General features: G+C 71.8%; 108 protein-coding genes and 1 tRNA gene (2 of these 109 only partly in view). 52 read left to right on the forward strand and 57 right to left on the reverse strand.

All coding sequences use genetic code 11. The features are described from left to right. From BJK06_RS17515 to pdxT, 6 genes are all read left to right on the forward strand, one after another. Nucleotides 1-120: the 3' portion of a hypothetical protein gene (locus BJK06_RS17515; protein WP_139201846.1), read on the forward strand. 114 nt of this gene lie to the left of the window's left edge; the window shows 120 of its 234 coding nt (coding positions 115-234); the start codon falls outside the window, past its left edge; the stop codon is at nt 118-120. A 210-nt stretch (nt 121-330) separates the two neighbouring features. Then, a complete protein-coding gene (locus BJK06_RS17520) occupies nt 331-873 on the forward strand; it encodes an adenine phosphoribosyltransferase (protein ID WP_070418966.1) in 543 nt (180 codons plus the stop codon). A gap of 62 nt (nt 874-935) precedes the next feature. Further along, nucleotides 936-2,987, forward strand: a complete 2,052-nt coding sequence (gene thrS / locus BJK06_RS17525; RefSeq protein ID WP_374930685.1) for a threonine--tRNA ligase — start codon at nt 936-938, stop codon at nt 2,985-2,987. Continuing rightward, the gene (locus BJK06_RS17530; protein WP_083295362.1) at nt 2,987-3,670 is read left to right on the forward strand and encodes an HIT domain-containing protein; all 684 of its coding nucleotides are present in this window, start codon (nt 2,987-2,989) and stop codon (nt 3,668-3,670) included. Before thrS ends, BJK06_RS17530 begins: the two co-directional genes overlap by 1 nt. 12 nt (nt 3,671-3,682) lie before the next feature. Continuing rightward, complete coding sequence (gene pdxS, locus BJK06_RS17535) at nt 3,683-4,603, forward strand: pyridoxal 5'-phosphate synthase lyase subunit PdxS (protein WP_070418967.1); 921 nt, start codon at nt 3,683-3,685, stop codon at nt 4,601-4,603. Further along, the gene (gene pdxT, locus BJK06_RS17540) at nt 4,597-5,193 is read left to right on the forward strand and encodes a pyridoxal 5'-phosphate synthase glutaminase subunit PdxT (protein ID WP_070418968.1); all 597 of its coding nucleotides are present in this window, start codon (nt 4,597-4,599) and stop codon (nt 5,191-5,193) included. The genes pdxS and pdxT overlap by 7 nt, the downstream gene beginning before the upstream one ends. Nucleotides 5,194-5,220: 27 nt before the next feature. Here pdxT and BJK06_RS17545 read toward each other — a convergent pair whose 3' ends face one another. Next, the gene (locus BJK06_RS17545; protein WP_070418969.1) at nt 5,221-6,678 is read right to left on the reverse strand and encodes a tetratricopeptide repeat protein; all 1,458 of its coding nucleotides are present in this window, start codon (nt 6,676-6,678) and stop codon (nt 5,221-5,223) included. Further along, nucleotides 6,678-7,958, reverse strand: a complete 1,281-nt coding sequence (locus tag BJK06_RS17550) for an AAA family ATPase (protein WP_070418970.1) — start codon at nt 7,956-7,958, stop codon at nt 6,678-6,680. The genes BJK06_RS17545 and BJK06_RS17550 overlap by 1 nt, the downstream gene beginning before the upstream one ends. Nucleotides 7,959-8,090: 132 nt before the next feature. Here BJK06_RS17550 and BJK06_RS17555 point away from each other — a divergent pair, with 132 nt between their 5' ends. From BJK06_RS17555 to BJK06_RS17595, 9 genes are all read left to right on the forward strand, one after another. Then, a complete protein-coding gene (locus BJK06_RS17555; RefSeq protein ID WP_070418971.1) occupies nt 8,091-8,855 on the forward strand; it encodes a YebC/PmpR family DNA-binding transcriptional regulator in 765 nt (254 codons plus the stop codon). A 7-nt stretch (nt 8,856-8,862) separates the two neighbouring features. Then, nucleotides 8,863-9,510: a crossover junction endodeoxyribonuclease RuvC gene (gene ruvC, locus BJK06_RS17560; protein WP_175475696.1), complete on the forward strand. Its 648-nt coding sequence runs from the start codon at nt 8,863-8,865 to the stop codon at nt 9,508-9,510. After that, nucleotides 9,507-10,124, forward strand: coding sequence for a Holliday junction branch migration protein RuvA (gene ruvA / locus BJK06_RS17565; protein WP_070418973.1), 618 nt, complete (start codon nt 9,507-9,509; stop codon nt 10,122-10,124). Before ruvC ends, ruvA begins: the two co-directional genes overlap by 4 nt. Continuing rightward, on the forward strand, nt 10,121-11,158 hold the full coding sequence (ruvB, locus tag BJK06_RS17570; RefSeq protein ID WP_070418974.1) for a Holliday junction branch migration DNA helicase RuvB: 1,038 nt from the start codon (nt 10,121-10,123) through the stop codon (nt 11,156-11,158). The genes ruvA and ruvB overlap by 4 nt, the downstream gene beginning before the upstream one ends. A gap of 95 nt (nt 11,159-11,253) precedes the next feature. Next, complete coding sequence (gene yajC, locus BJK06_RS17575; protein WP_070418975.1) at nt 11,254-11,661, forward strand: preprotein translocase subunit YajC; 408 nt, start codon at nt 11,254-11,256, stop codon at nt 11,659-11,661. An 87-nt stretch (nt 11,662-11,748) separates the two neighbouring features. Continuing rightward, nucleotides 11,749-13,500 (forward strand): protein translocase subunit SecD, encoded by a 1,752-nt coding sequence (gene secD, locus BJK06_RS17580; protein ID WP_070418976.1) that lies wholly within the window; start codon nt 11,749-11,751, stop codon nt 13,498-13,500. Beyond that, the gene (gene secF, locus BJK06_RS17585; protein ID WP_070418977.1) at nt 13,500-14,501 is read left to right on the forward strand and encodes a protein translocase subunit SecF; all 1,002 of its coding nucleotides are present in this window, start codon (nt 13,500-13,502) and stop codon (nt 14,499-14,501) included. Before secD ends, secF begins: the two co-directional genes overlap by 1 nt. Then, entirely contained in the window at nt 14,501-14,848 is a 348-nt protein-coding gene (locus tag BJK06_RS17590; RefSeq protein ID WP_070418978.1) for a rhodanese-like domain-containing protein, read from the forward strand. The genes secF and BJK06_RS17590 overlap by 1 nt, the downstream gene beginning before the upstream one ends. A gap of 57 nt (nt 14,849-14,905) precedes the next feature. Next, nucleotides 14,906-17,266, forward strand: coding sequence for a bifunctional (p)ppGpp synthetase/guanosine-3',5'-bis(diphosphate) 3'-pyrophosphohydrolase (locus BJK06_RS17595; protein WP_229085942.1), 2,361 nt, complete (start codon nt 14,906-14,908; stop codon nt 17,264-17,266). Nucleotides 17,267-17,292: 26 nt separating this feature from the next. Here the strand turns inward: BJK06_RS17595 and BJK06_RS17600 are convergent, their stop codons facing one another. From BJK06_RS17600 to deoC, 3 genes are all read right to left on the reverse strand, one after another. Continuing rightward, complete coding sequence (locus BJK06_RS17600) at nt 17,293-17,871, reverse strand: type IV toxin-antitoxin system AbiEi family antitoxin (protein ID WP_070418979.1); 579 nt, start codon at nt 17,869-17,871, stop codon at nt 17,293-17,295. A gap of 156 nt (nt 17,872-18,027) precedes the next feature. Next, nucleotides 18,028-18,975, reverse strand: a complete 948-nt coding sequence (locus BJK06_RS17605; RefSeq protein WP_070419594.1) for an ROK family protein — start codon at nt 18,973-18,975, stop codon at nt 18,028-18,030. A 128-nt stretch (nt 18,976-19,103) separates the two neighbouring features. After that, entirely contained in the window at nt 19,104-19,835 is a 732-nt protein-coding gene (gene deoC, locus BJK06_RS17610) for a deoxyribose-phosphate aldolase (protein ID WP_070418980.1), read from the reverse strand. Between the two features lie 42 nt (nt 19,836-19,877). On the opposite strand from deoC, the gene BJK06_RS17615 reads away from it, so the two are divergent. The 4 genes from BJK06_RS17615 (at nt 19,878) to BJK06_RS17630 (ending at nt 24,093) form a co-directional block, all read left to right on the forward strand. After that, entirely contained in the window at nt 19,878-21,410 is a 1,533-nt protein-coding gene (locus tag BJK06_RS17615; RefSeq protein WP_070418981.1) for an SDR family oxidoreductase, read from the forward strand. Next, nucleotides 21,407-21,991 carry a GDSL-type esterase/lipase family protein gene (locus BJK06_RS17620; RefSeq protein WP_070418982.1) on the forward strand — a complete coding sequence of 195 codons (585 nt, stop codon included), beginning with the start codon at nt 21,407-21,409 and terminating at the stop codon, nt 21,989-21,991. The genes BJK06_RS17615 and BJK06_RS17620 overlap by 4 nt, the downstream gene beginning before the upstream one ends. Before the next feature lie 113 nt (nt 21,992-22,104). Next, nucleotides 22,105-22,446, forward strand: coding sequence for a DUF6804 family protein (locus BJK06_RS17625; RefSeq protein WP_070418983.1), 342 nt, complete (start codon nt 22,105-22,107; stop codon nt 22,444-22,446). Between the two features lie 93 nt (nt 22,447-22,539). Beyond that, nucleotides 22,540-24,093 carry a stealth conserved region 3 domain-containing protein gene (locus tag BJK06_RS17630; RefSeq protein ID WP_070418984.1) on the forward strand — a complete coding sequence of 518 codons (1,554 nt, stop codon included), beginning with the start codon at nt 22,540-22,542 and terminating at the stop codon, nt 24,091-24,093. Nucleotides 24,094-24,189: 96 nt separating this feature from the next. On the opposite strand, the gene BJK06_RS17635 is transcribed toward BJK06_RS17630, so the two are convergent. The 5 genes from BJK06_RS17635 to BJK06_RS17655 all read right to left on the reverse strand — a co-directional run bounded on the left by BJK06_RS17635 (nt 24,190) and on the right by BJK06_RS17655 (nt 29,573). Next, on the reverse strand, nt 24,190-25,149 hold the full coding sequence (locus BJK06_RS17635) for a phosphodiesterase (protein ID WP_070418985.1): 960 nt from the start codon (nt 25,147-25,149) through the stop codon (nt 24,190-24,192). 168 nt (nt 25,150-25,317) lie between these two features. Then, entirely contained in the window at nt 25,318-27,003 is a 1,686-nt protein-coding gene (locus tag BJK06_RS17640) for a cytochrome bc complex cytochrome b subunit (RefSeq protein WP_070418986.1), read from the reverse strand. After that, nucleotides 27,003-28,070, reverse strand: coding sequence for a ubiquinol-cytochrome c reductase iron-sulfur subunit (locus BJK06_RS17645; protein WP_070418987.1), 1,068 nt, complete (start codon nt 28,068-28,070; stop codon nt 27,003-27,005). The genes BJK06_RS17640 and BJK06_RS17645 overlap by 1 nt, the downstream gene beginning before the upstream one ends. A gap of 33 nt (nt 28,071-28,103) precedes the next feature. Beyond that, nucleotides 28,104-28,913 carry a cytochrome c gene (locus BJK06_RS17650; RefSeq protein ID WP_070418988.1) on the reverse strand — a complete coding sequence of 270 codons (810 nt, stop codon included), beginning with the start codon at nt 28,911-28,913 and terminating at the stop codon, nt 28,104-28,106. Between the two features lie 21 nt (nt 28,914-28,934). Beyond that, the gene (locus BJK06_RS17655; protein WP_031260857.1) at nt 28,935-29,573 is read right to left on the reverse strand and encodes a heme-copper oxidase subunit III; all 639 of its coding nucleotides are present in this window, start codon (nt 29,571-29,573) and stop codon (nt 28,935-28,937) included. 70 nt (nt 29,574-29,643) lie between these two features. Between BJK06_RS17655 and trpD the strand changes: the two genes are divergently transcribed. Then, complete coding sequence (trpD, locus tag BJK06_RS17660) at nt 29,644-30,699, forward strand: anthranilate phosphoribosyltransferase (protein ID WP_070418989.1); 1,056 nt, start codon at nt 29,644-29,646, stop codon at nt 30,697-30,699. A gap of 81 nt (nt 30,700-30,780) precedes the next feature. Here trpD and glpK read toward each other — a convergent pair whose 3' ends face one another. Together glpK and BJK06_RS17670 are read right to left on the reverse strand one after the other, a co-directional pair. After that, complete coding sequence (gene glpK, locus BJK06_RS17665; RefSeq protein WP_070418990.1) at nt 30,781-32,292, reverse strand: glycerol kinase GlpK; 1,512 nt, start codon at nt 32,290-32,292, stop codon at nt 30,781-30,783. Between the two features lie 45 nt (nt 32,293-32,337). Further along, a complete protein-coding gene (locus BJK06_RS17670) occupies nt 32,338-33,060 on the reverse strand; it encodes an MIP/aquaporin family protein (protein WP_070418991.1) in 723 nt (240 codons plus the stop codon). 312 nt (nt 33,061-33,372) lie between these two features. Here BJK06_RS17670 and dhaK point away from each other — a divergent pair, with 312 nt between their 5' ends. From dhaK to dhaM, 3 genes are read left to right on the forward strand one after another with little or no spacing between them, the layout of a single operon-like run. Further along, nucleotides 33,373-34,374 carry a dihydroxyacetone kinase subunit DhaK gene (gene dhaK / locus BJK06_RS17675; RefSeq protein WP_070419595.1) on the forward strand — a complete coding sequence of 334 codons (1,002 nt, stop codon included), beginning with the start codon at nt 33,373-33,375 and terminating at the stop codon, nt 34,372-34,374. Between the two features lie 57 nt (nt 34,375-34,431). Further along, nucleotides 34,432-35,058 (forward strand): dihydroxyacetone kinase subunit DhaL, encoded by a 627-nt coding sequence (dhaL, locus tag BJK06_RS17680; protein WP_070418992.1) that lies wholly within the window; start codon nt 34,432-34,434, stop codon nt 35,056-35,058. After that, on the forward strand, nt 35,055-35,777 hold the full coding sequence (dhaM, locus tag BJK06_RS17685; RefSeq protein WP_070418993.1) for a dihydroxyacetone kinase phosphoryl donor subunit DhaM: 723 nt from the start codon (nt 35,055-35,057) through the stop codon (nt 35,775-35,777). The genes dhaL and dhaM overlap by 4 nt, the downstream gene beginning before the upstream one ends. 20 nt (nt 35,778-35,797) lie before the next feature. Here dhaM and BJK06_RS17690 read toward each other — a convergent pair whose 3' ends face one another. Further along, nucleotides 35,798-36,391, reverse strand: coding sequence for a TetR/AcrR family transcriptional regulator C-terminal domain-containing protein (locus BJK06_RS17690; protein WP_070418994.1), 594 nt, complete (start codon nt 36,389-36,391; stop codon nt 35,798-35,800). Nucleotides 36,392-36,447: 56 nt separating this feature from the next. Here BJK06_RS17690 and BJK06_RS17695 point away from each other — a divergent pair, with 56 nt between their 5' ends. Continuing rightward, a complete protein-coding gene (locus tag BJK06_RS17695) occupies nt 36,448-37,668 on the forward strand; it encodes a beta-ketoacyl synthase (RefSeq protein ID WP_070418995.1) in 1,221 nt (406 codons plus the stop codon). A gap of 98 nt (nt 37,669-37,766) precedes the next feature. Further along, the gene (helR, locus tag BJK06_RS17700) at nt 37,767-39,896 is read left to right on the forward strand and encodes an RNA polymerase recycling motor ATPase HelR (RefSeq protein WP_070418996.1); all 2,130 of its coding nucleotides are present in this window, start codon (nt 37,767-37,769) and stop codon (nt 39,894-39,896) included. Here helR and BJK06_RS17705 read toward each other — a convergent pair. Continuing rightward, nucleotides 39,883-40,716, reverse strand: a complete 834-nt coding sequence (locus BJK06_RS17705; protein ID WP_070419596.1) for a helix-turn-helix transcriptional regulator — start codon at nt 40,714-40,716, stop codon at nt 39,883-39,885. The two genes, helR and BJK06_RS17705, sit on opposite strands and share 14 nt — an antisense overlap. Before the next feature lie 102 nt (nt 40,717-40,818). Here BJK06_RS17705 and BJK06_RS17710 point away from each other — a divergent pair, with 102 nt between their 5' ends. Both BJK06_RS17710 and BJK06_RS17715 read left to right on the forward strand, forming a co-directional pair. Then, complete coding sequence (locus BJK06_RS17710; protein ID WP_070418997.1) at nt 40,819-41,499, forward strand: SDR family NAD(P)-dependent oxidoreductase; 681 nt, start codon at nt 40,819-40,821, stop codon at nt 41,497-41,499. Nucleotides 41,500-41,730: 231 nt separating this feature from the next. Next, nucleotides 41,731-42,762, forward strand: coding sequence for an alcohol dehydrogenase catalytic domain-containing protein (locus BJK06_RS17715; protein ID WP_070418998.1), 1,032 nt, complete (start codon nt 41,731-41,733; stop codon nt 42,760-42,762). Nucleotides 42,763-42,778: 16 nt separating this feature from the next. Here the strand turns inward: BJK06_RS17715 and BJK06_RS17720 are convergent, their stop codons facing one another. Then, the gene (locus BJK06_RS17720) at nt 42,779-43,372 is read right to left on the reverse strand and encodes a dihydrofolate reductase family protein (protein ID WP_070418999.1); all 594 of its coding nucleotides are present in this window, start codon (nt 43,370-43,372) and stop codon (nt 42,779-42,781) included. A 355-nt stretch (nt 43,373-43,727) separates the two neighbouring features. On the opposite strand from BJK06_RS17720, the gene alr reads away from it, so the two are divergent. Next, entirely contained in the window at nt 43,728-44,858 is a 1,131-nt protein-coding gene (alr, locus tag BJK06_RS17725) for an alanine racemase (RefSeq protein ID WP_070419000.1), read from the forward strand. After that, nucleotides 44,851-45,837 carry an ATP-grasp domain-containing protein gene (locus BJK06_RS17730; protein ID WP_070419001.1) on the forward strand — a complete coding sequence of 329 codons (987 nt, stop codon included), beginning with the start codon at nt 44,851-44,853 and terminating at the stop codon, nt 45,835-45,837. Before alr ends, BJK06_RS17730 begins: the two co-directional genes overlap by 8 nt. 24 nt (nt 45,838-45,861) lie before the next feature. Here the strand turns inward: BJK06_RS17730 and BJK06_RS18750 are convergent, their stop codons facing one another. The 5 genes from BJK06_RS18750 to BJK06_RS17750 form a co-directional block, all read right to left on the reverse strand. Next, on the reverse strand, nt 45,862-46,023 hold the full coding sequence (locus tag BJK06_RS18750; RefSeq protein WP_156794908.1) for a hypothetical protein: 162 nt from the start codon (nt 46,021-46,023) through the stop codon (nt 45,862-45,864). Nucleotides 46,024-46,283: 260 nt separating this feature from the next. Then, nucleotides 46,284-46,589 (reverse strand): hypothetical protein, encoded by a 306-nt coding sequence (locus BJK06_RS17735; RefSeq protein ID WP_070419002.1) that lies wholly within the window; start codon nt 46,587-46,589, stop codon nt 46,284-46,286. A gap of 138 nt (nt 46,590-46,727) precedes the next feature. Then, on the reverse strand, nt 46,728-49,094 hold the full coding sequence (locus BJK06_RS17740; RefSeq protein ID WP_070419003.1) for an excinuclease ABC subunit UvrA: 2,367 nt from the start codon (nt 49,092-49,094) through the stop codon (nt 46,728-46,730). Between the two features lie 66 nt (nt 49,095-49,160). Beyond that, nucleotides 49,161-49,616: an NUDIX hydrolase gene (locus tag BJK06_RS17745; RefSeq protein ID WP_070419004.1), complete on the reverse strand. Its 456-nt coding sequence runs from the start codon at nt 49,614-49,616 to the stop codon at nt 49,161-49,163. 10 nt (nt 49,617-49,626) lie between these two features. Continuing rightward, nucleotides 49,627-50,388: an SDR family oxidoreductase gene (locus tag BJK06_RS17750; protein ID WP_070419005.1), complete on the reverse strand. Its 762-nt coding sequence runs from the start codon at nt 50,386-50,388 to the stop codon at nt 49,627-49,629. A gap of 152 nt (nt 50,389-50,540) precedes the next feature. Between BJK06_RS17750 and BJK06_RS17755 the strand changes: the two genes are divergently transcribed. Next, nucleotides 50,541-51,014: an NfeD family protein gene (locus BJK06_RS17755; protein ID WP_254789583.1), complete on the forward strand. Its 474-nt coding sequence runs from the start codon at nt 50,541-50,543 to the stop codon at nt 51,012-51,014. Then, the gene (locus tag BJK06_RS17760; RefSeq protein ID WP_070419006.1) at nt 51,011-52,240 is read left to right on the forward strand and encodes an SPFH domain-containing protein; all 1,230 of its coding nucleotides are present in this window, start codon (nt 51,011-51,013) and stop codon (nt 52,238-52,240) included. The genes BJK06_RS17755 and BJK06_RS17760 overlap by 4 nt, the downstream gene beginning before the upstream one ends. A gap of 60 nt (nt 52,241-52,300) precedes the next feature. On the opposite strand, the gene BJK06_RS17765 is transcribed toward BJK06_RS17760, so the two are convergent. The 9 genes from BJK06_RS17765 to BJK06_RS17805 form a co-directional block, all read right to left on the reverse strand. Continuing rightward, nucleotides 52,301-52,651, reverse strand: coding sequence for an RNA polymerase-binding protein RbpA (locus tag BJK06_RS17765; RefSeq protein WP_070419007.1), 351 nt, complete (start codon nt 52,649-52,651; stop codon nt 52,301-52,303). A gap of 110 nt (nt 52,652-52,761) precedes the next feature. Then, nucleotides 52,762-54,321 carry an apolipoprotein N-acyltransferase gene (lnt, locus tag BJK06_RS17770; protein ID WP_070419598.1) on the reverse strand — a complete coding sequence of 520 codons (1,560 nt, stop codon included), beginning with the start codon at nt 54,319-54,321 and terminating at the stop codon, nt 52,762-52,764. Nucleotides 54,322-54,455: 134 nt separating this feature from the next. Beyond that, nucleotides 54,456-56,900 (reverse strand): RNA helicase, encoded by a 2,445-nt coding sequence (locus BJK06_RS17775; protein WP_070419008.1) that lies wholly within the window; start codon nt 56,898-56,900, stop codon nt 54,456-54,458. After that, nucleotides 56,897-57,649 (reverse strand): twin-arginine translocase subunit TatC, encoded by a 753-nt coding sequence (tatC, locus tag BJK06_RS17780; protein ID WP_070419009.1) that lies wholly within the window; start codon nt 57,647-57,649, stop codon nt 56,897-56,899. Before tatC ends, BJK06_RS17775 begins: the two co-directional genes overlap by 4 nt. A 348-nt stretch (nt 57,650-57,997) precedes the next feature. After that, nucleotides 57,998-58,969 carry a YafY family protein gene (locus BJK06_RS17785; RefSeq protein ID WP_070419010.1) on the reverse strand — a complete coding sequence of 324 codons (972 nt, stop codon included), beginning with the start codon at nt 58,967-58,969 and terminating at the stop codon, nt 57,998-58,000. Then, nucleotides 58,962-60,056 (reverse strand): YafY family protein, encoded by a 1,095-nt coding sequence (locus tag BJK06_RS17790; RefSeq protein WP_258027665.1) that lies wholly within the window; start codon nt 60,054-60,056, stop codon nt 58,962-58,964. The genes BJK06_RS17785 and BJK06_RS17790 overlap by 8 nt, the downstream gene beginning before the upstream one ends. A gap of 71 nt (nt 60,057-60,127) precedes the next feature. Further along, nucleotides 60,128-61,057: a hypothetical protein gene (locus tag BJK06_RS17795; RefSeq protein WP_070419011.1), complete on the reverse strand. Its 930-nt coding sequence runs from the start codon at nt 61,055-61,057 to the stop codon at nt 60,128-60,130. 43 nt (nt 61,058-61,100) lie between these two features. Further along, nucleotides 61,101-62,183 carry a tRNA (adenine-N1)-methyltransferase gene (locus BJK06_RS17800; protein ID WP_229085971.1) on the reverse strand — a complete coding sequence of 361 codons (1,083 nt, stop codon included), beginning with the start codon at nt 62,181-62,183 and terminating at the stop codon, nt 61,101-61,103. Continuing rightward, nucleotides 62,180-62,890 carry an HAD family phosphatase gene (locus BJK06_RS17805; protein WP_258027666.1) on the reverse strand — a complete coding sequence of 237 codons (711 nt, stop codon included), beginning with the start codon at nt 62,888-62,890 and terminating at the stop codon, nt 62,180-62,182. Before BJK06_RS17805 ends, BJK06_RS17800 begins: the two co-directional genes overlap by 4 nt. Nucleotides 62,891-63,049: 159 nt before the next feature. Here BJK06_RS17805 and BJK06_RS17810 point away from each other — a divergent pair, with 159 nt between their 5' ends. Next, the gene (locus BJK06_RS17810; RefSeq protein WP_070419012.1) at nt 63,050-63,979 is read left to right on the forward strand and encodes a proteasome assembly chaperone family protein; all 930 of its coding nucleotides are present in this window, start codon (nt 63,050-63,052) and stop codon (nt 63,977-63,979) included. 199 nt (nt 63,980-64,178) lie between these two features. On the opposite strand, the gene mshC is transcribed toward BJK06_RS17810, so the two are convergent. The 3 genes from mshC to BJK06_RS17825 all read right to left on the reverse strand — a co-directional run bounded on the left by mshC (nt 64,179) and on the right by BJK06_RS17825 (nt 67,629). Next, nucleotides 64,179-65,423, reverse strand: coding sequence for a cysteine--1-D-myo-inosityl 2-amino-2-deoxy-alpha-D-glucopyranoside ligase (gene mshC, locus BJK06_RS17815; protein WP_070419013.1), 1,245 nt, complete (start codon nt 65,421-65,423; stop codon nt 64,179-64,181). Next, on the reverse strand, nt 65,420-66,250 hold the full coding sequence (locus BJK06_RS17820) for an undecaprenyl-diphosphate phosphatase (RefSeq protein WP_070419014.1): 831 nt from the start codon (nt 66,248-66,250) through the stop codon (nt 65,420-65,422). Before BJK06_RS17820 ends, mshC begins: the two co-directional genes overlap by 4 nt. Nucleotides 66,251-66,312: 62 nt before the next feature. Next, nucleotides 66,313-67,629 (reverse strand): M20/M25/M40 family metallo-hydrolase, encoded by a 1,317-nt coding sequence (locus BJK06_RS17825; protein WP_070419015.1) that lies wholly within the window; start codon nt 67,627-67,629, stop codon nt 66,313-66,315. Nucleotides 67,630-67,801: 172 nt separating this feature from the next. On the opposite strand from BJK06_RS17825, the gene BJK06_RS17830 reads away from it, so the two are divergent. From BJK06_RS17830 to BJK06_RS17845, 4 genes are all read left to right on the forward strand, one after another. Continuing rightward, a tRNA-Leu gene (locus BJK06_RS17830) sits at nt 67,802-67,887 on the forward strand. 362 nt (nt 67,888-68,249) lie between these two features. Beyond that, nucleotides 68,250-69,548, forward strand: coding sequence for a collagen binding domain-containing protein (locus tag BJK06_RS17835; RefSeq protein ID WP_156794909.1), 1,299 nt, complete (start codon nt 68,250-68,252; stop codon nt 69,546-69,548). Nucleotides 69,549-69,744: 196 nt separating this feature from the next. After that, nucleotides 69,745-70,389: a class F sortase gene (locus BJK06_RS17840; protein ID WP_083295366.1), complete on the forward strand. Its 645-nt coding sequence runs from the start codon at nt 69,745-69,747 to the stop codon at nt 70,387-70,389. A 206-nt stretch (nt 70,390-70,595) separates the two neighbouring features. After that, nucleotides 70,596-72,689 (forward strand): sigma-70 family RNA polymerase sigma factor, encoded by a 2,094-nt coding sequence (locus BJK06_RS17845; protein ID WP_181015116.1) that lies wholly within the window; start codon nt 70,596-70,598, stop codon nt 72,687-72,689. Here the strand turns inward: BJK06_RS17845 and BJK06_RS17850 are convergent. From BJK06_RS17850 to BJK06_RS17880, 7 genes are all read right to left on the reverse strand, one after another. Beyond that, nucleotides 72,673-74,142: an HD domain-containing protein gene (locus BJK06_RS17850; RefSeq protein ID WP_181015117.1), complete on the reverse strand. Its 1,470-nt coding sequence runs from the start codon at nt 74,140-74,142 to the stop codon at nt 72,673-72,675. The genes BJK06_RS17845 and BJK06_RS17850 overlap by 17 nt on opposite strands. Before the next feature lie 140 nt (nt 74,143-74,282). Next, nucleotides 74,283-75,611, reverse strand: a complete 1,329-nt coding sequence (locus BJK06_RS17855; protein WP_070419018.1) for an NAD(P)/FAD-dependent oxidoreductase — start codon at nt 75,609-75,611, stop codon at nt 74,283-74,285. A 32-nt stretch (nt 75,612-75,643) separates the two neighbouring features. Continuing rightward, on the reverse strand, nt 75,644-75,853 hold the full coding sequence (locus tag BJK06_RS17860) for a hypothetical protein (RefSeq protein WP_070419019.1): 210 nt from the start codon (nt 75,851-75,853) through the stop codon (nt 75,644-75,646). Between the two features lie 7 nt (nt 75,854-75,860). Next, nucleotides 75,861-77,777, reverse strand: a complete 1,917-nt coding sequence (locus BJK06_RS17865) for a DEAD/DEAH box helicase (RefSeq protein ID WP_374115176.1) — start codon at nt 77,775-77,777, stop codon at nt 75,861-75,863. A 17-nt stretch (nt 77,778-77,794) separates the two neighbouring features. After that, nucleotides 77,795-79,045 carry a DNA polymerase IV gene (gene dinB, locus BJK06_RS17870; protein WP_070419020.1) on the reverse strand — a complete coding sequence of 417 codons (1,251 nt, stop codon included), beginning with the start codon at nt 79,043-79,045 and terminating at the stop codon, nt 77,795-77,797. Next, entirely contained in the window at nt 79,042-81,339 is a 2,298-nt protein-coding gene (locus BJK06_RS17875; protein WP_070419021.1) for an FUSC family protein, read from the reverse strand. Before BJK06_RS17875 ends, dinB begins: the two co-directional genes overlap by 4 nt. A 72-nt stretch (nt 81,340-81,411) precedes the next feature. After that, nucleotides 81,412-82,569 carry an acyl-CoA dehydrogenase family protein gene (locus BJK06_RS17880; protein ID WP_070419022.1) on the reverse strand — a complete coding sequence of 386 codons (1,158 nt, stop codon included), beginning with the start codon at nt 82,567-82,569 and terminating at the stop codon, nt 81,412-81,414. Between the two features lie 23 nt (nt 82,570-82,592). Here BJK06_RS17880 and BJK06_RS17885 point away from each other — a divergent pair, with 23 nt between their 5' ends. Beyond that, complete coding sequence (locus tag BJK06_RS17885) at nt 82,593-83,387, forward strand: SGNH/GDSL hydrolase family protein (protein ID WP_070419023.1); 795 nt, start codon at nt 82,593-82,595, stop codon at nt 83,385-83,387. A 7-nt stretch (nt 83,388-83,394) separates the two neighbouring features. Here BJK06_RS17885 and BJK06_RS17890 read toward each other — a convergent pair whose 3' ends face one another. Continuing rightward, on the reverse strand, nt 83,395-84,762 hold the full coding sequence (locus BJK06_RS17890) for a serine hydrolase (RefSeq protein WP_070419024.1): 1,368 nt from the start codon (nt 84,760-84,762) through the stop codon (nt 83,395-83,397). 170 nt (nt 84,763-84,932) lie between these two features. On the opposite strand from BJK06_RS17890, the gene BJK06_RS17895 reads away from it, so the two are divergent. Continuing rightward, entirely contained in the window at nt 84,933-86,255 is a 1,323-nt protein-coding gene (locus BJK06_RS17895) for a hypothetical protein (RefSeq protein ID WP_070419025.1), read from the forward strand. Nucleotides 86,256-86,259: 4 nt separating this feature from the next. Here BJK06_RS17895 and BJK06_RS17900 read toward each other — a convergent pair whose 3' ends face one another. From BJK06_RS17900 to BJK06_RS17915, 4 genes are read right to left on the reverse strand one after another with little or no spacing between them, the layout of a single operon-like run. After that, nucleotides 86,260-86,928, reverse strand: coding sequence for a GNAT family N-acetyltransferase (locus BJK06_RS17900; protein ID WP_083295473.1), 669 nt, complete (start codon nt 86,926-86,928; stop codon nt 86,260-86,262). 2 nt (nt 86,929-86,930) lie between these two features. Next, on the reverse strand, nt 86,931-88,163 hold the full coding sequence (locus BJK06_RS17905; RefSeq protein ID WP_083295368.1) for a D-alanyl-D-alanine carboxypeptidase family protein: 1,233 nt from the start codon (nt 88,161-88,163) through the stop codon (nt 86,931-86,933). Between the two features lie 48 nt (nt 88,164-88,211). Next, the gene (locus tag BJK06_RS17910) at nt 88,212-88,817 is read right to left on the reverse strand and encodes a DUF1097 domain-containing protein (RefSeq protein WP_070419028.1); all 606 of its coding nucleotides are present in this window, start codon (nt 88,815-88,817) and stop codon (nt 88,212-88,214) included. Beyond that, on the reverse strand, nt 88,810-90,099 hold the full coding sequence (locus BJK06_RS17915; protein WP_070419029.1) for an amidohydrolase family protein: 1,290 nt from the start codon (nt 90,097-90,099) through the stop codon (nt 88,810-88,812). Before BJK06_RS17915 ends, BJK06_RS17910 begins: the two co-directional genes overlap by 8 nt. A gap of 148 nt (nt 90,100-90,247) precedes the next feature. On the opposite strand from BJK06_RS17915, the gene BJK06_RS17920 reads away from it, so the two are divergent. Genes BJK06_RS17920 through BJK06_RS17930 form a run of 3 tightly spaced genes read left to right on the forward strand, consistent with a single transcriptional unit; the run spans nt 90,248 to nt 93,584 of the window. Next, nucleotides 90,248-90,940: a FadR/GntR family transcriptional regulator gene (locus tag BJK06_RS17920; protein WP_070419030.1), complete on the forward strand. Its 693-nt coding sequence runs from the start codon at nt 90,248-90,250 to the stop codon at nt 90,938-90,940. Then, on the forward strand, nt 90,937-92,031 hold the full coding sequence (locus tag BJK06_RS17925) for an acetamidase/formamidase family protein (RefSeq protein ID WP_070419031.1): 1,095 nt from the start codon (nt 90,937-90,939) through the stop codon (nt 92,029-92,031). Before BJK06_RS17920 ends, BJK06_RS17925 begins: the two co-directional genes overlap by 4 nt. Further along, on the forward strand, nt 92,028-93,584 hold the full coding sequence (locus BJK06_RS17930; RefSeq protein ID WP_070419032.1) for an AtzH-like domain-containing protein: 1,557 nt from the start codon (nt 92,028-92,030) through the stop codon (nt 93,582-93,584). Before BJK06_RS17925 ends, BJK06_RS17930 begins: the two co-directional genes overlap by 4 nt. Nucleotides 93,585-93,624: 40 nt before the next feature. Here BJK06_RS17930 and BJK06_RS17935 read toward each other — a convergent pair whose 3' ends face one another. Then, nucleotides 93,625-94,452: an RNA methyltransferase gene (locus BJK06_RS17935; protein ID WP_070419033.1), complete on the reverse strand. Its 828-nt coding sequence runs from the start codon at nt 94,450-94,452 to the stop codon at nt 93,625-93,627. 108 nt (nt 94,453-94,560) lie between these two features. Here BJK06_RS17935 and BJK06_RS17940 point away from each other — a divergent pair, with 108 nt between their 5' ends. The 3 genes from BJK06_RS17940 to BJK06_RS17950 all read left to right on the forward strand — a co-directional run bounded on the left by BJK06_RS17940 (nt 94,561) and on the right by BJK06_RS17950 (nt 97,002). Continuing rightward, on the forward strand, nt 94,561-95,415 hold the full coding sequence (locus tag BJK06_RS17940) for an NAD-dependent protein deacetylase (RefSeq protein WP_070419034.1): 855 nt from the start codon (nt 94,561-94,563) through the stop codon (nt 95,413-95,415). Nucleotides 95,416-95,518: 103 nt separating this feature from the next. Further along, nucleotides 95,519-96,157, forward strand: a complete 639-nt coding sequence (locus BJK06_RS17945; RefSeq protein WP_070419604.1) for a histidine phosphatase family protein — start codon at nt 95,519-95,521, stop codon at nt 96,155-96,157. Between the two features lie 95 nt (nt 96,158-96,252). Beyond that, nucleotides 96,253-97,002 (forward strand): hypothetical protein, encoded by a 750-nt coding sequence (locus BJK06_RS17950; RefSeq protein WP_070419035.1) that lies wholly within the window; start codon nt 96,253-96,255, stop codon nt 97,000-97,002. 51 nt (nt 97,003-97,053) lie between these two features. Here the strand turns inward: BJK06_RS17950 and BJK06_RS17955 are convergent, their stop codons facing one another. Both BJK06_RS17955 and BJK06_RS17960 read right to left on the reverse strand, forming a co-directional pair. After that, nucleotides 97,054-98,136, reverse strand: coding sequence for a glycosyltransferase family 1 protein (locus tag BJK06_RS17955; protein WP_070419605.1), 1,083 nt, complete (start codon nt 98,134-98,136; stop codon nt 97,054-97,056). 5 nt (nt 98,137-98,141) lie between these two features. After that, on the reverse strand, nt 98,142-99,155 hold the full coding sequence (locus tag BJK06_RS17960; RefSeq protein ID WP_083295369.1) for an alpha/beta fold hydrolase: 1,014 nt from the start codon (nt 99,153-99,155) through the stop codon (nt 98,142-98,144). Nucleotides 99,156-99,310: 155 nt separating this feature from the next. Between BJK06_RS17960 and treS the strand changes: the two genes are divergently transcribed. After that, complete coding sequence (treS, locus tag BJK06_RS17965; protein ID WP_070419606.1) at nt 99,311-101,026, forward strand: maltose alpha-D-glucosyltransferase; 1,716 nt, start codon at nt 99,311-99,313, stop codon at nt 101,024-101,026. Nucleotides 101,027-101,191: 165 nt separating this feature from the next. After that, the gene (locus BJK06_RS17970; RefSeq protein ID WP_181015118.1) at nt 101,192-101,938 is read left to right on the forward strand and encodes a 3'-5' exonuclease; all 747 of its coding nucleotides are present in this window, start codon (nt 101,192-101,194) and stop codon (nt 101,936-101,938) included. A gap of 726 nt (nt 101,939-102,664) precedes the next feature. Here BJK06_RS17970 and BJK06_RS17975 read toward each other — a convergent pair. From BJK06_RS17975 to glgA, 3 genes are all read right to left on the reverse strand, one after another. Further along, entirely contained in the window at nt 102,665-102,913 is a 249-nt protein-coding gene (locus tag BJK06_RS17975) for a type B 50S ribosomal protein L31 (protein ID WP_070419036.1), read from the reverse strand. Between the two features lie 121 nt (nt 102,914-103,034). Continuing rightward, entirely contained in the window at nt 103,035-103,817 is a 783-nt protein-coding gene (locus tag BJK06_RS17980; protein WP_070419037.1) for an ABC transporter ATP-binding protein, read from the reverse strand. Nucleotides 103,818-103,826: 9 nt separating this feature from the next. Continuing rightward, on the reverse strand, nt 103,827-105,026 hold the full coding sequence (gene glgA / locus BJK06_RS17985) for a glycogen synthase (protein WP_070419038.1): 1,200 nt from the start codon (nt 105,024-105,026) through the stop codon (nt 103,827-103,829). Between the two features lie 47 nt (nt 105,027-105,073). Here glgA and BJK06_RS17990 point away from each other — a divergent pair, with 47 nt between their 5' ends. Together BJK06_RS17990 and serB are read left to right on the forward strand one after the other, a co-directional pair. After that, complete coding sequence (locus BJK06_RS17990) at nt 105,074-106,315, forward strand: glucose-1-phosphate adenylyltransferase (protein ID WP_070419039.1); 1,242 nt, start codon at nt 105,074-105,076, stop codon at nt 106,313-106,315. Between the two features lie 87 nt (nt 106,316-106,402). Next, nucleotides 106,403-107,041: a phosphoserine phosphatase SerB gene (gene serB, locus BJK06_RS17995; protein WP_070419040.1), complete on the forward strand. Its 639-nt coding sequence runs from the start codon at nt 106,403-106,405 to the stop codon at nt 107,039-107,041. Between the two features lie 115 nt (nt 107,042-107,156). Here serB and fabG read toward each other — a convergent pair whose 3' ends face one another. Beyond that, nucleotides 107,157-107,870 (reverse strand): 3-oxoacyl-ACP reductase FabG, encoded by a 714-nt coding sequence (gene fabG / locus BJK06_RS18000; protein WP_070419041.1) that lies wholly within the window; start codon nt 107,868-107,870, stop codon nt 107,157-107,159. 166 nt (nt 107,871-108,036) lie between these two features. Here fabG and BJK06_RS18005 point away from each other — a divergent pair, with 166 nt between their 5' ends. The 3 genes from BJK06_RS18005 to BJK06_RS18015 are packed head-to-tail and all read left to right on the forward strand — an operon-like array spanning nt 108,037 to nt 109,738. Then, a complete protein-coding gene (locus BJK06_RS18005; RefSeq protein WP_070419042.1) occupies nt 108,037-108,456 on the forward strand; it encodes a DUF3099 domain-containing protein in 420 nt (139 codons plus the stop codon). Continuing rightward, entirely contained in the window at nt 108,456-108,764 is a 309-nt protein-coding gene (locus BJK06_RS18010; protein ID WP_070419043.1) for a hypothetical protein, read from the forward strand. The genes BJK06_RS18005 and BJK06_RS18010 overlap by 1 nt, the downstream gene beginning before the upstream one ends. After that, nucleotides 108,761-109,738 carry an SURF1 family protein gene (locus BJK06_RS18015; RefSeq protein WP_083295371.1) on the forward strand — a complete coding sequence of 326 codons (978 nt, stop codon included), beginning with the start codon at nt 108,761-108,763 and terminating at the stop codon, nt 109,736-109,738. The genes BJK06_RS18010 and BJK06_RS18015 overlap by 4 nt, the downstream gene beginning before the upstream one ends. Nucleotides 109,739-109,858: 120 nt before the next feature. On the opposite strand, the gene BJK06_RS18020 is transcribed toward BJK06_RS18015, so the two are convergent. Continuing rightward, the gene (locus BJK06_RS18020) at nt 109,859-111,457 is read right to left on the reverse strand and encodes an ABC-F family ATP-binding cassette domain-containing protein (RefSeq protein ID WP_031261586.1); all 1,599 of its coding nucleotides are present in this window, start codon (nt 111,455-111,457) and stop codon (nt 109,859-109,861) included. A 115-nt stretch (nt 111,458-111,572) separates the two neighbouring features. On the opposite strand from BJK06_RS18020, the gene BJK06_RS18025 reads away from it, so the two are divergent. Continuing rightward, nucleotides 111,573-112,172: a biotin transporter BioY gene (locus tag BJK06_RS18025; protein ID WP_070419044.1), complete on the forward strand. Its 600-nt coding sequence runs from the start codon at nt 111,573-111,575 to the stop codon at nt 112,170-112,172. Between the two features lie 300 nt (nt 112,173-112,472). Here BJK06_RS18025 and BJK06_RS18030 read toward each other — a convergent pair whose 3' ends face one another. The 5 genes from BJK06_RS18030 to sufB form a co-directional block, all read right to left on the reverse strand. After that, nucleotides 112,473-112,802, reverse strand: coding sequence for a metal-sulfur cluster assembly factor (locus BJK06_RS18030; RefSeq protein ID WP_022906025.1), 330 nt, complete (start codon nt 112,800-112,802; stop codon nt 112,473-112,475). Next, on the reverse strand, nt 112,802-113,575 hold the full coding sequence (sufC, locus tag BJK06_RS18035; protein WP_070419045.1) for a Fe-S cluster assembly ATPase SufC: 774 nt from the start codon (nt 113,573-113,575) through the stop codon (nt 112,802-112,804). Before sufC ends, BJK06_RS18030 begins: the two co-directional genes overlap by 1 nt. An 82-nt stretch (nt 113,576-113,657) precedes the next feature. Then, nucleotides 113,658-113,987, reverse strand: coding sequence for a non-heme iron oxygenase ferredoxin subunit (locus tag BJK06_RS18040; protein WP_070419609.1), 330 nt, complete (start codon nt 113,985-113,987; stop codon nt 113,658-113,660). Next, the gene (gene sufD / locus BJK06_RS18045; protein WP_070419046.1) at nt 113,984-115,240 is read right to left on the reverse strand and encodes a Fe-S cluster assembly protein SufD; all 1,257 of its coding nucleotides are present in this window, start codon (nt 115,238-115,240) and stop codon (nt 113,984-113,986) included. Before sufD ends, BJK06_RS18040 begins: the two co-directional genes overlap by 4 nt. Beyond that, nucleotides 115,241-115,343, reverse strand: the final stretch of a protein-coding gene (sufB, locus tag BJK06_RS18050; protein WP_070419047.1) for a Fe-S cluster assembly protein SufB. Its footprint extends 1,316 nt past the window's final position; the window shows 103 of its 1,419 coding nt (coding positions 1,317-1,419); its start codon lies off the right edge, out of view — the gene reads right to left on this strand; it ends in the stop codon at nt 115,241-115,243.

Here is a 115,343-nt window from a genome sequence, read left to right on the forward strand (position 1 = left end):
CGGACGCACCACGTGCGTCCGTCGGTCGACCTCGAGACCCGCCGGCGCCTCGAACAGGAGCGCGCCGCCCGCGAGGTCGCGTGGCTCACGCAGGTCGGCATGCTCAACCGCTGGCGCTGAGCCGCGCGGCGCGGCGCGGCGCGCCGCGCGCGCCGCCCCGCGTCTGCCGCAGTGTGCGAGGTTCCGCCCTCCGTGCCCGGCCCCTGGCCCCGCACCGAGCGCGGGACCTCGCACACTGTCATGCGAACCGCGCCCCCGCGCCCCGCGCGCCCCACCTCGCACGGTGCGGGGCGGGTCGGGCGCACCCCGCGCCTCCCGTACCGTTGTCGGGTGACCGAAACCGCAGCTGCACTCGTCGAACGCCTCACCGCCATCGTCCCGGACTTCCCGTCGCCAGGGATCCTGTTCCGCGACGTCACGCCGGTGTTCTCCGACGCCGTCGCGTTCGGCCGCGTGTGCGAGGCACTCGCAGCACCCTTCGCGATCGGCGAGGGCTTCGCCGCCGTCGCCGGCATCGAGGCCCGCGGCTTCGCGCTGGCCGGCGGGATCGCCGCGCAGCACCAGGTCGGCGTCCTCACCGTCCGGAAGGCGGGCAAGCTCCCCGGCGAGGTCCTCAGCGAGCAGTACGCGCTCGAGTACGGCGAGGCCGAGCTCGAGCTCCGCCCCGGGCAGCTGCCCGCGGGCACGCGCGTGCTCGTGGTCGACGACGTCCTCGCGACCGGGGGCACCGCGGCCGCGACCGTGACCCTGCTCGAGCGCGCCGGCTACGAGGCGATCGGCTTCGCCGCGCTGCTCGAACTCGACGGTCTGTCGGGTCGTGAGCGCCTCGAACCGCGCCTGCCCGTGCAGACCCTCGGCGCCGTCCCCGCGTGAGCCTCGGCGGGCGCCCCGCGCACTAGTCTTGATCCACCATCCAACCGAGGAGTCCCATCATCGTGACCGAGTCAGTCGCCGCAGCGCCGGAAGGCGCGTCGCCGGACAACGCCGAGCCCGCAGCCGTGCCCCAGGCACCCGAGCCCCGCACCGCGACGACGACCACGACGGGCACCGAGCTGTTCGACGGCGTCCGCGGCGTCGTGGCGATCCGTGTCGCGGGTGTGCTCAAGGACCTCGCGGCCTCGGTCGACGCCGGTGACCTCGTCGAGCCGGTCACCCTCGACGAGCAGGACGGCCTCGACATCCTGCGCCACTCGGCCGCGCACGTGCTCGCACAGGCGGTGCAGCAGATCAACCCCGACGCCAAGCTCGGCATCGGCCCGCCCGTCACCGACGGCTACTACTACGACTTCGACGTCGCCTCGCCCTTCACCCCCGAAGACCTCAAGGCGATCGAGAAGAACATGGACCGGATCATCCGGCAGGCCCAGCGCTTCCGCCGCGTCGTCGTCACCGACGAGGAAGCCCGCGAGCGCATGGCGGGGGAGCCCTACAAGCAGGAGCTCATCGGCCTCAAGGGTGCTGCGGACGCCGGCGACTCGGGCGAGAGCGTCGAGGTCGGAGCCGGCGAGCTGACGGTCTACGAGAACGTCGACCCGAAGACGGGCGAGGTCGTCTGGCAGGACCTCTGCCGCGGCCCGCACCTGCCGCACACCCGCATCATCGGCAACGCGTCGAAGCTCATGCGCGTCGCCGCGGCGTACTGGCGCGGCTCGGAGAAGAACCCGCAGCTCCAGCGCGTGTACGGCACCGCGTGGCCCGACAAGGACCAGCTCAAGGCCTACCTGCTCCGGCTGGAAGAGGCTGCGAAGCGCGACCACCGCAAGCTCGGCGCCGAGCTCGACCTGTTCTCCTTCCCCGACGAGATCGGGTCCGGCCTGGCGATCTTCCACCCGAAGGGCGGCATCATCCGCCGCGAGATGGAGGACTACTCGCGCCGTCGGCACGAGCAAGAGGGCTACTCGTTCGTCTACACGCCCCACATCACCAAGGGCGACCTGTTCGAGACCTCCGGGCACCTCGGCTGGTACAAGGACGGCATGTTCCCGGCCATGCACATGGACGAGGCGCGCGACGAAGACGGCAACATCACCCGCCAGGGCGCCGACTACTACCTCAAGCCGATGAACTGCCCGATGCACATCCTGGCGTACCGCTCGCAGGCCCGGTCCTACCGCGACCTGCCCCTGCGGATGTTCGAGTTCGGCACGGTCTACCGCAACGAGAAGTCCGGCGTCATCCACGGCCTCACCCGCGTGCGCGGCCTGACCCAGGACGACGCGCACATCTTCACCACGCAGGAGAAGATGAAGGAGGAGCTCACCACGACCCTCCAGTTCGTGCTGTCGCTGCTCCGCGACTACGGCCTCGACGACTTCTACCTCGAGCTCTCCACGAAGGACCCCGAGAAGTACGTCGGCGACGACGACGTGTGGGACGTCGCGACGAACACCCTGCGCGAGGTGGCGGAGGAGACCGGACTCGAACTCGTGCCGGACCCCGCCGGTGCCGCCTTCTACGGCCCGAAGATCTCCGTGCAGGCCCGTGACGCCATCGGCCGCACCTGGCAGATGTCGACCGTCCAGCTCGACTTCAACCTGCCCGAGCGCTTCGGCCTCGAGTACGCGGCGGCGGACGGCACGCGGCAGCGCCCCGTCATGATCCACCGCGCGCTGTTCGGCTCGATCGAGCGGTTCTTCGGCGTCCTCACCGAGCACTACGCCGGCGCGTTCCCGGCCTGGCTCGCCCCGGTCCAGGTCGTCGCGATCCCGGTCGCGGCGGAGTACGGCGACTACCTCGACGAGGTCGTCGCGAAGCTGCGCTCGCACGGCGTCCGTGCCGAGGTCGACCACTCGGACGACCGCATGCAGAAGAAGATCCGCACGCACACGAAGCAGAAGGTGCCGTTCCAGCTCATCGCGGGCGGCGACGACCGTGACGCCGGCGCGGTCTCGTTCCGCTTCCGTGACGGTCGACAGGACAACGGTGTGCCCGTGGACGAGGCGGTCGAGCGCATCCTCACCGCGATCCGCGAGCGCGCGCAGGTCTGATGACCCCTCCAGGAGGCACGGATCCCGTCGGTGGGACCGGTCGCGTCGACGACGCGGCCGGCCCCACCGCCGTTCCCGCTGCCGACCCGTCGGGTCCGGCCGGCGCGGCTGGCTCCGGCGGGGCGGACGACCCGCTCGTGATCCGCGACGCCTCGACCGGCGCCGCGGTGCCCGATGCGTTCCAGCGCCTCTGGAACCCGCACCGGATGGCGTACATCGACGCCGGGCGCGAGGGCAGGGGCCGCGGCCACGACGACGACTGCCCGTTCTGCGAGGCCCCGCACAAGTCTGACGAGGACGGCCTCATCGTCGCGCGGGGCGAGCACGCGTACGTCCTGCTCAACCTGTTCCCCTACAACAACGGGCACCTGCTCGTCTGCCCGTACCGCCACGTCCCGCTCTACGACGAGGCGACGCCGGACGAACTCCGCGAGATCGGCGAGCTCACCCAGACGGCGATGCGCGTCCTGCGTGCTGTGTCGCACTGCGACGGCTTCAACATCGGGATGAACCAGGGCGAGGTCGCCGGTGCCGGTGTGGCCGGCCACCTGCACCAGCACATCGTGCCGCGGTGGCAGTCGGACGCGAACTTCTTCCCGATCATCGCGCGGACGAAGTCGATGTCCCAGCTGCTCGGCGAGACCCGCCGACTCGTCGCCGAAGGGTGGCCGTCGGAGCACTAGACTGTCGGCATCATGAGCGACAGCAGCAGCACCACGAGCACCCCCGGCACCTCGATCACCGGCTCGGACCGCGTCAAGCGCGGCCTCGCCGAGATGCTCAAGGGCGGCGTGATCATGGACGTCGTCGATGCCGAGCAGGCCCGCATCGCGGAAGAGGCCGGCGCGACTGCCGTCATGGCCCTCGAGCGCGTCCCCGCCGACATCCGCGCGCAGGGTGGCGTCGCCCGCATGTCCGACCCCTCGATGATCGAGGAGATCATCGCGAGCGTGTCGATCCCCGTCATGGCGAAGGCCCGCATCGGCCACTTCGTCGAGGCGCAGGTGCTGCAGGAGCTCGGCGTCGACTACATCGACGAGTCCGAGGTGCTGTCGCCGGCCGACTACGTCAACCACATCGACAAGTGGAACTTCACCACCCCCTTCGTCTGCGGTGCGACCAACCTGGGCGAGGCGCTCCGTCGCATCACCGAGGGCGCGGCCATGATCCGCTCCAAGGGTGAGGCCGGCACGGGTGACGTGTCCGAGGCCACCAAGCACATCCGCACGATCAACAAGGAGATCGCGGCGCTGCGCCACCTCAAGGAAGACGAGCTCTACGTCGCCGCGAAGGACCTGCAGGCCCCGTTCGACATCGTGAAGGAGGTCGCGCAGACCGGCAAGCTCCCCGTGGTGCTCTTCACCGCCGGTGGCGTCGCGACCCCGGCCGACGCCGCGATGATGATGCAGCTCGGCGCGGACGGCGTGTTCGTCGGCTCCGGCATCTTCAAGTCCGGCGACCCGGCCAAGCGTGCCGCCGCGATCGTCAAGGCAACGACCTTCCACGACGACCCCAAGGTCATCGCCGAGGTCTCCCGCGGTCTGGGCGAGGCGATGGTCGGCATCAACGTCGCCGACGTCCCCGCACCGCACCGTCTCGCCGAGCGCGGCTGGTGAGCGCCCGGCCCCGCATCGGGGTCCTCGCGCTGCAGGGCGACTTCCGTGAGCACATCGCGTCGCTGACGGAACTCGGTGCCGACGTGGTGCCGCTCCGTCGCCCGGAGGAGATCGGCGCCCTCGACGGCGTCGTCATCCCGGGCGGGGAGTCGAGCGTCATGGACAAGCTCGCGCGTGCCTTCGGCGTTGCCGAGCCGCTGTCCGAGGCGATCCGCGGCGGGCTACCGACCTACGGCACCTGCGCGGGCATGATCATGCTCTCCTCGCGCATCGCCGCCGGCATCCCCGGGCAGCAGACGCTCGACGTGCTCGACACGACGGTGCGCCGCAACGCCTTCGGCAGCCAGAACGACTCGTTCGAGATCGACATCCCGATGCCGGCCCTCGGTGAGGCCCCGGTGCACGCGGTGTTCATCCGCGCGCCCGTGGTGGAGCAGCACGGCCCCGGGGTCGACGTCCTCGGCGCGCTCCCCGACGGGCAGGTCGTCGCGGTCCAGCAGGGCGCCGTCATCGCGAGCGCGTTCCACCCCGAGGTCGCCGGCGAGGACCGCTTCCACCGGCGCTTCCTCGACCTCGTCCGCGCCGCCTGACGCCGACCAGCCGGTCGCTCGACGGGGTCAGGCCACTCCGGCGGCGACCAGCACCTGCACCACGACGGCCCGGACGGCGAACACGCCGAACCCGAGGGTGATCACGGCGTACACGACGAGCCGAGCGCGCCGCGGCCGGCCCACGGCACGCAGGATCTCCGCCGCGCTCTGCAGCACGAACACTCGTGTGGCGAGGAGCAGCGGGACGGCGGCCACGGCCCACGTCCCCGTGGTCGGTGCCGCCAGCGCGACGATGCCCCAGGTCACGAGCGCGGCGAAGCCGGCGATGTACGCACCACCGCGGTCGTTCTCCTCCTTGCGACGCCGTCCGCGGTCGGCGACGAGCCCGTCCCACAGCCCGGACCGCACCTGACGACGGCGTTGCACGATCGTGGTGACGTCCTGCGCAGCGGACTGCAGCAGCAGCGCGACGGCGAGCACGGTGACGATGGTCGTGTACCCGTCGCCGGCGGGTGGGACGATGCCGGCGAGCAGGAGCACCGCTCCGGCGGCGCCGGCGATCCAGGTGAGTGCCGCGACGCCGAGCACGACGGGCACGAGCGGGACCCGCCGCATCGTCCGGAGGAGCAGTCCGCGCGGGAACTTCGCGAACGAGTGCACCTCCACGAAGCAGACCCAGAGCGCCGCGATGCCGGTCAGGGTCCACCCGAGCGTCTTCGTGACGACGTTCGCACCGCCCCCGGCAGCGATGTGGGCGCCGAGCACCGTCACGACGAGGGACCAGGCGACGACGCCGACCGGCACGGACACGAGGCTCCAGAGCCCATCGTCCACACGCCGGCGGGCCTCCCACGACGTCGGGTGCTGCGCGAGGACCCGAGCGGACTGCGCGACCCGCTCGGACAGCTGCAGGACCGACCCGGCCGCGAGCATCACCCACTCGTCGTTCGGGTCGAGCTCGAGTGCTCGGTCCATGGCCTCGCGTGCCCGTGGCGCGAGGGCCGCGTCGGTCCACGAGAGGGCGCGGTAGCACTGCGCCGCGTCGGCGAACAGCCGGGCGTCGTGGGGTGCGAGCTCGAGCGCGCGGTCGAGGGCTGCCGCGGACCGGGCGACGTCCGCCGTCGGCCACGCGGCTTCCTCCGCTGCGGACCGCTTCGCGTGCGACCAGCGTGTGTGTGCGAACGCCCACAGCAGGTGCGCGGTCGCCCAGTCCGGCCGGCGCTCGCGCAGTTCCTCGGCCGCGGCCTTCGCCGCCTGGCGCTCGTTCGCGTCGAGCATCGCGTTCACCCGGGCGGACAGTGCGGTGGCGTTGTCGGGGTCGAGCGCGAGGGCGCGCTCGGCGGCGGTGCGACTGGCGGCGTGGTCGTGGCGCGCACGTTCCGCCCGTGCGAGCGTCGCCCACAGCCGGGGGTCGTCCGGTGTGCTCGCGACGGCGGCGGTGAGCACGGCCCGCGCCTCGTCCGGGCGCTTGAAGCCCAGGAGCGCGTCGGCGCGCTCGACCACGACGTCGACCGCGTCGGGCATCAGAGCTGCTTCTCCTCGCGGAGCCACTCGACCATGTCGTCGTACTCACCGCTGCCGTTGGAGTACTCCGCGACGTTGCGGGCGGTCTGCACCCAGGGGCCGATCGACGGCTTGACCTCCTTGAGGGCGGCGCGCATGTCGTCCATCCGCATCGGCCGCACCGACCCGGTCCGGATCGACTCCGTCATCGCCTTCTCCGCCGCGGTGGTCACGAGGTGCTCCAGGTCGGCGCCGGAGAAGCCCTTCGTGCGACGGACGAGGTCGCCGAGGTCGATGCCCTCGATCGGCCGTCGGCGGAGGTGGACACGGAGGATCGCCTCGCGGGCGTCGTCGTCCGGTGGGCGCACGAGGACCATCCGGTCGAAGCGTCCCGGTCGCTTCAGCGCGGCGTCGACCTCCCACGGGTGGTTCGTGGCCGCGAGGACGTAGACCCCGTCGTTCTGCGAGTCGACCCCGTCCATCTCGACGAGGATCTGGTTGACGACGTTCCGGAACGACGAGAACGTGTTCCCGCTCCGCTTCGCGCCGATCGCGTCCATCTCGTCGAAGAACAGCACGGCCGGCGCGTGCTCGCGGGCCGTGCGGAACACCCGGTGGATGTTCTTCTCGCTCTCGCCGATGAACCGGTCGAGCACGTCGCTGAGCGTGACGGAGATGAAGTGCGCCCCGAGCTCACCGGCGATCGCGCGGGCGAGGAACGTCTTGCCGCAGCCGGGCGGACCGTACAGCAGCAAGCCGCCGCGGAGCTTCTTGCCGAACGCGGCAGCGATCTCGGGGTGCGCCATCGGCTGCAGGAACGACTCGTCGATCCGCCGCTTCACGACCTCGAGCCCGCCGACGTCGGCGAGTCGGACGGTCTCGCGGCGGAGTTCCGCCACCGGGTCGGCGTCCTCGGCGGTCTCGGCAGCCTCGGCCACGAGCTCCTCGTCGTGCTCGGCCACGACCCGCTCGACGAACGGCGGCTCGGTCGGGTTCGCGATCGACGCTTCGAGCTCGGACCAGTCGATGTCCTCGTGCCGGTCGCTCGGTGCCGGCGGCGCCCCTGCCGGAACCGCGGCTGGCGTCGATCCTGGCGGCTCCGCTGCCGCGAGGGCCGCGCGCCGGACGACCGCCGTCGCCGCATCGTCCTCCGGTGCCTCGCGCAGCACGACGCTCGCCTGCTCGATCGCCTCGCCGTGCCGGCCGGCGTCGGCGAGCAGCTCGGCGTAGCGGACCCGGAGGGTCCGGTCGTCGGGGAGCGCCTGGACGGCGGCCTCGAGTGCGGACAGCGGATCGGTCATGCGTTCCCCCTGGGTCGTCCCGGTGCTGCGCCCATCGTACGTGCGTCGACGGGCCCGCCCGCGAGGCGGGGCCGCACCGTGCCTCCAGGCCGCTAAGCTGGACGGGACTTTCCGCAAGACGCAAGGAGCACCGTGTCCGGGCATTCCAAGTGGGCAACGACCAAGCACAAGAAGGCCGTCATCGACCAGCGACGTGCCAAGTCGTTCGCGAAGCTCATCAAGAACATCGAGGTCGCCGCCAAGATGGGCGGCGCCGACCTCTCCGGCAACCCGACCCTCGTCGACGCCGTGCAGAAGGCCAAGAAGACCTCGGTCCCCAACGACAACATCGACCGCGCCATCAAGCGCGGTGCCGGCCTGACCGGTGAGACGATCGAGTACACGACGATCATGTACGAGGGCTACGGCCCGAACGGCGTCGCGATGCTCATCGAGTGCCTCACGGACAACAAGAACCGTGCCGCTGCCGAGGTCCGCACCGCGATGTCGCGGAACGGCGGGACCATGGCCGACCCGGGCAGCGTCGCCTACAACTTCTCCCGCAAGGGCGTCATCTCCGTCACCAAGACCGACGGCCTCGACGAGGACACCGTCATGACGGCGGTGCTGGACGCCGGCGTCGAGGACGTCATCGACCAGGGCGGCGGCTTCGAGGTCATCACCGAGGCGACCGACCTCGTCGCGGCCCGCACCGCGCTGCAGGACGCCGGGATCGACTACGACTCCGCCGATGCCGAGTTCGTCCCCGGCCTCAAGGTGCCGGTCGACGCCGACACGGCGCGCAAGGTGTTCCGCCTGATCGACGCGCTCGAGGACAGCGACGACGTGCAGAACGTCTACTCGAACTTCGACATCCCCGCGGACGTCCAGGCCGAGCTCGACGAGGACGAGGACTAGCCCGATGCTGCGCGTGCTCGGGGTCGACCCCGGGCTCACGCGGTGCGGCGTCGGCATCGTCGAGGTCGCATCGAACCGCCGCGCCCGGCTCGTCCACGTGACGGTCGTGCGCACCCCGGCGGACATGGCGCTCGAGCAGCGGCTGCTCCGCATCGCCGACGGCATCGCCGCCGAGATCGACGAGCACCGTCCCGACGCCGTCGCGGTCGAGCGGGTGTTCGCGCAGGCGAACGTCCGGACGGTCATGGGCACGGCGCAGGCCGCCGGCCTCGCCCTGCACGCCGCGGCGGCACGGGGGCTGCCGGTCGGGCTGCACACCCCGTCCGAGGTGAAGGCTGCCGTGACCGGGTACGGCAACGCGGACAAGCGCCAGGTGCAGACGATGATCGCGCGCGTGCTCGGCCTCGACGAGGCCCCCAAGCCCGCCGACGCCGCGGACGCGCTCGCCCTGGCGGTGTGCCACGCCTGGAGGCTCGGGTCACCCGACACGGTCGGCACGCGTGCCACGAACCTCACCCCGGCACAGCGTGCGTGGCGGGACGCACAGGGCGGCACGGTCGACTCGCCGCTGGCACGCGCCGCGGCCGCGGCCGCCGGTCGCTCGCAGCGTGGCTCGTCGGCATCGTCGGTGGCCGGCCGTAGGCTCGGGGCATGATCGCGAGTCTCCGGGGCACCTGCATCGACATCGCCGGCTCCGGCGTGGTGATCGAGGTCGGGGGAGTGGGCTACGCGGTCACGGTGACCCCGGCACACGCCCTGACGATGCGCCACGGGTCCGAGGTCTTCGTGCGGACCGCGATGATCGTGCGCGAGGACGAGCACCTCCTCTTCGGCTTCGAGTCCACCGACGCGCTCCAGGTGTTCGACCTCCTCCGCAGCGTGTCCGGCGTCGGCCCGAAGTCGGCGATGGGCGTCCTCGCCCACATGGACCCGGCCCAGGTCGCGAACGCCGTCGCACACGACGACGACGGCGCCTTCCGCAAGGTCTCCGGCATCGGCCCGAAGACCGCCAAGCTCATCATCGTCGCCCTCTCCGGCAAGCTCGCCGCGTTCGAGCAGGTGCCCGTCGTGGCGGCCCGCGGCGGCACCGCGCACCCGGCCGCGACCGACGTCGTCGCCGCCCTCGTCGGCCTCGGCTGGCGCGAGGACGCCGCGCAGCGCGCGGTCGACGAGACCATCGCGTCCGAGCCGGGCGTCGCCTCGATGGGCACCCAGGCACTGCTCCGCGCCGCCCTGGGTGCGCTCCGCCCCGCCGGTGCCGGCCGGTGAGCGGGATCACCGCCGCGGGCGCCGAGTCACAAGAGGAACTCGCGTTCGAGGGGGCCCTCCGCCCGAAGTCCCTCGACGAGTTCGTCGGGCAGCGGAAGGTCCGGGGGCAGCTCGACCTGCTCCTCAAGGCGGCGGCACTGCAGGACCGGACGCCCGACCACATCCTGATGGCCGGCCCTCCCGGACTCGGCAAGACGACCCTCGCGATGATCGTCGCGCACGAGTCCGGTCGGCCCCTGCGGATGTCGAGCGGCCCGGCGATCCAGCACGCCGGTGACCTCGCCGCAGTGCTGTCGTCCCTCGTCCCCGGCGAGGTCCTGTTCATCGACGAGATCCACCGGATGGCCCGCTCGGCAGAGGAGATGCTCTACCTCGCGATGGAGGACTTCCGCATCGACGTGATGGTCGGCAAAGGGGCCGGCGCCACGAGCATCCCGCTCGACCTCGCGCCGTTCACCCTCGTCGGCGCCACCACGCGTGCCGGCCTCCTGCCGAACCCGCTGCGCGACCGCTTCGGGTTCACCGCCCACCTCGAGTTCTACGAGAAGGACGAGCTCGAGCAGGTCCTCATCCGGGCGGCACACCTGCTCGAACTCGACATCGACCGGTCCGCGCTGCGCGAGATCGCCGGGCGCTCCCGGGGCACACCACGCATCGCGAACCGCCTGCTCCGACGTGTCCGCGACTACGCCCTCGTGCACCGCACCACCGACGGCATGGCCGCCGTGCAGGGCGCCCTCGACCTCTACGACGTCGACGAACTCGGACTCGACCGCCTCGACCGCGCCGTGGTCGAGACGATGCTGACGCGCTTCGACGGCGGTCCCGTCGGCCTGAACACCCTCGCGGTGTCCGTCGGGGAAGAGTCCGAGACCATCGAGTCGGTCGTCGAACCGTTCCTCGTCCGGGTCGGCCTCGTCACCCGCAGCCCCCGCGGGCGGATCGCCACCCCGCAGGCCTGGCGGCACTTCGACATGACACCCGGGCAGGCCGGCCTCGCACAGCCCGGGCTGTTCGACGACGACGCCGACTGACGTCCCCGTCCGCGGTCTCGGTGACATGCCACGCACAGACGTGTGCCCTAGACTGCTACGGCCCGAAACCGAGCAACCAGAGAAGGCAACGCATCATGGGTCAAGAAGTCATCCTCATCGTCATCGTCGTGGCGTTCGCGGCCTTCATGTTCTACAACAGCCGGAAGCGCAAGAAGCAGCAGGGCGAGCTCGCCACCAAGATGGTGCCGGGCGCGAAGGTCATGCTGTCCTTCGGTCTGTACGGCACGCTCCTGTCGGTCGACGACGAGAAGGTCACGGCCGACGTCGAGATCGCACCGGGAACGGTCGTCACCGTCCACCGCCAGACCCTGTCGCGTGTCGTCGACGACACCGCGTCGGACATCACCACCACGGCCACGCCCGAGGACGAGCCGGCAGCGCCGAAGCCCGTCGCCGAGCTCAACGGGGAGCCGATCTACGGCGAGCGTGTCGAGTCCACGGACGCCGACACCGACGCTGCGAAGCGCAAGACCGAAGACTGACTCCTCGGCCGCCGGGTCCACCGACCCGGCGGCGACACCTGCCGCCGGTCAACCGCCGTCGGTCCTGACAGAAAGACGAGACGACCGGTGGCACGATCGACACCCGTCAAGAAGGCGATCCGCTCGCTGACCTGGTTGGTGATCCTCATGGCGGTCCTCGCGGGGTTGAACACCGCCGCGTCGGTCCTCGCCGGGAACACCAAGGACGACAGCGGCAAGTGGTTCGAAGGGGCCAGCTGGGTCCCGGAACTCGCCCTCGACCTCCAGGGCGGCACGCAGCTGACGCTCGCGGCGCAGAACACCGAGGGCGGCTCGGTGACGAGCCAGCAGCTCAACCAGGCCGTGAACATCATCCGGCAGCGCATCAACGCGACCGGTGTCTCGGAATCGCAGATCAACACCCAGGGGACGAACAACATCGTCGTCTCCATCCCGGGCAAGCCGGACAAGGCGACGATCGACCGCATCGAGGCGGCGGCGAAGCTCACGTTCCGCCCGGTCCTCTACACCGAGGCGGCGACCAACACCGCGGTGGGCGGCAGCGGATCCTCGTCGGCCTCCGCGGCGCCGTACTCCCCGCCGGCATCGCTCGCCGCGACGCCGAGCGCCAAGCCGACCAACGGCAGCGACCTGAACTGGGTCACGCCGGCGCTGCAGGACCTGTACACGAACTACAACTGCAACGCTCCGGACGACGTCACGACGGCGCCGGACGACGAGCCCCTCGTCACCTGTGACCAGGACGGTGCCGCGAAGTACATCCTCGGCCCGGTCGAGGTGTCCGGCTCGGGCATCAGCAACGCCACCTCCGGCCTCGCGACCGACTCGCAGGGCACGTCGACCGGCCAGTGGGCCGTCAACCTGACGTTCAAGGGCAAGAGCTCGGACGACTTCCGCGACGTCACCAGCCGGCTCGTGAAGCTGCAGCCGCCGCAGAACCAGTTCGCGATCGTCCTCGACGGCTCCGTCATCACGGCCCCGGCGTCGAACGCGGCCATCACGAACGGCAAGGCGCAGATCACCGGCTCGTTCACGGCCGACTCCGCGAAGACCCTCGCCGACCAGTTGAAGTACGGCGCGCTGCCGATCAACTTCCAGGTCCAGTCGAACGAGAACATCTCCGCGACGCTCGGTACCGCGCAGCTCGTCGGTGGCCTCGTGGCGGGTCTGATCGGTCTGATCCTGGTCATCATTTACTCGGTCATCCAGTACCGGGCGCTCGCGTTCGTCACGGTCCTCTCGCTCGGTGTGGCCGCGGCGTTGACGTACCTCGTGATCGCGATCATGTCCTGGCGCGTCGACTACCGCCTGTCGTTGGCGGGAGTGGCGGGTCTGATCGTCGCGATCGGCATCACGGCGGACTCGTTCATCGTGTACTTCGAGCGCATCAGGGACGAACTCCGTGACGGCCGGGGCCTCGAGAGTGCCGTCGAGTCCGGGTGGAAGCGTGCACTGCGCACGATCCTGGCGTCCGACTCGATCAACTTCCTCGCCGCCGTGGTGCTCTACATCCTCGCGGTGAGCGACGTGAAGGGCTTCGCGTTCACGCTGCTCCTCACCACCCTGATCGACGTCGTCGTGGTCGTCATGTTCACGCACCCGATGATGCAGCTCATCGCCCGCAGCCGCTTCTTCGGCGAGGGACACCGGTTCAGCGGGCTCGATCCCGCGGCCCTCGGCGCCGTCTACCGCGGTCGCGCGCAGTTCCGCGCGCCGGTCGTCGACGGCAGGCGTCAGCGCAGCGCCGGTGAGGCGCAGCGTCGACAGACGATCGCAGAGCGGAAGGCCGCGCAGGCCTCCGGCGAGAACGGCACGACGCCGGACGGGAAGGACGACTGATGGCCAGCTTCAGCCAGTTCGGCAGCGACCTCTACACGGGGAAGCGCTCGTACGACATCGTCGGCCGCCGCAAGACCTGGTACGTCATCGCGATCATCGCGATCGTGGTCTCGCTCGCGGTCCCGTGGCTGCGTGGCGGGTACCAGCTCGGCATCGAGTTCACCGGCGGGTCCGAGTTCACGCTCTCCGACGTGAAGACGCTCGACCAGAACCTCGCCACCGAGACCGTCGAGTCGATCGTCCCCGACGGCGTCCCGCGTGTCTCGCAGCTCGGTACGCACGGCATCCGCGTGCAGACCGGCCAGCTCACCGACCGTGAGACCTCCGAGGTCCAGGACGCCCTGGCGAAGGCCTACGACGTCCCGGACAGCCAGGTCGCCGCGACCTTCATCGGTGCGACCTGGGGTGCCGACGTGCTCAACCAGGCGATCCGCGGCCTCGTGATCTTCCTCGCCCTCGCGGCGGTGTTCATGGCGCTGTACTTCCGCACGTGGAAGATGTCGGTGTCCGCCATGGTGGCGCTCCTCCACGACCTCCTGATCACGGCGGGCGTGTACGGCATCGTCGGGCTCGAGGTCACGCCCGCGGCGGTGATCGGCTTCCTGACCATCCTCGGCTACTCGCTGTACGACACCGTCGTGGTGTTCGACAAGGTCCGCGAGAACACGAGCCAGGAGTCCCACCGCACCTTCGTCCAGTCGGTGAACCTCGCGGTCAACCAGACGCTCGTGCGGTCGATCAACACCTCGGTCGTCGCACTGCTGCCGGTCGGCGCGATCCTCTTCATCGGGTCGTACATCCTCGGCGCCGGAACGCTCCGCGACATCTCGCTCGCGCTGTTCATCGGCATCATCGTCGGCACCTACTCGACGATCTTCATCGCGTCGCCGATGTACGCGCACCTGCGAGAGAACGAGCCGAAGATCAAGCAGGCCGACGCCAAGAAGCAGGCCGCTGCCGCCAAGCGTCAGCGCGAGGTCGACGCGACGGCGGGCGTCTGATGCCGGCGGAGATCGTCGACGTCGACGTGGCCGAGGCCCGTCGGCGGATCGACGCCGGCGCGCGCCTGTTCGACGTGCGCGAGCAGGGGGAGTGGGACGAGGTCCACGCTCCCGAGGCGACCCTCGTGCCGATGTCCGAGTTGGTCGCCCGGTGGAAGGAGATCGACGGCGGCGACGAGCCCGCGATCATCGTCTGCCACTCCGGCGGACGCTCCGCGCGGGTCGTGGCGGCACTCGAGCAGTCCGGGGTCCCCGCGGTGAACCTCGTCGGCGGCATGGTCGCGTGGGAGCAGTCGGGCGCCCCCGTGGTGCGCGACGCCCAGGGCGAACCGCGTCACGAGCACTGACCGGACACGCGTAGTCTTGTCGGATCGAGCTCGGACGGGCATCCCGGGAGGCGCAGCATGACGGACACGCGTGAGTCCACGCCGCAGGACGCCTCTGCGCCGCGGGCAGGGCAGGACACCGGCTCCGCGAGCCGCCCCGGCTCCGCACCCCGGCCGACGAGTCCGCTCGGGCCGAACACGACCGGCAACCTCGGTTCGCTCCGGTCGCTGCTGCCGCGGCTGTTCTCGCGCGCCCAGCCCGCCGGTGCGGTCGACACCCTGATCCGCACCGTCCGGTCGCACCACCCCAAGGCCGACGTGACGCTCATCGAGCGCGCCTACTCGGTCGCGGAACGCGCGCACGACGGGCAGAAGCGCAAGTCGGGCGAGCCGTACATCACGCACCCGGTCGCGGTGGCGCAGATCCTCGCCGACCTCGGGATCGGGCCGATCACCATCGCCGCGGCGCTCCTGCACGACACCGTCGAGGACACCGACTACCAGCTCGACCAGCTGCGCGAGGACTTCGGCGACGAGATCGCCATGCTCGTCGACGGCGTCACGAAGCTCGACAAGGTCAAGTACGGCGACAGCGCCCAGGCCGAGACCGTCCGCAAGATGGTCATCGCGATGTCGAAGGACATCCGCGTCTTGGTCATCAAGCTCGCCGACCGGCTGCACAACGCCCGCACGTGGGGCTTCGTCGAGTCGACCTCCGCCACGCGCAAGGCGAAGGAGACCCTCGAGATCTACGCGCCGCTCGCGCACCGGCTCGGCATCCAGATGATCAAGCTGGAGCTCGAGGACCTCTCGTTCGCGGTGCTCCACCCCAAGCTGTACGTCGAGATCGACAGCCTGGTGAAGGAACGCCAGCCGAAGCGCGAGCAGTTCGTCCAGAACGTCATCGGCACGCTCAAGAAGGACCTCAAGGCCGCCAAGGTCCGCGGCGAGGTCATGGGCCGCCCGAAGCAGTACTACTCGATCTACCAAAAGATGATCGTCCGCGGGCGCGAGTTCGACGAGATCTACGACCTGGTCGGCATCCGCGTCCTCGTCCCGACCGTGCGCGACTGCTACGCGATGCTCGGTTCCGTGCACGCGCGGTGGACGCCGCTGCCGGGTCGGTTCAAGGACTACATCGCGACGCCGAAGTTCAACCTGTACCAGTCGCTGCACACCACCGTCCTGGGGCCGCAGGGCCGTGCGGTCGAGATCCAGATCCGCACCCACGAGATGCACCAGCGGGCCGAGTTCGGTGTCGCCGCCCACTGGAAGTACAAGCAGCGCGCGGCCGGCCGTGACGTCGACTCCTCGTCGGCCACCGACCAGGACATGGCGTGGCTGGCGCACATCACCGACTGGCAGGCCGAGACGAGCGACCCGGGTGAGTTCCTCGACTCGCTCCGGTACGAGATCGGTGCGAAGGAGACCTACGTCTTCACGCCCCAGGGCAAGGTCATCGGGCTGCCGTCCGGTGCGACCCCCGTCGACTTCGCGTACGCCGTGCACACCGAGATCGGCCACCGCACGATGGGCGCCAAGGTCAACGGGCGGCTCGTGCCCCTCGAGAGCGCCCTGTCGAGCGGCGACGTCGTCGAGATCTTCACCTCGAAGAACCCCGACTCCGGCCCCAGCCAGGACTGGCTGACCTTCGTCCGGAGCCCACGCGCCCGGAACAAGATCAAGCAGTGGTTCACCAAGGAACGCCGCGAAGAGGCGATCGAGCAGGGCCGCGACGCGATCGCGCGGGCGATGCGGAAGCAGAACCTGCCGCTCCAGCGCATCATGAGCCAGGACTCGATCTCCGAGGTCGCGTCGTCGATGCGCTACGACGACATCTCCGCGCTGTACGCGGCCGTCGGCGAGGGGCACGTCTCCACGCAGTCGGTGATCGAGAAGGTCCTCGGGAACGTCCAGACCGAGACCGAGACGGAAGAGCCGGAGCTCAGCTTCCCCCGCCAGGTCACGAGCCGGCAGCTGCGCAACAGCGACAGCGGCGTCCTCGTGCGTGGCGCGCCGGACATCCTCGTCAAGCTCGCGAAGTGCTGCACGCCGGTCCCGGGCGACCAGATCGTCGGGTTCATCACCCGCGGCCAGGGTGTCTCGGTGCACCAGGCCTCGTGCACGAACGTCAAGTCGCTCATGAACGAGCCCGACCGGATGATCGAGGTGGAGTGGGCGCCGTCCTCGAAGTCGGTGTTCCTCGTGCAGATCCAGATCGAGGCGCTCGATCGGTCGGGGCTCCTCAGCGACGTGACCCGGGTGCTGACGGACCACCACGTGAACATCCTGTCCGCGACGGTCTCGACGTCGTCCGACCGGCTCGCGCTGAGCCGCTTCGTGTTCGAGATGGGCGACACGACCCACCTCGACCGTGTGCTCAACGCCGTGCGACGGATCGACGCGGTCTACGACGTCTACCGGGTCAGCGCGGGCTGACCCGAGACCCGGTCGACCAGACCGGGTCAGCGCGGGCTGACCGGCTCCCCGGCCGCGTCGAGCACGTCCCGCAACCGCCGCTCCGCCTGCCGGGCCATCGGGATCGTCCCGAGCGTCGCGAGGGACCCGGCGACCGCGGCGACCGACACCGCACCGATCGCCAGGAGTCCGGCCACGGCCGCGGCGTCCGACGGGTCGAACCCACCGGGCCGGTCCCCGGGGCTGCGCAGCAGGTCCACGACCGTGCGCAGCGGTGTGGTGACGCGGAGGCCACCGAGCACGACGACGTCCTCGTCCGTGATCACGACCTCGCGGACGCGCAGCGCGCCGTCGACGTGCACGCGGACCCGGAGCGGGACACAGGCCTCGAGCGGGGCCGGTGCACGCGAGACGGCACCCCAGACCCACGCGGCCGTCCGGGTGCTCGCGATGAGGCGCGCGTCACGGAGCGCCCACGCCGCGGCTGCCGCCCGGAGCGCCGGGGTCTGCGGTTCGGCGGGGGAGGCCCAGCACGCCCCGACGGCCACGAGCTCGCCGGCGAGGACCGCTGCGCGCAGCTCGGCCTCGGGCCAGTCGTCGCTGGTCAGCAGCCGGGTTCGGGACACCCGGACATCCTGCCCGACGCGCACGGCGCGTCGACGCGCCCTGTGGAGAGCGACGGACGTGCGCCCGCGACGCGACCACCTGTGGGCCAGGAGGCGCGGGTCGGCCCCGCACCGCGCCTCCCGTCCGTCAGCACGTGCCGTCGAGCGCCGACGTCGTCAGCGGAGCACGTCGGCCCGGTGCACGAGCGCCGCGGCGCCGATGAGGGGACCGTCCTGCGACAGCCCCGTCGGGACGATCCGCACCTTGGTCACGAAGCCGAACTCGACGCGCTCCGCCACCGCCTCGCGCGCGTACTCGAAGAGGTCGGGCGTGACGTGCGAGAACCCGCCGCCGATGGCCACGACCTCGAGGTCGACGAGGCTCGTGGCCGCCGCGATGGCCTGCCCGAGGGCGCGACCGCTGCGCTTGACGGCCGCGACGGCGATCTCGTCGCCCGCCGCGTAGGCCGCCGAGAGCTCCTCGCCGGTGCTGCCCGTGAACCCCTGCCGCTGCGCCCACGCGACGGTCTTCGGGCCGCTGGCGATCGCCTCGAGGCAGCCGGTGCCGCCGCACGCGCAGTGGTCGTCGAAGCCGCCGCACTCGACGTGGCCGATGTGCCCGGCGTTGCCCGTCGGGCCGCTGACCGTCCGGCCGTGCAGGATCAGGCCGCCGCCGACGCCGGTGGACACGATCATGCCCATCACGTGGTCGGAGCCCTGCGCCGCGCCGACCCAGTGCTCGGCGAGCGTGATCGCCAGGCCGTCCATGCGGAGCGTGACCGGGACGCCGGCGGGGACGTGCGCGGCGACGCGGTCCCGGAGCGGGTACCCGCGCCAGACCGGCATGTTGAGCGGGGAGACGAGTCCGTGCTCCTCGTCGACCGGACCGGCCGAGCCGATGCCGACACCGACGAGCGTGGCGTCCGTCGGCAGCGCGGCGAGGGCGGCCGTCACGACCTCGTCGACCGCGGCCTGCAGCTCGTCGGACGTCCGGCCGGGGCCGGTCGGGCTGCGGAACCGCGTGGCGGGGAGGACGACGCCGGCGTCGGTGACGAGGGCCGCCTCGACCTTGGTACCGCCGAGGTCGACGGCGAGGGCGAGGGGGGTGGACTGGGTCGTGGACATGCGCGCTCCGATGCGGCGGTCTGGAGGCGCGGTGCCGGTCCCGTACGCGTCGTCGCGTCCGGTGGGCGCCGGCCCCTGGTGGTGGGTCGGGTGGTGCTGGAGGTCGCGGGGGCTCACGCCCCGGACCGTCAGTAGGAAGTGGTGTCGTCGCCGACGGCCGACGCGGTGCCGGTCTCGGCGCGGTGCGCGACCTCGTCGAGGATGCGTGCCGAGGCGCTCGTGCCGATGCGGTCCGCACCGGCCTCGACCATCTCGAGCAGCGTGTCGAGCCCGCGGACGCCGCCGGAGGCCTTCACGCCGGTGTCGGGGCCGACCGTGGCGCGCATGAGGGCGATGTGCTCCGCGGTGGCGCCGCCGCCGGCGAACCCGGTGGAGGTCTTCACGAACGCGGCACCGGCGGACCGTGCGGCACGCGACGCGGCGACGATCTCGTCGTCGGTGAGGAAGGCGGTCTCGAGGATGACCTTGACGACGGTGCTGCCCGCGGCGTCGACCACGGCGCGGACGTCGGCCTCGACGCGCTCCCAGTCGCCGGACTTCGCGGCGCCGATGTTCTGCACCATGTCGAGCTCGAACGCACCGTCGGCGAGGGCCTGCAGCGACTCGGCGACCTTGGCCCCGGTGGACGTGGTGCCGTGCGGGAAGCCGATGACGGTGCCGACGCCGACACCGGTGCCGGTCAGGCGCTCGACGGCGTGCGCGACGTCGCTCGGGCGGACGCACACGCTGAACACGCGGTACGCGGCGGCCTCGTCGAGCTGGGCGTCGACGTCCGAACGCGTGAGTTCGGGCTTGAGGATCGCGTGGTCGATGAGACCACGGACGGCATCGGCGGTGACGGAGAACGCTGCTTTGTCCACCCGGCAAGCCTACCCGGAGCCGAGCCGCGTACCGTGCCCCGCATGCGCGTCCTCGTCACCGGGGCCACCGGCTACATCGGCGGTCGTCTCGTCCCACGTCTCCTCGAAGCCGGTCACACCGTCCGCGTCTTCGTCCGCACGCCCCGGAAGCTGCAGGACGTTCCCTGGCACGACGACGTCGAGATCACCGCCGGCGACCTGCAGGACGCCGACGCGGTGCGCCGGGCCGTCGCCGACATCGAGGCCGTCTACTACCTCGCCCACGCGATGGGCGCGGACGGCGACTTCGAGCGGGCCGAGCGGGACGCTGCCGAGACCATGGCGCGCGAGGCATCGGCCGCCGGCGTGCGGCGGTTCGTGTACCTCGGCGGCCTGCACCCCGACGGCGAGCTCTCGAAGCACCTCCGCAGCCGCAAGGAGGTCGGGGACGTCCTGCTCCACTCCGGCGTCCCGACGATCGCGTACCAGGCAGGCGTGGTGATCGGGTCCGGCAGCACCTCGTTCGAGATGATCCGCCACGTCACCGACGTCCTGCCGTGGATGCCGGCGCCGCGGTGGGTCCGGAACCGCATCCAGCCGATCGCCGTCCGTGACGTCCTCTACTACCTCGTCAAGGCGCTCGACATCCCCGCCGACGTGAACCGCACGTTCGACATCGGCGGCCCGGACGTCCTCCGCTACGGGCAGATGCTCAACGGGTACGCGGTGGAGGCGAAGCTCCCGCAGCGCCCGATCTCGCCCCTGCCCGTCCTCACCCCGGGGCTCGCGGCGCACTGGTTCAACATCGTGACGCCGATCCCGCGGAAGCTCGCCAAGCCGATCATCGAGTCGCTCCAGTTCGAGTGCGTCCAGCGCGAGCACGACATCGACGACGTGGTGCCGCGGCCGGAGGGCGGGCTGACCGGGTACCGCCGCGCGGTCCGTCTCGCCCTGAGCCGCATGCGCACCGGCGAGGTCGAGACCAGTTGGCGGAACGCGACGCTCGCGGCCACCCCCGCGGACCCGCTGCCGAGCGACCCGGACTGGGCCGGCCACACCGTCTACGTCGACGACCGCAAGCGCCACTCGGCCGCATCTGCGGACGACGTCTGGCGGGTCGTCGAGTCGATCGGCGGCGAGAACGGGTGGTACTCGTTCCCGCTCGCCTGGGTGGCCCGCGGGTGGATGGACAAGCTCGCCGGGGGAGTCGGCCTGAACCGCGGTCGCCGCGACCAGAAGCGCCTCGAACAGGGCGACGCCCTCGACTGGTGGCGCGTGGAGCGGCTCGAGCGCGGGCGCTACCTGCGACTGCGCGCCGAGTTCAAGTCCCCGGGCCGCGCCTGGCTCGAGATGACCGTGACACCCGCGGACGACGGTGGCAGCGACTACCGGCAGCGGGCGATCTACTTCCCGCAGGGGCTCGCGGGCCGCCTGTACTGGTACTCGATCCTGCCGTTCCACGGCGTGATCTTCCCCGGGATGGTCGAGCGCATCACCGCGGCCGCCGAGCGGGAGTCCGAGCACACCGAGTCGACGGGGCGGAACTGGACCCAGCAGAATGGGAACCCGGAACCCGCACACGAGGAGGCAGCATGACCGAGGAACGCACGAGCGTCCTGTTCCTGGGCGACAGCATCACCGAGCAGGGGTCGTGGGACGCCTGGCTGCCCGACGAGCGGACCGTCAACCAGGGCGTCGGCGGTGACACGACCGACGGGGTCCTCGCACGCCTGGACGCCGTCGTGGCCGAGCAGCCCGAGGTCATCGTCCTGCTCATCGGCACGAACGACTTCGGCAACCACCGCAAGAGCGTCGAGCACGTCGTCCGCGGGGTCGAGTCCGTGCTCGTGACCCTCCGCCGCGAGCTCCCGGGCGTCCGACTGCTCCTCGTCTCCATCCTGCCGCGGCAGGCGGAGTACACGGCCAAGATCGAGGAGGCGAACCGGCACCTCCGCCAGTTCGTCGCCACCTGCCACGCCCAGTACCTCGACGCGTGGCCGGCCCTCGCCGACGGCGACCACCTCGACGACCGGTTCACCGACGACGGCCTGCACCTCACCGAGGACGGCTACCGGGCGTACGTCGCCGAGCTCGTGCCCGCGCTCGAACGGGTGCGCGAGCTCCCGCCGATGTCCCGGTCCATCCAGGCGATCGACCTCGACGGGGCCACCGCCTGATGGCAGGACGGAAGGGTCGACCACCGGCGGGATCGTCGCTGCACGGCGTGCCGGTGGGCGGGGCAGAGCCGACGCGGTCGGGCTCGGTGTCTGGCCGAGGGGCAGGGCGCGAGTTGCCGCCGTTCACCCGGCCCGCCCTCGCCCCGTCGCTGATCGCGGCGATCGTGCTCCTCGCCTGCGTCGCGATCGTCGACTCGTCCGGCTTCGTGTTCGCCCGCTGGGGTGTCACCGTGCTCAGCCTCATCGTCCTCGTCTTCGCCGTGCGGGGGCGGACGTGGTGGGCGGCGCTCCTGATGGCCGCGATCGCCGTCTGCTGGAACCCGCTCGCGGTCGTGCCGATCCCCGGCGAGGTGTGGGCGGCACTGCAGCTCGTCGCGGCCGCACTGTTCATCGTTGTCGGCATCGTCGTGAAGGTGCCACGCGAGGCGGAGGCGAGCAGCGCCTCCAGGCCCTAGCCCGGGCGACCGAGGAGCGGACCGAGCGTCCGCCCGGACGGTAGGATGAGTCGCCGGGCAAACGGGTCCGGCGCACTGATCCGAAGGGTGTGGATGAGCAACGAGACCGAGCCGGTGACCGAGAGTCCTCTGCTGAACCCTCGACCGTCCTCCGGCGGTCTCGAACGTCCCGACGTCGTCGTGCGGAAGGGACGCCTGACGCTCGTCAACGGGCACCTGACGCCGCAGCAGTCGATGATCGAGGACCTCCTGTTCCTCGACGACGCCCTCACCGCCGGTGACGTCGACCACCTGCTCATCCGCGGCAACGACCAGCGGCCGGTGATCGCCCTCGACGAGCGCGACCGGCAGCGCGCGGAGAGTGCCGTGATGGCAGCCGCGGCGAACGAGCCCCTCTACGCGAAGCCCCCGGGGAAGCCCGCGGTGCTCGTCATCGACGACGGCCTCGGCTCCGTCGACGAGCCCGTCCTGCGCGTGTTCCGGCCGCGCCTCGAGCCGCTCGGACGCCTGCGCTACGGCGCCGAGACGAGCGTGCAGCTCGAGTTCTGGCGAGTCACCGACACCGAGGTCCTCGCGCCCGTCGAGAACGCCCTGATGCGCCGCAGCCTGCCCGTCGACGAGTTCGTGCTCGTCGACATCGAGCGGTACGGCCGCACCTGGCGCACGGTCGAGCACATGTTCGACGACCACGTGTCCGACATCCGGTTCCCGATCGACATCGTGTTCTCGTGGGTCGACGGCAACGCCATCGAGTACCAGCGGGCACGACAGGCAGCGCAGTCCGGAGCGGTCCTGGGCGAGGGCGACGACGCACCCGCCCGATTCCGCCAGATCGACGAGCTGAAGTACGCCCTCCGGTCGGTGCACACGTTCGCGCCGTGGATCCGGCAGATCTACATCGCCACGGACTCCCCGGCGCCCGCCTGGCTCGCCGACCACCCCAAGGTGCGCATCGTCCGCTCCGAGGAGTTCTTCGCCGACCCCTCCGTCCTGCCGACGCACAACTCGCAGGCCGTCGAGTCGCAGCTGCACCACATCCCGGGCATCAGCGAGCACTTCATCTACTCGAACGACGACATGTTCTTCGGCCGCCTGGTCGACCCCTCGGTGTTCTTCAGCCCGGGCTCGGTGACGAAGTTCATCCTCGCGACGACGCGGATCGGCCTCGGGTCGAACAACCCGGCACGCAGCGGGTTCGAGAACTCCGCCCGGGTCAACCGCCGACTCCTGCAGCAGCGGTTCGGCGCGGTGACGACCCGGCACCTCGAGCACGCGCCGACCCCGTTGCGCGCCTCGATCATGACCGAGATGGAGCACGAGTTCGCCGACGAGTTCGCGGCCACCGCGGCCTCACGGTTCCGTGCTGCCGAGAACATCTCGGTGACGAACTCGCTGTACCACTACTACTCGCTGCTCACCGGCCGGGCGATCGTGCAGGAGAACGCCGAGGTGCGGTACATCGACACGACGATGCAGTCCGGTCTGCGGGCGCTCGGCGACCTGCTCAAGAAGCGGAATGCGGACTTCTTCTGCCTGAACGACGGGAGCTTCCCCGAGGTCAGCGACGAGGAGCGGACGCAGCGGGTGACGGACTTCCTCGAGAAGTACTTCCCGTTCCCGGCGCCGTGGGAGCGCCCCGCGGGCTGAGGCCCGACGCGCGCGCCCCGCGCCGGCGCATGATGAGCAGAAATGGTCGGGTCCACAGCGCGGACCCGACCATTCCTGCTCACGAAGTGCGGCGGCCTACCGGTGGACGGGGGAGACCGGCACGGAGTCGAGCGTGAATACCGGGATGCTCGACGTCACCGGCGCGGGCTCCGCAGCCGCCGGGATCGTCACGCCGGCCGCAGCGAGCCGAGCCTCGGTCTGGGCGGACGACACCGGCTCGCCGACCGTGGCGTAGTGCCCGATCGGCACGACCGAGTGCACCACGTTGTGGCCGTAGACGTGCACGAGGTTGAACGACTGCGCGCCGTCCTGCCCACGGGTGCCGCCCTGGTACTCGGTGAGGTCCTGGGTGTAGCACGTGGCACTCGCCACCGACACGGGGATGCCCGCGAAGACGGCACTCGTCGAGTAGTGCAGGTGGCCGGCGATGATGGCGATGACGTCACTGCCCTCGACGACCTCGGCCAGGGCGGCCTGGTCGCGGAGCTCGACGAGGACGGCGAGGTCCTGCACGCTCGGCACCGGCGGGTGGTGCATCGCCAGGATGGTGCCGTGCGGTGCCTGCTCCGACAGGACCTCGGCCAGCCAGTCGAGCTGCTCGGGGGAGACCTCGCCGTGGTGGGCGCCGGGCACGCTCGTGTCGAGGGTGATCACCCGGAGGCCGTTCACGTCGTACACGAAGTCGACCGGACGATCGGTCGGCTGGAGCCCGAACAGCTCCTGCCGGAAGGCGCCCCGCTCGTCGTGGTTGCCCATCGCCCAGATGACCTGTGCGCCGATCCGCCGCGCGGCCGGCTCGACGATGTCGCGGATGCGGGCGTACGCGCCGGGTTCGCCCTTGTCGGCGACGTCGCCCGTGACGACGATGGCCTCGGGACGCGTCCCCGACGACTCGATGTCGGCGATGATCTGGCCGAGCCGCGCAGCTGAGTCGACGTCACCGTAGAGGTCGCCGTCACCCGCCACGAGATGGGTGTCGCTGAGGTGGAGCAGGAAGTGGTTCGGCCTGGGGTGTTCGGCCGTCCGGCTGTCCATCGGGGTCTCATTCCGTTGGTCGGGTGCGTGGTGCAACACAGTGCCACACCGTCCTGGACGAGTCCAGCACGTGTCGGTGAATCGAACGTGAACGCGGCACGGCGTGTTCCCGCACGCACGACGGAACCCCCGCCACCGAGGTGACGGGGGTTCCGGTGCGCGGGGTGCCTAGTGCTTCGACTCGACCGCGGGCGCTTCGTGTCCGGCTTCGAGGTCCGGGCCGTGGTGCGCGGCGTGCGCAGCCTCGAGCTCGGCCTTGGACACCGGGGTGATCCGGTCCTCGAAGAAGAAGCGCGACATGCTGGCGCGGGCCTTCTGCAGGCTCGAGATCTTGCCTCGGGCGTTCGGACGGATCATGAGCGGCTTGTACTCGTTGAACTGCAGGAGCTTCCAACGCTCGTACTCGTCGAGCTGCTCGTGCACCTCGATGTACTCGCCGTGGGGGAGTCGCACGATGCGTCCGGACTCGTACCCGTGCAGGACGATCTCGCGGTCCTTCTTCTGCAGGGCGAGGCACACGCGCTTCGTGATCCAGAAGGCGACGAACGGGCCGAGGACCGTCGTGGCCTGGATCACGTGGATGACGTGGTCGATCGACACGTAGAAGTGGGTCGCGATGATGTCCGACGACGCGGCGGCCCAGAGGCTCGCGTAGAGCGTGATGCCGGCGGCGCCGAACGCCGTGCGGGTCGGGGCGTTGCGCGGGCGGTCGAGGATGTGGTGTTCACGCTTGTCGCCGGTGACCCAACCCTCGATGAAGGGGTAGATGAAGATGGCGAGGATGAGGAACACCAGCACCGCGATCGGCACGAGGATGTTGAACGACACCGTGTAGCCGAACCACACGACCTCCCAGTGCGGCGGAACCAGACGGAGCGCGCCGTCGGCGAAGCCGATGTACCAGTCGGGCTGGGTACCGGCGGACACCGGGGAGGGGTCGTACGGGCCGTAGTTCCAGATCGGGTTGATCGTGAACAGCGACGCGATGAGGGCGAGGATGCCCGCGACGATGAAGAAGAACCCACCGGCCTTCGCCGCGAACGCCGGGAGGATCGGCACGCCGACGACGTTCTCGTTCGTCTTGCCGGGGCCGGCGAACTGCGTGTGCTTGTTGATGACGACCAGCACGAGGTGGACGCCGAGCACCGCGACGAGGATCGCCGGGAGCAGCAGGATGTGCAGCGTGTAGAGGCGGCCGACGATGTCGGTACCCGGGAACTCGCCACCGAAGAGCAGGTAGGCGATCCAGACGCCGATGACCGGCACACCCTCGATCATGCCGACGATGATGCGCAGACCGTTGCCGGAGAGCAGGTCGTCGGGGAGCGAGTAGCCCGTGAAGCCCTCGGCCATGGCCAGGACCCACAGGATGAAGCCGAACACCCAGTTGAGCTCACGCGGCTTGCGGAAGGCGCCGGTGAAGAACACGCGGGCCATGTGCAGCATGATCGAGGCCACGAACAGCAGGGCCGCCCAGTGGTGGATCTGCCGGACGAAGAGCCCGCCGCGGATGTCGAACGAGATGTTGAGCGTCGACTGCAGTGCGGTCGACATCTCGATGCCCTTCAGCGGGACGTACGAGCCGTGGTAGACCACCTCGGCCATGGACGCCTGGAAGAAGAACGTGAGGAAGGTACCGGACAGCAGGACGACGACGAAGCTGTACAGCGCCACCTCGCCGAGCATGAAGCTCCAGTGGTCGGGGAAGATCTTGCGCCCGACCTCCTTCACGAGGCCCGAGATGCTCGTGCGCTCGTCGATGTAGTTGGCGACCCCGCCGATGATGCGGGATCCGCGCTCCGGTGCCGGCTTGGTGGTCGACGACGCGGGTGCGTTGGTGGTCGTGCTGCTCATCAGCGTTCACGCTCCCAGAAGGACGGGCCGACGGGCTCGTGGAAGTCGCTCTGCGCAACCAGGTAGCCGTCGTCGTCGATCGCGATCGGAAGTTGGGGGAGGGGGCGTGCCGCCGGCCCGAAGATGACCTCGCAGTTGTTCGAGACATCGAAGGTCGACTGGTGGCACGGGCAGAGCAGGTGGTGCGTCTGCTGTTCGTACAGGGCGACCGGGCATCCGACGTGGGTGCAGATCTTCGAGTACGCGACGATGCCGTCGTAGCCCCAGTTCTCGTGGCCCTTGGAGGGGTTGAGGTCCTTGGGGTCGAGGCGCATGAGGAGGACGGAGGCCTTGGCCTTCTCCTCGAGCATGTCCTCCTTGTCGAGCATGCCGTCCGGGATGACGTGGAACACCGAACCGATGGTCACGTCGGACGCCTTGATCGGCAGACCCGTCGGGTCCTTCGTCAGGCGCGTGCCCTTCGCCCACATGGTGTGGCGGAGGAGTTCGTTCGGGTCGGCCGCGGGCGCGAGGTCGCGCACGAGGACGATGCCCGGGAGGGGGAAGGCCGCCAGGGCGCCGATCATCGAGTTGCGGATCAGCTTGCGACGGCTGAAGCCGGACTCCTTGTCGGCGAGCTGGAACGCCTCGACCGCCTTGGCGCGGGTCGCGTCGGTGCCTCGGGTGCCGTGGCGGAGCTCGGTGATCTCGCGGTCCACCACGAGCGACTTCGACCAGTACACGGCGCCGAGGCCCAGCGCGAGCAGGGCGAGGGCGATCGAGAGGCCGAGCCAGAGGTTGGCGGTCCGGACGGTCCCGAAGTCGTCGGAGTCGATCGGGAAGGCGACGTAGGCCGCGATCGCGAGGACACTGCCCACGATCGACAGGTAGAAGAACGTGGCGACCTGACGCTCGGCCAGGCGCTGCTTCTTCGGGTCGACATCGGTGCGGCGTGCGCGGTGCGGCGGCTCGCCCGGGTTCTCGAACGGGTCCGTCGGCAGGACCGCGATCCCGGCCGAGGTGGTGGTCGTGCCGTGCTTCTCGACAGCCGAGGACGAGTTCAGTGCCTCGTCGTCGTGCTCTGCCATGGTGTTCCCTTCAGTGTCGTTCGACACGGACGATCAGTTGGACTTCGCGGTCAGCCAGACGGTCATCGCGACGACCGCGCCGAGTCCGAAGATCCAGATGAACAGACCCTCTGCCACCGGGCCGAGGGAGCCGAGTGCGAACCCGCCGGGCGACTTGTTGTCCTGCACGTACTTGAGGTACGTGATGATGTCGGCCTTCTGCTCGGGGGTGAGGTTCAGGTCGTTGAACACCGGCATGTTCTGCGGGCCAGTGACCATGGCCTCGTAGATGTGCTTGCCGGACACCGACTGCAGGTTCGGCGCATACTTGCCCTCGGTCAGGGCACCGCCGGTGCCGGCCACGTTGTGGCACATGGCGCAGTTGATGCGGAAGAGCTCCGCACCTTCGGCGGCGTCGCCGTCCTCGCCGTTGGTCAGGCTCTCGGAGGGAACCGCCGGGCCGGGGCCGAGCGACGCGACGTACTCGGCGAGTGCGTCGATCTGCTCGTCCGTGAACTGCGCGGGCTTCTCTTCGGCCTGGGGGCCCTGGGCGGCCATCGGCATGCGGCCGGTGCCGACCTGGAAGTCGACGGACGCGGCACCGACACCGATGAGGGACGGACCCTCGCTGGTGCCCTGCGCGGAGAGGCCGTGGCAGGTGGCGCAGTTCGAGGCGAAGAGCTTCTGGCCCTCGTTCACCTTCGACTGGCTCGAGGCCGCTACGGTGCTCGTGCTGTCGTCGGCGTTCGCCGTGGAGCTGAACAGCGCATACGCACCGCCGGTGGTCATGAGACCGACGACGATGAGCGACACGGTCGCCATCGGTGAACGGCGGCCCTTCTTGGACTTGGTTCTGTTGAACATGCGGTGGGGGCTATCCAGTTCCTACTTGAGAAGGTAGATGACGGCGAAGAGGCCGATCCAGACGACGTCGACGAAGTGCCAGTAGTACGACACGACGATCGCGGTGGTCGCTTCCTTGTGACCGAAGTTCTTGGCGGCGAACCCGCGGCCGAGCGTCAGCAGGAAGGCGATGAGGCCACCCGTGACGTGCAGACCGTGGAACCCGGTGGTCATGTAGAAGGCCGAACCGTAAGCGCTGGAGGAGAGCGTCACGCCCTCGTGCCAGAGGTTCGCGTACTCGAAGATCTGGCCGCAGACGAAGATCGCGCCCATGCAGTACGTGACGAAGAACCACTCCGTCATGCCCCAGTCCTTGGGGTTCCAGCTCGTCCGGTGTACCTGGAAGCGCTCGGCCGCGAAGACCGCGAACTGGCAGGCGAAGCTGGACAGCACCAGGATGATCGTGTTCACCGAGGCGAAGGGCACCTCGAGCTTGGCGGTCTCGGTCGCCCAGAGTTCGGGCGAGGTGCTGCGCAACGTGAAGTAGATCGCGAACAGGCCGGCGAAGAACATGACCTCGCTGCCCAGCCACACGATCGTCCCCACGGCAACGGCGTTCGGCCTGTTCAGGACCGGACCGCTGGCGGATCTGGAGAGAGGGGTGCTAGTCACAGACTCCATTATGGCCGAAACCACGGACAGTGTTTTCGCAGCCAACTGGCGGGTCTCTCGAATTCACTACGATCAGAGCATGCTCGACGCTCTCACCTGGCCTGCCGTGATCAGCGCGCTCATGGCGCGCGAAGACCTGACGATCAGCCAGTCCACATGGGCCATGCAGGAGATCGTGGCAGGTCGGGCCACCCCGGCGCAGATCGCCGCCTTCGTCGTGGCCCTCCGCGCCAAGGGCGAGACCGTCGACGAGGTCGTCGGTTTCCGCGACGCGATCCTCGACGCGGCCGTCCCGCTCGACGTCGACCCGATGGCGCTCGACATCGTGGGCACCGGCGGCGACGTCGTCGGCACGGTGAACGTCTCGACGATGAGCGCGATCGTGATCGCCGCCGCGGGTGTCCCCGTCGTGAAGCACGGCAACAAGGCGAGCTCCTCGAAGTCCGGGTCGAGCGACGTCCTCGCCGCACTCGGACTCGACCTGACGATGGACGCCGCGCGTGTCGCGGACACGTTCCGGCGTGTCGGACTGACCTTCGCGTTCGCGAGCGCCTTCCACCCCGGGTTCGCGCACGCCGGACCCGTCCGCCGCGAGATCGGCGTCCCGACGGTGTTCAACTTCCTCGGTCCGCTCGTCAACCCCGCACGGTGCGAGGCAAACGCCGTGGGCGTGGCGCAGCTCGAGCTCGTCCCGATCATCACGGGCGTGTTCCAGACCCGCGGGGCGACCGCGCTCGTGTTCCGCGGCGACGACGGCCTCGACGAGCTGACGACGACCGGGCACAGCCACATCTGGGAGGTCACCGGCGGCCGCGTCACCGAGCACGACCTCGACCCGCGCGACCTCGGGATCGCCCGGGCCCGGATCGAGGACCTGCTCGGCGGCGACCCGGAGCACAACGCCGCCGTGGTGCACCGCGTCCTCGCGGGGGAGACCGGTCCGGTGCGCGACATCGTCCTGCTCAACGCCGCCGCCGGCCTGGTGTCCTTCCGCCTGGCGGAGGACCCGGCCGAGGTCGACCGCCCGATCCTGCAGCGCTTCCGCGAGCAGCTGGTCGTCGCGGCCGACGCGATCGACTCGGGCGCCGCCGCGCGCAAGCTGGCCGACTGGGTGGGCGCGACCCCCGTCGCGTGAGCGCAGACGCAACACAGCGGAGGCGCGGTGCCGGTCCGTGGGACCGGCACCGCGCCTCCAGGCGGTCACCTCAGGACGAGACTACTGGACGTCCTCGTCGACCCAGTCGAACGTCTTCGTGACGGCCTTCTTCCAGAGGCGCAGGGTGCGCTCGCGCTCGGCTTCGTCGAGCTGCGGCTCCCAGCGCTTGTCCTCCTGCCAGTTGGCACGGAGCTCGTCGAGGTTCGCCCAGAACCCGACCGCGAGCCCGGCCGCGTAGGCCGCGCCGAGCGCCGTCGTCTCCGCGACGACCGGACGGACGACCGGCACGTTCAGGATGTCCGCCTGGAACTGCATGAGCGCGTCGTTGGCGGTCATGCCGCCGTCGACCTTGAGCTCGGTGAGGTCCACACCGGAGTCCGCGTTGACGGCGTCGAGGACCTCGCGGGTCTGCAGCGCCGTCGCCTCGAGGGCGGCACGGGCGATGTGGCCCTTGTTGACGTATCGGGTGAGGCCGACGATCGCACCGCGGGCATCCGGACGCCAGTACGGCGCGAAGAGCCCCGAGAACGCCGGGACGAAGTAGACACCGCCGTTGTCCTCGACGGTCTTGGCGAGGGCCTCGACCTCCGGGGCGCTGCCGATCAGGCCGAGGTTGTCGCGGAGCCACTGGATGAGCGAGCCCGTGACGGCGATCGAACCCTCGAGCGCGTAGTGCGTCTCCTGGTCGCCGAGCTTGTAGCCGACGGTCGTGAGCAGCCCGTTCTCCGAGCGGACGATCTCCGTGCCCGTGTTGAAGATGAGGAAGTTGCCCGTGCCGTAGGTGTTCTTCGACTCGCCCTGGTCGAACGCCGCCTGGCCGAACGTCGCGGCCTGCTGGTCGCCGAGGATGCCGGCGATCGGGACCTCGCGGAGGAGGTTCGAGGACTCGACGTGGCCGTAGACCTCGGAGGAGCTGACGATCTCGGGGAGCATCGACTTCGGCACACCGAAGTCGGCGAGGATGTCGTCGCGCCACTCGAGCGTCTCGAGGTCCATGAACAGCGTGCGGGACGCGTTCGTGACGTCGGTCTTGTGGACGCCGCCGTCGACGCCACCGGTCAGGTTCCAGAGGACCCAGGTGTCTGTGGTGCCGAAGAGCAGGTCGCCCGCCTCTGCCTTCTCGCGCGCACCCTCGACGTTCTCGAGGATCCAGACGATCTTGGTGCCGGCGAAGTACGTCGCCAGCGGCAGACCGACGACCGACTTGTAGCGGTCGGTGTCGCCGTCGGCGAGCTTGTCGACGATCGACTGCGTGCGGGTGTCCTGCCAGACGATCGCGTTGTAGACCGGCTTGCCGGTGTTCTTGTCCCAGACCACCGCGGTCTCGCGCTGGTTCGTGATGCCGACCGCCGCGACGTCGTGGCGGGTGATGTCGGCGCGGGACAGGGCCTGGCCGATGACCTCACGGGTGTTGTCCCAGATCTCCGACGGGTCGTGCTCGACCCACCCGGCGCGCGGGAAGATCTGCTCGTGCTCCTTCTGTCCGACGGACACGATCGAGCCGGAGTGGTCGAAGACGATCGCTCGGGTGGAGGTCGTGCCCTGGTCGATGGCGACGATGTAGTCGGCCATTGGTGCTCCTAACGGTCTTGCTCGGGTGGGTGTGGTGAGGGTGGATCAGGCGAGGGGCAGGAGTGCGTACGACAGCCCGGCTGCGAGGGCACCACCGACGAGGGGGCCGACGACCGGCACCCAGGCGTAGGCCCAGTCGCTCGAGCCCTTGCCCTTGATCGGCAGGAAGGCGTGCGCGATGCGGGGGCCGAGGTCACGGGCAGGGTTGATCGCGTAGCCGGTCGGGCCACCGAGGCTGACACCGATCGCGATCACGAGGAAGGCGACCGGGATGGCGCCGAGCTCGGCCGGGGTCTTGCCGTTGGTGAAGGCGATGACCACGAAGACGAGCACGAAGGTGCCGATGATCTCGGTGACGAGGTTCCAGCCGTACGTGCGGATCGCCGGGCCGGTGGAGAAGACGCCGAGCTTCGCGGCCGCGTCGGGTTCCTCGTCGAAGTGCTGCTTGTAGGCCAGCCAGACGATGACCGCACCGATGATCGCGCCGATCAGCTGGGCGAGCCAGTAGAGGAACATCTCACCGATGGTGATGTTGCCCAGGATGGCCTGCGCGAGGCTCACCGCGGGGTTGAGCTGGCCGCCGGACTTGTACGACACGGTGACACCGGCGAAGACCGCGAAGCCCCAACCGATCGTCACCATGAGGAAGCCGGCTCCGAAGCCCTTGGACTTCGTCAGCGAGACAGCGGCGACGACGCCGCCACCCAGGATGATGAGCATCGCCGTGCCGACGAGCTCGGAGAGGAAATTGACGCCGATGCCGTCCATCGGTGACCTCCAGTGCGTGAGGGTGGGGGTCCGGTGGTACAGCGCCGGCACTCCCCGTTGAGTGATTGGGGCCGAGCATACTGACGGGCATCGACGGATGGCGATGCATTCGTGAGGGAAGTGCGCGATTGTGCACGAACGTGCATGCACGGTGTGCGCCCGCGCATCCGAGGTCGGTGGGCCGCCCCCGGGTCGGTGCACGAACGTGCACACGGGGGGAACGCTCGCCCGGGGCGGCGATGTAGATTGAGGGCACTCCGGTCGACGACGGCGGTGCTGCCTCGCGATCGCCCGCACTCCGTGGAGGTCAGCATGAAGAAGCTCATCAACGATCCGCAGGCCGTGGTCGACGAGACCGTGCGCGGGTTCGCCCGTGCCCACGCCGGCCACGTCGTGCTGGTCGAGGACCCGATCCACATCCACCGCGCGGACGCTCCGGTGTCCGGCAAGGTCGGGATCGTCAGCGGCGGGGGCAGCGGACACGAGCCGCTGCACGCCGGGTTCGTCGGGTACGGCATGCTCGACGCCGCGGTGCCGGGGCCGGTGTTCACGAGTCCCACACCGGACCCGATCGTCGCCGCGACGAAGGCCGTCGACGGGGGAGCGGGTGTGCTCCACATCGTGAAGAACTACACCGGCGACGTCCTCAACTTCGAGACCGCCGCCGAACTCGCCGGCATGGACGACGTCCGGGTCGAGTCCGTCGTGGTGGACGACGACGTCGCCGTGCAGGACTCGCTCTACACGGCCGGCCGACGCGGGGTCGCCGGCACCGTCGTCGTCGAGAAGTGCGCGGGCGCCGCAGCCGAGCGAGGGGACGACCTCGACGCCGTCGCCGCCGTCGCCCGGCACGTGAACGACGTCACGCGCTCGATGGGGCTCGCACTCGCCTCCGGCACCGTCCCGCACGCCGGCGAGCCGTCGTTCACCCTCGCCGACGACGAGGTCGAGCTCGGCATCGGCATCCACGGCGAGCCCGGCCGCGAACGCATCCCGATGGCCCCGGCCGACGAGCTCGTGGACCGCGTGCTCGAACCGATCCTCACCGACCTCGCCGCTCCCGCCGGGTCGAAGCTGCTGCTCCTCGTGAACGGCATGGGCGGCACGCCCCTCTCCGAGCTCTACATCGCCTACCGACGCGCCGCCGAGGTCCTCACCGACCGCGGGTTCGACGTCACGCGTAGCCTGGTCGGCGACTACGTGACATCCCTCGAGATGCAGGGGTTCTCGCTCACCGTCACGGTGCTCGACGACGAACTCACCGCCCTCTGGGACGCACCGGTGGAGACCCCGGCACTGCGCTGGGGACGCTGAACCCACCGCACCACGACCCGGCCCGTGAACGGAGCCGGACGCAGGAAGGAACACGAATTGGCGCTCGACACCGCATGGGCCATCGACTGGGTCCGACGCACCGCCGCGACGATCGACGAGCACCGGGCCGAGCTCGTCACGCTCGACCGGGAGATCGGCGACGGCGACCACGGTGAGAACCTCGACCGCGGCTTCCGTGCCGTGCTCGAGGCCGTGGACGCCGGTTCGTTCGACACCCCCGGAGCCGTGCTCAAGGTCGTCGCGACGAAGCTCATCTCGACGGTCGGCGGTGCCGCGGGTCCGCTGTTCGGGACCGCGTACCTCAAGGCCGCACAGGCCGCCGGGGACGCCGCGGAGCTCGACGCCGACACGCTCGTCCAGGTGCTGACCGCAGCCCGCGACGGCATCGTGTCCCGGGGCAAGGCGGCCGTCGGCGACAAGACCATGGTCGACGCCTGGTCGCCCGCGGTCGACGCCGCCGGCGCCGCGGCCGCCGCCGGGGACAGCCCCGAGCAGGTGCTCGCCGCCGCCGCCGACGCGGCCGTGACCGGCGCGGAGTCGACCGACCCGCTGGTCGCCCACAAGGGCCGCGCGAGCTACCTCGGCGAACGTGCCGTCGGGCACCGCGACCCGGGCGCGCAGTCCACCGTGTACATCCTCCGCGCGGCCGTGGACGCCGCGTGACCGTCGGGATCCTGATCGTCTCGCACAGCGCGGCGATCGCGACCGGCACCGTCGAGCTCGCCCGGCAGATGGCGGCGGACGTCCCGCTCGTGGCCGCCGGCGGCACCGACGACGGCGGCATCGGCACCTCGTTCGAGGCCATCACGGCCGGCATCGAGGAACTCGTCGACGCCGAGGCAGTGGTCGTCCTGTGCGACCTCGGCTCCGCGTACCTGACCACCGACACGGCGCTCGACTTCCTCGACGACGACGTCCGGGCGCGCGTGCACGTCTCGCAGGCCCCGCTGGTCGAGGGCGCGGTCGCCGCGGCCGTCGCCGCACAGACCGGTGGCGACGTCGACGCGGTCCTGGCCGCTGCCGCGTCTGCCGCAGGCTCCGAGGCGGACGCGAGTCGCGCCTCCAGTCCGTCCGGCGACGGCCCAGGAGGCGCGGTGCCGGTTTCCGGGACCGGCCCCGTCGACGACGTGGCCGCGTCCGAGACGGTGGAACTCGTGAACGAGAGCGGCCTGCACGCCCGGCCGGCCGCGGAGTTCGTGAAGACGGCCGCCAGGTTCGACGCTGAGGTCCGGGTCAACGGGGTGGACGCGAAGAGCCTGCTCGCGATCATGGCGCTCGCACTGCCCAGGGGGGCGTCGGTGACCATCGAGGGGACCGGAGCCGACGCGCAGGACGCGGTCGACGCGCTCGTGGCCCTCGTGCGGTCCGGCTTCGGCGAGTAGGGCGCTGCGCCTCCTGCGGGTCAGGTGATCGAGACGGTGCCGGCGAGGTCGAGGTCGGACGGTCCGCCGGTGACCCCGGCGTCGGCGAGCAGCGTGGCGCCGAACACCGCGCTCCAGAACGTCCGCGCGTCGCGTCCTACGCCGCTCCGGCTCGTCCAGCAGTGTTCGGTGACGACCCGCTCGAGGTAGCGCTCCGACTGCCGGAACAGCACCTGCAGGAGCAGCCGCACCCGCTCGCGTTGCGCGGCATCGTCGCCCGTGCTCGCGAGCGCCCGCACGACGAGCGGCGTCGACGGCATCGCGAGGGCGGTGCGGGCGAGGACCTGCCGGAACGCCTCCGCGCTCGTGGCGTGGCGTCCGGCTGCCTGCAACCGGGTCGTGTCGCGCAGGAACAGCGCGAACGCGGCGTCGAGCACCAGTCGGTCCTTCGATCCGTAGTGGTGCGTGATCTGGTTCGGGTACACGCCCGCCGCCCGGGCGATCTCGCTCACGGTCACCGTCCGGTGCTCGGTCGGGCCGCCGGTACCGCTGAGCAGTCCGGCGGTCGCGGCGAGGATCCGCGCCCGGGTCGCTGCCCCGCGCGGGGTGCCCGGGGCGTCGCTCGTGGTTGCCATGCCGGAATTGTACGTGGTACAACTCAACTTGTTCAACGTACAAGAAGGAGCCTCCCGTGCACATCTCCATCACCGGCTACGGAGCGGTGTCGCCGTTCGGCCACGGCGTCGACACACTCTGGGACGCCCTGGTCGCCGGCCGCTCCGGCGTGCACGACCTCGACCGGACCGGCACGCACTGGGACCAGGTCCCGATCCGGGTCGGCGCAGCCGCCGCACTCGACGCGGACGGAGCACTCGGGCGGGTCCGGGCGAACCGGCTCGACCGCAGCCAGCAGCTCGCGCTCGTCGCGGCAGAGGAGGCCTGGGCGGACGCCGGCGCCCCGACGGTCGAGGGGGACCGGCTCGCCGTCGTCGTCGGCACCGGGATCGGGGGAGTGGAGACGCTTCTCGACGCCCACGACGTGCTCGGCACCGCTGGCGCCCGTCGCGTGTCTCCCCGCACCGTCCCGATGCTCATGGCCAACGCCGCCGCGGCGCAGATCAGCATCGCGTTCGGTGCACGGGCCGGGGCGTACACGACCGTGTCCGCCTGCGCCTCCGGGGCCGAGGCGATCGCGACGGCCGCACGGCTGATCGCCACGGGGGAGGCCGACGTCGTCATCGCCGGTGGGACCGAGGCGGCCGTGACGCCGGTGACCATGGCGTCCTTCGCGCAGTCGCAGGCCCTCGCGAAGCCCGGCGACGACGACCCGACCACGCTCTCCCGCCCCTTCGACGCATCGCGCCGCGGGTTCGTGCTCGGCGAGGGTGCCGGGTTCGTCGTGCTCGAGCGGGCCGACCACGCCGCTGCCCGCACCCAGCGCTCGCACGGGACCCTCGCCGGATGGGGCATCACCTCGGACGCCTTCCACATCACCGCGCCCCTGGCGGACGGGTCCGAGCAGGAGCGGGCGATGACCGCGGCGATCCGGATGGCCGGGTTGACGGGCGACGACATCGACCACGTCAACGCGCACGCGACCAGCACGCCCGTCGGGGACGTCGGCGAAGCCGCTGCGATCGCTCGCGCCGTCGGCACCGGGGCGGTCGTGACCGCGCCGAAGGGGGCCATCGGGCACATGTTCGGGGCAGCCGGGGCGGTCGAGTCGATCCTCGCCGTGCGGGCGATCGAGACCGGGCTCGTGCCGGCGACGCTGAACCTGGAGCACCTCGACCCGGCGGTCGAGCTGGACGTGGTCGCCGGGGCCGCGCGGGAGGTGCCGATCCGGACGGCGCTGAACAACTCGTTCGGCTTCGGTGGGCAGAACGCATCGCTGGTGTTCACCGCGGCGTGACCCGGCCGCGAGACGGCGGACCCCTCGCGCCATGACCAGGATACGGCCGGACCAGGGGCTTGCCGCAAGACCCCCGTCGTGCCCCACAATCGGCCCTCGTGTCAACGCCGTACCCCGTCTTCGACCTCCCCGAACGCCTCGCCGACAAGGCCGATCCGGCCCTGATCGCCGACGACGAGCGGCACTTCGCCGCGATCGCCGCCACCCTCGACGCCTCGACCACGACGCTCGCCCGACGCCTCGACGAGCTCCGCCGGACCCGAGCGGGCGGCGGGGAGTACACGGTGGAGCGCGATGCCGAGGTGCGCCGCGTCACCCGCGAGCTCACGGCACTCCGGCGGTACGGCCTCGACCTGTGCATCGGGAGGATGGTGTTCGCCGACCGCCCAGAGCCGGTCTACGTCGGCCGCTCGGGGCTCACCGACGCGGACCTCGAGCGGCTGCTGGTCGACTGGCGTTCCGCGACCGCGGAACCGTTCTTCGCGGCGTCGCACGGCGATCCTCGTGGCCTGGTGAGCCGGCGACGCTACCGCTGGCAGCACGGTCGGATCGTGGACTACTGGGACGAGGCATTCACCGACGAGGGCCTGCTGCACACCGCGGCCCTGGACGACCAGTCGGCGTTCGTCGCGAGTCTCGGCACCAGCCGCAGCCCCCGGATGCGGGACGTGCTCGGGACGATCCAGTCCGACCAGGACGCCGTGATCCGCGCAGACTCGGCCGGAGCACTCGTGGTGGACGGCGGCCCGGGGACCGGCAAGACCGTCGTCGCGCTGCACCGGGCGGCGTACCTGCTGTACGCCGACCCGCGCGTGTCACCGCGGCACGGGGGTGTGCTGTTCGTCGGGCCGACGCACGGGCACCTCGACTACGTCGGGGACGTGCTGCCGGCGCTGGGCGAGGACGGGGTGCACCTCGCGACCGTGACGGACCTGGTGCCCGAGGGCGCCGACGTCCCCGACGAGGCCGATGCGGACGTCGCGGCGATCAAGGCGGGTACGGCGCTGACCCGGGCGGTCGAGCGTGCGGTCCGCGGGTACGAGCAGCCGCCGGAGCGGACGGTCGTCGTCGAGACGGACTGGGCGGACGTGCCGATCACGCCCGACGACTGGGCCGACGCGTTCGACGCGGCGGACCCGGGCGACCCGCACAACGCCGCACGCTCCGACGTCTGGGAGGCGCTGCTCGAGATCGTGACCAACCGCCTGGCGGGAGCGGCCCCACCCAGGGCGATCCGCGCCTCCGTGGACGACAGCGACGTCCTGCGTGACACGTTCCGCCGGTCGTGGCCCGTGCTCGACCCGGACGGCGTCGTCGCGGACCTGCTCGCGGTGCCCGACCACCTGGCGCGGTGCGCGCCCGACCTCACCGCAGCCGACCGCGCACGCCTGCACCGCCCGGACGCCCGCGCGTGGACCCGGTCCGACCTGCCCGTGCTCGACGCCGCCCGTCGGCGCATCGGTGACCCGGCCGCTCCCGACCGGGAGCGTCGTGCTGCGGCCGCCAGGGCCGCCGAACGCGAGCGGATGGACCGGGTGATCGAGGACCTCGTCGCGAACGACGACTCCGAGCTGCAGCTCATGAGCTTGCTGCGCGGAGCGGACGCGCGGAACAGCCTCGACGACGACGCGGTGACGGCGGCACCGGACGCCGATGCCCTGGCGGGACCGTTCGCGCACGTCGTCGTCGACGAGGCCCAGGAGCTGACGGACGCGGAGTGGCTGATGCTGTTGCGGCGCTGCCCGAGCCGGAGCCTCACGGTCGTGGGGGACCGGACCCAGGCGCGGGAGCCGTTCGCCGAGTCGTGGGAGGACCGGCTCGCCCGGATCGGGCTCCGGGACGTGCGGACCGCGCGTCTCCGGATCAACTACCGCACGCCGTCCGAGGTGATGGCGGTCGCGGAACCGATCATCCGCGCAGCCGTGCCGGACGCGAACGTGCCGACCTCGATCCGCGACTCCGGCGTGCCGGTGCAGTACGGGTCCGCCGACGAGCGGGACGTGGTCCTGGACACGTGGGCCGCGGCGAGCGCCGACGGGATCGCGTGCGTGGTCGGCGACGCCGGGTACGCGGGGACGGACCGGATCCGTTCCCTCTCCCCGGAGGCGACGAAGGGTCTCGAGTTCGACCTCGTCGTCCTGGTGGACCCGGAGCGGTGGCGCCCGGTCGACCGCTACGTGGCGATGACCCGGGCGACCCAACGACTGGTCGTGCTCAGCTCGGCGTGAGTTCCTGCAGGCCGGTGACGCGCAGGAGGTCGAGCTTGGCGGCGTCCTCGGTGCCGGGGACGGCCGTGTAGACGACGATGCGGAGGTCCCCGCCCGGCACGCTCAGGACGTCGCAGTCGATCTCGATCGGGCCGACGGGGGAGTGCACGCGCTTGCGGCTCGCCCGGTGCTCGGCGACGCGTCCGGTGTCCCAGCGGCGCTCGAACTCGGGGGACTCGCGACGGAGGCGTGCCACCAGCTCGGCGAGGTCCCGGTCGGCGGGGTACCGTCCGACGGCGGCGCGGAGGTCGGCGGCGAAGTCGCTGGAGAACTCCTCCTGGTGCTCCTCGTCCCACTCGACCTCGTCGTGGCCGTGCATGAAGTGTCGCCACACGAGGTTCCGGTCGATGCCGGTGTACCGGGAGGGGTCACCGGTGAGCGCTGCCCAGAGGTCGTTCCACAGGACGATGTCGTGCGCGGCGGTGAACACGGCGAGGGGGACGTCGCCGAGGCGGTCGACGATGCGCTGCACGCCCGGGGTGACGTGCCGGGGGACGACCCGGCGCGACGGCGGCGCGGACCCTGCGACGCGGCAGAGGTGGTCGCGTTCCTCCTCGGAGAGACGGAGCGCGGTGGCGAGTGCGCCGAGCAACTGCGGCGACGGGTTCGTCGCGCGTCCCTGCTCGAGGCGGACGACGTAGTCGACGCTCACCCCGGCGAGCGCAGCGAGCTCCTCGCGACGGAGGCCCGGCGTCCGTCGACCGGGCCCGGCCGGCAGGCCGACCGCTTCGGGACGGACCCGGTCGCGCCAGGAACGCAGCACACTCGCGAACTCGCTCATGCCCACCATCCTCGACCCGCGCCTCCTGGCCTGCCTGGTACTGGTGGTCCCACTGTCGAGCGGTGCCTGGGGGACCCGGCCACGGGGGCGGAGGCTTGGCGCATGACAACGACACTCATCACCGGAGCCAACCGCAGTCTCGGGCTCGAGACCGTCCGTCGCCTCGTCGAGGCCGGGCACACCGTGTACGCCGGCATGCGCGATCCGGCCACGGGGGACGAGGCGCGTGCCCTCGGCGCACACGTCGTCCAGCTGGACGTCACCGACCAGTCCTCGGTCGAGCGCGCGGTCGCCGGACTGCCCGGACTCGACGTGCTCGTGAACAACGCGGGCATCCTCGGGACGTCGTTCGGGGTCGACGACCTCGACGCCGCTGCGATCGGAGCCGTGCTCGACACGAACGTGACCGGCGTCGTGCGCGTGACGCAGGCGGCGCTGCCGCTGCTGCGGGAGTCGGCGAACCCGGTCATCGTGAACGTGGCCTCGGGTGTGGGCTTCCCACGGTGGCTGACGACTCCGGGGCGGGACGAGTACCCGGTGCCGGCGGTGCCGTACGCGGCGTCGAAGGCGGCGCTCATCGCCCTGACCGTGCAGTACGCGAAGAACCTGCCCGGGTTCCGGGTGAACGCGAGCGACCCCGGGTACACGGCGACGGAGTTCAACGGGTTCGGCGGGCACCAGACCGTGACCGAGGGGACGGACGCCACGGTGGCGCTGGCGACGCTCGGCGCGGACGGCCCCACGGGGGAGTTCCACGACCGCGACGGGCGCGTCGCGTACTGAGCGGGGGGGGGGGGCGGGCGGGGCGCGCCCCGCGGGGCGCCGCGGCCGCTTCGTGAGCAGAAGATGTCGGGTCGGACGGATGGACCCGACACCTTCTGCTCACCAAGTGCGTCCCCACCGCGGGCGAGACGGCCTGGAGGCACGGCTCGCGTCCGACGGACGAGCTCGCCCTGTCCCGTGGCCGGGTCGCAGAGCGCCCGCCAGCGCGTTCCCGTCTGTCAGGATGACCGGATGCGCGCAGTCCAGTACGACGAGTTCGGTTCCGTCCCCGCGGTCGTCGAGGTCCCGGACCCGGTCGCCCCGATCGACGGGGTGGTCGTCCGGGTCGCCGCGACCGGGGTCTGCCGGAGCGACTGGCACGCGTGGAAGGGGCACGACGACTCGGTGCGCCTGCCGCACGTCCCCGGGCACGAGTTCGCCGGGGTGGTGTCGTCCGTCGGGCCCGACGTCCGCGGGTTCGCCGTGGGGAACCGGGTCACCGCGCCGTTCGTCTTCGCGTGCGGCGAGTGCGAGCAGTGCCTGGACGGTGCGACGCAGGTGTGCACCCGGCAGCAGCAGCCCGGCTTCACGCTGCCCGGTTCGTACGCCGAGGCCGTGGTGGTCCCGCACGCGGACGTCAACCTCGTCGCGCTGCCGGACGCCGTCGGGTTCGCCGAGGCCACCGGACTCGGATGCCGCTTCGGGACCGCGTACCACGCACTGCACGCCCGGGGACGGGTGGCCGCCGGCGAGTGGGTCGCCGTCTTGGGCTGCGGGGGAGTCGGACTGTCGACCGTCATCGTCGCGGTCGCCGCCGGAGCGAAGGTCGTCGCGGTGGACGTCTCGCCCGCCGCGCTCGCACGTGCGGAAGCCCTCGGTGCGGTCGCGGTGCCGATGGACGACGCGGTCGGGGAGGCCGTCCGAGCCGTCACGGGCGGCGGAGCCCACGTGTCCGTGGACGCCTTCGGCAGCCGCGCCACGTCGGTCGCCGCGGTCGCCGCACTCCGGCCTCGGGGTCGGCACGTCCAGGTCGGGCTGCTGCTCGACGACGAGGCCGTGCCGTCGATCCCGATGGGCCGCGTCATCGGCGACGAGCTCGAGCTGCTCGGCAGTCACGGGATCTCGGTGGGGGAGTACGCGGCGATGCTCGACGACGTCGTCGCGGGTCGCCTCCGCCCGTCGGAGTCGATCGGTCGGACGATCGGGTTCGACGAGCTGCCCGAGGCGATCCTCGCGATGGACCGGCCGGCGACCTCCGCGGGCATGACGGTCGCGGTGTTCTGAGCGCCGGCGACCGCGCTCAGCGCTTCGGTCGGTACACGTCCGCCTTCGCGCCGCCGTCGAACACCGTCGAGCTGATCAGCGTCAGGTCGAGTTCGTCCTGCAGCCCCGAGAAGATCCCGTCACCCGTCCCGACCACCACCGGCAGGACCACCAGGCGGTACTCGTCGACGAGGCCCGCAGCCACCAGGCTCCGGCAGAAGTCCGTCCCGCCCTGTGCGAGGACGTCAGCGCCGCCCTCGGCCCGCAGCCGGTCGACCTCGGCCACGAGGTCGCCGTGCGCCACCCGGGCACCGGTCCAGGTCGCCGCCGCGGGGGAGCCGGCCCCACCCGTGTCGACCGTGGCGGGATCGAACCCGGCCTGGCGGGTGAAGACGACCTTCGGGACGGTGTTCATCGCACCGGCGACGGGTGTCGTCGCGTTCGCCCAGAAGGCGGCGATGGACTCGAACGTCCGACGACCGAACGCGTGCACACCGGCGCCGGACACGGTGTCGAGCACCCACGCGGCCGAGTCCGGACTCGCGGCGCGGAACATCCAGTCGGACTCCGCACGTGCACCTGCGACGAAACCGTCGAGGGACATCGACATCTTGAGGACGAGCTTCCGCATCGGACACCGCCGCTTCCGAGCACCGCTCGGCGCTCGTGACGGCGATGCTAGAGGGCAGTGGCGTCGACCACCAGAGCGCGGCCGCAGCGCGGCCGGATGGATCTGAGTTGACATAATATGCATTATCGGCGCGCGGCGAGTGGGGCCAGGAGGCGCGGATCACCGCAGCCGGTCCGCTCACGCCAGCCGCGCCTCCCGTCCCTCGTGCAGCAGCGACGGCCGTCATCCGCGCGGCATCGACGGCTTGGGTCGCGCGGCGCGCGACGTCATCCCCAGGACCGATGACTTCCTCCGTAGTGTCCGTGACCATCGATATCATGCATATCAGTTCGGCAGCGATCTCCAGGAGGCAGGCATGACACCGTCGCGCCCACAGCTCGTCGTCCACGACGACGCCGTCCGCGCGAACACCGCCGTGTTCGCCGACCGGACGGACGGCGGCGTCATGGCCGTCCTCAAGGCCGACGGGTTCGGCCACGGGGCGATCGCCCGGTCGGTCCTCGCCGCCGGGGCGACGTCGATCGGCGTGACCACCATCGACGAAGCGATCGCCGTCCGGGCAACCGTGACGGACGCGCCGGTGCTCAGCTGGCTCAACCCGGTCGACGCCGACTTCGACGGTGCGCTGCTCGCCGACGTCGACATCGCCGTCCCGAGCGCCGACCTGCTCAGTGCCGTCAGCCGTGCAGCAGTCCGGACCGGACGCCGTGCCCGGGTCCACCTGCACGTCGACGTCGGGATGGCCCGCGACGGTGCCGACCCCGGATCGTGGCCGTCACTGTGCACCGCCGCACGCGAGCTCGAGCGGCTCGGCACGGTCCGGGTCGTCGGGGTGATGGGCCACATGTCCTGCGCCGACCAGCCCGACGACCCGCAGAACACGCGCGAACGGCTGCTGTTCGACAACGCGGTCCGCACCGCCCGGCGCCGCGGACTGTCCGGCTTCGTCACGCACCTCGCCGCCACGGCAGCGACCGTCACCGGGGTCGGCGGCCGCCACGGTCTGCACCGCATCGGCGCGGGGCTCTTCGGGATCGACCCCTCCCGGACCTCGACGGACCTGCAGCCGACGCTCTCACTGACGGCGCCGGTCGTCGGTTCCCGGGTGATCGGCCCCGGAGCCGGCGTCGGCTACGGCCTCGACCACGTCGTCGACCGTCGGACCACCCTGGCGCTGCTCCCCCTGGGCTACGGCGACGGACTCCCCCGTGCGGCGTCCGAGCGGGCCGAGGTACAGGTGCGCGGACGCCGCCGACCGCTCGTCGGCCGGTTCTCGATGGACATGGTCGTCGTGGACACCGGCGACGACCGGCTGGAGCTCGGCGAGACCGTCACGTTCTTCGGGCGCGGCCTCGACGGCGAGCCGACCGTCCACGACTGGGCGGGCTGGGCCGACACCATCGAGCACGAGATCGTCACCCGCATCGGCACGCGCGCCGCCCGGGTCCACCGCACCGTCACCACCCCGGAGGCCACCGTTGCCTGATCGCCACGACTCCCACACCCCCACGGCCCCGACGCGGATCGCGGTCGTCGGTGGCGGCGCGAACGACGAGCACGAGGTCTCGCTCGCATCCGCGGCCGCGGTCACGCGAGCCGTCCGGGCCCTCGGCTTCGACGCGGTCCCCCTGACGATCGACCGGACGGGCGGATGGCGGCACACAAACGGTACCGCGCTGTCCCCCGCGGACGCCGTCGCCGTGCTGACGTCGTGCCGCGCGGCGTTCCCGGTGCTCCACGGTGTCCACGGTGAGGACGGCGCGGTCGCCGGCTTCCTCACGATGATCGGCGTGCCGGTGGTCGGTTCCCCCGTCCGCGCCGGCGCACTCGGCATGGACAAGTGGGTCACGAAGACCGTGGCCGAAGCCGTCGGCGTCCGCACGGCGCCGGGTGTGCTGATCCGCGCTGGAGACGAGATCGGCCCCGTGCCCCTGCGGCCGCCCTTCGTCGTGAAGCCGACGACCGGTGGGTCGAGCAACGGCGTGACGGTGGTCCGGACGCCCGACGCGTACGCGGCTGCCGTGGCACATGCCCGCGCTGCAGGCGCCGACGTGCTCACCGAGGCGTTCGTCACCGGGCGCGAGGTCGACATCGCCGTGTTCCGCGACGACACCGGGACGCTCCGCACCGGCGCGACGCTGGAGATCGGCGTCGCCGACGGAGACGTGTTCGGGCGCGCCGAGAAGTACGACGGGACCGCACGGTTCACGGTGCCGGCGGCACTGACTGCCTCCGACGAGGCAGCGATCGACCACGCAGCCCGGACCCTCTACGACACGCTCGGGTGCGCGGGTGTCGCGCGGTTCGACTTCTTCCTCACCGACGACGGCGTCGTGCTGAACGAGGTGAACACCGCGCCGGGGTTCACCGAGCAGTCGCAGGTGCCCCGGATGTTCGCGGCGGTCGGCTTGGACTACGTCGAGCTCGTGCGTGCCCTGGTGCAGGCGGCGGAACGGGCCGTCTGACCGGTGAACCGCGCCGCCGTGCGATCAGGACTGCGGATCGACGCTCGTCGGGACGTCGTCCGCGTCGATCTCGAGCGAGGCGTGTTCGCCGCCCTGCTCCTCGAGGTTCTCCTGGTCCGTGTCCGGCTGCTCCGGCTCCTCGCTGTGGGTGGTCTCCTCGGCAGGGTCAGGCTGGCTGTAGCTCATGTGGCGGAAGCTACGCGGGCCGACCTGGGCGCGCGTCCGGCGGTCCGGAACACGCGTTGCGTGGTCCAGGAGGAACGGTGCGGGCCCGACCCGCGCCTCCCGTCCGCCGTGGCGTCGCGACGAGGGGACGGGGATGCGACGCGCGGACGCCGAACGCCAGCGAGGCGGATCGGCATCGCTGCCGACCCGCCTCGCTGGCGTACCGATGCGCGCCGACTCGGGACGGTGATCCCCGGTCAGACGCCAGCGGCGATGTGGACTCAGGCCTGGGACAGCACGACCGCGGTGAGGATGTAGCCGACGATGCCGATGACGATCGCGATGGCCGACAGGATGATGCCGCCGAGGACGATCCCCCGACCGGACGCGCGTCGGCGAGCCAGGATGCCGAGGACGAGCCCGATGATGCCGGCGATCACACCGATGATCGCCAGGAAGATGCCACCGACGACACCGATGATGCCGAGGACGAGGCTCGCGATGGCGAGTCCGCCACCCGTGCCGGCCGGTGCTGCACCGGGCGTGTTCGCTGCGGGGTAGTTCGGTCCACCGGTCTGGTCGGCCATGAGGTCTCCTTCGTCGTGAACGCTCGTCATGCGACCGGGTAGCCGCGGGCGGGGTGGCCCAAGCATGAGCGTCAGTCAGGACGGTAGACCGTTCGGCCAGCTGGTGTTCAGGCACTCCTTCCGGACCTGTCCCCCGCCTCAGGCTCCGACGTAGGCCGCCAGGTGCTCCCCCGTGATCGTCGACCGAGCGGCGACGAGCTCGGCCGGCGTGCCCTCGAACACGACGCGGCCGCCGTCGTGGCCGGCGCCGGGCCCGAGGTCGATGAGCCAGTCGGCATGTGCCATCACGGCCTGGTGGTGCTCGATCACGACGACCGTGCGCCCGGCCTCGACCATGCCGTCCAGCAGCCCGAGCAGCTGTTGGACGTCCGCCAGGTGCAGCCCGGTCGTCGGCTCGTCGAGGACGATCACCCCGCCGGGGTCGCCGAGGTGCGTCGCGAGCTTGAGCCGCTGCCGCTCGCCGCCGGACAGGGTCGTCAGCGGCTGCCCGATCGTCAGGTACCCGAGTCCGACGTCGACGAGCCGGGCGAGGATCGCGTGCGCCGCGGGGATCCTCGACTCCCCCGTCGCGAAGAACGCCGCGGCGTCGGCCACGGGCATCGCGAGGACCTCACTGATGTCCTTCCCCCCGAGCCGGTACTCGAGCACCGACTGGTCGAATCGCTTCCCGCCGCACTCTGCGCACGGGGTCGCGATGCCGGCCATCATGCCGAGGTCCGTGTAGATGACCCCCGCGCCGTTGCACGCCGGGCACGCACCCTCGGAGTTGGCGCTGAACAGGGCGGGCTTCACACCGTTGGCCTTCGCGAAGGCCTTGCGGATCGGCTCCAGCAGCCCCGTGTACGTCGCCGGGTTGCTCCGCCGGGAGCCGCGGATCGCGCCCTGGTCGATCGCGACGACACCGTCACGCGGTGACAGCGACCCGTGGATGAGCGTGCTCTTGCCGGAGCCGGCGACACCCGTCACGACCGTGAGCACCCCGGTCGGCACGTCGACGTCCACACCCTGCAGGTTGTGCGCGTCCGCACCCCGGATCTCGAGGACGCCGGTGCGTTCGCGCACGACGTCCTTCACCGACACCCGGTCGTCGAGGTGGCGACCGGTGACCGTGTCGCTCGTGCGGAGCCCGTCGACCGGCCCCTCGTAGCAGAGCGCCCCGCCGTTCGTCCCCGCACCCGGCCCGAGGTCGACGACGTGGTCCGCGATCGCGATGACCTCGGGCTTGTGCTCGACGACGAGCACCGTGTTGCCCTTGTCGCGGAGGCGGAGCAGGAGCCCGTTCATCCGCTCGATGTCGTGGGGGTGCAACCCGGTGCTCGGTTCGTCGAAGACGTAGGTGACGTCGCTCAAGGACGACCCGAGGTGCTTCACCATCTTGACGCGCTGCCCCTCTCCCCCGGACAGGGTCCCCGTGGGGCGGTCGAGCGAGAGGTACCCGAGGCCGATCTCGACGAAGGAGTCGACCGCGTCCCGCAGGCCGTCGAGCAGCGGCCCGACGGTCGGTTCGTCGATCCCCCGCAGCCAGGCGGCGAGGTCGGTGATCTGCATCGCGCAGACGTCCGCGATGCTCTTGCCGGCGATCGTCGACGACCGTGCGACGTCGTTCAGCCGGGTGCCACCGCAGGCCGGACAGGTGGTGAAGGTGACCGCGCGGTCGACGAAGGCCCGGATGTGGGGCTGCATCGCTTCGCGGTCCTTCTGCAAGAACGAGCGCCGCACGCGCGGGACGAGCCCCTCGTACGTCATGTTGATGCCGGCGATCTTCTGCTTCGTCGGTTCGCGGTACAGGAAGTCCTGGCGTTCGGCGTCCGTGAAGTCACGGATCGGCGTGTCCTTGTCGAAGTACCCGGACTCGGCGAACATCCGGACGTTCCAGCCGTCCGTGCCGTACCCGGGGATCGTGATCGCCCCGTCCGACAGGGACTTCGTGTCGTCGAACAGCTGCGTGAGGTCGATGTCGGTGACCGTGCCGCGGCCTTCGCAGTCGGCGCACATGCCGCCGAGCCGTGAGAACGAGACCTTCTCCGCCTTGGCGTCCTTGCCCTTCTGCACGGTGATGGCACCACCGGCCGTGACCGTCGCGAGGTTGAAGGAGAACGCGTTCGGGCCACCGATGTGGGGCGTCCCGAGGCGGCTGAACAGCACGCGGAGCATGGCGTTGGCGTCCGTCACGGTGCCCACGGTCGAGCGGGGATCGGCGCCGATGCGTTCCTGGTCGACGACGATCGCCGTGGTGAGGCCGTCGAGCACGTCGACGTCGGGGCGTGCGAGCGACGGCATGAACCCCTGCAGGAACGCGCTGTACGTCTCGTTGATCATGCGCTGCGACTCCGCCGCGATGGTCGCGAAGACCAATGAGCTCTTGCCCGACCCCGACACGCCGGTGAAGACGGTCAGGCGACGCTTCGGGAGCTCGACGTCGACGTCGCGCAGGTTGTTCTCACGTGCACCACGCACCCGGATGCGGTCGTGGGTGTCAGCGGCGTGCTCGGCACTCGGTTCCATGCCCACAGGGTAGCGGTGACGTGTGACGTTCCACAGGACGGTTCCGCACCGGAACGAGCCGGCGCGTCAGGACGGCGCGTGGGTGCGGACGAGGCCCGGGAGCTCGGCGGGCTCGAAGGGCTCGTCGGTGGCGTCGAGCTCGTCGGCCGTCCACCAGCGGGACCGCAGGATGTCCACGCGCTCGTCGTCGGTCCACTCGGCGTCCGACAGCGTGAAGCCGGGCGTCCGGACGACGTAGAACTCCGCGTGGCCGCGGTCGTGGTCGGCCAGGTCCCACTCGACGCTGAAGTCCCACGACCACACCGGCTCCCCCGGGTCGTCGATGACGATGCCGGTCTCCTCGCGCAGCTCGCGGATCGCGGCGTCGCGGTGGTCCTCGCCGGGGTCGACACCGCCGCCGGGCGTGATCCAGCGGTGCGCTCCGTCCGACGACGGGGAGTTGGTGTCCATCAGGAACACCCGACCGTCGGGGTCGAGCAGGATGATCCGGGAGGTGCGGCGCAGGCCGGGCTTCGCAGTCACCCGTCCGACGTTAGCCGACGAAGCCGCTGACGTCGCCGACGAGCTTGGTGTGGTCGGCGGGGATCGGCTCGATCGCGGCCGCGGCGATCTCGGCGGCGAACTCGGAGACGCTGTAGAGCTTGCCGACCTCGGCACGGCGGCCCTCGATCGCGCCCGGGTTGAGGCGGTTGAGGAGCGTGGCGGTGATCGTGCCCTCGATCATGTCGCCGGAGACGACGACGAACTCGATGCCCGCCGCGTCGAGCTGCGGGACGAGTTCGCGGAGGGCGAGCTCGCCGGCCCGCTTGCTCTTGGCGACCGGGACGTACTCGTCCATCGTCTCGGCGCTCTCGACGAAGTGGGCCTGGTGGCTCGTGACGAACACGACGCGCGATCCGGCGGGCATGTGCGGCACAGCGGTCTGCAGCATGTCCACCTGCGCGTCGCGGTTCAGGCGCAGCGCGTAGTCCTCGCCCAGGCCGGACTCCATGCCACCGGAGGCGTTGAGCACGAGCAGGTCGACGCCGCCCCACTCCTGCACGACGGTGTCGACCATCGCCTGGACGGAGTCGTGGTCGGTCAGGTCCGCACCGACGGCGAGTGCCGACCCGCCCGCGGCGACGATCTTCTCGGCGATCTGCTCGGCACGCTTGGCCTTGTTGCGGTAGTTCACGACGACCTTGGCGCCGGCCTCGGCCAGGTACCCGACGGTGTCGGCGCCGATGCCGCGGGACGAACCCGTGACGAGGGCGCGCTTGTCGGCGAGGGATCCGGGGGCGAGGGGGTTGCTCACAGTCGTGTTCTCCAGGTCTGGTTCGCGGGTCGGCCGCCGACGAGCCTACCAACCACCGCGCGGGCACAGCACGGACTTGATATGTTGAACGGAGTTGGACCGGCCGTCGCGACGCAGCGAGCAGCCGCGCGCGACCGAGGGAGGGAGATCGCGTGAACGGGATCGATTGGATCCAGACCGTCATCTGGATCGGACTGGTGCTCCTGCTGGGTGTGGTCGAGATATTCACGCTCGACTTCATCTTCATCATGCTCGCGGCCGGTGCTGCCGGCGGGCTGGTCGCCGCACTCCTCGGCGCACCGTGGTGGCTGTCGGCCATCATCGCCGCGGGCGTCGCCCTGCTGTTGCTGTCGGTCGTCCGGCCGCGGCTCCTGACGGCACTCGGTCGGAACGCCGACCCGCACCGCACCAACGTCGAGGGACTCATCGGGCTGCCGGGCACGGTCGCCGTCGCCTTCACCGCGTCCGCCCCCGGCCAGGTCCGCCTGGCCAACGGCGAGACCTGGAGCGCCCGCATCTCCGCCGACGCCACAGACCGAACACCGCCGCTCGGGACCCCCGTGGTCGTCGAGTCCATCGAGGGGTCGACGGCTGTCGTCCGCCTCGGAGAAAGGGCCACCTCGTGACCATCTCAGCCGGGACGATCGCACTGCTCGTCCTCATCCTCGTCGTCGTCATCTTCGTGATCGTCGTCCTGTCCCGCGCGATCCGCATCGTGCCGCAGGCGACCGCGGGGATCGTCGAACGCCTCGGGAAGTACCACAAGACCCTCAACCCAGGGTTGAACCTTCTGGTGCCGTTCATCGACCGGCTCCGGCCGCTGCTCGACATGCGCGAGCAGGTCGTGTCCTTCCCGCCGCAGCCCGTCATCACCGAGGACAACCTGGTGGTCTCGATCGACACGGTCGTCTACTTCCAGGTCACGGACGCCCGCGCCGCCACCTACGAGATCGCCAACTACCTCGGCGCGGTCGAGCAGCTCACGACCACCACGCTCCGCAACGTCGTCGGTGGCCTCAACCTCGAAGAGGCCCTGACCAGCCGCGACAACATCAACGGCCAGCTCCGCGTCGTGCTCGACGAGGCGACCGGCAAGTGGGGCATCCGCGTCGGCCGCGTCGAGCTCAAGGCGATCGAGCCGCCCGTGTCGATCCAGGACGCCATGGAGCAGCAGCTGCGTGCCGAGCGTAGCCGTCGTGCCGCCATCCTGCAGGCCGAGGGGACGAAGCAGTCCCAGATCCTCGAGGCCGAGGGACAACGGCAGGCCGCCATCCTCGCGGCCGAGGGTGATGCGAAGGCCCAGGTCCTCCGCGCCGAGGGTGAAGCGCAGGCGATCGCCACGGTGTTCGACGCCATCCACACCGGCGACCCGGACGACAAGCTCCTGTCGTACCAGTACCTGCAGACCCTGCCGAAGATCGCCGAAGGCACCGCGAACAAGCTCTGGATGATCCCGAGCGAGTTCACCGAGGCACTGTCCGGCATCGCGAAGGGCTTCACCGCCGGGCGCACCGGCAGCGGACCGATCGCCGGCGGCGGCGCCGGCGGCGACTTCCTGTCGCGGATCTCCAAGCTCGCGAACGAGAGCTTGGCGAACAGCGCGGCCGCCGATGCCGCGGCCGGCTCGGTCCCCCGCCCCGACGCCACGGCGGCGGACATCGTCCCCGAGTCCGAGCTCGACCAGCGTCTCGCCGAGTCGAACAAGAGCGTCGACGCGCACCTCGCGGCGTCGGACGAGGCCGCGGCCGACGAGCTCCGCGACGCAGCGAAGGACGAGCACCACGGGAGCGCGACCGACGCCGGCCCCGACGCCTCCGGGCACCGCACGAGCGACGGCTCCGGCCGCCGCTGACCGCCACCACGACGACGACGCCCGCCCCGGGAGACCGGGGCGGGCGTCGTCGTGTGCGGGTCAGGCGCCGCGTCGTGCGCGCAGGAACTGCAGTCGCTCCTGCAGGAGCTCCTCGAGCTCTTCACGCGAGCGTCGCTCGAGCAGCATGTCCCAGTGGGTCCTGGGGGCCTTGACGTCCTCTTCGGCGACCTCGACGGGGATGCCGTCGTCACCGAGGAGTCGTCCTTCGCGACCGGAGCGGGGCTCCGACCACGTCTGGGGGACGTCTGCATCCGCCGAGAAGACGATGTCGAACGTCTCCCCCGATTCTGTCTGGTAGACCGCACGCTTGCGGTCCGAGAGCTCGACGCCCTCTTCGCTCTGGAGACTCTGACTCCCGAGCCGCATGCCGCGGAGACTCCGATCAGCCATGTGTGTGCTCCTCTCGCTCGTCTGCCCTCCACAACACTGTCCCACGCGCCTGCACTCCCGGACCGGCGCATTCACAGTCCTCTCCCAGTGCGGGACCGAGCCCGGGGCGCTCAGGCGCGGCGAGCAGTGCCGCGGCGGCCCCAGGGCGCGCAGGCGAGCAGCGTGAGGAGCCCGCCGAGCGAGAGCAGGAGCGCGATCGATCCGGACGCGAGGGTCGCCGGGGTGGTGGTCGTCCCGAGCGGCACGTCCGTGATCATCGAGGTCGCGGTGTACGCCGGCACCCGGTCGATCGTCCGTCCGGTCGGGTCGATGACCTGCGACGCCCCGACGGTGGAGATGTTCACGAGCGACCGACCGGTCTCGATCGCCCGCATCCGAGCGATCTCGAGCTGCTGCAGGTTCTCGTCGGTGCCGTCGAAGTCAGCGTTGTTCGTCTGCGCCAGGATGACCTGCGCTCCCCCGCGCGCCATGTCGGTGGCGAGTCCGTCGTCGACGATGTCGAAGCAGATCGCGATGCCCGCCCGGACGCCGGCGACCGACAGCACGTTCGGCTTCGTCCCCGGGGTGTAGTCGCGCTGCAGCAGCCCGATGAGCGACGGCGCGAGCTTCGAGAAGAACCAGCGGTCCGGGACGTACTCGCCGAAGGGCACCGGGCGCTTCTTGTCGTAGGACGACTGCCAGCCGTCCTTCGTCCACACGAACGAGGTGTTGTGCAGGACCCCCGAGGACGTCTGCGTGATGGCGCCGGCGACGATCGGCGCCCCGACGGAGTCGACGACCTGGTCGAGGGCCGACGCGATCACCGGCTGCTGGCGCGGATCGAACTCGGCGGAGCCCTCGGGCCAGACCACGAGGTCGACCCCCTTCGCCTCGACGTCGGTCGCCGCGACCTGCGCGCTCAGCACCGCACCCGGCGCCGCCCGGTCGAAGTACCCGGCGGGGCCGTCGCCCTGCACCGACTCGATCCGGATCGTGCCGTCGGTGGCGGTCGGCCACGCGGGCACGGCGAGCACGGCGGCGACGAGCAGTCCCGCCATCGCCACGCGGACGGGCGCCCCGGCTGCCCGGCCGGGACCGCGGGGCACGACCAGGGCGAGCGACACGACGACCGCGACGCAGTACACGACGACGAACGTCACCCCGAGCACACCCACGTAGGCAGCCAGGTGCGTGAACGGGCCTTGCGACTGCGAGAGACCGACCCGCCCCCACGCGAAGCCGCCGTAGGGCCAGCTCCCCGAGAACCACTCGCGTCCGGTCCAGAGCGCGGCGACGACGGCCGGGAGGCCCCACACGCGTCCGGCGGTGGACGGCACGACACGCGCCACCCAGCGGTACGCGAGGGCGATCGCGACGCTGCCGAGGGCGAAGAACGCGGCTTCGAACAGCGCGAGCGCGAACCACGGGACCGGGCCGAGGTAGCGGCCGGCCCACGAGATCGCGGGGATCCAGAAGGCCGCGCCGGAGACGTACCCGAGCCAGGCGGCGCGCCGGGCACGCTGGCCCATCGCGGCGAGCATCATGCACGCGAGTGCCGGGTAGGCGAGGAACCACCAGCCCGGCGACGGGAAGGCGAGTGCGAACAGCACGCCCCCGATGACGGCGAGCGGGAAGGCCTGCGCGAGCGGCAGGGCGGCGAAGTCGGACCGGCGGCCCGCCGGAGGGCGCACGGCGGAGCCGCGACCCCCCGCCGCGGACGCACGCGCGGCGGCCCCGGACGCGCGCGCAGCCGAGGCGATGGGCGCGGTGGAGACGGCGCCCTGCGGGCGCACTTCGGACTCGGGAACCGGCACCGTGCCTCCTGTCAGACCGCCGCGTAGGCGACGATGCCGCGGCGCACCGCGTCCGTCGCCCGCCGTGCGGTCTGGGCGAGGTCGTCGTCGCCGGCGTTCCGGATCTGGTCGAGCAGGTCGATGACCTGCTTCGACCAGCGCACGAAGTCACCGGCCGGCAGGTCGAGCGTGCGCAGCACGTCGTCGAGCGCGGAGCCGGACGCCCAGCGGAACATGCCGACCGCGGCGGCCGGGGTCGGCGGCTGCGACCCGGCGAGGCGGGCGTCGCGCTCGATGTCGTCGAGTCGGGACCAGATGGTGAGGGTCTCGTCGAGTGCCGGACGGAACGCCCCGCGGGGCAGAGCGTGCTCGGTGCCGGGCGCGTCTTCTCGGCGGGGCTGGTAGACGATCGTGGCGGCCATCGCGGCGAGCTGCGCCGGGGTGAGGTCCTTCCAGACGCCCGCCTCGAGGCACTCGGCGACGAGCAGGTCGCGCTCACCGTAGATCCGCTGCAGCCGACGCCCGCCGGCGGCGACCGTGGCCTCGCCGTTGCCGGTGTCGACCAGGTAGCCGAGCTGCAGGAGCACGTTCGTGACCCGGTCGAACGTGGTCGCGACCGCACCCGTGCGGGAACGGATCTGCTGCAGGAGCTTGTCGTTGGCGCGCTTGAGCTTGTACCAGCGCTCGGACCAGCGCGCGTGGGCCTCTCGATCAGGGCACGCGTGGCAGGGGTGCCGCTGCATGCGCCGTCGGACGTCCGTGATGGCGGCCTGCCGTTCGGCCCGGGCGCCGTGCGAGGCCTCGCGCCCGCCGGGGACGTTCGTCCGCTCGAGGTCGGAGAGTTCACGGCGCAGGGCCGCGTACTCGGTGAAGTCGCCGAGGTGGCACTGCATCGCCTGCTGGTAGCCATCGAGGGACTCCTGCTGCGACCGGACCTTCCGCGCGAGGTCGACGACCGAACGGTCGGCCTGGAACTGCGCGAACGACGTCTCGAGGACCTCGCGCGTGCGCTGCCGACCGAACTGGTCGATGAGGTTCACGGCCATGTTGTAGGTCGGCTTGAACGACGAGTTCAGCGGGTAGGTGCGGCGGCTCGCGAGCGACGCGACACCCTGGGGGTCGAGGCCGTCCGACCACTGGATGACCGAGTGCCCCTCGACGTCGATGCCACGACGCCCGGCGCGACCGGTGAGCTGGGTGTACTCCCCCGGCGTGATCGGGACGCGGGCCTCGCCGTTGAACTTCTCGAGCTTCTCGAGGACGACCGTGCGGGCCGGCATGTTCACGCCGAGCGCCAGGGTCTCCGTCGCGAACACGACCTTGAGGAGCTTGCGCTGGAAGAGGTCCTCCACCACCTCCTTGAAGGCCGGCAGGAGCCCCGCGTGGTGCGCCGCGACGCCGCGTTCGAGGCCCTCGAGCCACTCCCAGTAGCCGAGCACGGCGAGGTCCTCGTCGAGGAGGGTGCGGCAGTGGTACTCCGCCGTCTCGCGGATCTCGTTGCGCTCCTGCGCCGTCGTCAGCGACAGCCCCGACCGGAGCACGTTCCGGACCCCCTGGTCGCACCCGTTCCGGCTGAACACGAAGAAGATCGCGGGCAGGAGCATCCGCTCGTCGAGCATGTGGGCGATGCGCTCGCGGTGCAGCTTCTCGGTGCGCGGACCACGACGGTCGTGGTAGCCCCCGCGCCCCCGGCCGCCGCGGTGTCCGCCGCCGTGCCGTTCGCTGCGCGAGGCACCGCCGACGAGCCGGAGCAGCTCCGGGTTGACGCGGTTCGTCGCCGCGGCACCGCTGGAGTCGAACAGGTCGACCATCTTCGAGCCGACGAGCACGTGCTGCTCGAGCGGCACGGGGCGGTCCTCGGAGACGATGACGTCGGTGTCGCCGCGGACGGTCTGCAGCCAGTCGCCGAACTCTTCCGCGTTGGAGACCGTGGCGCTGAGGGAGACGAGCCGGACCTCGGTCGGGAGGTGCAGGATCACCGCTTCCCAGACGGCACCGCGGAACCGGTCGGCGAGGTAGTGGACCTCGTCGAGGACGACCCACGCGAGGTCGTCGAGCAGGTCGGAGTCCGCGTAGATCATGTTGCGCAGGACCTCGGTCGTCATCACGACGACGCGGGCCCGCGGGTTCACGTTCGTGTCGCCGGTCAGCAGCCCGACCTCGGACTCGCCGTAGACGTCGACGAGCTCGGCGTACTTCTGGTTGCTCAGGGCCTTCATCGGCGTCGTGTAGAACACCTTCGCCGTCGGCTGCCGCATCGCCAACCAGATCGCGAACTCGGCCACGATCGTCTTGCCGGCCCCGGTCGGCGCGGCCACGAGGACGCTGCGCCCCTGGTCGAGCGCGTCGCAGGCGGCGAACTGGAACGGGTCGAGGTCGAACCGCAGGTCGGCGCGGAAGAGTTCGAGGTTGCGGGAACGGTTCCGGACCTTCGCCGCCCGGAACCGTTCGGCAGCGCTCGGCTCGGTCGTGCTCACAGGCCGTACTCTTCGTCGAGCTTCGCCTGGCGCTTCGCCACCCGGCGGTCGTGGAGCCAGGCCACCGCGCACGCGGCGACGTACAGCACGATCATCGGCACGGCGAGCAGGAACATCGAGATGACGTCGGCGCTGGGCGTCACGATGGCGCAGAAGACCAGGATGCAGAGGATCGCCACGCGCCAGGACTTGATGATCGAGGACGCGGACAGCACGCCGACGAAGTTGAGCAGCACGAGGAACACCGGCAGGACGAACGCGATGCCGACGGCGACGATGAGCTTGATGACGAAGTCGTAGTAGGCCTTGGCGTCGACGATCGAGGTGTCCTGGCTCGACACGAAGCTGCCGAGGATGCCGACCACGTGCGGCAGGATGTACCACCCGAACCAGCAGCCCGCGAAGAACAGCGGGATCGCGGTGCCGAGGAAGCCCCACACGTACTGCTTCTCACGCCGCACCAGCGCCGGGACGATGAACGCCCAGATCTGGTAGAGCCACACCGGGCTCGCGATGACGATGCCGATCGTGATGGCGATCTGCAGCTTCAGGTCGAACGCGCCAGTGATCATCGGGAAGTTGAGTTCGGCCGTGTGCCCGCCGACCTTGGCGAGCTGGGAGACCGGGGACCGGAGCGCGTCGAGCACGAACGGGGTGAGGAACCACCCACCGACCGCGGCGACGACGATCGCGATCACTGCGCGGAACAGGCGGTTGCGCAGCTCGATGAGGTGCTGCCCGAGCGACATGCGGCCTTCGGCGTCCTTCGTCGGACGCCCGGTCCGCCTCGCTCGCCCGCGCGCGGTCGTCGAAGCCATGGGTCGATCCTACGGGGTCGGGACCGACAGTCGGCCGCGACGTGCGTTCGCACAGGAGGGTCACGGGCCTGGAGGCGCGGGGCGGGCCCGCACCGCGCCTCCCGTCCGTCTGTCGGCACGTCGGCGGCGGGGCCGACGCGCGTCCGGTCCGACGGTCGGGTGCCTCGCTCGGTTCGAACCACGGAACCGACGTCGAACCACGTCGCGGTACCGGTTCGACGTCGGTTTCGTGGTTCGACGTGTGCGACACGCAGCGCCGGTCCGGCGTTCGCGCGCGGCTCAGTCTCCGGCGAGGGCCGCCGCGGCGAAGTCGCGCACCGCGGCCCGTGCGGCCGGCGGGTCGAGCACGACCGCGCGACCGGGCAGCCCCGCGACCAGCCGCACCACACCGTCGAAGCCGTTCGACGCCGCCAGCCGGATGCGCACCCGGCCGTCGGTGTCGGGCGCGTCGGCCGTGTCGGCGAGGAAGTCGGCCACGAGCGGCAGCGACGAGGAGTCGAGCTCGACGGTGACGATCACGTCCTCGGCTGCCTGCTGGAACAGCGTGTCCGGGATCACCACGTCGTCGATCGACTTCTCCGCCGGGCGGTCGTCGACCCGTACGCCGGACATCCGGTCGAGCCGGAACGTCCGGAGGGCCTGTCGGGCGAGGTCCCAGGCCCGCAGGTACCAGTCGGTGTCGATCGACTCCACGCGCAGCGCGTCGACGCGGCGGGTGCTCCCCTGCGTGCGCGGACCGGCGTACTCGAACGCGAGCCCGCGACCGTCGGCCATCGCCTTGCGGATGACCGCGAGGGCGACGTCGTGCAGGTCCTGCCCGACGGCGACGTTCGCGGCCGCGCCGCCGGCACCGCGGGACAGCTTCGCCATGAGCGCGCGGATGGCGTCGCGGTCGGCGGCCTCGGGCAGGGCGGACAGGTACTGCAGTCCGGCGATGAGCGCCGACGCCTCGCGCGCCGAGAGCCGCGGGGAGTCGTCGATCGCGACGAGGTTCGTCAGCACGATCATGTCGTTCTGGTCGAAGTCGTCCCAGGCGATGTCGAACAGGTCGCCGTGCTGGTACTGCATCGTCTCGCCGGGGACGCCGGACACCGCGATGAGCTCGACGGCACGGCGGATCCGGGTCTCGGGGACGCCGAAGTGCCGAGCGGCCTCGGCGACCGAGACGCGTTCGCGGTCGATCAGGTACGGCACGAGGGCGAGCAGGAACGCGAGCTTGTCCTGCGCCTGGAGTGGTTGCTGCTCAGCCACGGGGGCTCCCGTCCTGATCGGCGGCGGGCTCGGCGTGGTCGGCGGGTGCCGGTGCGTCGGCGTGGTCGGCGGGTGCCGGTGCGTCGGCGTGGTCGGCGACGAGGGCCCGCAGGCGCTCGGTCACCCGGTCGCGCAGGTCGTCCGGCTCGAGCACGCGAACCTCGGGCCCGAAGGCGGCGAGCTCCTCGGCGAGGATCTGGGGGTCGACGTGGTGCAGCACGAGGACGCCGTCGTCGTCGGTCTCGGTGTCCCGCCGGCGGGCGAGCCGACGTTCGGCGTCAGACCCCGGTGCGACCCGGATCCGGGCGGTGCGCGCCGCCCAGATGCGCTCGAGCTCCGCCAGTGCGCGTTCGCCCGCGCCGGCCGGGGCCGGGTGCTGCCCGACCTCGTACTGGGCGACGGGCCCGACGATCCGGGAGAGCAGGTAGTTCTTCTCGCTGTCCGTCGCGAACTCGTGCGCGGCGAGCATCCAGCGGCCGCCGTGCTGGACGAGCGCAACTGGGGCCACCGCACGCCGACGCGGCTCGTGCTGCCCCGGCGTGATGTAGTCGAAGCGGACCGCGGCGGACCGGTCGAGCGCCGAGCGCAGCGGCTCGAAGGCGACGTCACGGGCGCGTAGGCGCGGGGCGTACGCGTCGACGCCGAGGGCCCCGGCGCCGTCGTCCTCGGATCCGGCGGACCGCACCTTGAGCAGGCCGCGACGGGAGTCGGCGGAGAGCGCGCCCTCGCGCCAGGCCATCGCGGCGAGGGACAGGAGCGCGGACTCGTCCGGCGTGAAGCGGACGTCGACGGGCAGGTCGTACTCGCCCTTCGGGATCCGGTAGCGGAGCGTCTGGTTGTTGCCGGCGGCCCCCGGGGTCTCGATGGTCTCGAGCGGGATGCCCAGCTCGCGGACGTCGTCCTTGTCGCGCTCGAACTGGCGCTCCAGCGAGGCGTTGTCGCCGCCCGTCGTGAACCGCTGCCGGTAGCCCTGCACGTTGGCCAGGATCTCGGACTTCGTCAGACCGGACTCCGTCGAGAGCAGCGCGAGCACCAGGCTGAACAGCCGTTCCTCGGCAGGCACACGGGGCACACGGGTCGCTGGCACGAGCCGATCCTACGGCAGCGCGGGTGCACCGGAGTGCACCCGCGCCGCGGTCCGTGGACGGTCCGGGAGGGTCAGGCGGAGATCTTCCCGAGGACGTCGATCACGTACGCGTACGCCGCGCCCTGCTGGTGCACGATCGTGAGCACCTGGTCGCCGACACGGTGCCCGACGATGGCGTTCCGGACGCCTTCCTGCACCTGGCCCTTGGTGAGCGGCACGGTCTGCGCGCCCGAGCCGTCGGTCCAGCTGGAGCCAGCCACCGAGGCGTCGGTGCCGTCAGCGGGCCACGACACGGCGGTGTACTTGATGACGGCGGTGTCCTTGTCGGTGAGCTCGGCGCCGTGCCCCTTGCGGAGCAGGTGCGTCTCGTCCGACTTCGGCGCCGACCACGAGGGGATCGTGATGCCGGGCGCACCCGACGGCGCGAGGACGACGGCGGGCATCCCGTCCCCGGCGAGCTGCGGCGTGCCGGTCGCGCGGGCGTCGAAGGCCTTCTTGACGTCGATGACGGCGATGACGGCGTCCTCGGTCTTGGTCGACGAGGTCCCCGTGTCGCCGGTGGTCGAGGAGCTCAGGGCGCTCTTCGGCAGTGCGACGGCGAGGCGGTCACCGACGTGCGCGCACTCGAGGGAGGCGCCGAGCGCCCCGTAGTTGTCGGCACCCGCGGTGATCGGGGCGGTCTGGCCGGAGTACCCGCTCGTCTGTGCGACCTCGCCGGTCGCACCGTCGACGAGGGTGTACTCGATCACGACGGGCGTGCCGTCCTCGATCTCGCGACCCTCGCCCTGGCGGAGGACCGAGACCTGGGTGCCCTTCGTGGTGAGGCCGCTCGGGATGTTGACCTTCGGCTCCTTGCCGAACGCACCCGTGGCGGTGACCGCCTCGGACGCGGCACCGGGAGCGGCGCAGCTCGACGGCGTGGAACCGGCCCCGCTCGCCGCGCACCCGGTGAGTGCTGCGGCGAGGCCGATGGTGACCAGGAGTGCGGGGATGGTGCGCACGGACCCTCTTTCCGTTCGATGCAGGACGGGCACGTCGCGTAGCCTACCGGTCGTCCTCAGCAGCGCCGTCCGCGTCGGACGCGGCGGGTCCGGCCTCGGCTGCGGCGACCTTGCGGGCCTGCGCTGCCGCCTGTCGCGCGACCTTGCGGAGCTTCTTGTCGCTGGCCGACCGCTCGCCGACGGCGCCGGGCGTCCAGGCCTCGACGTCCTCGTCGGAGAACTCCGCCTTGCCTGCGCGACGCTTCAGGTTCGGCAGCACGACACCGTCGGCCAGCCGGCGTGCCGTGACGAGGAACCCGGTGTGCCCGACCATTCGGTGGTCCGGGCGGACGGCGAGGCCCTCGACGTGCCAGGTGCGGACGAGGGTCTCGCTGGACTGCGGGTCCGTGAAGCGCCCGGTGTCGCGGAGCGCCTCGGCCGTGCGGGACAGCTGCGTGACGGTCGCGACGTAGCAGACGATGAGACCACCGGGGACGAGGGCGTCCGCTGCGGCGTCGACGCACTCCCACGGCGCGAGCATGTCGAGGACGACCCGGTCGACGCTCTGCGGTTCGGCGGCGCCGGGCAGCTCCTCGACGAGGTCGCCGACCGTGACCGACCAGTTGTCCGGGACGGCGCCGAGGAAGGTGCCGACGTTGCCACGGGCGATCGCGGCGAACTCCTCGCGGCGCTCGAACGACTGCAGCTGTCCGGTCGGTCCGATCGCCCGCAGGAGGAACAGCGAGAGCGCGCCGGAACCGACACCGGCCTCGACCACGCGGGCGCCCGGGAAGACGTCGGCGAAGGCCACGATCTGGGCGGCGTCCTTCGGGTACACGATGGCGGCACCGCGCGGCATCGACATCACGTAGTCGTTGAGGAGCGGACGCAGCGCGAGGTACTCGTCACCGGTGCTCGCCCGGATCACCGACCCGTCCGGCTGCCCGATGACGTCGTCGTGCCGCAGGACGCCGCGGTGCGTGTGGTACTCCCCCGCGACCTCGAGCGACAGGGTCGTCAGCTTGCCCTTCGGACCGGTCAGCTGCACGCGGTCACCGGCGCGGAAAGGTCCGCGCGGCGGGGTGTGCGGTGCGCCGCCCGCGGTGTGCGGCAGCGACTCGGTGGGGTTCGGGAGCGCGTCGGTCATCGTGCGACCTCCTGGGTGCGGGCGGCGAGGGCCGGGCCGGTCAGCTCGACGAGCCGGTCGACGTCGACGTCCGCGAGGGTGGTGAGGTGGACGTCGCCGCCCGTGATGTCCGACAGCGGGACGATGTGCTCGACGGCCACCGTGACCGCGCCGGAGGCCACGGCCGAGGCCACGCCGGTCGCCGAGTCCTCGATCGCGACGCACGCGGTCGGGTCGACGCCGAGCTGCGCGGCGGCGGACAGGTAGGCGTCGGGGAAGGGCTTCGGCCGCTCGACGTCGTCACCCGCGACGACGACCCGGAAGCCGCTGGCGCCGAGCGCATCGGCGGCGACGAGCGCCATCTTCCGACGGGACATCGTGACGAGGGCGGTCGGGATGCCGCGGTCGTGCAGGCCCTCGATGAGCTCGCGAGCACCGGGACGCCACGGCAGTTCACCGTCGCGCAGGCGCACCATCACGTACTCGGTCATCCACTGGATGATCTCCTCGACCTCCATGTCGACGCCCTTGTCGCGGAGGATCTCCCCCGAGCGCTCGAGGCCGCTGCCCACCAAGGCGAGACCGTCCTCGTGGGTCCAGACGACGCCGTAGCGGTCGGTGAGCTCGACCTGGGACTGCTGCCAGATCGGCTCGGTGTCGATGATCGTGCCGTCCATGTCCCACAGCACGGCTGCGGGCGGGACGAGGGCGGAGGGTTGCGCGGTCACGGGCGACGAGTCTACCGGGGCGGTCCGCCCGCGTTCCGCTCACCGCGGACGCGTGGACGCACTCCGGTCGAGCGGCCCTATCCTTGTTGCTGCGAATGTCCGGTCGCGCGCGACCTGCGAGCCGCCCGCGCCCCGCTCCACCACCAGGAGGTCCCGTCCGTGCCACAGCACTCCCCCTTCAGCGACGGTCGACTGCTCGTCGTCGCCTTCGAGGGCTGGAACGACGCCGGAGAAGCGGCGAGCGGTCTCGCCAGGCGCATCGTCGAGTCGCTCGAGCTCGACGAGCTGCGCGAACTCGACGGTGAGCGGTACGTCGACTACCAGTTCAACCGCCCGAACGTCGGCACGGACGAGAACGGCGGCCGGGGCATCCAGTGGCCGCGGATCGTCCTGCACGGTCCCGGTGCCGAGGGCCGACCCGTGATCGGAGCCACCGGCTCCCCGTCCGAACGCGACGTCTACGTGCTCGTCGGCCCGGAGCCCTCGCGGACCTGGCGCGGCTTCTGCGCGGAGATCATCGACCTCGCGGACGTCTACTCGATCGACGCCGTCGTCTTCGTCGGCGCGATGCTCGCCGACGTCCCGCACACCCGACCCATCTCGGTGTTCGTGTCGAGCGAGAACGCGGGCGTGCGTGCCGCGTTCGACGTCGACCGCTCCTCGTACGAGGGCCCGACCGGGATCCTCGGGGTGCTCGCCGACGCGATGGACAGCGCCGGCCTCACCACGCTGTCGCTCTGGGCCTCGGTGCCGCACTACGTGCACAACTCGCCGTCCCCCAAGGCGACGCTCTCGCTGCTCGACAAGATCGAGGAGCTCACCGACGTCACGGTCCCGCGGGGATCGCTGCTCGACGACGCCACCGAGTGGGAGGAGGGCATCGACGCCCTCGCCGCCGACGACGAGGACATGGCGTCCTACATCGGCCAGCTCGAGCAGGCGCGGGACACGGTCGACTCCCCCGAGGCGTCGGGCGACGCCATCGCGCAGGAGTTCGAGCAGTACCTCCGCCGGCGCGAGCGCAAGGACGGCAAGGACGGCGGGACCGCCGGGGGCGAGGGGTTCCGCCCGCCGCCACCGTCGCAGTAGACGCGACCACACGGACGGACGGGAGGCGCGGTGCCAGCTGGCACCGCGCCTCCCGTCCGTCACTTGGTCGCGTCCCGTCCCGTCCGCGCGAGCGGGCACTTTCGGTCACGCTCGGCGCCTGGAGTCGGGCGATTCCGCCCTCTCGGCGAACCTGAGCCGCATGTCCTGCCCGCTCGACGAACGGGGGCGGCCGACCGGGTCAGCCGAGGCGGATGCCGAGCAGGGCGTCGACCAGGTCCACGAGGTCCGGCGTGACCGCCGTCCCGCCCGCGATCGCCGTGTCGACCGCGGCTACGGCGCCCGGCGTGTCGAGGTCGTCCGCGACACGGGCGCGGACCCGCGCGATGACCTCGGCCGCGTCGTCGGCGTGTCCCGCGTCGCTCCCGGAAGCCCAGGCGTCCCACGTTGCCAGGCGCGTCGTGGCGCTGGTGAGCTCGGTGTCGAACCACTCCCAGTCGTCGGAGTACTTGTGCGACAGCAGCGCGAGGCGGATCGCACGCGGGTCGGCGCCGTCGTCGAGCAGCCCACGGACCGTGACGAGGTTGCCGAGCGACTTCGAGATCTTCTCGCCCTGGTAGGCGATCATCCCGGTGTGCACGAACGCCTGCGCGAGCGGCTGGTGCGCGAGCGCTGCGGCGTGCCCGGCGCTCATCTCGTGGTGCGGGAAGACGAGGTCGCTGCCGCCGCCCTGGACGCTGATCGGCAGGCCGAGGCGGTCGCCGGCGATGACGCTGCACTCGATGTGCCACCCGGGGCGCCCGGGGCCGACGGCGGAGTCCCAGCTCGGCTCGCCCGCTCGTGCGGCGCGCCAGAGCAGCGGGTCGAGCGGGTCGCGCTTGCCCGCACGGTCGGGGTCGCCGCCGCGCTCGGCCGACAGCGCGAGCATGGTCTCGCGGTCGAGGCCGCTCTCGTCCCCGAGCGACCAGGCCTCGGTCGGGCGGTTCACGTCGAAGTAGAGGTCGTCACCGGCGGACTCCGGCGTCGGCACCGCGTAGGCGTAGCCGGTCTCCTGCAGGAACGCCACGGCCTCGGCGATGCGTTCGACCTCGTCCGTCACCGCGACGAAGTCGTCCGGCGGCAGGACCCGCAGCGCCTCCATGTCGCGCCGGAACAGGTCGATCTGCGAGGCCGCGAGCTCGCGCCAGTCGACGCCGTCCCGCGCTGCCCGTTCGAGGAGCGGGTCGTCGACGTCCGTGGTGTTCTGCGCGTACTCGACCTCGAACCCGGCGTCCCGCCAGACACGACCGAGCGTGTCGAACGAGAGGTAGGTCGCGGCGTGGCCGAGGTGCGTGGCGTCGTACGGGGTGATGCCGCACACGTAGAGCGCCGCACGTTCCTCGCCACCGGTCGGATCGACGGGCTTGCCGGTCGCCGTGTCGTGCACGACCGGGCGGGGCGCGGTGCCCGGGACATCGGGGACGGACGGGACCTGCCAGGCCCTCACGGCTGGATCACTCCGAGCGACAACAACACGATGAGAACGATACCGAGTGCGATGCGGTAGACGACGAACGGCATGAAGCTGCGCTTGCTGATGTAGTTCATGAACGCCGCGATCACGACGAAGCCGACGACGAAGGCGACCACCGTGGCGATGAGCGTGTCGACCACGCCGAACGGCGCGCCGGTGTCACCGAGGCTCGTGGCGGCCTCGTACAAGCCGGAGAGGAACACGGCGGGCACGGCGAGCAGGAACGCGAACCGGGCGGCCGCCGGGCGGGTGTAGCCGAGCGCGAGCCCCATCGACACGGTCGCGCCGGAACGCGAGACGCCGGGGACGAGGGCGAGCATCTGGGCGAGGCCGATCAGGATCCCGCCGCCGAACGTCATGTGCTCGATGCGCCGGACCTTCTTGCCGACGACGTCGAGCACGCCGAGCACGATGCCGAACACGATGAGGACGATCGCGACGATCCACAGCGACCGGAACGTCGTCTCGATCGAGTCCTTGAGCAGCAGGCCGGCGATGCCGATCGGGATGGTCCCGAGGATCACGAGCCACCCGAGTCGGGCGTCCGGGTCGTTCCGGGGCACGGTCTTCCCCGACAGCGACCGGAACCACCGACCGACGATCCGTGTGATGTCGCGCCAGAAGTAGATCAGCACGGCGGTCTCGGTGCCGAGCTGCGTCACCGCGGTGAACGCCGCGCCCGGGTCCTGCGCGTCCGGCAGGAACAGCCCGACGATGCGGAGGTGGGCGCTGGACGACACCGGGAGGAACTCGGTGAGCCCCTGGACGAAGCCGAGGAAGATCGCCTCGAGGATGTGCACGGCTCGGGCCTTTCGGGGAGAGTCGGTTCAGGACACCGCCGGACCGGCGACCATGCACAATATCAGTACGTGGCGAGGAGGTCTCCGAGGACCTGCCGCCCGAAGGCCAGCGAGTCGAGCGGCACCCGTTCGTCCACGCCGTGGAACATCGCCGGGAAGTCCACGCCCGCCGGCAGCTGCAGCGGCACGAACCCGTAGCCCGCGATCCCCAGCGTCGACAGCGCCTTGTTGTCCGTCCCGCCCGAGAGCAGGTACGGCAGCACCGGAGCACCCGGGTCGTGCCGGCCGAGGACGTCGCGCACGGCGTCGACCAGGGGGCCGCCGAAGTCCTGCTCGAGCCCGATGTCGCGGAAGGACATCACGACCTCGACGTCGTCGCCCGCGAGTTCCCGGACACGCGCCAGCACCGTCTCCTCGTCGCCGGGGAGGCACCGGATGTCCACCAGTGCCTCGGCGTGGTCGGGGATGACGTTGTGCTTGTACCCGGCGGTGAGCACCGTCGGGTTCGTCGTCGTGTGCAGGGCCGCGTGGATGAACCGCGACGCCGACCCCGTGGCCAGTGCCACCTCGTCCGGGCCGGTCACCATCGGGTCCACCCCGAGGAACCGTGCGACCTCGGCCACCATCGCGTCGGTCGTCGCCGACAGCCGCACCGGCCACTCCTCGCTGCCGATCCGGGCGACCGCCGCGGCGAGCTTCGTCACCGCGTTGTCGTGGATGACGTGCGACCCGTGCGCCGCGGTGCCGGTCGCGACGAGCTTGATCCACATCAGGGCCTTCTCGCCCGTCTGCAGCAGGTACGCACGACGGTCACCGAGGGTGATCGAGTAGCCGCCGACCTCGCTGATCGCCGCGCTCGCACCCCGGAACACCTCGGGGTGGTTCTCGACGACGTGGTGCGATCCGAGGACTCCCCCGGCCTCCTCGTCGGCGAAGTACGCGATCACGAGGTCGCGCTCCGGCGCTCCCTGCTGCTCGATGACGTCCGACAGCGACGTGAGCATCATCGCGTCCATGTTCTTCATGTCGACCGCGCCGCGACCCCAGAGCATGCCGTCCCGCACCTCGCCGCCGAATGGGTCCACCGACCAGTTCGCCGGGTCCGCCGGCACCACGTCGAGGTGACCGTGCACGACCAGGGCGGACTTGTCGCGGTTGCGTCCGGGCACCCGTGCCACGACGCTCACACGATCGGGTTCGGACTCGAACAGCTGCGGCTCGAGCCCGAGCGCACGGAGCTTCGCCTCGACGTAGTGCGCCGCCTCGGTCTCGCCGCGGGACTTCCCCTCGCCCCAGTTCGTCGTGTCGATGCGGATGAGGTCACGGGCGATCGCCGCGGTGGCCTCGAGGTCGGTCAGCGTGGCCTCCGGGTTCGTCATGGCCCAACGCTACCGGTCCGCGCCGACGGCCCCGGCGTCGGACGTCACAGCAGGACGCGCCCGGGATGCGCCGCTGTGTTCATCGGGCGTTCAGACCCGTGCTAGTGTCTTCTCTCGGCAGGAACGCCGGGGAAACAGCCCGGAACGACGGCCGACAAGTGAAGAAACACCTGTCCGGGTGGCGGAAATGGTAGACGCGCTAGCTTGAGGTGCTAGTGCCCGTATTAGGGCGTGGGGGTTCAAGTCCCCCCTCGGACACAGGAAATGGGATGCCCCCTGGCCTTTCGGCCCGGGGGCATTTCCTGTTGTGTCTTCCCGGCGAGTGCCGCCGTCGCTTCGCTCGGGGCGTCACCGCCTCAGCCGCGCCAGTTCGCTGCGCTCACGGCGGGTACGGGGTGCGTCCGGCAGGTAGGTGCCGGTTCGCGGCGGCGCGTGACGAAACGGGGCGGGCGGACTCTCACCTTCGGCACCGCAACCCGATGACCCGAGTCGACGGCCACGTCCCCGCTCGGTGCCGCGGGCCTGGCTGCCGCAGGAACCCGAGAGCCCGAATGCACCACCACCCTGTCCGATCCCGCGACCGACGCGGATCCGTCCTCCTCGCGGCCGGGATCGCCGCCGTGGCCGCCATCGCCGGCGGCATCAGCGCTGCGGTCCCCGCGTCCGCCGCCGCCGAGTACACCACGAACGCGACGATCGACGGTCTCCGCTTCACGTCCCAGACCGTCACGTCCGGCAGCGCCGCCGAACTCTCCGGCACGTGGTCCCTGCCGGACTCCCCCACCACCCCGGCCGGCTTCGTGGTGGACCTGCCGCCCGAGCTCCAGGGCCGCTCCGACGGGTTCCCCCTGCTCGCACCGGACGGCTCCGCGATGGGACGGTGCACCGTGTCCTCGACCCAGCTCGACTGCGCCGTCGACAGCGCCTACGTCGCCGCCCACCCGAACGACCTGCACGGATCGTTCTCGTTCTGGGTCACCGTCGAGACCACCACCGAGTCCGCCACACCGACGACCTACCAGGTCGGTGGCACCGCCGTGACGACCACGGTCGAACCCGCACAGCCCGGCACCGGACCCGGGACGTGCACCGTCGACTGCACCTTCACCGGCCGGACGAGCGGCAAGTGGGGCAGCTACGACGCCGCCGCGGGTGTGGTCGAGTGGACCGTGGCGATCGGTTCCGGCGCCGACGGCATGCCGGACGGCCAGCGCATCACGGTCACCGACACCCCCGGGCCCGACCAGGAGCTCCTCACCAGCTTCCGCGGGTACCCCTTCGCCACGCTCTGGCAGACGAACCGGACGACCACCTGGGACGACGGGCGAGAGGGGCTCACCGGATGGGCGCCGGCGTCGCGAGAGGACTACGCCAGCACGGCCGGGAGCGTCACGTTCACCGCGCGCCAGGGGTACTTCTACGACGTCCACTTCGCCACCCGGGTCACCGACGGCGGCTTGGCGGGCACCTACACGAACACCGCCACGATCAGCATCGACGGCGACGACGACTCCTCGGTCAGCGGCACGGTCGTGCACCAGGGTGGCGGCGCCTCGGGGTCCGGGACGGCACCGACGAGCACGCCGACGCCGACGGCTCCGGCGACGGTCGAGCCCACCCCGACGCCGACCCCGACCGCTCCGGCGACGGTCGAGCCGGCCCCGACCGCCGAGCCGACCGTCCGGCCGACCGTGACGCCGGGTGCGTCGACCGCAGACGAGGAGACCGAGTCGCCGGTGCCCACGGCGATGGGCGCGGCGGTCGACACCGGAGGGACGACGTCCGACAGCACGGCCCCCTGGTGGTCCGTCGCGCTCCTCGGCAGCGGCGGCCTGACCCTGTTGCTCGTCCTCGGCGTGTGGGCAGCCCGTACGCGGGCACGAACGCGCGCACGAACGCGCGCACGAACGCGACCGTGACCCGTCGCCGCGGCACCCGTGCCGCGGCCCCCGACCGCTCCGCTCGACGACCCTGCGTCGGGCGGAGTCCAGCCGGGTCCGTCGCCCGAACGACGACCCGGCGCGCGGGCCGGTGGGCAGCACCCGAAGCGCCCACCGGTCCGCACATCCAGCGCGAGACCTGCCCCGACCACGACCGACCCATCGAGGAGACACCGTGCACGTCCGATCCGGTCGACGACCGTCCTCACTCCCGCTCGTCCTCGCCGCCGTGAGCGCGGTCACGATGCTCGGCCTCGGGGTCGGCGGGGTGGTCACCGCGACGAACTCGACGGCACCCGGCACCGCGCGCGACATGCACGGCGACCCCGTCCGGCTCGAGGCACCCGTCGCGAGCGCTCCCGGAGCCGGAGCGACGTCCAGTGGGTCCGGACGCCTCAGCGTCCCGTCCGTGCGCCTCGACGTCCCGCTCGGTGCCCTCGACGCCGTGCGCGGCAGGATCACGCCGCCGGGGTTCCGGTCGGCGTACCTGGTCCGCGACGTCGGGGTCACCCCCGAGCACGCCGCGTCCGGCACCGTGGTCGTGGTGATGCACTCCCTGCGGGGCGGCGGCACCGCCCCGGGGAACTTCCTGACGGACGTCGATCGGGGTCGGAGTCGGGTCGCGACCGGTGCCGCGGTGACGGTCGCGGGCGTGGCGTACACGGTGACCGGCTCGACCCTGGTGGACAAGGACCGCATCGCCGACGACGCCGACGTGTGGGGCGACGTCCCCGACCGTCTGCTCCTCATCACCTGCCTCGAACACCCGGACGGCTCACCGTCGACGCAGAACCTCGTGATCACCGCCACACGGGCGTGACACCGTCCTCGTAGGTCGGATGCACCGAGGTCGCGTGATGAAACGTCCGACCCGGACTCCTCGCATCCGAGAGCGGTGTGTTCAGATGGACTGCACCGCCCAGCCGGTGAACCCAGGACGAGGAGACGAACGACGTGCGCGGTGCCCCTGAGCCAGGCAGTGACGCTGCACTGATCCGGTCGACGCGTGACGGCGACCGGTCGGCGGTGGCAGCGCTGTGGAGCCGGCACCACCGCGCCGCCGTCCGGCACGCGATCGGACTCGTGGGCTCCTCGGACGCCGAGGACGTCGCCTCCGAGGCCTTCACGAACGTCATCGGTGCGATCGAACGCGGGGCCGGCCCGGACGAACTCTTCCGCCCGTACCTGTACACGGTCATCCGCAACGTCGCCAACACCGAGTTCCGCCGACGCGCCCGCCACACGGACGCCGACGTCGACTTCGACGCCTTCGAGGACTCCGGCGCCGACGCGGCGACGGAGATGGCCCGCGCCGCCGACCGCACGGCCCTGGGGCGAGCGTTCAGCACCCTGCCCGAACGGTGGCAGAGCGTGCTCTGGTACACCGAGGTCGAGGGACTGCGACCTCGACACGTCGCCCCGTTGGTCGACCTCCAGCCCGGCGCCGTCTCGTCCCTGGCGTTCCGAGCACGGCGGGCGCTCCGCGCGGCCTGGGTCCAGGAACACCTCGCGACGGACGGCCTGCCCGACGAGTGCCGTCGGCGACTGGCCGCGTTCGGCGCCTACGAGGCGGGCACGCTCACCGCGCGCGACCGTCGTCAGCTCGAGGCGCACATCCGCGACTGCGTGCACTGCCCGCCGGTGCTCGAGGACACGCGCCGACTCGCCGGACGGATCGCGGCGGCACTCCTCCCGCCGGTGGTCGGTCTGGGCATCGGTCACGCGGTGCTGCACGCAGACGCCCCCGCCGCGGCGGCCGTGTCCCCCGCTCGCTCGGCCCCGGCGACGGGTGCTGCTCGCCGAGCACCCCTGCCGGTCACCGGGGTGGTCGGCGTGGTCGCAGCGCTCGTCGTCGTCACGACCGTCGTCGCGGTCGCCGGGACGTGGTCGGACGGCCACCCGACCGGCACGTCCACCGCCGGCGCGCGCGCACCAGGTCCCGCGGGCGTCCCGGCGCCGTCAGGTGAGCACCCCGCACCGGCCGACCGCACCGCCCCGGTCCACGTCGCCGAACCGAGTCCCGTGCCGTCGCCCGGTCGCGACGACACCGGCGCACCGACGACGGTCCCGACCGCTCCGACCCCCGTCGTCGACACGGTCCTCGGGGACTCCTCCCCAGGGGCGTCCTCGACACCCGACGTCCGCACCGACGAACCGAGCGCGAACCCCACGTCACCGGGGACCGGCGGCTCCTCGACCACCGGGGGCGTCGACCCGCAGCTGCCGCGCTCCGCTCCCCCGGTCCCGGCCGAGGACACGATGCTCGTCGCCAGCCGGACCGTCGAGCTCACCGGGACGGCGACGCCCGGCAGCCGCGTCGAGGTCCGCTCCGGCACCCTGACCGCCGCGACCACCGCCGGGTCCGACGGCACGTGGAGGACCACGCTGCGGTTCTCCGGGGACGGGGTCGAACGGGTCAGCATCACCGCGACGACGCCGGACCACGCCACCTCGGTCCCCGTGGTCGTCACGGTCACCGTGGACACCACGGCTCCGGCGGCGCCGACGATCGCGACGACCTGGACGCCCACCGACACCACCCCGCCGGTGTTCTCCGGCACCGCCGAGGCCGGCAGCACGATCGACGTCACCGTCGTCCGCGGCACGAGCGGCACGAGCGGCACGAACAGCACGGGCGGCACGAGCGGCACGAGCGGCACGGGCGACACGAGCGGCACGAACGGCACGAGCAGCACGGCCACCGCGTCGACCACCACCGGTGCCGACGGTCACTGGCGCGTCGCGGTGGACGGCCTCACCCCGACCGCCACTGGGATCCGCGCCACCGCACGGGACGCCGCCGGGAACACCTCCGCGGCGACGAGCAGCGCCCCCTTCGCGTTTGTCCCGACCATCGCCGACCCCGCCGACGGGAGCACCGCGACGGGCGGCCCGCTGCCGGTCACGATCACCGGCTGGGCGGACACCGACGTCGAGGTCGCCGTCGACGGCGCGCTCGTCGGCACGGTGTCGACCGGAGCCGGGGGCCGGTTCAGCGGGCACATCCGGCGCGGGGACACCGGGCTGACGCCGGGTCGGCACACCATCACGGTGCGCTACCGCGACGATGCGGGCGCGTCCACCGAGACCGCCACGGTGACGATCACCGTGGCGGACTGAGCCGCTCCCGCAACCAGCGCTGGGCGCCCGCCGCGTCCTCGAAGCGCCCCTCGTCCTGCGCCTCGGCCGCGGCGTCCAGGACCTCCCGGAACCGCGGCCCCGGCGCGAGCCCCGCCGCGACGAGGTCCCGCCCGGTCACCAGGCGCACCCGGGGTCCCGCGGCCTCGTCGGCACGCATGACCGCGAGCCACGCCCACGCCGGTGACGGCCCGGACGCCGCACCCCGTCCCTGCGAGTCCGCCTCGCACACCCGGGCCCAGCACTCGGCGGTCGCCATCGACCCGCCGAGACGACGGAGCAGTCGGCGCGCTGCCGGCACCGACGGCGCCGCACCGTCGGTCGAGTGCACCACCATGTGCTCTCGCACGATCGTGGCGATGCGCTCGGTGAGGGCGCGCGGCGCGCCGATCCGACGCAGCAGGTCCCGCGCCGCCCGCGCGCCCGAGACCTCGTGCCCGAGGCTGCGGACCCGGACCGTGCCGTCGTCGTCCCGCTCCCGCTGCGTCCCGTCGCCCGCCTTGCCGAGGTCGTGCAGGAGCGCGCCGAGCACCACGACGGTGCGGTCCTCGCCGGTGACGCCGTCGGCCGTGCAGGCAGCGGCAGCAGCGTCCGCCGCGAGCCCCAGGTGCACGTGCACGGGCCCCTCGGGGTGCCACCGCGGGTCCTGCGGCACGTCGCGCACCGCGGCGAGTTCCGGGAGGTGCCGCTCCCACCCGGTGTCGTGCAGCACCTGGAGCGCCCGCGACTGGTGGTCGCCCCGCGCCGTCTTCCGGATCTCCGGCCAGACCCGCTCCGCGGCCACGGACGGGAACGCGTCCACCAGCGACCGGGCGACGTCCACCGTCGACGGGTCGAGCACGAGGTCGAAGCGCGCCACCAGCTGCACGGCGCGCAGCACCCGCAGCGGATCGTCCCCGAACCGGTCCGAGGTGTGTCGGAGCACACCTCGGGCAGCGTCGTCGATCCCACCGACCGCGTCGACGTACTCGTTCGTCGCCGGGTCCCACGCGACCGCGTTGACCGTGAAGTCGCGACGGACGGCGGCCGCGGCGAGCCCGTCGTCGTCGGCGATCCCCGGCACGACCGCGACGTCGACGTGCACGCCCTCGACCACGACCTTGAGGACCTCGAAGCGCGCCCCCGTGGTGACGACGACGGCTCCCGCCGCGCGCAGCGCGTCGACGACCGAGGCGGTGTCCGTGCCGTGCACCTCGACGTCGACGTCGTGGTCGTCGGCGACGGGGACCGCGCGCCCGGACGCACGGAACAGCGCGTCGCGGACCACCCCGCCGACGAGGAACGGTCGGCCGACACCGGCGAGCACGTCCAGGACCACGGCGACGCAGGTGCCCACGCCCAGCGCTCGGGCCGGGTCGTCCGGTCCGGGGCAGCGGTGCACCCCGGTGGGGCGGCGAACGGCTCGGCAGCGGGGGCAGGAGATGGTGGTGGTCACGTGCGGTGTCTTCCAGGACCTCCGTGCGGCGGCACCGAGGGAGTCAGTCTGCCGCACCACGCGCGTCGGCGCGACCGGATGACGGACGGGAGGCGCGGTGCCAGCCGGCACCGCGCCTCCCGTCCGTCAGGAACGCGCGTCTAGGACTTCGACGCCTCGACGAACGTGCGGCGCGGGTCGGTCTCCTTGATGAGGGACGTCGCGTCGCGACCCGACACGGCCCCGGTGACCCACCCGATCACGATGCGCGCCTTGCGGTTCAGCGTCGGCATCGCGTACACGTGGTAGGCGCGGTGCGCGAGCCACGCGAGGAGGTTCGTCATCTTGATGCCCTTGATGTTCGCCGCACCCTTCGCGACACCGTACGACGCGACGGTGCCGATGGACGGGTGGCGGTACTCCTCGAGCGGCTTGCCCGTGATCGTCGCGACCACGTTGTCCGCGGCCACGACGGCCTGGCGGACGGCGTTCTGCGCGTTCGGCGGGTAGTACGCCGGCTGCTTCTCGGCCGTCAGGTCGGGCACCTGCGCGACGTCGCCGAGGCCCCAGACGCCGGGGACGACCTCGTGGGTGTCCTCGCTCTCGACCTGCAGCTTCGCGTTCGCGGCGAGGTGACCCTTCGGGCCGCGCGGCAGGTCGGACGCGTCGAGGAGCGGGTTCGGCTTCACGCCGGCCGTCCAGACGAGCAGGCCGGTGGCGAACTCGTCGCCGTCGGAGAGCTTCACGACGCCGCCCTCGCAGCTCGGCATGGTCGTCTTCAGGCGGACGTCGATGCCGCGGGCACGCAGCGATTCGAGGGTCCACTTGGACAGCTCCGGACCGACCTCGGGCGCGACGCGGTCGAGCGCGTCGATGAGGACCCAGCGGGGGTGCTCGCCGGCGAGCGACGGGTAGGTCTTGATGGCGGCCTGCGAGACGTCGAACAGTTCGCCGATCGCCTCGACGCCGGTGTACCCGCCGCCGACGAAGATGCTCGTGAGCAGCTTGCGGCGCTCGTCCTCGTCGCGGGTGGCAGCGGCCTTGGCGATGTTGTCGAGGAGCTTCGCGCGCACGTAGGCGGCCTCTTCGACGCTCTTGAAGCCGACGCCGTACTCCTCGAGCCCGGGCGTCGGGAACGTGCGCGTGACGGAGCCGAGCGCGACGACGAGCTGGTCGTAACCGAGCGTGCGGTCGTCACCGCCGGCCGTGGCGATCGAGACGGTCTTGTCGGCCGAGGAGATCCCGGTGACCTTGCCCTGGATGACCCGGGTCTTGCGGAGCGCACGGCGCAGCTCGAAGGTCACGTCCTTCGGGGCGATGTGGCCACCGGCGACCTCGGGCAGGAACGGCAGGTACGTGTAGTACGTGTTCTGGTCCACCAGCGTGATGCGCATCGGCACGGTCGCTGCGTGCTTCTGGAGCTGCTTGACGGTGGTGTAGCCAGCGGAGCCGCCGCCGAGGACGAGGACGTGAGGGATGGAGTCTGCCATTCCCCCGGTCTACCCGACTTCGGCTTGCGATGTCATGAGGTCCGCGGCCTGTCGCGGAGCCGCCACCACGCGGTCTCGGCGAGTTCGACGCCCGTGTACACCCCGTGGGGCGTCCGGCGGGACTCGGTGAGCGAGAACCGACGGAGCCGGTAGCCCCCGCCGAAGCGGTCGATGATCGCCTCGGGTGAGGACTCCGCGTCGCGCTTGACGTACCAGGTGCGGTCGTCGACGGCCTCGATCACGCGGTGCTCACCGGCGGCCGCCGATGCGGGAGCGCAGCACGTCGATGCGCTTCTGGATCTGCTCGATGCTCGCCTGCGCCACGGCCGGGCCACCGCTGATGCGGCGGAGTTCGGCGTGGATGGCCCCGTGCGGTTCGTTCGCGTGTCGGGACCAGATCGAGACGAGCCGGTGCAGCTCGGACCGCTGTTCCTTGATCGTCTGGTACATCGGGCGGTCCTCGGGCGCCGGGGCGGCCGCCTTGGGCATACCGTCCTTCGGGGTACGGCCCTTCGCTCGCTTCGCCTGCGTCGCCTGGCGTGCACGGAGCAGGTCGCGCACCTGGTCCGGTTCGAGCAGCCCCGGGATGCCGATGAAGTCGAGTTCCTCGAGCGAGCCCACCTCGCCGCCGCTGCCGAACTCGCCGCCGTCGTAGAGGACACGGTCGAAGGACGCCTGCGAGTCGAGCGCCTCGAACGGCTGGACCTCGAGCAGGCTCTCAGACGCGCGGTCCTCCTTGTTGGCCTCGGCGACCATCGCGTCCTCGGGGTTGTACATCCCGTCGTCGGCGTCCTTCGGGCGGTCGAGGGCGTGGTCGCGCTCGAGCTCGAGGGAGGCCGCCAGCGCCATCAGTCCGGGCACGCTCGGCAGGAACACGCTCGCCGTCTCACCGCGGCGACGGGCCCGGACGAAGCGGCCGATGACCTGGGCGAAGAAGAGCGGGGTGCTCGCGCTCGTGGCGTACACGCCGACGCACAGCCGCGGCACGTCCACGCCCTCGGACACCATGCGGACGGCGACCATCCACCGGGACGTGTCCTCGGCGAAGGCACTGATCCGGCTCGACCCCGCTGCTTCGTCGGAGAGGACGACCGTCGGCCGCTCCCCCGTGATCTGCTGCAGGATGCGGGCGTACGCGCGGGCCGTGGTGGTGTCCGTGGCGATGACGAGGCCGCCGGCGTCCGGCACACCACGGCGGACCTCGGTCAGGCGCTTGTCGGCGGCGGAGAGGACGGCCGGCATCCACTCGCCCTCGGGTGAGAGCGCCGTGCGCCAGGCCTGGGCAGTGATGTCCTTCGTGACCTGCTCGCCGAGCGACGCCGACATCTCGTCGCCCATGCGGGTCTTCCAGCGCATCTGCCCGGCGTACGCCATGAAGAGCACCGGGCGGACGACGCCGTCCTTGAGGGCGCGCCCGTAGCCGTAGTTGTAGTCGGAGATCGAGGTGCGGATGCCCTGCTCGTCGGGGGCGTACTGCACGAACGGGATCGGCGCGGTGTCCGAGCGGAACGGCGTGCCGGAGAGGGACAGGCGACGGGTGGCCTTCGAGAACGCCTCTCTGATGCCGTCGCCCCAGGTCAGGGCGTCGCCGCCGTGGTGGACCTCGTCGAGGATCACGAGCGTCTTGCCGCCGGCGGTGATCTTCTGGTGGACCTCGGGGTTCATGCCGACCTGGGCGTACGTGATCGCCACGCCCTGGTAGTGCCGGCCGAACATGCCGTCGCCGTTCTTGAACATCGGATCGATCCGGATGCCGACGCGGTCCGCCGAGTCCGCCCACTGCCGCTTGAGGTGCTCCGTCGGGGCCACGACGACGATGCGGTCGACGGTGCCGCGGGCGAGGAGCTCGGTCGCGAGCCGGAGCGCGAACGTGGTCTTGCCGGCGCCGGGCGTCGCGGCCGTGAGGAAGTCCCGCGGCTCGGTCTCGAAGTACTTCGTGAGCGCTTCGACCTGCCAGGCGCGGAGCTTCGACGCGGTGCCCCACGCGGCACGGTCCGGGAAGGCCGGTGACAGGTTCTGCACGGCCGAGTTGCCCGCCGCCTCGGCAGCGGCGACGGCCTCGTCGTGGGCGACGACCGCGTGCTCAGGCGCTGCGGTGCCGTCGTCCCACAGGGCCGCGGGCTGGTCCCCCGCCCCTGGCTGATCGGTGTACTCGGCTGCGCTCACTGCACGAGATTCTACCGTCACCCTTCGTCCTGCCGAGCGTGCGGGACGTGCCCCTCGGGCGTGCCGCGCACCAGGGATGCCGGTCGGAGCACGCCGGCGCCGAAGCGTGCGGCGACCGCGTCGATCGTCGTCTCGGTCTCGCGCCACGGCGCGTCGTCGTCCCAGAGCGCGTTGCTCGCCGCCGCCGGCACGAGGTTCTCGCCACGGACCCCGATGAGCCGGATCCGGTTGCCCGGCCGGTGCAGCACGTCGTACAGCTCGACGGCTTCGCGGTGCAGGCGCTTGGCGACGTCGGTCGGTTCCGCGAGGGTGCGGGACCGGGTCAGCGTGGTGAAGTCGGTGTAGCGGACCTTGAGCGCCACCGTCCGCGCCTGGACGTCGGCCCGTCGGAGTCGCACGGCCACCTTGTCGGCGAGGCGCAGGAGTTCCCGGGCGACGTCGTCGCGCTCGGTGAGGTCGTGGCCGAAGGTGACCTCGTGCCCGATCGACTTCTCGCCGACGCCGCTCTCGACCACGCGCGGATCGCGGCCCCACGCGAGGTCGTGCAGGCGCTGACCGCCGGCCGGACCGAGCGCGGAGACGAGCGAGCCCAGCGGCGTGGTCGCGAGGTCCCCCACGGTGCGGATGCCGCGTCGTTCGAGGGTCTCCTGCGTCTTGCCGCCGACCCCCCACAGTGCCGACACGGGCTGCGGGTGCAGGAACGACACGGTGTCGGCAGCCGGCACGACGAGCAGGCCGTCCGGCTTCGACCGACTCGACGCGAGCTTCGCCACGAACTTGGTCGACGCGGCGCCGACGGAGCAGTGCAGGCCCGTCTCGGCGTACACCGCCGCACGGATCGCCCGACCGATCTCCCACGGGGTGCCGTACAGCCGGATCGCCCCGGCGACGTCGAGGAAGGCCTCGTCGATGCCGAGCTTCTCGACGCGGGGCGTGAAGCGGTCGAAGACGGCCATCACGGCGTCGGACTTCGCGCGGTACTTCTCGAAGTGCGGCTCGACGATGATCGCCGCGGGGCACCGGCGCTTGGCGACGGCCATCGGCATCGCGGAGTTGACGCCGTACTTGCGGGCCTCGTACGTGGCGGCCGTGACGACCGAACGGTCGGAGTCGTGCCCGACGATCACCGGCAGGCCGCGGAGGTCCGGCCGGTCGAGCAGCTCCACCGAGGCGAAGAAGGCGTCCATGTCGACGTGCAGCACGCTCGCCGTCACGTCGTCGACGGGCGCGTCGGACACCAGTCGGTTGCGTCCGTCCTGCTTGCTCACACGGCGATGATGCCAGGACCCGCCGACATCGCCCCGACGACCGTTGCGTGGTGGCGGTCGGCGAGCAGCGCGAGCGCCTCGTCGATCCGGCCGAGCGCGTGCGCGGCCGTCGCGATCGCCCGCTCGTCCGGCCGTCCGGAGGCGGCGGCCACCGCCTCGTCGAGCTGGTCGCCGACCCGGACCCAGACCGCCGTCGGCGTGGCGGACCGCGGCCCGGCCACGATGCCGTCGGCGAGCTGCGCGATCGAGGCGGCGAGGCGGTCGGCCGCACCGCGCAGGGCCGCTGGCGGGTCCTGCGGGGCCGAGCCGAGCCTCCCGGCCGCCTCGCGCGCGAAGGTCGCGGCCGCCTGCAGTGAGGCGCGCGTCCTGGCGTCGGCGCGCGCCGGCCCGCCGGTCGGGAAGCGGACCATCGGACGCAGGACGGCGTCCAGTTGGTAGGTGGCGGCGTCGACCGCGCGCGACCGGGCGCGCAGGTCACGCCGGGCGCGGTCCGCCTCCGCCGTGTCGGCCGCGTCCGCCTCGTCGTCGTCCTCGACCCCCACCAGCGCGAGCACGAACGCGCGGACGGCGACCAGCTGCCGGCGCACCGCGCGCCGGATGACGGCACGGGTGGCGATCGGGAAGACGACCGCGCTGACGAGCACCGCGACCGCGGCACCGAGCAGGTTCTCGGCGAGCCGCATCGGGATGAGGGCGTCCGTGAAGGTGCCGGAGAACGCGTACACCTGGCAGAGGACGACCACGAGGCACGCGGCCCAGACCGAGTACACGCCGCCGAAGCCGTACGTGCCGACGGCGAGCAGGACGCACACGAGCACGATCGTCACCCACGGGTGCGTCGTGCCGAGCAGGTGCACGAGGACGATCCCCACCGCTCCCCCGACGACCGTCCCGACGCCGCGGTGGAGGCCCTTCCGGATCCGCTCGTGCGTGGTGTTCGTGCCGGCGAGGACGATCATCACACCGATGACACCCCAGTAGAACCGGCTCCCGTCGAGCAGGAGGGCGAGCGGTTCGACGATCGCGACGGCGATGGCGGCGTGGACGGCGGTCCGGAGCGACGCGGTGAGGTGCCAGCGGCGCCACGGGCCCTCGGCGACGGCGTCCGCGACGACCGGCACGGCTCCGGCCGGGCGCCCGCCGGCGAGGATCACCGGCGTGGCGAAGGGCACACCGGCACCGTGGCGGGGCAGCTCGTCACGGAGCTCGCGCCACCGGAGTCCGGCGGACCGCAGGTCGGTGAACTCGGCAGCCATGCGGCGGACGAGCGCGGTCGTCCGGGATCCGTCGTCGGCCGCCGAGGCCGTGATCCCGTAGCGGGCGAGGAGGGTGTGCGCTGCCTCCTGGCCGTGGCTGCCGCCGTGTCGGAGGACGAGCGTGACGGCCCGGAGCGCGGCGTGCCGGACGTCCGACGGCGCGCCCTGCTCGACCAGTGCCCCGGCCGCGCGGCCGAGCTCGTCGATCGCGAAGTGCGTGTCGAACACCAGGCGGTGCAGTTCCTCGGCGGTGGTGTCGGCGTCGACCCCGCTCGCGGCGAGCATGCCGTCGACCGTCAGGGCGATCTCGTGGTACCGGTCACGAGCGCGTCCGAGCCGGCGGAGGGCACGGCGGCGGGCGCGCTGGTCGTCCGCGGCGGCGCCGACGGCTCCGGCGGCCAGGACCGCGGCGGCTGCCTCGAGCCCGTCGGACCCCCGGGCGACGAACCCGCGACGGGTCCGGAGCAGCGCCCGGTGCGGATCCGGCCGGAACAGGAGGCGGACGACGATCGTCACGGCGAGGGAGCCCGCGACGACGAGCCCGAGCGGGACGACGCTCGTCTCGGGCAGGGGCAGCAGGAGTCCGCAGAGGTACCCGGCGAACCCGACGATCGCCGCGTCCGCCGCCCACACGCCCCACGAGGCCGCCGCGAACTGCACGAACAGCAGCACCACGATGAGGACGAGTTCGAGGAGCCGGAACGGCTGCAGGGCGATGCTCCCGGCGAGTGCGACGACGAACGGCACGAGGACCGCGCCGGTGCGCGCGGCGGTCCGGCCCGTGCTCGGGTCGACGATGACCAGGCAGGTGATGAAGGCCGGCATCGCGCCGATCATCACGCCGAGGATCGCCGGCAGGCCGAACGCCGTGGCGATCGCGTACCCGACGGCCATGCCGGCCGGGACGGCGACGAGGGTGCGGAGGGCACCGTCGGTCTTCACGAGCCCCGGGTCGAGTGCGAGGGCACGGTCCGTCAGTCGCTGGGTGCGGGTCCGTCGCCGCGGGGCGGTCCGGTTCGTGGTCTCGGTCCTCGGCACGCTCCGGCCGCCTCCTGTTCGCTGGGGAGGCCAATGGTACCGCAAGCGAACTAGTTGGGGCGCGCGGCGGTGCTACGGTGCGAGCGGCCCCAGCACCGACGCCGCGATCGTCCGCGCCGCCGAGTCCCGCGACGACGGGTGGTACTGGCCCGCCCGGACGTCCCGGGCCAGGCGCGCGAGCTCGCCACCGGCCCGGTAGGCGCCACCGCCCACGACCCGCATCGCCTCGTCCACGACGTGCTGCGCCGCGTCGACCGCCCGGGCCTTCGTCCCGACGAGCAACGGGAACCACCGCGGCCCGAGGTCGTCGAGCTCGTCGACAGACCGGGCGAGCGAGGTCACCTGCAGCTCGATCGCGTCGACCGTCCCGCGCATGTCCGCGATCGCCCGGCGCACGTCCGGGTCCGCGGACCGCGGTGTCCCGTCGAGTGCCGTGCGCGACCGCACCGCCGACACCGCGAGTGACGCCGCACGGGCGGCGATCCCGACGTACACCGACGCCACGAGCAGCTCGAACGCCGCGAAGACGCCGAACACGAGCGGGTCATGGTTCGGCCCGACCGGCAGGGTCCGCACGATCCGGTCCGTCGGCACGTGCACGCCGTGCAGCTTCGTCGTACGACTCTGCGTCGCCCGCATCCCGAGGGTGTCCCAGTCGTCGAGGTGCTCGACGTCGCCGTCGGACCGCAGCACGAAACCGTGCACGAGCCGCGGCTCCGGCCCGGACCCGTCCTTGCCGAACACGCTCAGCACGTCCCACGCCGGGGCCAGCGAGGTGAAGACCTTCGTCCCCGTGAAGCGGTAGCCGCCGTCGCCGTCCGGCTCCGCCGTCGTCAACGAGTCGAAGAGGACGGCGTCGTTGCCCGGCTCGCTCACACCGAACGCGAGCAAGTGGTCGTCCGCCGCGTGGTCGGTGACGGCCTGGAGGAACGACCCACCCCGCGCAGTGACGGCGCGCGCCGCCTGCACCCAGACCTGGTGCATCCCGAGCCCCAGCGCCGTCGCCGGTGCGGCTTCCGCGAGCCGCCGCTGCACCGCGGTCGTCGCGGCGAGCCCCAGTCCGGCACCGCCGCGTTCGACGGGCACCCCGAGCCGCAGGTAGCCGGCCGCCCGGAGTTCGTCGAGGTCCTCGGTGCAGAACGCGTTCGCGGCGTCGTAGCCGGGGGCGCGGGCGGCGATGCGCTCCAGCAGCTCGTCGCCCAGCACCGCCGCGGGGTTGGCCTTCGTCATGCCACGAGACTATGGTCCGAGGAGTGTCAGCTCGTCATCCGTGGTCCAGGTACGTCGCGATCGGTGACTCGTTCACCGAGGGGATCGGCGACCCCGACCCCACCGTCCCCGGCGGGAACCGTGGCTGGGCGGACCGGGTGGCCGAGGTCCTGGCGAACCAGTCCGAGGACTTCGCCTACGCCAACCTGGCGATCCGCGGGCGACTCCTGCAGCAGATCATCGACGAGCAGGTCGAACCGGCCCTCGCCCTCCGTCCCGACCTCGTCACGGTGTCGGCGGGTGGCAACGACATCATCCGGCCGGGCTCCGACCCCGACGAGCTCGCCGAGCGTGTGGACGCGATGGTGTCCCGGCTGCGGAGCGACGGCGCGACCGTGGTGCTCTTCACCGGTCCGGACGTCGGCATGACCCCGGTGCTCGGGATGGTCCGCGGCAAGACGGCGATCTACAACGAGAACCTGCACGCCATCGCGCTGAAGCACGGCGCCCTCGTCGCGAACATGTGGGCGCTCCGGGTCCTCCGCGACCCGAGGATGTGGGCTCCGGACCGGCTGCACCACTCCCAGATGGGCCACGCGACCGTCGCCGCCGCGGTGCTGGACGCGCTCGGCGTCGAGCACGGGCTCGAACCGTTCAACCCCGAGCCGCTCGAGGCCCGTCCGTGGCGGGAGGCCCGCGCCGAGGACCTCGGCTGGGCGCGCGAGTACCTCGTGCCGTGGGTGGTCCGGCGGATCAGGCACACGTCCTCGGGCGACGGCGTGACCCCGAAGCGACCCGAGCTGCAGGACGTCGTCGAGCACAAGTCCGACACCCCGTAGCGCTCGATCAGTCGGCGGGGCGGCGCAGGGTCAGCGGACCGTCGTGCAGCGGCTCGGTGGCCCACGACGCGGTGGCGGTCCCGGCCGCGAGGTCGATGCGCACGTGCGCGAGGTGCGGCGTCTCCACGAACCGGACATCGACGAGCACGGTGCCGTCCGGTGCGACCGCACCGCTCGCGGCGAGGGGACCGTCGACCGCCCACTCCCCCTCGCCGACCGGTACCGAGAGCGTCCCGCCGTCGACCTCGAGGGCCGCGCGCCACCGGTCGCCGTCGCGCGTGAAGCCGATCCGGTCGATGTCGTCACCGCGGAACGGACCGGCACCGAGGTCGGGGAGGCGACCGCCCTGCACCGGGGGCAGTCCCAGGGAGGCGAGCCGCGCCTCCAGGTCCGCATCCGCGGCCGCGTCGAGGTCCGCAGCGTCGACGGCGGGCAGGAGGTGCTGCCAGGCCGCGTCGAGGACAGCCTGCATGTCGAGGCTCTGGCCGGTGAGCGCGAGGACGACGTCCTGCTCCGGCAGGACGACGCAGAACTGGCCGTAGGCGCCGTCGCCGCGGAAGCCGTGGCGGGCCATCCAGAACTGGAAGCCGTAGCCCTGCGACCAGTCCGGGTTGCCCTCGTCGGGGTTCGCCACCTGCGTGCTCGTGGCGGCGGCGACCCAGTCCTCGTCGAGGATCCGCTCGCCCGCCCACACGCCGCGCTGCAGGTACAGCTGGCCGAGCGCGGCGATCGCCGACGTCGGGGCGTAGCACCCGCTGAACCCGAGCTCAGCGCCGGTCTCGTCCCGGCGCCACGCCAGGTCGTCGATGCCGAGCGGGTCGAGCAGCCGCGGGCGCAGGTAGTCGACCAGGGTGCCGCCGCTGACCCGCCGGACGATGGCGGCGAGCGTGTAGGTGCACGGCTGGTTGTACGCGAAGACGGTGCCGGGCTCCTCGTCGGGCGGCGTGAGCAGGAACCCGCGGACGAGGTTCTCCGGATCGGCGGAGCGGGCGCGGTCGAGGGCTTCCTCTCGGTGGCCGCTCGCCATCGCGAGCAGGTGCCGGACGCGGATGCGGCGGCTGCGTTCGTCGGTGATCTCGGCGTCGAGCTCCGGGAAGTACGAGAGGGCGGTGGCGTCGAGGTCGATGAGCCCCTCGCGGACGGCGATCCCGACGGCGGCGGCGGTGAAGCTCTTGCTGAGGGAGTAGAGCAGGTGGACGCGGTCCTCGGCGTAGGGCTGCCACCAGCCCTGGGCGGCCACCAGACCGTGGCGGAGCAGCACGATGCTGTGCGGTTCGACGTCGGGCGTCGACTCGAGGGCGTCGAGGAACCGGGCGAGGCCACGGGCGTCGATGCCGAGGGCGGACGGGGTGGACCGGGGGAACGTCGTCGTCACCCGTCCGACACTACGTCGCCGCGGGTCGTCACGCGCAGCGCTTCGGTCCGTGTCCTCGTCGGTCTGTCTGAGAGTCACGGCATCTGCGTCACGGGTGCCGTCCACCGGCGCACGCCAGGATCGATCGGCAGCAGCACAGCACGGACGGCACGACGGCACGAGGGGGTCCGATGACGACGGCGGACCACCCGCGGAGACGGCCGACCACGGCGGTCTGGGCGCTCCTCGTCGCCGTCGCCACCGGCCTGCTCGCGTGGGTCCGCATCGGGAGCCCGGCCCGCGGCGTCGCCTGGGCGGAGGACTCCGGGCGCTTCCTCACCGACCGGCTCGCCCTCGGCCCGGTCCGCTCGGTGTGGCACCCGTACGACGGCTACCTGCACGTCCTGCCCCGGCTGGTGGTCGACGCCGCCGTCGCGCTCGGGCGGATCGACCTGTACGCGCTGTCCGTCTCGGCGATGTCGTGCGCGGCCCTCGGCGCGGTGTGCGGAACCGTCTTCGTCCTGGCGCGCGGCGTGGTGCGGGCCTGGCCGCTCCGGGTGCTCCTCGCGGCCGTCCCCGCCCTCGTCCCGCTGGCGCCCGTCGAGATCGCCGGGACCGCGGCGAACCTGCACTGGTACCTGCTGTTCGCGGCACCGTGGCTGCTCGCCCACCGTCCGCGGAGCTGGTGGTCGTCCGCGTGGACCGCCGTCGCGGTGGCGGTCGTGACCACGAGCGAGATCCAGGCCGCCGTGTTCCTGCCGCTCCTGCTGCTGGGCCGTCGGCAGCGTCGGGTCATCCCCGTCGCAGCAGTCGCCCTGCTCGGTGTCGCGGCACAGGTCACGGCAGCGCTGACGCACCCCCGTTCCGCCACGCACCGGGGTGGCATCACCTCGTTCCGGGACATGACCGCCGGGTTCGTCGCCCAGGTCGTCGGCGGCAGCGGGAACGCCGACGTCCGTGCGGTCGGAGCGTCCGTCTCCGCGCACGGCTGGTGGGTCGTCACCGTGCCGGCCGTGCTCCTCGTGGTGGCGGTCGTGGCCGCCCTCGTCCTGGCGGACTGGCGGACCCGGTGGATGCTCCTCGCCGTGAGCGTCGGCGCCGGCGTCGTCTGGTACGCGGCGCTCATCGTGAACCGGACGCCCGGCACGACGTGGTCCTCGTTCACCCCGGCGGCGTGGGCGGGCACGGCGCCCCTGCGGTACGCGGCCGCGTCGTCGATGTTCCTGACCGCGGCGGTCGTCCTCGCCGCCGACGTGTTCCTCGCCCGCGCACGGTGGTCGTGGCGGGCAGCGGGCGCTGTGCTGGTCGTCGCCTCGGTCGTCGCGTTCGTGGCCGAGGCCGGGGCGGTGCCGCTCCGCGAGCACGGGCCGCAGTGGTCCGCCGAGATCGAGCACCGAGCGTCGTACTGCGCGGCGCACCCGGGCGACACCGTCCGGGTCGGCGCGATGCCCAGGATCGCGGGGTGGGACGCGACCGTCCCGTGCGCGATGGTCGAGCGCGCCGTCGGCCGGTGAGGGCTCAGGCGCCCCGGCCCGCGCCGGCCGGGTCGCCGGGCGGCGGGCTGCCCGGGTCGCGGGGCAGTGGGCTGGCCGGGTCGCGGGGCGGCGGGCTGGCCGGGTCGCGGGGCAGTGGCACGGTGCCGGGGGTCGGGTCGGTCGCCAGGCGGGCGTGGGTCTCGACGTCGAAGCGGTCGTCGCCGTAGCGGAGCTTCTCGCGTTCCACTCCCTCGGCGCGGAACCCCGCCCGGGTCGCGACCGCGCACGACGCCGGGTTGTTCGTGCGGTGCCCGAGTTCGAGGCGGTGCAGGCCGAGGGCGAAGGCGTCCTCGGCGGCGGCGGCGAGTGCGCGGGTCGCCAGGCCCCGGCCGCGGGCCTCCGGTCTGAGCCAGTACGAGATCCAGGCGGTGCCGTGGGTGTGCTCGATGGCCGTCACCCCGACGCAGCCGACGACGCGGGCACCGGCGCCGCCCGACCCGTCCGCGAAGTCCGCGACGTCCGCGACGTCCGCGACGATCGCCCAGTACCGGGCGTGCCCGTCGAACCGGTACGTCGCCCCGATGAACGCCTCCGCCGCCGCGACGTCGTCGAACCGCACACCGCCGAACTGGCGCGCGAGCTCCGGGTCCGCCGACGCCGCCAGCAGCACCGGCGCGTCGGACGACCGCCACGGGCGCACGGAGGCCGGCACCGTCACGCGCCCTGGAACGGGTTCGTCCAGCGCCACCACACGCCCGGGTCGTCGATCGGCCGCTCGAGCACGAGCGGCACCGTCACCGGGTCGTGGTCCGTGATGGTGAACCGCACCGTGCCGACGCGCTCCCCCTTCGTGCCGAGGGTGATCTGCTCGAGCTTCGTCCTCGCGGACACCTTCGTCCGCCCCCACACGAGCACCTCGGCCGCGGACCGCGACACCGCGTCCGCCTCGTCCTGCCACGGCGTCGAGAACGTGCCGAAGGTCTGCCCGGCGTGGGTGAGCGTGACGACCTGGAAGTTGTCGGCGACCGACCGGAGCAGCCGCTGGACGTCGACGTCGAGCGAGTCGTGGTCGACGCCGCCGAGCATCGCGCCGACGACCGTGACCTCCTTGCCACCGCGCTCGTACGTCGCCGCGAAGAGCAGGCACGCGCCGGCCTCGTCGAGCGTGCCGGTCTTGATGCCCTCGACACCGTCGAGCCCGAGCAGCTTGTTCGAGTTCTCGATCGCGCCGGCGCCGGGCACCGTGACCTGCTTCGTGCCGACGACCTCCTTCACCACCGGGTTCGCGAGGGCGAGCTGCCCGAGTTCGACGAGGTCGGTGGCCGTCGAGGTGTTGTGCGCGTCGAGGCCGGTCGGCTCCTGGATCGTGGTGTGGTCGAGTCCGTGCTCGTCGAGCCACTCGTCCGCCGCCTGGCGGTAGGCGTCCATCGACCCGAAGGCCCAGAGCGCCAGCGACCCGGCGTAGTTGTTCGCCGACTTCATGAGCATGACCTGGAGCGTCTGGTACTCCGACAGCTGGAGGCCGGCGGGCATCGGCGCGACCTCGCCGTTCACCGCGAGGTACTTCGCGTACAGCGCCTGCATCCCGGGGCTGAAGGTGATCGTCGGGCCGGACTCCCCCGGCCGCAGCGGCTTCTCGTCGAGCACGACGAGCGCGGTGACGACCTTCGAGATGCTCGCGATCGACCGGGGCTTCGTGTCCCCGCTCGTGCGCAGGCTCTCGGGGAAGTCGGTGGCCTCGACCGCGGTGGCGCCGTAGCCGGGGAACGTCAGGTCCGGCACCGACGACGTGGGCGCGGAGTACGTCGTGGTCGAGGCGCTCGCCGGGGCGAACGGCACGACCGCTGCGGCCACGAGGTAGCCGACCGCCAGCACGAGCACGGCGACGACCGAGATGGTCACCGGCCTCCGGACGGCGGAACGGGGGCGGCGGACGACTCGTGACACGGGAACCGAGCGTACCGGGGGCGGGTCCCCCGTGGCTGCGAGGACGCGCTAGGCGCGCGTCGGTGCGGGGTCGGACTGGAGGCGCGGCTCGCCCCCGCCGGCAGCCGTCGCGTCCGACGGGACGCCGGCCCCACCGCCGTCGGGTCCCGTCGGGCGCGCGAAGGTCCACCTCCGCGACAGGTACGCGAAGACGGGGCCTGCGGCGTTCATCACCACGACGGACACCCACGCTGCCCACACGTTGCCCGGTGCGAAGCCGAAGCCGCCGAAGTACGTCGCGAAGAAGGACGCGAACCCGAGGAACATCCCGGGGACCAGCGCGAACGCACGGACCCGGCCGGTGCACATCAGCGCGGTGTTGCACACGAGGATCACGACGCCGAGCACGACGTTCCGGGCGAACTGCCCGTCGCCGAGGAGCGTGCCGATCCGCTGGTCGACGAGCACGATGACGAGGGCGAACGTCGACCCCACCGGCATCGTCGCCCAGAGCCGGGTGGCGTTCCGGAGCGTGGGCTTCGGCCCGAGCAGGAACATCCCCGCCCAGCTGATGAAGATCGCCCAGGTGGGCAGGTTCAGCGCTGTGCCCCCGATGAACGCGGTGGCACCGGCCAGGACGGAGGCGACGATCTCGTGCGGGATCCGTTCACGCATTGCTGAGCTCCTTCGATCGGGTGGTGCCGGTGGTGAGGACGGTGGTGCGGGTGGTCTCGGCGACGACGCGGCCGCGCTTCACGACGAGGGCGCGGTCCGGGCGGTCGAGCAGCACGCCCGCCGGGTCGGTGGTCGAGAGGAGCACGAGGTCGGCGTCGGCGCCGGGACGGATGCCGTAGGTCTCGGCGATCCCGACGACCCGTGCAGCCGAGGTCGTCGCCATGTCGAGGACGCGGGCGAGGTCCTCCGGTCCGGACAGGTGCCCGACCTGCGCGAGCAGCAACCCGATGTCGAGCAGGTCGGCGTTGCCGAACGGGGTGAACGCGTTCCGCACGTTGTTCGACGAGTACGCACTCGTGACGCCGGCGGCCCAGAGGTCGCGGACCGGGACGACACCACGGCGGACGTCGTGGTCGTCGGCGCGACCGCCGAGGTGCAGGTCGGTCGCCGGCAGCGGGACGACCGCGACCCCCGCCTCGGCGAGCCGCGCGAACAGGTCGGCCCGCTCGGTCGAGGGCAGGCTCGCGGACGAGGTCATGTGCCCGAGCGCGACCCGGCCCTGCATCCCGCGGCGGACGACGGTGTCGGCGATGACCCGCGCGAGGGCGAACCGCGGGTCGCTCGTGTCGTCGGCGAAGTCGGCGTGCAGGTCCGCCGGCACGTCGAACTCCTCGGCGAGGTCGAGGACGGTCTCGACGTGCTCGTGGCACTCGGCGAGGGACCGCTCGTTGTACGTGCAGCCGCCGATCACGTCCGCGCCGGCACCGAGCGCCTCGCGCAGGAGTGCGAGCGTCCCCGGCGCCTTCGCGATGCCCTCCTGCGGGAACGCGACGATCTGCAGGTCGAGGGCGTCGCGGTACTCGTCGCGGAGCCCCAGCAGGACCTCGACGCCGGTCAACCCGACGATCGGGTCGACGTCGGGGTGTGCGCGGACCAGCGTCGTGCCGTTCGTGATCGCCTGGTCGAGCAGGGTGCGCGCGCGGTCCCGGACCGAGCCGTGCGTGAACCCGCGCTTGAGCTCCCCGGTGACGGCGATCGCCCCGGCGAGCGTCCCGTCCGGGTTCGGACGTTCCCGGTCGAGCAGGGCCTTGTCGACGTGCAGGTGCGACTCGACGAACCCGGGCACGACGACGCGGCCGGCGCAGTCGACGACCCGGGTGGCGGGGTCGCCGGGCACGGTGCCGACGGCTGCGGTCACCGCGGTGATCGTGCCGTGTTCGACGACGACGTCGACGAGGCCGGGCTCGTCGACCAGGCGGGCGTTGCGGAGGACCAGGTCCACGACGGACCCCTCTTCTTCATCGGTGGTCGGTTGACGCCACCCACCATTCGCCCGTCGTGTTTCCGGCTCCGTCGCAGCGTGTGACGGGCGTGTAAAAGTTGGTCGTACCAATGAGCCAAGCAGACCAATGGACCCTAGGCTCCTGCCCATGCAACGAGGACGCACCCTGAGCGCCGCCACCGCCGCGCACCTCGCGCGCCTGGTGCTCGAGGACCTCGCTCCGGGCGACAAGCTGCCCCCGGAACGGACCCTGGCCGAGGACCTCGCCGTGTCGCGCACGACCGTCCGCGAGGCCATGCAGGAACTCGAACGTCGACGCCTCGTGTCCCGGACGCCCGGTCGCGGGACGGTCGTGCTCCCCCGGTCCGAGGAGGCCACCGCGCTCCTCGAACGCCAGACCGGTGTCGGGCACGCCGAGGACCTCGCGCACCGGGCCGAGAACGTCGCCGAGTTCCGGACCGTCGTCGAGCCCCAGGTCGCCGCGCTCGCCGCAGCCCGTGCCGGCGAGGCCGACCTGCTCGCGCTCGAACGGATCCTGCAGGCCACGCACGCCGGCCTCAGCCCCGAGGAGTCCCTCGCGCAGGACGTCGCGTTCCACGTGCAGGTCGCCCGGGCCTCCGGCAACCCACTCCTGGTCTCCCTGTGCGAGCTCAGCAGCGGCTGGGTGCAGGACGTCCGCGCCCGGTCCCACAGCACGAGCGAGGGCCGCCGGTCGTCGTTCGTGTGGCACGAGCGGATCCTCGACTGCATCCGCCGACACGACGAGGGGGCCGCCCGCGCGGCGATGACCGACCACCTCGCCGACGTCGCCCACCTCGTCGAACGGAAGGCCGACCGATGACGACCCCCGCGATCCCGACCCTCCAGCCCGGAAGGGGACCGGTCCGCGCCGACCGCTACCTGCCGGTCGACCCGGACACCGTCCTCTGGGGGCGGCTGCCGAACGCCGACGACCGACCGGCGATCACCGTCGTGCCGGGCGAGTCCGTGACGATCGACACCGTCAGCCACGAGGGGATCCTCCCCGACCAGGGCAGTGACCCACGTGCCTTCTTCGCCACGCACGGCGTCGCACCGGAGCACGTGCTCGACGACGCCGTCGCGATCGCCCGGACCGGACGCCGCGACCCCGACGCAGACGGACCGCACGTCGTGTCCGGGCCCGTCGGCGTCGCGGGCGCACGACCGGGGGACGTCCTCACCATGACCGTCGTCGAGACGCTCCCCCGCGTGCACTACGGCGTCGTGTCGAACCGCCACGGCCGGGGCGCGCTGCACGGCGAGTACCCCGTCGACGGCACGACCGTGAGCGTCTTCGCCGACGTCGTCGACTCCCCCGCCGGACTCCGCGGCCGCATCCCCCTGACACCCGCCCGCGAACGGTTCGCCCGGTTCCCGCTCGCCCCGTTCCTCGGGATCATGGGCGTCGCGACCCCCGGGGAGCGCCGGCACTCGGTCCCGCCGGGCCGCCACGGCGGGAACATCGACGTGAACCTCCTGCAGGCGGGCACGCAGCTGCACCTGCCCGTCCTCGTGCCCGGTGCGCTCGCGTACGTCGGCGACCCGCACTTCGCGCAGGGCGACGGCGAGGTGGCGCTCACCGCGATGGAGGCCTCGCTCCGCGCGACGGTCCGGTTCGACCTGACACCGGCCGACGAGGCCGCGAGCCGGTTCGGCGACCTCGTGTGGCCGGTCGCCGAGACCCAGGAGTACCTCGTCCCCACCGGGATGGACCCCGACCTCGACGAGGCCGTCCGGGAGTGCGTCCGGCACGCCGTCGCGATCCTCGGTGCGCGCTGGGGGATGGAGCCGCACCTGGCGTACGCCTACCTCTCCGCCGCGACCGACTTCGACATCTCGCAGGTGGTCGACCTCGTCACCGGTGTCCACGCCCGCATCCGCAAGGCCGACTTCGAGGAGCCCACCCGATGACCACGCACCCCGACGCTCCCGAGGGTCTCCTCGAGGCACTCGACGCGTACGAGGCCGCCCTGCTGACGAACGACCTCGACGCCCTCGACGACGCGTTCGTCGACGCACCCGGCACGATGCGCGGCGACGACCGCGGGCTGCTCGTCGGCCACGACGCGATCAGCGCCTTCCGCGGAGCACGCGGCGGGGTCGCGACCAGGACGTTGACGCGGGTCGAGGTCCGGCCCCTCGCCGAGGACCTCGCCCTCGTCGTGTCGGTGTCCCGGTTCGCCGCCGGCGGCCACGGCCTCCAGACCCAGCTGTGGCGCCGCACGACCGCACACGACGACACCGGCCCCGTCGCGTGCTGGCGCATCGAGGCAGCACACGTGACCGGCCGCCCCCGCGCCTTCGACCCGACCGTCTGGCGGGCTGTCGGCGACCCGCTCGTCGCACCCAGCGCCTCCGGGCCGCTCGACGGGCGCACCGTCGCGGTCAAGGACCTCTATGCCGTGCCCGGCCAACCCGTCGGTGCCGGCAACCCCACCTTCCTGCGCGAGGCGCCGGTCGAGACGGCCGCGGCACCGGCCGTCGCGGCGCTCCTCGCCGCCGGTGCGGCGATCCGCGGGATCGCGCGCACCGACGAGTTCGCGTACAACCTCACCGGACGGAACGAGCACCACGGCACACCGCCGAACGCCGCGGACCCGACGCGGCTGCCAGGGGGCTCGTCCAGCGGCTCCGCGTCGGCCGTCGGTCTCGGCATGGCCGACATCGGGATCGGCACGGACACCGCCGGGTCCGTCCGGGTCCCCGCCTCGTACCAGGGGCTCTGGGGCCTCCGGACGACCCACGGCACGGTCCCCCGCGACGGTCTGCTCCCCCTCGCACCGTCCTTCGACACCGTGGGGTGGCTCACCCGCGACGCCGAGACGCTCCTCGCCGTGGTCGACGCCACCGTGCCCGACCCCGGTCCGGCCCCGGCACCGACGCCCCTCGTCGTCCCGGAGGACCTGCTCGCCCTGGTCGACCCCGACACCGCCAGCGCGTTCTCGGCGTTCACCCGGTGCCTCGACGACGAACCCGACCGGGTCCGGCTCGCGGACCTCGGCGTCCCCGCCCCCGACGAGCTCCGCGAACTGCTCCGCCTGGTGCAGGCCGCCGAGGCCGTCGCCGCCCACGGAGCCTGGATCGCCCGACACCCCGGCGCGTTGAGCACCGTCGTCGGGGACCGGTTCGCAGCAGCCGCGGCGAACGACCCCGCCGCCACCGCCGACGCGGTCCAGCGCCTCGGCGTCGTCCGGGACACCATCCGCCGGGCGCTGGTCGGCCTGACCCTCGTGTTCCCGACCGTGCCGGGCCCCGCACCGCTCGTGTCCGCCGACGCCGCCGCACTCGAGCGCAGCAGGACCGCGACGACGGGGTTGACGAGCCTCGCGAGCGTGGGCGGCCTCCCCGCGGTGAGCGCCCCCGCCCTCACCGTCGACGACGCCCCGGTCGGCGTGTGCCTGGTCGGCGCGGTCGGCACCGACCGGGACCTGGTGCGCCGTGCACGAGACCTGACGACCCGCTGAGGTGCGCCGGACGACGGAGGCGACCCGCGCCTCCCGGCCCTCAGGCCCGCGCGGAAGCGAGCCGCTGCGCGTGCGTGACCGCCCAGAGCCCGACGGCGCTCGCCGCGGCGACGTTCAACGAGTCGACGCCGTGCGCCATCGGGATGCGCACGGTGGTGTCGGCGGACGCGATCGCCGCCGGCGTGAGGCCCTGCCCCTCGGTGCCCATCACGAGCGCCACGCGGTCCGGGACGTCCGCGACGAACGCGTCGAGGTCCACCGAGCGGTCCGTCAGGGCCATCGCGGCGAGGTGGAAGCCCTGCGCCCGGAGCTCCTCGCCGGCGGCCGGCCAGTCGCCGATGCGGGTCCACGGCACCTGCAGCACCGTGCCCATGCTGACGCGGACGCTGCGCCGGTAGAGCGGGTCGGCGCAGCGGGGGCTGACCAGGACGGCGTCGGCCCCGAGGCCGGCGACGCTCCGGAACACCGCGCCGACGTTGGTGTGGTCGACGATGTCCTCGAGCACCACCACGACCCTGGCGTCGCGCACCACGTCCGCGACGCTCGGCAGCTCCGGGCGATGCATCGCGGCGATGGCGCCGCGGTGCATCCGGAAGCCGGTGAGGTCCTCGAGCAGGTCGTCGGGGCCGACGAACACGGGGCCGTCGTGGTCCGCGACGACCGGGAGCACGCTGTCGAGCCACTTCTCCTGGACCAGCACGCTCCGCGGGACGTGCCCGGCGCGGACCGCCCGCTCGATGACCGTGTTCGACTCGGCGATGTACAGGCCGCCCTCCGGCTCGGACACGCGCCGCAGGGCGACGTCGGTGAGCCGGGCGAAGTCGTCGAGGCGGGGGTCGTCGAGGGAGTCGATGCGGACGGCGTGCACGGGGCTCGTTTCGGGGTCGGTGTGGGGGCCGGTGGCGGCGGGGCACGACCTGGCGTCGTCCACGGGAAGTGACCGGGGCGGTCGGCTGTTGAGGGTACCGTGAACACGATGGCGACGAGCGAACCGACCAGCACCGCGAGCGCGACCGCGTCCGGGCAGGCCCTCGACCGCGCCGTCGAGCTCCTCGCCGGCAAGCGCATCGCCGTGCTCTCCGGCGCCGGGCTGAGCACGGACTCCGGCATCCCCGACTACCGGGGCGCCGGCCGCGTCGTCCGGAAGCCGATGACCTTCCAGGAGTTCCGCGCCGACCCCGCCAAGCGGCAGCGCTACTGGGCCGGCTCGCACCTCGGCTGGCGCACCTTCGCCTCGGCCCGTCCGAACGCCGGGCACCAGGCCCTCGCGGCGCTCGAACGCGACGGCATCGTCACGGGGGTCGTCACGCAGAACGTCGACGGACTGCACCTCCGCTCCGGATCACGTCGGGTCGTCGAGATCCACGGGTCGATGGACCGTGCCGTCTGCCTCACCTGCGGGCAGGTGTTCTCGCGCGCCGACCTCGCGACCGTGCTCGACCGGGACAACCCGTGGATCGACGAGCCCGGGTCGGTGCAGCTCCAGCCCGACGGCGACGTCGAGATCACCGACGTCGAGCGCTTCCGGGTGCCGGACTGCTCGGTGTGCGGCGGGGTGCTGAAGCCCGACGTGGTGTTCTTCGGCGAGTTCGTCCCGGCCGAGAAGTTCCGCGAGGCCGTCTCCATCGTCGCCGAGGCCGACGCGCTCCTCGTCGTCGGCTCGTCCCTCACCGTGAACTCCGGCGTCCGGCTCGTCGACCACGCCGCACGACGGAAGCACCCCGTGGTCATCGTGAACCGCGGCACGACCCGCAGCGACCCCCGGGCAGCGGTCAAGATCGACGCCGGCACGACCGAGACGCTCGAAGCCCTGGCGGCACGGCTGCGATGAGGTGCCGCGCCGCGTCCGGGACGAGGTGCCGCGCCGCGTCCGGGACGAGGTGCCGCGCCGCGTCCGGGATGAGGTGCCGCGCCGCGTCTGGGATGATCGTGCGGTGACGACGCTCCTGTACCTGGTCCGGCACGGCGAGACCGACTGGAACGCCGAACGGCGCATCCAGGGCTCGACGGACATCCCCCTGAACGACACCGGACGCCGACAGGCCCGATCCACCGCGACCCTGCTCGACCGCCGGCGGTTCGACGCCGTCGTCGCGTCGCCGCTGTCCCGGGCGTTCGAGACCGGATCGATCATCGCGGACCACCTCGGTCTCGCAGCGCCCGCCACGTACGCAGGGCTGGCGGAACGCTCCTACGGCGAGGCCGAGGGCCTGACCGACGACGAGGTCCGCGAGCGCTACCCGCACGACGACATCCCGGGCCGCGAGTCCCGCAGCGCGCTGCTCGACCGCGTCACCGAGACACTCGCCGAGATCGCGGTCCGGTACGACGCCGGCAGCGTCGTCGTCGCGACCCACGGCGCCGTGATCCGCAGCATCGTCAACGCCGCCGCCCCCGGCACCGCCGACCGGCACAGCACCCCGATCCGGAACGGGTCCGTGCACTCGTTCCGGTGGGACCCCGAGCGCTTCCACGCCGAGCTCGTGCGGTTCGACGACCCGATCGACGGGGTCTCGGACGGGCCCGGCCGGTACGCCTTCGAGTACCAGAACCCACTCGAGCGCCGCGGGTAGCGCCGCGGGTTGCCGCCGGGAGCCGCCGCGCGCTGTCGGTGGTGTCGTACTAGGCTCCGATCCACTCGCAGACCCGAGCGTGTGAGGGGGCTGACATGACCGTCGACGGACCCGGTGGTGGGGGCGCTCGGCCCGGCTGGCCGCAGTCGCCCGATCCGGACGACCTCGATCGTGCCTTCGGCCCGGGCACGGCATCCGTCCCGGTGCGGACCCCGCGGCAGCGTGTCCGACGCAGCGCCCTGGTCGGTGTGGGCGTGATCATCGCTGCCGGTGTGCTCGCCGTCGTGCTCGTCACCATCATCGGCAGCGTGCAGAACGGCGTCGGTGGCGTGTTCCCCCGCCCCGATGCCGCGCTCGACCGGTTCGGCAGCGCCGCGCGGGACCTCGACGGCGTCGAGGGCGTGCGCGACTCGGAACCGAAGAAGACCTCGTTCGCGAGCTACGACGTCGAGTCCACCGTCACGGTGTCGCCGACGCTCTCCGACGAGGAACGGACCGCGGTCGTCGACGACCTGCGCGCCGCAGCGAAGACGGCGAGCGGCAACGGCGTCCGGGTGTTCGCCGTGGCGGACCTCGGTGCGCTCGAGATCGGGGTCTCTCCGGACGAGCGCACCACGGAACAGCGTCTGACGCTCGCCCGGCAGCTCGACGCGATCGGCGGTGTCTCGGGCGTGCGGTGCTCGTGGGGCGACGGCGGCCCGTCGGACGAGCCGGCCGACCAGGCGATCACGGTCGAGACGATCGGGCGCGGGGCTGCGCTCGACGCCGTGGTGGCGAAGGCGACGCAGGAGGCGCAGGCGGTGTTCCCGGGGGCCACGGTGTCGGCGGAGCGGCCGTCGTCCTGAGGCGGGTCGGTGCGCGCGACCGGCGCCCGAAGCCTGCTGGCTCGGGCTGGCCTACTGCCCGGGGGTGGCCCCGCGGGCCGCGACCGCCTGCTCCACCGCGCGGACGACCTGCTCCGCCGAGGTCTCCCACCGGAACCGCCCGGCCTGCACGACCGATGCCCGCGAGGCCTCGTCCCACCGCGCCTCGAGTCGGCGCACCGCGGCCGCGACGGCCGACGGCGACGACGGGTCGAAGTACTCCGCGACGTCCCCGCCGATCTCGCGGAAGATCGGGATGTCACTGACGACCACCGGCGTGCCGACGCCCATCGCCTCGACGAGCGGGATGCCGAAGCCCTCGTCGTACGACGCCGTCGCGAGGGCCGTCGCCGACCGCAGCACCGACAGATACTCGTCGTCGGAGGCGCCGTCGTGGAACACGATCGACCCCGCCGGCGCTAGCCGTTCGAGCCGCGCACGATCGGCGGCGGACACCCGGGACATGCAGTGCAGCACCCAGTCCGCTCCGAGCAGCGGCATCGCGGCGGCGAGGGTCTCGACGTTCTTGTACGGCATGAACGAGCCCATGTACACGAGGGACTTCTCGCGCGGACCGCCCTCGGGCCGAGGGGTCGCGGGATCGGCGGCGTTGTACGCGACGGTGACGGGGCGCTTCGTCAGCCGGTGCTCGGCGATGAGGCCGGCGGTCGTCTCGGACACCGTCACGACCCCGTCGGCGCCGTTCAGGAGCAGGCGCTGCGGCACCCAGCTGAGGTGGAAGGCACGCCAGCCGAAGCGGAGGGGCCACGAGAACTCCCGCGGGGGCGTCCGGTTCCGGTAGTAGATCAGGTCGTGGAGGGTCAGCACGAGGGCGTACTGCCGACCGCGGGACCCCATGGTCTGCATGGGCGAGAAGACGGCGTCGAGCCCGAGGCGGTTGACCTTGCGCGCGACGAGGGGCTCCCCCGGCTCGGTCGGCGCAGGCAGGAGTTCCCACGGCAGGTCGGACGGCAGCGACTCGAGCTGCCGCTCGTCGTGCACGAGCAGGGTGTAGTCGTGTCGCTCGGGCAGGTGGGCGACGACGCCGGCCGTGAACCGGCTGATGCCGTCGTGGCGGCCGATGCGGACGTAGCGGCAGTCGATCCCGATGCGCAGGCGGGTCACGACGCGGCACCGTCGGCCGGCGGAGTCGGCGTCGCCCTCGGCTTCGGTGTCTCCTTCGGCTTCGGTGTCTCCTTCGGTGCACGCTTGGAGCCCGGCTGCGCTCCCTTGCGGCCGCGCTTCGGGGCGTCCGCCATCCGTCGCAGCACCGCGGACGCAGCGGCGCCGGGCGTCTCGTAGTGCACGAGGTGCCCGACGTGCGGCACGACGACCAGCTCGGCGTCCGCGAGGCGCGCGGCCAGGGCACGCTGCTCGGGCACCGCCGTGATGTCGTCGCGCTCGGCCGCGATCATCAGCACCGGCACGGTGATGCGATCGGCGTACTCGGCGACGTCGTGCGTGACCGAGGTGCGGAACGCCTCGAGCACGCTCGTGCGGTTCGCGAACGCCGAGAAGTACCGGTCGTGCTGGTCGTGCACCCAGCGCCGGAGGTCACGGTCGTGCGACTTGAGCATCGCCAGGCTCATCACTCGCACGATCGCCGGGTTGCGGAGCAGTCCGAGCCCGAGCGGCTTCGGCAGCACGGCGCCGGCACGGTAGTACCCGATCGCGATCGCCGTGCCGACCGCACGCGGACCCTGCAGTGCCGGGGCGGCGATCGGGTTCACGAGCACGAGCAACCGCGTCGCGAGGCCGGAGGCGACCGTGGCGGCCACGACGATCGACCCGAACGAGTGCCCGAGCACCACGGTGTCCGCACCGAGACCGAGCGCCGCGTGGAAGCCGCGCAGCCACGCGACGTAGGAGTCGATGTCGGACACGGGCAGCGGATCGGAGATGCCGAAGCCGGGCAGGTCCGGCACGATCACCCGGACCCCGTCGAGGTGCGCGGCGATCGTCTCGAGGCCGTGGTGGTCGCCACGGAACCCGTGCACGGCGAGGACGGTCTGGGTGGCGTCGGACGGGCCGTACTCCCAGAAGTGGGTGGTGCGGCCGTCGACCTGCACGGAGCGGTGGACGACCGGGGTGGCGGCCATCAGCGACTGGTACGGGGAGAGCACGGGCGGTTGCATCCCCGTCAGTCTACGAACGCGCGCCGGTGCGCCGACGTCACCCACGCTGGAGGGTGGACGACTCGCGGCCGCGACGTGCCTGTGGAGGACGACCCGCGCCTCCAGGCCGTGCATTCTCCGGACAACTCCATGCACCGCGGCCTAGCGTGTCCATGGTGACGTTCACCGCCCCGATCCAGCTCCCCGGCCTGACACTGGACCCGCAGTGGTACAAGCGCTCGGTCTTCTACGAGTGCATGATCCGCTCGTTCGTCGACTCGAACGGCGACGGCATCGGGGACATCCAGGGCGTCATCGGCAAGCTCGACTACCTGCAGTGGCTCGGGGTCGACGCCCTCTGGCTGCCGCCGTTCTTCCAGTCGCCGATGCGCGACGGTGGGTACGACATCGCCGACTACAAGGCGATCCTCCCCGAGTTCGGCACCCTCGACGACTTCCGCGAACTCGTCACCAAGTCGCACGAACGCAACATGCGCATCGTCATCGACATGGTGATCAACCACACCAGCGACCAGCACGAGTGGTTCCAGCAGTCCCGCGAGGACCCGGACGGCCCCTACGGCGACTTCTACGTCTGGCGCGACACGGACACCGACTACGAGAACATCCGCATCATCTTCGTGGACACCGAGGAGTCGAACTGGACCTTCGACCCGGTCCGACGCCAGTTCTTCTTCCACCGGTTCTTCTCGCACCAGCCCGACCTCAACTTCGAGAACCCGGCCGTCGTCGAGGCCGTGTACGACGTCGTGCGGCACTGGCTCGACCTCGGCGTGGACGGGCTCCGGCTCGACGCGATCCCGTACCTGTTCGAGTCGGAGGACGGCAACGGCGAGGGCGAACCCGAGACGCACGAGTTCATCAAGAAGCTCCGCGCGATGGTGGACGACGAGTACCCCGGGCGTGTCCTGCTCGCCGAGGCGAACCAGTGGCCGCGCGAGACCGCCGCGTTCTTCGGCACCGACGAGGAGCCCGAGTGCCACATGGCGTTCGACTTCCCGGTGATGCCGCGCATCTTCTACTCGCTCCGCGCGCAGCACGCCGCCGAGCTCAAGGCGATCCTGTCCGAGACGCTCGACGTACCGGCCTCCGCTGCGTGGGGCGTCTTCCTCCGCAACCACGACGAGCTCACGCTGGAGATGGTCAGCGAGGAGTACCGGCAGGCCATGTACGGCTGGTACGGCTACGACCCGCGGATGCGCTCGAACATCGGCATCCGGCGACGCCTCGCTCCCCTGCTCGACAACTCCCGCGCCGAGCTCGAACTCATCCACGCCCTGCTGTTCTCCCTCCCGGGGTCGCCGTTCCTGTACTACGGCGACGAGATCGGGATGGGCGACAACATCTGGCTGCCGGACCGCGACTCCTCGCGCACGCCGATGCAGTGGACGCCGGACCGCAACGCCGGCTTCTCCACCGCGGACCCGGGCAAGCTGTACCTTCCCGTCGTCCAGTCCCTCGTGTACAACTACGCGCAGGTCAACGTCGAGGCGCAGCTCGCCCAGTCCCGGTCGCTGCTGCACTGGGTCCGCAACGTGATCCACGTGCGGAAGGCGCACCCGGTGTTCGGGCTCGGCACGTTGGACGTGCAGGACACCTCGAACGACTCCGTGCTCGCGTTCGTCCGGTCGTGGGAGGGCTCCGGCTCCGGCCACCAGTTCGGCCCCTCCGCCGAGGACGTCCTCTGCGTCTTCTCCTTCGCCACCAACCCGACGTCGGTGACCATCTCTGCGCCGGAGTACGCCGGGAGGCCGTTGTACGACCTCTTCGGCGGCGGCTCGTTCCCGTCGTTCGACGCGGAGGGCCAGGTCACGCTGACGATGGGGACACAGTCGTTCTACTGGCTGCACGTGGGTGCGCCGGTCGGGTAGCGGCGTCCTGGAGGCGCGGCTCGGCCCCGGTGGGCGGGTCGCGTCCCCCGTCTGGTCGCGTCGCGCCCGGTGGGCTGGTCGCGTCGCGCCCGGTGGGCTGGTCGCGTCGCGCCCGGTGGGCGGGTCGCGTCTCGGCGTGTCGGTGCGTCCGGTTAGCCTGACCGCGTGACGTTCCCCACAGCGCAGCTCGACTCCCCCGCTCCGGCCCAGGACCTCTCGGGTCGCCCCTGGTGGCACGCACTCGGCGTGTTCGACCTCGAGACCACCGGCGTCGACGTCGAGACCGCCCGGATCGTCACCGCCCACGTCGGCCTGATCGACATGACCGGTCGCTCCATCGTCGAGGGCGCCTGGCTCGCCGACCCCGGTGTCGAGATCCCCGAGGGCGCTGCCGCCGTCCACGGCATCACGACCGAGCGCGCTCGCGCCGACGGCCGCCCCGCCGCCGAGGTCGTCGCAGAGATCATCGCCGCGGTCGAGGCCGTCTTCGCCCGGGGCATCCCGCTCGTCATCTACAACGCCCCGTACGACCTCACCGTCCTCGACCGCGAGGCCAAGCGCCACGGCATCGCCTCCCCGGTCATCGGGAACGTCGTGGACCCGCTCGTGATCGACAAGGCGCTCGACACCTACCGCAAGGGCAAGCGCACGCTCGAGGCTGCGTCGGAGCTCTACGGCGTCACCCTCTCCGAAGCGCACGACGCCGGCGCCGACGCCATCGCGGCCGGGCGTGTTGCGCAGGCCATCGCGGCGAAGTACCCCGAGGAGCTCGGCGTCTCCGCCGAGGAGCTCCACCGCAAGCAGGTCGGCTGGTGCGCCGAGCAGGCGTCCTCGTTCCAGGACTACATGCGGAAGAAGCGCGACCCGGCCTTCACCGCCGACGGCCGCTGGCCCCACCGCAACGCCGGCTGAGGCGCCCGCCGGCGGGCACGGCTCGCCCGGCGTCGAACCACGCTTCCGACGCCGAACCACGTCGCTCGCCTGGTTCCACGTCGGATCCGTGGTTCGACGCGCGCACCGGCCGGCCCGCCCGTGCCTCGCCCCGCACCGACGCCCGCGCCGCTCCCGCGCGGCGTCCCACTCCGCTCCCGCACGGTCGCACAACCAAACTCCGTCCGAACCGCGCCGTAGCACGGCGCGAACGCACTTGCGTTGTGCGCCGGCAATCCGCACCGCCCGCGTCTCCACGGCGCCGCTCCGGCCGAGCGCGAGACGACTTCGAACCACGCTTCCGACGTCAAACCACGCCGCTCGCCTGGTTCGACGTCGGTTCCGTGGTTCGAACCGTCACCGCGGCCGCCCCCTCGCCGCCGCGCCCGCCCGAGCCACCCAGCCGCACCGCAAAGCGCACCGCCCGCCCGCGCCGCCCGGCCGAGCGCGACGCGACTCCGAACCACGCTTCCGACGTCGAACCACGCCGCTCGCCTGGTTCGACGTCGGTTCCGTGGTTCGACCCGTCGTCGCGGCCGCCCGACACCGCCCGCCCAACGTGCAGCACCGCCCGCCCGGTCGGCCGCACCGCCCGAGCCACCCGGCCGCCCCGCGCACCGCCCGACCCGCCGCGCCACACCCCCGCCAACGACGGAACGGGCGGCCCTCCCGCAGGAGAGCCGCCCGTTCGAACGTCCGGAGGACTGCTTACTTGCCGAAGCTCTTGAAGCGCTGGTTGAACTTCTCGACGCGACCGGCCGAGTCGAGGATGCGCTGCTTGCCCGTGTAGAACGGGTGCGACGCCGACGAGATCTCGACGTCGATGACCGGGTATGTCGCACCGTCGAGCTCGATGGTCTTGTCGCTGTTCGCGGTCGAACGCGTCAGGAACGTCTCACCGGAAGCCAGGTCACGGAAGACGATGGCGCGGTACTCGGGGTGGATGTCGGTCTTCATGGAGATTCCTCGGTTGCGATGATGGGGACGTGCGCGGCACTCGTACGAGCACGACGCGGGAAGTCTGCGGCTTGCGCCAGCCGTCTACGTTACCAGACGACCGGCCGGATCGGGAGCAGTGTCACGATGCGCGCGCCGTGTACCGGCCGGCGTCCTTCGACACGGTGAGCTCGATGCCGAACGCCTCGGTCAGGGTCGGGGCGGTCAGGACCTCGTCGATCGGCCCGGCAGCCTGCACGTGCCCGTCCGCGAGCACCAGGGCGTGGGTGAACCCGGCCGGGATCTCCTCGACGTGGTGGGTCACGATGACGATGGCCGGCGAGTCCTCGCTCTGCGCGTAGCCGCCGAGGGTCCGCACGAGGCTCTCACGCGCGCCGAGGTCGAGCGACGCGGCCGGCTCGTCGAGGAACAGGATCTCGGGGTCGGTCATCACTGCACGGGCGATCTGGACGCGCTTCTGCTCGCCGTCGCTGAGCTCGCCGAAGGTCCGGTCGGTGAAGGCACCGAGGCCCCACTCGTCGAGCACGCGCTGGGCGCGGCGGACGTCGAGCTCCTCGTACTCCTCGTTCCAGCGGCCCGTCACCGAGTACGCCGCAGTGAGCACGACGTCGATGACCTTCTCGGTGACCGGGATGCGGCGCGCGAGGGCCGTCGACGCGAAGCCGATGCGTGGACGCAGCTCGAACAGGTCGGCACCGCCGAGCTCGGTGCCGAGGACCTCGACCTCACCCGAGGTCGGGAAGGTCTGGGCGCCGGCGACCTGCAGCAGCGTCGTCTTGCCGGCACCGTTGGCACCGAGGACGACCCAGCGTTCGTCGTCCTGCACCTCCCACGAGATCCCGTCGAGGATGGTGGCCCCGTTGCGGACCACGGAGACGTCTGACAAGCGCACGACCGAGGGCATGCGACCAGCCTAGGGGTTCTGCCCGAGCACCTCGTCGTAGACCTGGCGTGTCCGCCGGGCGATCGCGTCCCAGGTGAACTCGGTCTCGACGCGGAGGCGTCCGGCGCGGCCCATGAGCTTCGCGAGCCCCTCGTCGGCGAGCACCTCGGTGAGGGTCGCGGCGAGGTCGGCCACGTAGCGGTCCGGGTCCGTCGGGGTCCCGGTGCCGTCCTGTGCCTGGTCGATCGGCACGATGCGACCGGTCAGTCCGTCCGCCACGACCTCGGGGATGCCCCCGGTGCCGGTGCCGACGACGGGGATCCCGCACGCCATCGCCTCGAGGTTGACGATCCCGAGCGGCTCGTAGATCGACGGGCAGACGAACACGGTGCCCGACGACAGCACGTTGACGATCTCCTCGTGAGCGAGCATCCGGTCGATCCAGACCACGCCGTCACGAGCGGAACGCAGCGAGTCGACCAGACCCGTGACCTCGGCCATGATCTCCGGCGTGTCCGGCGCACCGGCGCAGAGCACGATCTGCACGTCCGCCGGCAGCGAGGCCACCGCGCGCAGCAGGTACGGCAGGCCCTTCTGCCGGGTGATGCGTCCGACGAACACGACCGAGCGACGCGACGGGTCGATCCCGAGCGCGCGGACGGCGTCCTCGTCGACGGTGGGCTTCCACTCGTCGATGTCGATGCCGTTGTAGACGACGTGCACCTTCGCGGGGTCGATCGACGGGTACGAGCGGAGGATGTCCGCGCGCATCGCCTTCGACACGGCGATGACACCGTCGGCGTGCTCGAACGCCTCGCGCTCCATCCAGCTCGACAGCCGGTACCCGCCGCCGAGCTGTTCGGCCTTCCACGGGCGGAGCGGCTCGAGGCTGTGCGCCGTGACGACGTGCGGGATGCCGTAGGTCAGCTGCGCGATGCGTCCCGCCGAGTTCGCGTACCAGGTGTGCGAGTGCACGAGATCGGCACCCTCGACGTCCGCGGCGATCGAAACGTCGGTGCCGAGTGCCTGCAGCGCGCCGTTCGCCTGCTCGAGGCCGCCGGGCGTGCGGTAGGCCCACACGTCGGCCTCGTCGCGGAACGCCCCGAAGGCGCGGACGCGCACCTCGGTGTCGGTGTCGGACCGCAGCGCCGCGGTCAGTTCGGCCACGTGGACACCCGCACCGCCGTAGACCTCCGGCGGATACTCCCTGGTCAGCAGATCGACTCGCACGCGTTCAACGTAACGGGTTCCCAGTGCTGACGCCTACTGTGAGCGGCATGGCACCAAAGAAGGTCTTCGGCATCGTGCTCGCCGGCGGCGAGGGGAAACGGCTCATGCCGCTCACGGCCGACCGTGCGAAACCCGCTGTCCCGTTCGGCGGGAACTTCCGTCTCATCGACTTCGCGCTCTCCAACCTCGTCAACTCCGGACTGCAGAAGATCGTCGTCCTGACGCAGTACAAGTCGCACAGTCTCGACCGCCACGTCGCCGAGACCTGGCGCATGGAGGGCCTGCTCGGGTCCTACGTCGCGTCGGTGCCGGCGCAGCAGCGGCTCGGCAAGCGGTGGTTCGCCGGGTCGGCAGACGCGATCCTGCAGTCGCTCAACCTGCTCCGCGACGAACGCCCCGACATCGTCGTCGTGGTCGGCGCCGACCACGTGTACCGGATGGACTTCCACCAGATGGTCGAGGCGCACATCGCCTCCGGCCGCAGCGCCACGGTCGCCGCGATCCGCCAGCCGATCGGCCTCGCCGACCAGTTCGGCGTGATCCAGGTCGCCGACGACGACCCGACGAAGATCGAGGCGTTCCTCGAGAAGCCGAAGGACGCCGTCGGGCTCGCGGACTCCCCCGGCGAGATCCTCGCGTCGATGGGCAACTACGTCTTCGACGCCGACGCGCTGGTCGACGCCGTCCTCCGCGACGGCCAGATCGAGGCGTCGGACCACGACATGGGCGGCGACATCGTCCCGGACTTCGTCGCGCGTGGCGACGCGGGCGTCTACGACCTCAAGCGCAACGACGTCCCCGGGTCGAACGAGCGCGACCGGTACTACTGGCGCGACGTCGGGACGATCGACTCGTTCTACGACGCGCACATGGACCTCATCGCACCGGTCCCGGTCTTCAACCTGTACAACCAGGACTGGCCGATCTTCAACCAGCAGACGAACCTGCCCCCGGCGAAGTTCGTCCGCGACGCGAACGGCAACACCGGCTCGACGGTCGACTCCCTCGTGTCGCTCGGTTGCCTCGTGTCCGGCGCCCAGGTCGAGCGCAGCATGATCGGCCCCTGGTGCGGCATCGACTCCGGCGCGAAGGTCCTCGACTCGATCGTCTTCGAACGCGCTTCGATCGGCGCCGGCTCCGTCGTGAACCGCGCGATCCTCGACAAGGACGTGGTGATCGCCCCCGGCGCCCAGGTCGGCATCGACCGCGAAGCGGACGAAGCGCGCGGCTTCACCGTCACCGAGTCCGGCATCACAGTCGTCGGCAAGGGCGTGCGCGTCGACGCGTAGCGTCGCGCGGGCAGGAACGGACGGCCCAGGAGGCGCGGCTGGCGTCATGAACGCCGGCCGCGCCTCCCGAGTCGGTACCGTTGGTGCGTGCCACGCTTCCTCGTCGTCCTCGATGCCGATTCCACGCTCCTCGAGGACGAGGTCATCGAACTCCTGGCCGACACGGCGGGGACCCGGCCACAGGTCCAGGCGATCACGGAGCGCGCCATGCGCGGCGAGATCGACTTCGCCGAGAGCCTCCGGGAGCGTGTCGCGACCCTGGCGGGCCTCCAGGACGACGTCTTCCAGGGTGCACAGCAGGCGGTCCGCGTGACGCGGGGTGCCGACCAGCTCGTCCGCGGCGTGCACGCCGCGGGCGGGACCGTCGGCGTCGTGTCGGGCGGCTTCCACGAGGTCCTCGACCCGTTCGCCGAGCAGCTCGGACTCGACCACTGCCGGGCGAACCGGCTCGAGGTGGTGGACGGCGTCCTCACCGGGCGGGTCCTCGGCGACGTCGTGGACGCGCACGCCAAGGCCGTCGCACTGCGCGAGTGGGCCGCGGCCGACGACGTGCCGATCGTCCGCACCGTCGCGATCGGCGACGGCGCGAACGACCTCGAGATGATGCGTGTGGCCGGACTGTCGGTCGCGTTCGACGCGAAGCCGCTCGTCCGCGAGCAGGCGGACGTCGCGGTCGTCGACCGTGACCTGTCGAGCGTGCTCGCGACGCTCGGCCTGCGCGGCTGACGCGCCGCCTGACGCGCCGCGCCGGCCGGGCCGAGACTCGGCCCCGCGGACGGTTTCGCGGCCGCTTCGCCACGAAGGTGTCCGCCGAGGCGAGACTCGGCGGGCGCGCCCCGGCCTAGTGCCCCATCCCGAGGCCGCCGTCGACCGGGATGACCGCGCCGGAGATGTACCCGGCCCCGTCGCCGGCGAGGAACAGCGTGGCGTCCGCGACGTCGTCGACGGTGCCGTACCGCGCCGCCGGGATCTGCTTCTTGAACTCGGCCTGCAGTTCTTCGGGCAGCGCCGCCGTCATGTCCGTCTGGATGAACCCGGGCGCGACGACGTTGGCGGTGATGCCGCGGGAGCCGAGCTCGCGCGTGATCGACCGGGCCATGCCGACGAGGGCGGCCTTCGACGAAGCGTAGTTGACCTGGCCGACCTGGCCGTAGGCGCCGACGACGCTCGACATGAGCACGATGCGGCCGAACTTCGCCTTCATCATGCCCTTCGTGGCGCGCTTGACGACCCGGAACGTCCCCGTGAGGTTCGTGTCGATGACGCTCGTGAAGTCCTCCTCCGACATGCGGAGCAGCAGCTGGTCGTTCGTGATCCCGGCGTTCGCGACGAGGACCTCGATCGGGCCGAGCTCGGCCTCGACCTGCGAGAAGGCAGCGTCGACCGAGGCCGTGTCGGTGATGTCGGCCTGCACCGTGAGCGCGCCCTCTGGGCCGCCCTGGCCGCTGCGGGACGTGACCGCGACGCGGTGGCCGGCGGCGACGAAGCGCTCCGCGAGGGCGTGGCCGATGCCGCGGTTGCCGCCGGTGACGAGGACGGTACGGGGGGTGCTCATGGTCGCTCCGTTCGGGGTGGGTTGCACGGCGCGCCGGGCCCGGACCGGGTCGGACACGCCCGGAAGAGCGTACCGGAGCCGATACGCGCACCGTGTCCGCGCGCGGCGGAACCATCCGGGCCCGCGCGGAGTTAGGCTTTCCCTCGGGCAGAGGAAAGAACATCGGATGAAGACGACGCACAGCATCACCACCCTCCCGGACTCTCCGGAGCAGGATCGTGCGCACCGCCTGTCCCGGTACGTCTGGCAGATGGCCCTCCGCGTCGTGTTCTTCATCGGTGCGGTCGTCGTGTGGTCGATCTGGCACACGTGGATCGCCGTCATCCCGATCGTCCTCGCCGGTGTGATCCCGTGGGTCGCAGTCATCATCGCCAACGCGGGCAGCCGTGCCGAGAGCGACATCGTGACCCCTGCCGGTGCGATCCAGCTCTACGACGCCGTGGACCCGCGACTCCGCGAACAGCAGGAGGACGCCCGGGCCGAGGCGTACCGCGCCGAGCAGGACCGGCTGCGCGAGCAGGCGCAGGACGCGCAGGCCGAGTGGCAGCGCAACGGCGACCGCTCGCGTGTCTGGGGACGTCGCTGATGGGGGCCACGTTCGACCTCTTCACCGAACCCGGCTCGACCCCCGTGTGCTCGCGTGCCGGCTGCGTGTCGACCGCCTCGTGGCGCGTCAACTGGCGCAACCCGCGGATCCACGCGACCGACCGGGTGAAGATCTGGGCCGCGTGCGACGAGCACCGTGACTTCCTCGCCGACTACCTCCGGTCCCGGTCGTTCCCCGTCCGGGTCACGGGCATGCACGAGGACGTGGACCGCCTCGACGACGAACGCGACCCGGCCGACGCCCCGAAGAACGACGTCGGTGCACGCGCAGCCGGTGACCGTCGGTGAACCAGCAGTTCGACCCGAGCTCCCGGTACGGCCGACGGCACGCGCAGAAGCTCGAGCGCGCCGCAGCCGCCTCCGCTGCCGACGGCACCACCCGGACCGCCGAGCGTGATCCGGACGAGCCCTTCGTCGGCTGGCGCTTCGTCCGCAGCCGGCGGTGGCTCGGCTACTTCGCCATCGCGGTGGCCTTCGCGATCGTGTGCGCGCTGTTCGGCATGTGGCAGTGGGACCGCCGGAACGAGGCCGTCCGCCAGAACGAGCAGGTCGCGCAGAACTACGAGCACACCCCGGTCCCCCTCGACGAGGCGCTCCCGACGGCGTCGAGCTGGAACGACGGCAAGACCTGGCTCCGCGTGAGCGTCACCGGCCGCTACGACACCGACGACCAGCTGCTCGTCCGGAACCGTGTGCACAACGGCCAGCCCGGCTTCGAGGTCCTCACGCCGCTCGTCACGGCCGACGGTCGTGCGTTCGTCGTCGACCGCGGCTGGGTCCCCACCGGCAACGCACAGGACGCCCCCGACCACGTGCCCGCTCCCCCGTCCGGCGAGGTCACGGCGATCGTCCGTCTGCAGCCGAGCGAACCGCGCATCCCCGGCCGCACAGACCCGGCACACACCGACCAGGTGCAGTCCGTGACGCTGTCCGACGTCGGCAAGAAGGTCGACACGCCCATCTACACCGGGGCGTACGGGCAGCTCGCGTCCGAGTCCCCCGCCCCGACCGAGGCTCGCCCGCTCGGCTGGGAGCGCCCGACGGCCGACACGGGGCTGCACCTCAGCTACTTCATCCAGTGGTTCATGTTCGCGGTCGGCGGGTTCGGGTTCCTCGTCTACCTGATGGTGCAGGAGTTCCGGAACCTGAACCAGGACGACCCCGAGGAGCGCGAGCGCGCTCTCGAGCGCCAGCGCCGCAAGGACGCGAAGCCGAAGACGGACGCGCAGATCGAGGACGAGCTGCTGAACGCGGTTCGCTGAAGCCAGCACAGGGCTGACGCCACCCAGGACGGACTGGAGGCGCGGTGCCAGCTGGCACCGCGCCTCCAGTCCGTCGACGGGTCGCGCCCGTCGACGGGTCGCGCCCGTCGGCGGTGCGGGTCACGCGAGCTCGATGAGCTCCGCGTAGTCCTTGTTCCAGTGGTCCTCGGTGCCGTCCGGCAGGAGCAGCACCCGCTCGGGGTTGAGCGCCTCGACCGCACCGGCGTCGTGCGACACCAGCACCACGGCACCCTCGTAGCCGGCCAGCGCGCCGAGGATCTCCTCGCGCGAGGCCGGGTCGAGGTTGTTCGTCGGCTCGTCGAGCAGCAGCACGTTCGCGCCCGACACGACGATCATCGCAAGCGAGAGCCGCGTCTTCTCACCGCCGGAGAGGACACCGGCCTTCTTGTAGCCGTCGTCACCGGTGAACAGGAACGAGCCGAGGACCCGTCGCGCCTCGGTCTCGTTGAGGTCGTTCGACGCGGACACCATGTTCTCGATCACGGTGCGGTTCACGTCGATGTTCTCGTGCTCCTGCGCGTAGTACCCGATCCGCAGGCCGTGTCCTGGAAGGATCTCCCCCGTGTCCGGCTGGTCGGCGCCCGCGAGGATGCGCAGCAACGTCGTCTTGCCGGCACCGTTGAACCCGAGGATCACGACGCGCGAGCCCCGGTCGATGGCGAGGTCCACGCCGGCGAAGATCTCGAGCGACCCGTAGGACTTCGACAGCCCCTCGGCCATGAGCGGGGTGCGGCCACAGGGTGTCGGGGTCGGGAAGCGCAGCTTCGCGACGCGGTCGACTGCGCGCTCGTCCTCGAGCCCGGCGAGGAGCTTCTCGGCACGCGCGACCATCTGGTGCGCCGCTGCGGCCTTCGTGGCCTTCGCACCGAAGCGGGCCGCCTGGTCCTTGAGCGTGGCGGCCTTCTTCTCGGCGTTCGCGCGCTCCTTGCGGCGGCGCTCCTCGTCGGCGGCACGCTGCCGCTGGTAGAGCTTCCACCCCATGTTGTAGACGTCGATCGACTGGCGGTTGGCGTCGAGGTAGAAGACGCGGTTGACGACCTCGTCCACGAGCTCGACGTCGTGGGAGATGACGATCACACCGCCCGGGTACGTCTTGAGGTGCTCGCGCAGCCAGATGATCGAGTCGGCGTCGAGGTGGTTCGTCGGCTCGTCGAGGATCATCGTCTCGGCGTCCGAGAACAGGATCCGGGCGAGCTCGATGCGACGGCGCTGACCACCCGACAGCGTCTTGAGCTGCTGGTCGAGGATGCGGTCCGGCAGCTTGAGGTTCGACGCGATCGACGCCGCTTCGGCCTCGGCCGCGTAGCCGCCGAGCGCGTTGAACTGGTCGTCGAGCCGGCTGTACCGCCGCATGGCCTTCTCGGCGACGGCCGTGTCCGTGCTGGCCATGTCGAGGGTGGCCTGGCGGATGCCCTCGACGAGCTCGCCTAGCCCGCGGGCGTCGAGGATGCGCTTGCGGGCGGTGTCCTCCGGGTTGCCGGAGCGGGGGTCCTGCGGCAGGTACCCGATCTCGCCGGAGCGGTCGATCTTGCCCCCGGTCGGCTGGGTCTCACCCGCCAGGGCCTTGGTCATCGTGGTCTTCCCCGCGCCGTTCCGGCCGACGAGGCCGATCTTGTCGCCCTTCTCGACGCGGAAGGACACGTTCTCCATCAGGAGGCGAGCCCCGACGCGGATCTCGAGGTCGTGCACGGCAAGCACAGCAGACGTCCAATCAGTTGGTGGATGTGCACAACGGTGTGTGCGGGAGGTGCACCGCTACGCTGACGGGACCGATGGTCCCGAACGGGACCAGCAGTCCATTCTAGGAGAATCCATGACGAACGCCACCGGGTTCGCTCGCCGCGCAGTCCTCGCCGACCGTCTGCGCACCCACGGCCTGGCCACGAACGCCGCCCTGGTCGCCGGCGGAGCACTCTTCACCGCCGCCATGGCGCAGGTCGAGGTGCCGATGTGGCCGGTGCCGATCACGGGCCAGACCCTGGCGGTCGTGCTCGTCGGTGCCACCCTCGGTGCCCGCCGCGGCATGCTGTCGCTGCTCGTCTACGCGGTCGCCGGACTCGCCGGTGCGCCGTTCTTCGCCGACTTCACGGGTGGCCTCGGCGCCCTCGCCGTGCCGAGCTTCGGCTACGTCATCGGCTTCATCCCCGCCGCCGGTGTCATCGGCTGGCTCGCCCGTCGCGACTGGGACCGCCACGTCGGCCGTGCCGCGGTGGCGATGCTCGTCGCCAGCGCGATCCCGTTCGTCACCGGTCTCCCCTACCTGGCCGTCGTGCTCGGACAGCTCGGCGCGCCGAACGACCTGCAGTCGGTCCTCGCGGCCGGGCTCTACCCCTTCATCGTGGGCGGCATCGCGAAGGCCCTCATCGCCGCGGGCATCGTGCCGCTGGCGTGGAAGGTCCTCGGCCGCCGCTGAGTCCCGTCGCAGAAGGGCCCCGCACCGTCCGGTGCGGGGCCCTTCTGCGTGCGCGGGGGCACGGGGCGCGCGGGCGGGGGCGCGCGGGGGCGTGCGGGGGCGTGCGGAGGCGTGCGGGGGCGTGCGCGAGCGGGCAGGACACGCCGCGGGCTGCCCGCCGAGCGGGCGAAACCGGCCGCTCCAGAGCGGCGAGCGTGACTTTTTTGGCCCACTCGGGGCGCGCCCGAGACCCGACGCACTGACGGACGGGAGGCGCGGTGCCAGCCGGCACCGCGCCTCCCGTCCGTCAGGGGGTCGCGACTAGATCGAGAACCCGAGCGCGCGCATCATCTCGCGCCCGTCGTCGGTGATCCGCTCCGGGCCCCACGGCGGCATCCAGACCCAGTTGATCCGGAACGCGTCGACGATGCCGTCCAGCGCGTTCGCCGTGTCGCCCTCGATGACGTCGGTCAGGGGGCAGCCCGCGCTCGTCAGGGTCATGCTGATCACGAGCGCGGTCGCCTCGTCGTCCCAGGCGAGATCGTAGATGAGCCCGAGGTCGACGATGTTCACGCCGAGTTCCGGGTCCTGGACCTCCTTGAGGCCCTCGACGACCTCGTCGAACTTCTCCGGTGCGAGTGCGGTGATCATCAGTTCCCCGCCGCGGCGGCTGCGGCCTGCACGTAGCGGTCGTAGCCCTCGTTCTCGAGGCGCTCCGCGAGCTCGGGGCCACCCTGCTCGGCGACCTTGCCCGCGACGAACACGTGCACGAAGTCCGGCTTGATGTAGCGGAGGATGCGCGTGTAGTGGGTGATGAGCAGCACGCCGAGCCCGGTCGCGGCCTTGGCACGGTTGACGCCCTCGGACACGATCTTCAGCGCGTCGACGTCGAGGCCGGAGTCGGTCTCGTCGAGCACGGCGAACTTCGGCTTGAGGAGCTCGAGCTGCATGATCTCGTGGCGCTTCTTCTCGCCACCGGAGAAGCCCTCGTTGACGTTTCGCTCGGCGAAGGCCGAGTCCATCTTGAGGTCGGCCATCGACTGGCGGAGGTCCTTGACCCAGCTGCGGAGCGCCGGGGCCTCGCCGTCGATCGCGGTCTTGGCGGTGCGGAGGAAGTTCGACACCGTCACACCGGGGATCTCCACCGGGTACTGCATGGCGAGGAACATGCCGGCACGGGCACGCTCGTCGACGCTCATCGCGAGGACGTCCTCGCCGTCGAGCGTGATCGAGCCACCGACGACGTTGTACCGGGGGTGGCCGGCGATCGTGTAGGCGAGGGTGGACTTGCCCGAGCCGTTCGGCCCCATGATCGCGTGGATCTCGCCCTCGTTGATGGTGAGGTCGACGCCCTTGAGGATCTCCTTGACACCCTGGTCGGTGTCGATCGAGACCTGCAGGTCGCGGATTTCGAGAGTGGACATTGCGTTCCTTCGGTTGCAGCTGGTGTGCGGCGTCAGCCGCGGGAAGTGAGTGGAGGCCGGGGACGGCCGGGTCGGAGCGGTCTCAGTCGACCGGGACGGGGTCGTGCACGTCGACGTAGACCTCGCCGTCGCGGACCTCGACCCGGAAGACCGGGACGGGTTCGTACGCCGGGAAGTTCTGCGGCTTGCCGGTGGCCAGCGAGAAGCGGGACCCGTGGGCCCAGCACTCGAGCGTGTCGCCCTCGACGAACCCCTCCGCCAGGGAGATGTCCCCGTGGGTGCAGGTGTCGCCGATCGCGTGCACGGTGCCGGCGGAGTCCTTGACGATGGCGACCGCGGTGCCGTCGACCACGGCGCGCATCGGGCTGTCCACCTGGATGTCCGCCTCGGCACAGACCTTCGTCGACATCAGGCGGAGGCCTCCGGTGCGGCCTCGGCGATGACCGAGCGCCCCTCGGCGAGCTCCTGCTCGACCGCGGCGATGAGGCGTTCCTCGAGCTCGGGCGCACCGATCTTCTGGATGACCTCGACGAGGAAGCCGAGCACGACGAGACGACGTGCCTCTTCCTCGGGGATGCCGCGGGACTGCAGGTAGAACAGCTGCTCGTCGTCGAAGCGACCGGTCGCACTCGCGTGACCGGCGCCCTCGATGTTGCCCGTCTCGATCTCGAGGTTCGGGATGCTGTCCGCACGCGTGCCGTCGGTGAGGACGAGGTTGCGGTTCTGCTCGTACGAGTCCGTGCCGTCGCCGGCGCGCCCGATGAGCACGTCGCCGATCCAGACCGTGTGCGCGCCCTGGCCCTGCAGCGCGCCCTTGTAGTTGACCCGACCGCGCGTGTTGGGCGCGTCGTGGTTCACGTAGACCTGCTGCTCGATGTACTGACCGGCGTCGGCGAAGTACACGCCGTACATCTCGGTGTCGGCACCCTGCGCACGGAGGTGCGTCGAGGGGTTGACCCGGATGACGTCGCCGCCGAGCGAGACCACGACGTGCTTGAGGAAGGCGTCGCGGCCGACCTCGGCGAAGTGGGTCGACACGTGCACCGCGTCGTCGTCCCAGTCCTGCAGGCTGACGACCGTCAGGCGGGCGCCGTCGCGGACGACGATCTCGACGTTCTCGCTGAGGAGCGCCGAACCACGGTTGTCGAGCACGACGATGCCCTGCGCGTGCGCCTCGGCCGTGATGACCGTGTGCGCGGCGCGGGGCTGCGTGCCGAAGTCGGAGCGCGTGATCGTGATGAACTCGTGCGCCTCGGTGGACTTGACCGTGACGGCCAAGACCGCGTCGCGAGCGGTCCAGGCGGCTGCGGCGGCGCGGTCCTCGGGCAGGCCGGCGGTGCCGACGCGGGGGTCGTCGCTGCGACCCCACTCGACGTCGGCGCCGTCGGACTGGCGGGCGAGGAACGGGTAGGCGGATCCGTCGAGGCCACCGTCGAGCAGGGGCTGGAGCTTCGCGAGGGGCGCGAACTTCCAGTTCACCTCTCGCCCGGTGACGGTCGGGAACGCGTCGACGTCACCGGACTGGAACCGCTCGGAGCGGGTCTGCACCGGGATCGTCTTGTCGGGCGCGTCCCAGCCGCCGTCGGAGTGTGCTCCGGCGCCGTGCTGCGTGGTCGCCGCGGGCTCGATCGGCTGGTCGATGTGGGGAGGGGTGGTGCTGGACATCTAGCCGACGGATCCTTCCATGCTCATCTCGATGAGCTTGTTGAGTTCGAGTGCGTACTCCATCGGGAGCTCGCGGGCGATCGGCTCGATGAAGCCGCGGACG

It is taken from the genome of Curtobacterium sp. BH-2-1-1 (genome assembly GCF_001806325.1).
GTDB lineage: Bacteria > Actinomycetota > Actinomycetes > Actinomycetales > Microbacteriaceae > Curtobacterium.

Bases quoted from the DNA above. Each gene is read 5' to 3' on its own strand.
- BJK06_RS17530 (WP_083295362.1), top strand. From the start codon at position 2,987: ATGACCCCTCCAGGAGGCACGGATCCCGTCGGTGGGACCGGTCGCGTC.
- pdxS (WP_070418967.1), top strand. From the start codon at position 3,683: ATGAGCGACAGCAGCAGCACCACGAGCACCCCCGGCACCTCGATCACC.
- BJK06_RS17545 (WP_070418969.1), bottom strand. From the start codon at position 6,678: ATGCCCGACGCGGTCGACGTCGTGGTCGAGCGCGCCGACGCGCTCCTG.
- BJK06_RS17550 (WP_070418970.1), bottom strand. From the start codon at position 7,958: ATGACCGATCCGCTGTCCGCACTCGAGGCCGCCGTCCAGGCGCTCCCC.
- ruvA (WP_070418973.1), top strand. From the start codon at position 9,507: ATGATCGCGAGTCTCCGGGGCACCTGCATCGACATCGCCGGCTCCGGC.
- yajC (WP_070418975.1), top strand. From the start codon at position 11,254: ATGGGTCAAGAAGTCATCCTCATCGTCATCGTCGTGGCGTTCGCGGCC.
- secF (WP_070418977.1), top strand. From the start codon at position 13,500: ATGGCCAGCTTCAGCCAGTTCGGCAGCGACCTCTACACGGGGAAGCGC.
- BJK06_RS17590 (WP_070418978.1), top strand. From the start codon at position 14,501: ATGCCGGCGGAGATCGTCGACGTCGACGTGGCCGAGGCCCGTCGGCGG.
- BJK06_RS17595 (WP_229085942.1), top strand. From the start codon at position 14,906: ATGACGGACACGCGTGAGTCCACGCCGCAGGACGCCTCTGCGCCGCGG.
- BJK06_RS17605 (WP_070419594.1), bottom strand. From the start codon at position 18,975: ATGTCCACGACCCAGTCCACCCCCCTCGCCCTCGCCGTCGACCTCGGC.
- BJK06_RS17615 (WP_070418981.1), top strand. From the start codon at position 19,878: ATGCGCGTCCTCGTCACCGGGGCCACCGGCTACATCGGCGGTCGTCTC.
- BJK06_RS17620 (WP_070418982.1), top strand. From the start codon at position 21,407: ATGACCGAGGAACGCACGAGCGTCCTGTTCCTGGGCGACAGCATCACC.
- BJK06_RS17630 (WP_070418984.1), top strand. From the start codon at position 22,540: ATGAGCAACGAGACCGAGCCGGTGACCGAGAGTCCTCTGCTGAACCCT.
- BJK06_RS17635 (WP_070418985.1), bottom strand. From the start codon at position 25,149: ATGGACAGCCGGACGGCCGAACACCCCAGGCCGAACCACTTCCTGCTC.
- BJK06_RS17640 (WP_070418986.1), bottom strand. From the start codon at position 27,003: ATGAGCAGCACGACCACCAACGCACCCGCGTCGTCGACCACCAAGCCG.
- BJK06_RS17645 (WP_070418987.1), bottom strand. From the start codon at position 28,070: ATGGCAGAGCACGACGACGAGGCACTGAACTCGTCCTCGGCTGTCGAG.
- BJK06_RS17650 (WP_070418988.1), bottom strand. From the start codon at position 28,913: ATGTTCAACAGAACCAAGTCCAAGAAGGGCCGCCGTTCACCGATGGCG.
- BJK06_RS17655 (WP_031260857.1), bottom strand. From the start codon at position 29,573: ATGGAGTCTGTGACTAGCACCCCTCTCTCCAGATCCGCCAGCGGTCCG.
- trpD (WP_070418989.1), top strand. From the start codon at position 29,644: ATGCTCGACGCTCTCACCTGGCCTGCCGTGATCAGCGCGCTCATGGCG.
- glpK (WP_070418990.1), bottom strand. From the start codon at position 32,292: ATGGCCGACTACATCGTCGCCATCGACCAGGGCACGACCTCCACCCGA.
- BJK06_RS17670 (WP_070418991.1), bottom strand. From the start codon at position 33,060: ATGGACGGCATCGGCGTCAATTTCCTCTCCGAGCTCGTCGGCACGGCG.
- dhaK (WP_070419595.1), top strand. From the start codon at position 33,373: ATGAAGAAGCTCATCAACGATCCGCAGGCCGTGGTCGACGAGACCGTG.
- BJK06_RS17690 (WP_070418994.1), bottom strand. From the start codon at position 36,391: ATGGCAACCACGAGCGACGCCCCGGGCACCCCGCGCGGGGCAGCGACC.
- BJK06_RS17705 (WP_070419596.1), bottom strand. From the start codon at position 40,716: ATGAGCGAGTTCGCGAGTGTGCTGCGTTCCTGGCGCGACCGGGTCCGT.
- BJK06_RS17710 (WP_070418997.1), top strand. From the start codon at position 40,819: ATGACAACGACACTCATCACCGGAGCCAACCGCAGTCTCGGGCTCGAG.
- BJK06_RS17715 (WP_070418998.1), top strand. From the start codon at position 41,731: ATGCGCGCAGTCCAGTACGACGAGTTCGGTTCCGTCCCCGCGGTCGTC.
- BJK06_RS17720 (WP_070418999.1), bottom strand. From the start codon at position 43,372: ATGCGGAAGCTCGTCCTCAAGATGTCGATGTCCCTCGACGGTTTCGTC.
- alr (WP_070419000.1), top strand. From the start codon at position 43,728: ATGACACCGTCGCGCCCACAGCTCGTCGTCCACGACGACGCCGTCCGC.
- BJK06_RS18750 (WP_156794908.1), bottom strand. From the start codon at position 46,023: ATGAGCTACAGCCAGCCTGACCCTGCCGAGGAGACCACCCACAGCGAG.
- BJK06_RS17735 (WP_070419002.1), bottom strand. From the start codon at position 46,589: ATGGCCGACCAGACCGGTGGACCGAACTACCCCGCAGCGAACACGCCC.
- BJK06_RS17740 (WP_070419003.1), bottom strand. From the start codon at position 49,094: ATGGAACCGAGTGCCGAGCACGCCGCTGACACCCACGACCGCATCCGG.
- BJK06_RS17765 (WP_070419007.1), bottom strand. From the start codon at position 52,651: ATGGCTGATCGGAGTCTCCGCGGCATGCGGCTCGGGAGTCAGAGTCTC.
- tatC (WP_070419009.1), bottom strand. From the start codon at position 57,649: ATGTCGCTCGGGCAGCACCTCATCGAGCTGCGCAACCGCCTGTTCCGC.
- BJK06_RS17800 (WP_229085971.1), bottom strand. From the start codon at position 62,183: ATGACCGACGCGCTCCCGAACCCCACCGAGTCGCTGCCGCACACCGCG.
- BJK06_RS17825 (WP_070419015.1), bottom strand. From the start codon at position 67,629: ATGACGAACCCGGAGGCCACGCTGACCGACCTCGAGGCCACCGCGGCG.
- BJK06_RS17855 (WP_070419018.1), bottom strand. From the start codon at position 75,611: ATGGCAGACTCCATCCCTCACGTCCTCGTCCTCGGCGGCGGCTCCGCT.
- BJK06_RS17880 (WP_070419022.1), bottom strand. From the start codon at position 82,569: ATGACGAAGGCCAACCCCGCGGCGGTGCTGGGCGACGAGCTGCTGGAG.
- BJK06_RS17895 (WP_070419025.1), top strand. From the start codon at position 84,933: ATGACGACGGCGGACCACCCGCGGAGACGGCCGACCACGGCGGTCTGG.
- BJK06_RS17910 (WP_070419028.1), bottom strand. From the start codon at position 88,817: ATGCGTGAACGGATCCCGCACGAGATCGTCGCCTCCGTCCTGGCCGGT.
- BJK06_RS17920 (WP_070419030.1), top strand. From the start codon at position 90,248: ATGCAACGAGGACGCACCCTGAGCGCCGCCACCGCCGCGCACCTCGCG.
- BJK06_RS17925 (WP_070419031.1), top strand. From the start codon at position 90,937: ATGACGACCCCCGCGATCCCGACCCTCCAGCCCGGAAGGGGACCGGTC.
- BJK06_RS17930 (WP_070419032.1), top strand. From the start codon at position 92,028: ATGACCACGCACCCCGACGCTCCCGAGGGTCTCCTCGAGGCACTCGAC.
- BJK06_RS17940 (WP_070419034.1), top strand. From the start codon at position 94,561: ATGGCGACGAGCGAACCGACCAGCACCGCGAGCGCGACCGCGTCCGGG.
- BJK06_RS17950 (WP_070419035.1), top strand. From the start codon at position 96,253: ATGACCGTCGACGGACCCGGTGGTGGGGGCGCTCGGCCCGGCTGGCCG.
- BJK06_RS17960 (WP_083295369.1), bottom strand. From the start codon at position 99,155: ATGCAACCGCCCGTGCTCTCCCCGTACCAGTCGCTGATGGCCGCCACC.
- BJK06_RS17975 (WP_070419036.1), bottom strand. From the start codon at position 102,913: ATGAAGACCGACATCCACCCCGAGTACCGCGCCATCGTCTTCCGTGAC.
- BJK06_RS17980 (WP_070419037.1), bottom strand. From the start codon at position 103,817: ATGCCCTCGGTCGTGCGCTTGTCAGACGTCTCCGTGGTCCGCAACGGG.
- BJK06_RS17990 (WP_070419039.1), top strand. From the start codon at position 105,074: ATGGCACCAAAGAAGGTCTTCGGCATCGTGCTCGCCGGCGGCGAGGGG.
- fabG (WP_070419041.1), bottom strand. From the start codon at position 107,870: ATGAGCACCCCCCGTACCGTCCTCGTCACCGGCGGCAACCGCGGCATC.
- BJK06_RS18005 (WP_070419042.1), top strand. From the start codon at position 108,037: ATGAAGACGACGCACAGCATCACCACCCTCCCGGACTCTCCGGAGCAG.
- BJK06_RS18010 (WP_070419043.1), top strand. From the start codon at position 108,456: ATGGGGGCCACGTTCGACCTCTTCACCGAACCCGGCTCGACCCCCGTG.
- BJK06_RS18025 (WP_070419044.1), top strand. From the start codon at position 111,573: ATGACGAACGCCACCGGGTTCGCTCGCCGCGCAGTCCTCGCCGACCGT.
- BJK06_RS18030 (WP_022906025.1), bottom strand. From the start codon at position 112,802: ATGATCACCGCACTCGCACCGGAGAAGTTCGACGAGGTCGTCGAGGGC.
- sufC (WP_070419045.1), bottom strand. From the start codon at position 113,575: ATGTCCACTCTCGAAATCCGCGACCTGCAGGTCTCGATCGACACCGAC.
- sufD (WP_070419046.1), bottom strand. From the start codon at position 115,240: ATGTCCAGCACCACCCCTCCCCACATCGACCAGCCGATCGAGCCCGCG.